The sequence below is a fragment of the Streptomyces sp. NPDC052109 genome, from assembly GCF_040680195.1.
Classification (GTDB): Bacteria; Actinomycetota; Actinomycetes; order Streptomycetales; family Streptomycetaceae; genus Streptomyces.
In genome coordinates, this window is sequence record NZ_JBFAWF010000019.1 from 1 (window position 1) to 111,504 (window position 111,504).

At 72.2% G+C, this 111,504-nt stretch carries 107 protein-coding genes, 2 pseudogenes and 1 riboswitch (1 of these 110 only partly in view); of the genes and pseudogenes, 58 read left to right on the forward strand and 51 right to left on the reverse strand.

What is annotated here, in order from left to right; all coding sequences use genetic code 11:
• Window positions 1–358 precede the first annotated feature (358 nt).
• A complete protein-coding gene (locus AB0L59_RS30535; RefSeq protein WP_365589856.1) occupies window positions 359–1,009 on the reverse strand; it encodes a DNA-3-methyladenine glycosylase in 651 nt (216 codons plus the stop codon).
• A 101-nt stretch (window positions 1,010–1,110) separates the two neighbouring features.
• Between AB0L59_RS30535 and AB0L59_RS30540 the strand changes: the two genes are divergently transcribed.
• The 3 genes from AB0L59_RS30540 to AB0L59_RS30550 all read left to right on the forward strand — a co-directional run bounded on the left by AB0L59_RS30540 (window position 1,111) and on the right by AB0L59_RS30550 (window position 3,153).
• On the forward strand, window positions 1,111–1,893 hold the full coding sequence (locus AB0L59_RS30540) for a sporulation protein (RefSeq protein ID WP_365589857.1): 783 nt from the start codon (window positions 1,111–1,113) through the stop codon (window positions 1,891–1,893).
• A gap of 45 nt (window positions 1,894–1,938) precedes the next feature.
• Complete coding sequence (locus tag AB0L59_RS30545; RefSeq protein WP_365589858.1) at window positions 1,939–2,478, forward strand: YbhB/YbcL family Raf kinase inhibitor-like protein; 540 nt, start codon at window positions 1,939–1,941, stop codon at window positions 2,476–2,478.
• A gap of 168 nt (window positions 2,479–2,646) precedes the next feature.
• Window positions 2,647–3,153: an HNH endonuclease gene (locus AB0L59_RS30550; protein ID WP_365589859.1), complete on the forward strand. Its 507-nt coding sequence runs from the start codon at window positions 2,647–2,649 to the stop codon at window positions 3,151–3,153.
• A 2-nt stretch (window positions 3,154–3,155) separates the two neighbouring features.
• Here the strand turns inward: AB0L59_RS30550 and AB0L59_RS30555 are convergent, their stop codons facing one another.
• The 3 genes from AB0L59_RS30555 to AB0L59_RS30565 all read right to left on the reverse strand — a co-directional run bounded on the left by AB0L59_RS30555 (window position 3,156) and on the right by AB0L59_RS30565 (window position 5,512).
• Window positions 3,156–4,118 (reverse strand): SPFH domain-containing protein, encoded by a 963-nt coding sequence (locus tag AB0L59_RS30555; protein WP_365589860.1) that lies wholly within the window; start codon window positions 4,116–4,118, stop codon window positions 3,156–3,158.
• Between the two features lie 110 nt (window positions 4,119–4,228).
• Window positions 4,229–4,660 (reverse strand): NfeD family protein, encoded by a 432-nt coding sequence (locus tag AB0L59_RS30560; RefSeq protein ID WP_365589861.1) that lies wholly within the window; start codon window positions 4,658–4,660, stop codon window positions 4,229–4,231.
• A 60-nt stretch (window positions 4,661–4,720) separates the two neighbouring features.
• Complete coding sequence (locus tag AB0L59_RS30565) at window positions 4,721–5,512, reverse strand: ABC transporter ATP-binding protein (protein ID WP_365589862.1); 792 nt, start codon at window positions 5,510–5,512, stop codon at window positions 4,721–4,723.
• A gap of 149 nt (window positions 5,513–5,661) precedes the next feature.
• Between AB0L59_RS30565 and AB0L59_RS30570 the strand changes: the two genes are divergently transcribed.
• Complete coding sequence (locus tag AB0L59_RS30570) at window positions 5,662–6,450, forward strand: hypothetical protein (protein ID WP_365589863.1); 789 nt, start codon at window positions 5,662–5,664, stop codon at window positions 6,448–6,450.
• Between the two features lie 469 nt (window positions 6,451–6,919).
• Here AB0L59_RS30570 and AB0L59_RS30575 read toward each other — a convergent pair whose 3' ends face one another.
• The 3 genes from AB0L59_RS30575 to AB0L59_RS30585 all read right to left on the reverse strand — a co-directional run bounded on the left by AB0L59_RS30575 (window position 6,920) and on the right by AB0L59_RS30585 (window position 9,131).
• Window positions 6,920–7,168, reverse strand: coding sequence for a chaplin (locus AB0L59_RS30575; protein WP_365589864.1), 249 nt, complete (start codon window positions 7,166–7,168; stop codon window positions 6,920–6,922).
• 183 nt (window positions 7,169–7,351) lie between these two features.
• Window positions 7,352–7,993, reverse strand: coding sequence for a response regulator transcription factor (locus AB0L59_RS30580; RefSeq protein ID WP_365589865.1), 642 nt, complete (start codon window positions 7,991–7,993; stop codon window positions 7,352–7,354).
• Window positions 7,986–9,131, reverse strand: a complete 1,146-nt coding sequence (locus tag AB0L59_RS30585) for a GAF domain-containing sensor histidine kinase (RefSeq protein WP_365589866.1) — start codon at window positions 9,129–9,131, stop codon at window positions 7,986–7,988. The genes AB0L59_RS30580 and AB0L59_RS30585 overlap by 8 nt, the downstream gene beginning before the upstream one ends.
• 239 nt (window positions 9,132–9,370) lie before the next feature.
• On the opposite strand from AB0L59_RS30585, the gene AB0L59_RS30590 reads away from it, so the two are divergent.
• The 3 genes and pseudogenes from AB0L59_RS30590 to AB0L59_RS30600 all read left to right on the forward strand — a co-directional run bounded on the left by AB0L59_RS30590 (window position 9,371) and on the right by AB0L59_RS30600 (window position 12,201).
• Complete coding sequence (locus tag AB0L59_RS30590; RefSeq protein ID WP_365589867.1) at window positions 9,371–10,066, forward strand: SDR family oxidoreductase; 696 nt, start codon at window positions 9,371–9,373, stop codon at window positions 10,064–10,066.
• Window positions 10,063–11,142: pseudogene (locus AB0L59_RS30595) on the forward strand (S-adenosylmethionine:tRNA ribosyltransferase-isomerase). The gene AB0L59_RS30590 and the pseudogene AB0L59_RS30595 overlap by 4 nt, the downstream one beginning before the upstream one ends.
• Before the next feature lie 300 nt (window positions 11,143–11,442).
• A complete protein-coding gene (locus AB0L59_RS30600) occupies window positions 11,443–12,201 on the forward strand; it encodes a transglycosylase SLT domain-containing protein (RefSeq protein WP_365589868.1) in 759 nt (252 codons plus the stop codon).
• An 80-nt stretch (window positions 12,202–12,281) separates the two neighbouring features.
• Here AB0L59_RS30600 and AB0L59_RS30605 read toward each other — a convergent pair whose 3' ends face one another.
• The gene (locus AB0L59_RS30605) at window positions 12,282–14,873 is read right to left on the reverse strand and encodes an FHA domain-containing protein (RefSeq protein ID WP_365589869.1); all 2,592 of its coding nucleotides are present in this window, start codon (window positions 14,871–14,873) and stop codon (window positions 12,282–12,284) included.
• 237 nt (window positions 14,874–15,110) lie between these two features.
• Here AB0L59_RS30605 and AB0L59_RS30610 point away from each other — a divergent pair, with 237 nt between their 5' ends.
• Both AB0L59_RS30610 and serB read left to right on the forward strand, forming a co-directional pair.
• Entirely contained in the window at window positions 15,111–15,920 is an 810-nt protein-coding gene (locus AB0L59_RS30610; RefSeq protein WP_365589870.1) for a hypothetical protein, read from the forward strand.
• A 363-nt stretch (window positions 15,921–16,283) separates the two neighbouring features.
• Window positions 16,284–17,507, forward strand: a complete 1,224-nt coding sequence (serB, locus tag AB0L59_RS30615; protein WP_365589871.1) for a phosphoserine phosphatase SerB — start codon at window positions 16,284–16,286, stop codon at window positions 17,505–17,507.
• 75 nt (window positions 17,508–17,582) lie between these two features.
• On the opposite strand, the gene AB0L59_RS30620 is transcribed toward serB, so the two are convergent.
• The 4 genes from AB0L59_RS30620 to AB0L59_RS30635 form a co-directional block, all read right to left on the reverse strand.
• Complete coding sequence (locus AB0L59_RS30620) at window positions 17,583–18,101, reverse strand: histidine phosphatase family protein (protein ID WP_365589872.1); 519 nt, start codon at window positions 18,099–18,101, stop codon at window positions 17,583–17,585.
• Between the two features lie 78 nt (window positions 18,102–18,179).
• The gene (locus tag AB0L59_RS30625) at window positions 18,180–18,386 is read right to left on the reverse strand and encodes a hypothetical protein (protein ID WP_365589873.1); all 207 of its coding nucleotides are present in this window, start codon (window positions 18,384–18,386) and stop codon (window positions 18,180–18,182) included.
• Between the two features lie 181 nt (window positions 18,387–18,567).
• Window positions 18,568–18,687 carry an SGM_5486 family transporter-associated protein gene (locus tag AB0L59_RS30630; RefSeq protein ID WP_099054974.1) on the reverse strand — a complete coding sequence of 40 codons (120 nt, stop codon included), beginning with the start codon at window positions 18,685–18,687 and terminating at the stop codon, window positions 18,568–18,570.
• Between the two features lie 45 nt (window positions 18,688–18,732).
• Window positions 18,733–20,067 (reverse strand): CynX/NimT family MFS transporter, encoded by a 1,335-nt coding sequence (locus AB0L59_RS30635; RefSeq protein ID WP_365589874.1) that lies wholly within the window; start codon window positions 20,065–20,067, stop codon window positions 18,733–18,735.
• A gap of 82 nt (window positions 20,068–20,149) precedes the next feature.
• Between AB0L59_RS30635 and AB0L59_RS30640 the strand changes: the two genes are divergently transcribed.
• A complete protein-coding gene (locus tag AB0L59_RS30640) occupies window positions 20,150–20,842 on the forward strand; it encodes a FadR/GntR family transcriptional regulator (RefSeq protein WP_365589875.1) in 693 nt (230 codons plus the stop codon).
• Here the strand turns inward: AB0L59_RS30640 and AB0L59_RS30645 are convergent.
• The 3 genes from AB0L59_RS30645 to fabG all read right to left on the reverse strand — a co-directional run bounded on the left by AB0L59_RS30645 (window position 20,820) and on the right by fabG (window position 22,885).
• Entirely contained in the window at window positions 20,820–21,170 is a 351-nt protein-coding gene (locus AB0L59_RS30645; RefSeq protein ID WP_365589876.1) for a hypothetical protein, read from the reverse strand. The two genes, AB0L59_RS30640 and AB0L59_RS30645, sit on opposite strands and share 23 nt — an antisense overlap.
• Window positions 21,171–21,407: 237 nt before the next feature.
• Complete coding sequence (gene fabI, locus AB0L59_RS30650; protein ID WP_365589877.1) at window positions 21,408–22,175, reverse strand: enoyl-ACP reductase FabI; 768 nt, start codon at window positions 22,173–22,175, stop codon at window positions 21,408–21,410.
• 5 nt (window positions 22,176–22,180) lie between these two features.
• Window positions 22,181–22,885 carry a 3-oxoacyl-[acyl-carrier-protein] reductase gene (gene fabG / locus AB0L59_RS30655; RefSeq protein ID WP_365589878.1) on the reverse strand — a complete coding sequence of 235 codons (705 nt, stop codon included), beginning with the start codon at window positions 22,883–22,885 and terminating at the stop codon, window positions 22,181–22,183.
• A gap of 248 nt (window positions 22,886–23,133) precedes the next feature.
• Between fabG and AB0L59_RS30660 the strand changes: the two genes are divergently transcribed.
• Genes AB0L59_RS30660 through tyrS form a run of 3 tightly spaced genes read left to right on the forward strand, consistent with a single transcriptional unit; the run spans window position 23,134 to window position 27,373 of the window.
• Window positions 23,134–24,657 (forward strand): TldD/PmbA family protein, encoded by a 1,524-nt coding sequence (locus AB0L59_RS30660; protein ID WP_365589879.1) that lies wholly within the window; start codon window positions 23,134–23,136, stop codon window positions 24,655–24,657.
• A complete protein-coding gene (locus AB0L59_RS30665) occupies window positions 24,654–26,048 on the forward strand; it encodes a TldD/PmbA family protein (protein WP_365589880.1) in 1,395 nt (464 codons plus the stop codon). The genes AB0L59_RS30660 and AB0L59_RS30665 overlap by 4 nt, the downstream gene beginning before the upstream one ends.
• 56 nt (window positions 26,049–26,104) lie before the next feature.
• Window positions 26,105–27,373, forward strand: a complete 1,269-nt coding sequence (tyrS, locus tag AB0L59_RS30670; protein ID WP_365589881.1) for a tyrosine--tRNA ligase — start codon at window positions 26,105–26,107, stop codon at window positions 27,371–27,373.
• 119 nt (window positions 27,374–27,492) lie between these two features.
• Here tyrS and AB0L59_RS30675 read toward each other — a convergent pair whose 3' ends face one another.
• Complete coding sequence (locus AB0L59_RS30675; RefSeq protein WP_365589882.1) at window positions 27,493–27,780, reverse strand: GlsB/YeaQ/YmgE family stress response membrane protein; 288 nt, start codon at window positions 27,778–27,780, stop codon at window positions 27,493–27,495.
• Between the two features lie 201 nt (window positions 27,781–27,981).
• Between AB0L59_RS30675 and AB0L59_RS30680 the strand changes: the two genes are divergently transcribed.
• Together AB0L59_RS30680 and AB0L59_RS30685 are read left to right on the forward strand one after the other, a co-directional pair.
• The gene (locus AB0L59_RS30680; protein WP_365589883.1) at window positions 27,982–28,389 is read left to right on the forward strand and encodes a DUF3099 domain-containing protein; all 408 of its coding nucleotides are present in this window, start codon (window positions 27,982–27,984) and stop codon (window positions 28,387–28,389) included.
• Between the two features lie 225 nt (window positions 28,390–28,614).
• A complete protein-coding gene (locus AB0L59_RS30685) occupies window positions 28,615–28,833 on the forward strand; it encodes a hypothetical protein (RefSeq protein WP_360150868.1) in 219 nt (72 codons plus the stop codon).
• On the opposite strand, the gene moaA is transcribed toward AB0L59_RS30685, so the two are convergent.
• The 3 genes from moaA to AB0L59_RS30700 form a co-directional block, all read right to left on the reverse strand.
• Window positions 28,830–29,819, reverse strand: coding sequence for a GTP 3',8-cyclase MoaA (moaA, locus tag AB0L59_RS30690; RefSeq protein ID WP_365589884.1), 990 nt, complete (start codon window positions 29,817–29,819; stop codon window positions 28,830–28,832). The genes AB0L59_RS30685 and moaA overlap by 4 nt on opposite strands.
• Before the next feature lie 154 nt (window positions 29,820–29,973).
• Window positions 29,974–31,593: a cation acetate symporter gene (locus AB0L59_RS30695; protein WP_365589885.1), complete on the reverse strand. Its 1,620-nt coding sequence runs from the start codon at window positions 31,591–31,593 to the stop codon at window positions 29,974–29,976.
• On the reverse strand, window positions 31,590–31,946 hold the full coding sequence (locus AB0L59_RS30700; RefSeq protein ID WP_365589886.1) for a DUF485 domain-containing protein: 357 nt from the start codon (window positions 31,944–31,946) through the stop codon (window positions 31,590–31,592). The genes AB0L59_RS30695 and AB0L59_RS30700 overlap by 4 nt, the downstream gene beginning before the upstream one ends.
• A gap of 259 nt (window positions 31,947–32,205) precedes the next feature.
• Between AB0L59_RS30700 and AB0L59_RS30705 the strand changes: the two genes are divergently transcribed.
• From AB0L59_RS30705 to AB0L59_RS30720, 4 genes are all read left to right on the forward strand, one after another.
• A complete protein-coding gene (locus AB0L59_RS30705) occupies window positions 32,206–33,735 on the forward strand; it encodes a S8 family serine peptidase (protein WP_365589887.1) in 1,530 nt (509 codons plus the stop codon).
• A gap of 89 nt (window positions 33,736–33,824) precedes the next feature.
• Entirely contained in the window at window positions 33,825–35,348 is a 1,524-nt protein-coding gene (locus AB0L59_RS30710) for a S8 family serine peptidase (RefSeq protein WP_365589888.1), read from the forward strand.
• A gap of 143 nt (window positions 35,349–35,491) precedes the next feature.
• The gene (locus AB0L59_RS30715) at window positions 35,492–36,865 is read left to right on the forward strand and encodes a CoA transferase (protein WP_365589889.1); all 1,374 of its coding nucleotides are present in this window, start codon (window positions 35,492–35,494) and stop codon (window positions 36,863–36,865) included.
• Window positions 36,866–36,965: 100 nt separating this feature from the next.
• Window positions 36,966–37,976, forward strand: a complete 1,011-nt coding sequence (locus AB0L59_RS30720; protein ID WP_365589890.1) for a CopD family protein — start codon at window positions 36,966–36,968, stop codon at window positions 37,974–37,976.
• A 4-nt stretch (window positions 37,977–37,980) separates the two neighbouring features.
• Here the strand turns inward: AB0L59_RS30720 and AB0L59_RS30725 are convergent, their stop codons facing one another.
• From AB0L59_RS30725 to AB0L59_RS30750, 6 genes are all read right to left on the reverse strand, one after another.
• Window positions 37,981–39,030, reverse strand: a complete 1,050-nt coding sequence (locus tag AB0L59_RS30725) for a zinc-dependent alcohol dehydrogenase family protein (protein ID WP_365589891.1) — start codon at window positions 39,028–39,030, stop codon at window positions 37,981–37,983.
• Window positions 39,031–39,442: 412 nt separating this feature from the next.
• The gene (locus tag AB0L59_RS30730) at window positions 39,443–40,153 is read right to left on the reverse strand and encodes a VIT family protein (protein WP_365589892.1); all 711 of its coding nucleotides are present in this window, start codon (window positions 40,151–40,153) and stop codon (window positions 39,443–39,445) included.
• A 139-nt stretch (window positions 40,154–40,292) separates the two neighbouring features.
• Window positions 40,293–41,522, reverse strand: a complete 1,230-nt coding sequence (locus tag AB0L59_RS30735; protein WP_365589893.1) for an amidohydrolase family protein — start codon at window positions 41,520–41,522, stop codon at window positions 40,293–40,295.
• Entirely contained in the window at window positions 41,519–42,829 is a 1,311-nt protein-coding gene (locus tag AB0L59_RS30740; protein WP_365589894.1) for an amidohydrolase family protein, read from the reverse strand. The genes AB0L59_RS30735 and AB0L59_RS30740 overlap by 4 nt, the downstream gene beginning before the upstream one ends.
• Before the next feature lie 12 nt (window positions 42,830–42,841).
• Window positions 42,842–43,726, reverse strand: a complete 885-nt coding sequence (locus AB0L59_RS30745) for an SDR family NAD(P)-dependent oxidoreductase (protein ID WP_365589895.1) — start codon at window positions 43,724–43,726, stop codon at window positions 42,842–42,844.
• A complete protein-coding gene (locus tag AB0L59_RS30750; protein ID WP_365589896.1) occupies window positions 43,726–44,523 on the reverse strand; it encodes an acetoacetate decarboxylase family protein in 798 nt (265 codons plus the stop codon). The genes AB0L59_RS30745 and AB0L59_RS30750 overlap by 1 nt, the downstream gene beginning before the upstream one ends.
• A gap of 103 nt (window positions 44,524–44,626) precedes the next feature.
• Here AB0L59_RS30750 and AB0L59_RS30755 point away from each other — a divergent pair, with 103 nt between their 5' ends.
• The 6 genes from AB0L59_RS30755 to AB0L59_RS30780 all read left to right on the forward strand — a co-directional run bounded on the left by AB0L59_RS30755 (window position 44,627) and on the right by AB0L59_RS30780 (window position 50,183).
• Window positions 44,627–45,292, forward strand: a complete 666-nt coding sequence (locus tag AB0L59_RS30755; RefSeq protein ID WP_365589897.1) for a TetR family transcriptional regulator — start codon at window positions 44,627–44,629, stop codon at window positions 45,290–45,292.
• A 117-nt stretch (window positions 45,293–45,409) separates the two neighbouring features.
• The gene (locus AB0L59_RS30760; RefSeq protein WP_365589898.1) at window positions 45,410–46,402 is read left to right on the forward strand and encodes a DEDDh family exonuclease; all 993 of its coding nucleotides are present in this window, start codon (window positions 45,410–45,412) and stop codon (window positions 46,400–46,402) included.
• A 79-nt stretch (window positions 46,403–46,481) separates the two neighbouring features.
• Window positions 46,482–46,715, forward strand: a complete 234-nt coding sequence (locus tag AB0L59_RS30765) for a hypothetical protein (RefSeq protein ID WP_362112043.1) — start codon at window positions 46,482–46,484, stop codon at window positions 46,713–46,715.
• Between the two features lie 16 nt (window positions 46,716–46,731).
• Window positions 46,732–47,562 carry an SURF1 family protein gene (locus AB0L59_RS30770; RefSeq protein ID WP_365589899.1) on the forward strand — a complete coding sequence of 277 codons (831 nt, stop codon included), beginning with the start codon at window positions 46,732–46,734 and terminating at the stop codon, window positions 47,560–47,562.
• 75 nt (window positions 47,563–47,637) lie between these two features.
• Window positions 47,638–49,422, forward strand: a complete 1,785-nt coding sequence (locus AB0L59_RS30775; RefSeq protein ID WP_365589900.1) for a glycoside hydrolase family 15 protein — start codon at window positions 47,638–47,640, stop codon at window positions 49,420–49,422.
• Window positions 49,423–49,427: 5 nt separating this feature from the next.
• Entirely contained in the window at window positions 49,428–50,183 is a 756-nt protein-coding gene (locus tag AB0L59_RS30780; protein WP_365589901.1) for an SDR family oxidoreductase, read from the forward strand.
• 30 nt (window positions 50,184–50,213) lie between these two features.
• On the opposite strand, the gene amaP is transcribed toward AB0L59_RS30780, so the two are convergent.
• The 4 genes from amaP to AB0L59_RS30800 form a co-directional block, all read right to left on the reverse strand.
• The gene (amaP, locus tag AB0L59_RS30785; RefSeq protein WP_365589902.1) at window positions 50,214–50,795 is read right to left on the reverse strand and encodes an alkaline shock response membrane anchor protein AmaP; all 582 of its coding nucleotides are present in this window, start codon (window positions 50,793–50,795) and stop codon (window positions 50,214–50,216) included.
• A gap of 5 nt (window positions 50,796–50,800) precedes the next feature.
• A complete protein-coding gene (locus AB0L59_RS30790) occupies window positions 50,801–51,418 on the reverse strand; it encodes a DUF6286 domain-containing protein (protein WP_365590009.1) in 618 nt (205 codons plus the stop codon).
• Between the two features lie 394 nt (window positions 51,419–51,812).
• Window positions 51,813–52,007, reverse strand: a complete 195-nt coding sequence (locus AB0L59_RS30795; RefSeq protein ID WP_365589903.1) for a hypothetical protein — start codon at window positions 52,005–52,007, stop codon at window positions 51,813–51,815.
• A gap of 48 nt (window positions 52,008–52,055) precedes the next feature.
• Window positions 52,056–52,529 (reverse strand): Asp23/Gls24 family envelope stress response protein, encoded by a 474-nt coding sequence (locus AB0L59_RS30800; protein WP_365589904.1) that lies wholly within the window; start codon window positions 52,527–52,529, stop codon window positions 52,056–52,058.
• A gap of 96 nt (window positions 52,530–52,625) precedes the next feature.
• Here AB0L59_RS30800 and AB0L59_RS30805 point away from each other — a divergent pair, with 96 nt between their 5' ends.
• Complete coding sequence (locus tag AB0L59_RS30805; RefSeq protein WP_365589905.1) at window positions 52,626–53,348, forward strand: nucleopolyhedrovirus P10 family protein; 723 nt, start codon at window positions 52,626–52,628, stop codon at window positions 53,346–53,348.
• Window positions 53,349–53,376: 28 nt separating this feature from the next.
• On the opposite strand, the gene AB0L59_RS30810 is transcribed toward AB0L59_RS30805, so the two are convergent.
• The 3 genes from AB0L59_RS30810 to AB0L59_RS30820 form a co-directional block, all read right to left on the reverse strand.
• Entirely contained in the window at window positions 53,377–54,180 is an 804-nt protein-coding gene (locus tag AB0L59_RS30810; protein ID WP_365589906.1) for an enoyl-CoA hydratase/isomerase family protein, read from the reverse strand.
• Window positions 54,181–54,309: 129 nt separating this feature from the next.
• The gene (locus AB0L59_RS30815) at window positions 54,310–54,531 is read right to left on the reverse strand and encodes a helix-turn-helix domain-containing protein (protein ID WP_004002281.1); all 222 of its coding nucleotides are present in this window, start codon (window positions 54,529–54,531) and stop codon (window positions 54,310–54,312) included.
• 345 nt (window positions 54,532–54,876) lie between these two features.
• The gene (locus AB0L59_RS30820; protein ID WP_365589907.1) at window positions 54,877–56,475 is read right to left on the reverse strand and encodes an ABC-F family ATP-binding cassette domain-containing protein; all 1,599 of its coding nucleotides are present in this window, start codon (window positions 56,473–56,475) and stop codon (window positions 54,877–54,879) included.
• Between the two features lie 607 nt (window positions 56,476–57,082).
• On the opposite strand from AB0L59_RS30820, the gene AB0L59_RS30825 reads away from it, so the two are divergent.
• Entirely contained in the window at window positions 57,083–57,496 is a 414-nt protein-coding gene (locus AB0L59_RS30825; protein WP_365589908.1) for a VOC family protein, read from the forward strand.
• A gap of 16 nt (window positions 57,497–57,512) precedes the next feature.
• Here the strand turns inward: AB0L59_RS30825 and AB0L59_RS30830 are convergent, their stop codons facing one another.
• From AB0L59_RS30830 to AB0L59_RS30840, 3 genes are all read right to left on the reverse strand, one after another.
• Complete coding sequence (locus AB0L59_RS30830; RefSeq protein ID WP_365589909.1) at window positions 57,513–58,979, reverse strand: hypothetical protein; 1,467 nt, start codon at window positions 58,977–58,979, stop codon at window positions 57,513–57,515.
• Window positions 58,980–59,148: 169 nt separating this feature from the next.
• A complete protein-coding gene (locus AB0L59_RS30835; protein WP_365590010.1) occupies window positions 59,149–60,276 on the reverse strand; it encodes an alpha/beta fold hydrolase in 1,128 nt (375 codons plus the stop codon).
• Between the two features lie 109 nt (window positions 60,277–60,385).
• Window positions 60,386–61,048 (reverse strand): class II aldolase/adducin family protein, encoded by a 663-nt coding sequence (locus tag AB0L59_RS30840; protein WP_365589910.1) that lies wholly within the window; start codon window positions 61,046–61,048, stop codon window positions 60,386–60,388.
• Between the two features lie 189 nt (window positions 61,049–61,237).
• Between AB0L59_RS30840 and AB0L59_RS30845 the strand changes: the two genes are divergently transcribed.
• The 10 genes from AB0L59_RS30845 (at window position 61,238) to cobI (ending at window position 74,844) form a co-directional block, all read left to right on the forward strand.
• Window positions 61,238–61,990, forward strand: coding sequence for a lysozyme (locus AB0L59_RS30845; RefSeq protein WP_365589911.1), 753 nt, complete (start codon window positions 61,238–61,240; stop codon window positions 61,988–61,990).
• Window positions 61,991–62,133: 143 nt separating this feature from the next.
• Complete coding sequence (locus AB0L59_RS30850; RefSeq protein WP_365589912.1) at window positions 62,134–63,384, forward strand: inorganic phosphate transporter; 1,251 nt, start codon at window positions 62,134–62,136, stop codon at window positions 63,382–63,384.
• Window positions 63,385–63,418: 34 nt separating this feature from the next.
• Entirely contained in the window at window positions 63,419–63,646 is a 228-nt protein-coding gene (locus tag AB0L59_RS30855; RefSeq protein WP_365589913.1) for a hypothetical protein, read from the forward strand.
• A 143-nt stretch (window positions 63,647–63,789) separates the two neighbouring features.
• Window positions 63,790–63,932, forward strand: a riboswitch (cobalamin riboswitch).
• Window positions 63,933–64,029: 97 nt separating this feature from the next.
• Window positions 64,030–64,974, forward strand: coding sequence for a cobalamin biosynthesis protein (locus AB0L59_RS30860; protein ID WP_365589914.1), 945 nt, complete (start codon window positions 64,030–64,032; stop codon window positions 64,972–64,974).
• Complete coding sequence (locus AB0L59_RS30865) at window positions 64,971–66,479, forward strand: cobyric acid synthase (RefSeq protein WP_365589915.1); 1,509 nt, start codon at window positions 64,971–64,973, stop codon at window positions 66,477–66,479. Before AB0L59_RS30860 ends, AB0L59_RS30865 begins: the two co-directional genes overlap by 4 nt.
• Window positions 66,476–70,129, forward strand: a complete 3,654-nt coding sequence (gene cobN / locus AB0L59_RS30870; protein WP_365589916.1) for a cobaltochelatase subunit CobN — start codon at window positions 66,476–66,478, stop codon at window positions 70,127–70,129. The genes AB0L59_RS30865 and cobN overlap by 4 nt, the downstream gene beginning before the upstream one ends.
• The gene (locus AB0L59_RS30875; protein ID WP_365589917.1) at window positions 70,126–72,126 is read left to right on the forward strand and encodes a putative cobaltochelatase; all 2,001 of its coding nucleotides are present in this window, start codon (window positions 70,126–70,128) and stop codon (window positions 72,124–72,126) included. The genes cobN and AB0L59_RS30875 overlap by 4 nt, the downstream gene beginning before the upstream one ends.
• Window positions 72,126–72,725: a cob(I)yrinic acid a,c-diamide adenosyltransferase gene (gene cobO, locus AB0L59_RS30880; RefSeq protein ID WP_365589918.1), complete on the forward strand. Its 600-nt coding sequence runs from the start codon at window positions 72,126–72,128 to the stop codon at window positions 72,723–72,725. Before AB0L59_RS30875 ends, cobO begins: the two co-directional genes overlap by 1 nt.
• Window positions 72,722–74,098, forward strand: a complete 1,377-nt coding sequence (locus AB0L59_RS30885) for a cobyrinate a,c-diamide synthase (RefSeq protein WP_365590011.1) — start codon at window positions 72,722–72,724, stop codon at window positions 74,096–74,098. Before cobO ends, AB0L59_RS30885 begins: the two co-directional genes overlap by 4 nt.
• Window positions 74,095–74,844 carry a precorrin-2 C(20)-methyltransferase gene (gene cobI / locus AB0L59_RS30890; RefSeq protein ID WP_365589919.1) on the forward strand — a complete coding sequence of 250 codons (750 nt, stop codon included), beginning with the start codon at window positions 74,095–74,097 and terminating at the stop codon, window positions 74,842–74,844. The genes AB0L59_RS30885 and cobI overlap by 4 nt, the downstream gene beginning before the upstream one ends.
• Window positions 74,845–74,858: 14 nt before the next feature.
• Here cobI and AB0L59_RS30895 read toward each other — a convergent pair whose 3' ends face one another.
• Window positions 74,859–75,593, reverse strand: coding sequence for a ZIP family metal transporter (locus AB0L59_RS30895; RefSeq protein WP_365589920.1), 735 nt, complete (start codon window positions 75,591–75,593; stop codon window positions 74,859–74,861).
• Between the two features lie 143 nt (window positions 75,594–75,736).
• On the opposite strand from AB0L59_RS30895, the gene cobM reads away from it, so the two are divergent.
• From cobM to cobC, 6 genes are read left to right on the forward strand one after another with little or no spacing between them, the layout of a single operon-like run.
• Window positions 75,737–76,555, forward strand: coding sequence for a precorrin-4 C(11)-methyltransferase (cobM, locus tag AB0L59_RS30900; RefSeq protein WP_365589921.1), 819 nt, complete (start codon window positions 75,737–75,739; stop codon window positions 76,553–76,555).
• A complete protein-coding gene (gene cbiE / locus AB0L59_RS30905) occupies window positions 76,552–77,874 on the forward strand; it encodes a precorrin-6y C5,15-methyltransferase (decarboxylating) subunit CbiE (RefSeq protein WP_365589922.1) in 1,323 nt (440 codons plus the stop codon). Before cobM ends, cbiE begins: the two co-directional genes overlap by 4 nt.
• Window positions 77,871–79,574, forward strand: a complete 1,704-nt coding sequence (cobJ, locus tag AB0L59_RS30910) for a precorrin-3B C(17)-methyltransferase (RefSeq protein ID WP_365589923.1) — start codon at window positions 77,871–77,873, stop codon at window positions 79,572–79,574. The genes cbiE and cobJ overlap by 4 nt, the downstream gene beginning before the upstream one ends.
• The gene (locus AB0L59_RS30915; protein WP_365589924.1) at window positions 79,571–80,158 is read left to right on the forward strand and encodes a precorrin-8X methylmutase; all 588 of its coding nucleotides are present in this window, start codon (window positions 79,571–79,573) and stop codon (window positions 80,156–80,158) included. Before cobJ ends, AB0L59_RS30915 begins: the two co-directional genes overlap by 4 nt.
• A complete protein-coding gene (locus AB0L59_RS30920) occupies window positions 80,155–81,087 on the forward strand; it encodes a sirohydrochlorin chelatase (RefSeq protein ID WP_365589925.1) in 933 nt (310 codons plus the stop codon). Before AB0L59_RS30915 ends, AB0L59_RS30920 begins: the two co-directional genes overlap by 4 nt.
• Window positions 81,077–82,132 (forward strand): Rv2231c family pyridoxal phosphate-dependent protein CobC, encoded by a 1,056-nt coding sequence (gene cobC, locus AB0L59_RS30925; protein ID WP_365589926.1) that lies wholly within the window; start codon window positions 81,077–81,079, stop codon window positions 82,130–82,132. Before AB0L59_RS30920 ends, cobC begins: the two co-directional genes overlap by 11 nt.
• A 221-nt stretch (window positions 82,133–82,353) precedes the next feature.
• On the opposite strand, the gene AB0L59_RS30930 is transcribed toward cobC, so the two are convergent.
• From AB0L59_RS30930 to AB0L59_RS30950, 5 genes are all read right to left on the reverse strand, one after another.
• A complete protein-coding gene (locus tag AB0L59_RS30930) occupies window positions 82,354–83,307 on the reverse strand; it encodes an SCO1860 family LAETG-anchored protein (RefSeq protein WP_365589927.1) in 954 nt (317 codons plus the stop codon).
• Window positions 83,308–83,466: 159 nt separating this feature from the next.
• Window positions 83,467–84,558, reverse strand: coding sequence for an amidohydrolase family protein (locus AB0L59_RS30935; RefSeq protein WP_365589928.1), 1,092 nt, complete (start codon window positions 84,556–84,558; stop codon window positions 83,467–83,469).
• Window positions 84,559–84,576: 18 nt separating this feature from the next.
• Entirely contained in the window at window positions 84,577–85,371 is a 795-nt protein-coding gene (locus AB0L59_RS30940) for an amino acid ABC transporter ATP-binding protein (protein ID WP_365589929.1), read from the reverse strand.
• Window positions 85,368–86,201 carry an amino acid ABC transporter permease gene (locus tag AB0L59_RS30945; protein ID WP_365589930.1) on the reverse strand — a complete coding sequence of 278 codons (834 nt, stop codon included), beginning with the start codon at window positions 86,199–86,201 and terminating at the stop codon, window positions 85,368–85,370. The genes AB0L59_RS30940 and AB0L59_RS30945 overlap by 4 nt, the downstream gene beginning before the upstream one ends.
• A 4-nt stretch (window positions 86,202–86,205) precedes the next feature.
• Window positions 86,206–87,060: a transporter substrate-binding domain-containing protein gene (locus AB0L59_RS30950; protein ID WP_365589931.1), complete on the reverse strand. Its 855-nt coding sequence runs from the start codon at window positions 87,058–87,060 to the stop codon at window positions 86,206–86,208.
• Window positions 87,061–87,202: 142 nt separating this feature from the next.
• Here AB0L59_RS30950 and AB0L59_RS30955 point away from each other — a divergent pair, with 142 nt between their 5' ends.
• The 6 genes from AB0L59_RS30955 (at window position 87,203) to thpD (ending at window position 92,069) form a co-directional block, all read left to right on the forward strand.
• The gene (locus AB0L59_RS30955; protein ID WP_365589932.1) at window positions 87,203–88,252 is read left to right on the forward strand and encodes an aminotransferase class V-fold PLP-dependent enzyme; all 1,050 of its coding nucleotides are present in this window, start codon (window positions 87,203–87,205) and stop codon (window positions 88,250–88,252) included.
• A gap of 160 nt (window positions 88,253–88,412) precedes the next feature.
• Window positions 88,413–88,652: a DUF664 domain-containing protein gene (locus tag AB0L59_RS30960; protein ID WP_365589933.1), complete on the forward strand. Its 240-nt coding sequence runs from the start codon at window positions 88,413–88,415 to the stop codon at window positions 88,650–88,652.
• A gap of 266 nt (window positions 88,653–88,918) precedes the next feature.
• Window positions 88,919–89,446 (forward strand): diaminobutyrate acetyltransferase, encoded by a 528-nt coding sequence (ectA, locus tag AB0L59_RS30965; protein WP_365589934.1) that lies wholly within the window; start codon window positions 88,919–88,921, stop codon window positions 89,444–89,446.
• A 13-nt stretch (window positions 89,447–89,459) separates the two neighbouring features.
• The gene (ectB, locus tag AB0L59_RS30970) at window positions 89,460–90,731 is read left to right on the forward strand and encodes a diaminobutyrate--2-oxoglutarate transaminase (RefSeq protein ID WP_365589935.1); all 1,272 of its coding nucleotides are present in this window, start codon (window positions 89,460–89,462) and stop codon (window positions 90,729–90,731) included.
• Between the two features lie 33 nt (window positions 90,732–90,764).
• Window positions 90,765–91,169, forward strand: coding sequence for an ectoine synthase (locus AB0L59_RS30975; protein WP_365589936.1), 405 nt, complete (start codon window positions 90,765–90,767; stop codon window positions 91,167–91,169).
• 6 nt (window positions 91,170–91,175) lie between these two features.
• Window positions 91,176–92,069: an ectoine hydroxylase gene (thpD, locus tag AB0L59_RS30980; protein WP_365589937.1), complete on the forward strand. Its 894-nt coding sequence runs from the start codon at window positions 91,176–91,178 to the stop codon at window positions 92,067–92,069.
• Between the two features lie 52 nt (window positions 92,070–92,121).
• Here the strand turns inward: thpD and AB0L59_RS30985 are convergent, their stop codons facing one another.
• Window positions 92,122–93,186: an alkene reductase gene (locus AB0L59_RS30985; protein ID WP_365589938.1), complete on the reverse strand. Its 1,065-nt coding sequence runs from the start codon at window positions 93,184–93,186 to the stop codon at window positions 92,122–92,124.
• A gap of 142 nt (window positions 93,187–93,328) precedes the next feature.
• Between AB0L59_RS30985 and AB0L59_RS30990 the strand changes: the two genes are divergently transcribed.
• On the forward strand, window positions 93,329–93,832 hold the full coding sequence (locus AB0L59_RS30990; protein ID WP_365589939.1) for a MarR family transcriptional regulator: 504 nt from the start codon (window positions 93,329–93,331) through the stop codon (window positions 93,830–93,832).
• Between the two features lie 4 nt (window positions 93,833–93,836).
• Here AB0L59_RS30990 and AB0L59_RS30995 read toward each other — a convergent pair whose 3' ends face one another.
• From AB0L59_RS30995 to AB0L59_RS31010, 4 genes are all read right to left on the reverse strand, one after another.
• Complete coding sequence (locus tag AB0L59_RS30995) at window positions 93,837–94,898, reverse strand: aminotransferase class V-fold PLP-dependent enzyme (RefSeq protein ID WP_365589940.1); 1,062 nt, start codon at window positions 94,896–94,898, stop codon at window positions 93,837–93,839.
• Window positions 94,899–94,995: 97 nt separating this feature from the next.
• Complete coding sequence (locus AB0L59_RS31000) at window positions 94,996–95,712, reverse strand: DsbA family oxidoreductase (RefSeq protein ID WP_365589941.1); 717 nt, start codon at window positions 95,710–95,712, stop codon at window positions 94,996–94,998.
• A 97-nt stretch (window positions 95,713–95,809) separates the two neighbouring features.
• Entirely contained in the window at window positions 95,810–96,313 is a 504-nt protein-coding gene (locus AB0L59_RS31005; RefSeq protein WP_365589942.1) for a GNAT family N-acetyltransferase, read from the reverse strand.
• Window positions 96,310–97,290, reverse strand: coding sequence for a helix-turn-helix domain-containing protein (locus AB0L59_RS31010; protein WP_365589943.1), 981 nt, complete (start codon window positions 97,288–97,290; stop codon window positions 96,310–96,312). The genes AB0L59_RS31005 and AB0L59_RS31010 overlap by 4 nt, the downstream gene beginning before the upstream one ends.
• A 71-nt stretch (window positions 97,291–97,361) precedes the next feature.
• Here AB0L59_RS31010 and AB0L59_RS31015 point away from each other — a divergent pair, with 71 nt between their 5' ends.
• Window positions 97,362–98,750 (forward strand): MFS transporter, encoded by a 1,389-nt coding sequence (locus AB0L59_RS31015; RefSeq protein ID WP_365589944.1) that lies wholly within the window; start codon window positions 97,362–97,364, stop codon window positions 98,748–98,750.
• Here AB0L59_RS31015 and AB0L59_RS31020 read toward each other — a convergent pair.
• Together AB0L59_RS31020 and AB0L59_RS31025 are read right to left on the reverse strand one after the other, a co-directional pair.
• The gene (locus tag AB0L59_RS31020) at window positions 98,710–99,318 is read right to left on the reverse strand and encodes a DUF1349 domain-containing protein (RefSeq protein ID WP_365589945.1); all 609 of its coding nucleotides are present in this window, start codon (window positions 99,316–99,318) and stop codon (window positions 98,710–98,712) included. The genes AB0L59_RS31015 and AB0L59_RS31020 overlap by 41 nt on opposite strands.
• A gap of 34 nt (window positions 99,319–99,352) precedes the next feature.
• Window positions 99,353–100,882 carry an aldehyde dehydrogenase (NADP(+)) gene (locus tag AB0L59_RS31025; RefSeq protein WP_365589946.1) on the reverse strand — a complete coding sequence of 510 codons (1,530 nt, stop codon included), beginning with the start codon at window positions 100,880–100,882 and terminating at the stop codon, window positions 99,353–99,355.
• 155 nt (window positions 100,883–101,037) lie between these two features.
• On the opposite strand from AB0L59_RS31025, the gene AB0L59_RS31030 reads away from it, so the two are divergent.
• The 6 genes and pseudogenes from AB0L59_RS31030 (at window position 101,038) to AB0L59_RS31055 (ending at window position 106,804) form a co-directional block, all read left to right on the forward strand.
• Window positions 101,038–101,811, forward strand: coding sequence for an IclR family transcriptional regulator (locus AB0L59_RS31030; protein ID WP_365589947.1), 774 nt, complete (start codon window positions 101,038–101,040; stop codon window positions 101,809–101,811).
• A gap of 48 nt (window positions 101,812–101,859) precedes the next feature.
• Window positions 101,860–102,378 carry a GNAT family N-acetyltransferase gene (locus tag AB0L59_RS31035; protein ID WP_365589948.1) on the forward strand — a complete coding sequence of 173 codons (519 nt, stop codon included), beginning with the start codon at window positions 101,860–101,862 and terminating at the stop codon, window positions 102,376–102,378.
• A 30-nt stretch (window positions 102,379–102,408) separates the two neighbouring features.
• The gene (locus AB0L59_RS31040) at window positions 102,409–103,353 is read left to right on the forward strand and encodes a hypothetical protein (protein WP_365589949.1); all 945 of its coding nucleotides are present in this window, start codon (window positions 102,409–102,411) and stop codon (window positions 103,351–103,353) included.
• Window positions 103,350–104,639 (forward strand): annotated as a pseudogene (locus AB0L59_RS31045) (histidine kinase). The gene AB0L59_RS31040 and the pseudogene AB0L59_RS31045 overlap by 4 nt, the downstream one beginning before the upstream one ends.
• The gene (locus AB0L59_RS31050) at window positions 104,636–105,295 is read left to right on the forward strand and encodes a response regulator transcription factor (protein ID WP_365589950.1); all 660 of its coding nucleotides are present in this window, start codon (window positions 104,636–104,638) and stop codon (window positions 105,293–105,295) included. The pseudogene AB0L59_RS31045 and the gene AB0L59_RS31050 overlap by 4 nt, the downstream one beginning before the upstream one ends.
• A 54-nt stretch (window positions 105,296–105,349) precedes the next feature.
• Window positions 105,350–106,804 carry a penicillin-binding transpeptidase domain-containing protein gene (locus tag AB0L59_RS31055; RefSeq protein WP_365589951.1) on the forward strand — a complete coding sequence of 485 codons (1,455 nt, stop codon included), beginning with the start codon at window positions 105,350–105,352 and terminating at the stop codon, window positions 106,802–106,804.
• Window positions 106,805–106,841: 37 nt separating this feature from the next.
• On the opposite strand, the gene AB0L59_RS31060 is transcribed toward AB0L59_RS31055, so the two are convergent.
• Together AB0L59_RS31060 and AB0L59_RS31065 are read right to left on the reverse strand one after the other, a co-directional pair.
• Window positions 106,842–108,239: an NCS2 family permease gene (locus AB0L59_RS31060; RefSeq protein WP_365589952.1), complete on the reverse strand. Its 1,398-nt coding sequence runs from the start codon at window positions 108,237–108,239 to the stop codon at window positions 106,842–106,844.
• A 227-nt stretch (window positions 108,240–108,466) separates the two neighbouring features.
• Window positions 108,467–109,264, reverse strand: a complete 798-nt coding sequence (locus AB0L59_RS31065; RefSeq protein WP_365589953.1) for an HAD family acid phosphatase — start codon at window positions 109,262–109,264, stop codon at window positions 108,467–108,469.
• 320 nt (window positions 109,265–109,584) lie between these two features.
• On the opposite strand from AB0L59_RS31065, the gene AB0L59_RS31070 reads away from it, so the two are divergent.
• Window positions 109,585–109,920, forward strand: a complete 336-nt coding sequence (locus AB0L59_RS31070; protein WP_365589954.1) for a hypothetical protein — start codon at window positions 109,585–109,587, stop codon at window positions 109,918–109,920.
• 121 nt (window positions 109,921–110,041) lie between these two features.
• On the opposite strand, the gene araD is transcribed toward AB0L59_RS31070, so the two are convergent.
• A protein-coding gene (gene araD / locus AB0L59_RS31075; RefSeq protein WP_365589955.1) for an L-arabinonate dehydratase crosses the window boundary here: on the reverse strand, window positions 110,042–111,504 show its 3' portion. 250 nt of this gene lie beyond the right edge of the window; only the last 1,463 of its 1,713 coding nucleotides appear in the window; the start codon falls outside the window, past its right edge — the gene reads right to left on this strand; the stop codon is at window positions 110,042–110,044.

The window sequence follows — 111,504 nt, forward strand, 5'->3', positions numbered from 1 at the left end:
TGTTGAGTTCTCAAGGAACGGTCGCTTCCTTCGTACTCACCCTCTCGGGCTTTCCTCCGGGCGCTTCCCTTCGGTGTTTCCGACTCTATCAGATCCTTTCGGTGTCCGATTCCCGGCCGGCGGGATTGTCTCGGGGTTTTCGGCTTTCGCCGTCCGCCCTTTCGACATTCACTACGTTAGCTCATTCTCTCGGCGACTCATAATCGAGTCTCGCGAGTTCGAATTCGGGCACACAGGCGCGCCAAAATCGACCCCGCTGAGGGGCTGTAGCTGGTAGTGGGTTGGCCGCTCCGGCTGCAGGCGATCGCCGTACCCGGTTCAGCGGCTCGGGATACGTTACGCACCTTCGCGGGGCGCGTCAACTTCGGCGACGCCTCGGTACATGGGCTCGATAGGGGCTCACCGTCGGGTCGTCCACGACCCAGTAACGCCAGGGATGGACGTCGCCGTTGCCGCCTTCGCCGGCGACGCCGGTGCGAGGGCCGCTTCGTACCTGGTCAGGGGGGACCGGCGTGCCGGTCAGCATCCTCAGGAGGGTCTCACCGGGAGCGCACGCGTCCGTGCCGTCCAGGGCGCGGTCGACTTCCAGGGCCGTCGCCAGGCGGGCCGGCCCCTTGGCCAGTTCCTTGTCGTTGCGGGCCGAAAGTCGCCGTTTCCGGGCCAGTTCGGTGCCCTCGACCACTTCCCCCGCGCGGAGCAGCACGGCGCTCGCGCGCCCCTCGGGACCGCACACGAGGTTCATGCAGTGCCACATGCCGTAGGTGAAGTAGACGTAGACGTGTCCGGGCGGACCGAACATCACCTCGTTGCGGGCGGTGCGGCCACGGTAGGCGTGTGAGCCGGGGTCGTTCGGGCCGTCGTACGCCTCGACCTCGGTGAGGCGGACGGCGATCGGACCCTCGGGTGTCGTACGGACCAGGATGCGGCCGAGCAGGTCCGGTGCCACCTCGAGCACCGGGCGGTCGAAGAACTCTCTGGGGAGTGGCGTACGGTCCGGGGGCGCGATCATGGCCCCCGAGGGTAGTGCAGCCGGAGCACCGGGCCTGGCGGAACCGGTCAGGGGTGGATCGCGTTTGTAGGGGTCGAGGGTCCTTCGTAAAGGGAGAGTCAATGGCGTTCAAGAAGCTGCTCGCGAGCCTCGGTGCGGGTGGGGCGTCGGTCGAGACGGTGCTGACCGAGGTCAATGTCGTGCCGGGCGGTGTCGTCCAGGGTGAGGTGCGGATCCAGGGCGGGTCCGTGAACCAGGACATCGAGGGGTTGTCCGTCGGTCTGCAGGCCAAGGTCGAGGTGGAGAGCGGCGACCAGGAGTACAAGCAGGACATCGAGTTCACGAAGGTGCGGCTCGGCGGTGCCTTCGAGCTGCGGGCGGGTGCCGTGCACGCGGTGCCGTTCGGGCTCGAGATCCCCTGGGAGACGCCAGTCACCATGATCGACGGGCAGGCGCTGCGCGGGATGCACATCGGCGTGACGACCGAGCTGGCGATCGCGCGTGCCGTGGACTCCGGCGACCTGGACCCGATCAACGTCCACCCGCTGCCGGCGCAGAAGGCGATCCTGGACGCCTTCATCCAGCTGGGCTTCCGCTTCAAGAACGCGGACATGGAACGCGGTCACATCCGGGGTACGCGGCAGACGCTGCCCTTCTACCAGGAGATCGAGTTCCACCCCCCGTCGCAGTACCGGGGTCTGAACCAGGTCGAGCTGAGCTTCGTGGCCGACGAGCACGCGATGGACGTCGTGCTGGAGATGGACAAGAAGCCGGGCCTGTTCAGCGAGGGCTCGGACACCTACCGGTCGTTCCAGGTGGGGCAGCACGACTGGCAGGGGACCGACTGGGCGGCTTATCTGAACCAGTGGCTGTCCGAGGTCGGCAGCAGGCGCAACTGGTTCTAGGCTCGGGTGCTGCTGGTTCCAGATCATCGATCAGGAGGTACCGAGGTGACCGAGCTCAAGCGACGGCCGCTCCCCCACGACTTCCATCCGCCCGTGCCGTCGTTCACGGTGACGAGCACGGACATCGAGGAGGGCGCAACGCTGGGCAGCGCCCAGGTCCATGCGGAGGGCAACACCTCTCCGCAGCTGCGCTGGGAGGGCTTCCCGCCGGAGACCAAGAGCTTCGCCGTGACCTGCTACGACCCCGACGCGCCGACCGGCAGCGGGTTCTGGCACTGGGTCCTGTTCGACATCCCGGCCTCCGTGACGGAGCTGCCGGCGGGTGCGGGCAGCGGTAAGTTCGAGGGCCTGCCCGAGGGCGCGGTGCATGTGCGCAACGACTACGGGACGAAGGACTTCGGTGGCGCCGCGCCGCCTCCCGGGGACGGGCCGCACCGCTACGTCTTCACGGTGTACGCCGTGGATCAGGAGAAGCTGGGTCCGGATTCGGACGTGTCGCCGGCCGTCGTCGGCTTCAATCTGCGGTTCCACGCGATCGCGCGTGCGCAGCTCATCGGCGAGTACGAGAACCCGGCGCGGGGCTGACCGCACAGCACGGATTCAGCCGAGCGTTCATGGAACGTTTGCCCACCTCCGGTCTTGGAAGTGATCGGAGGCGGGCATTTTTTATTGCGTTGTCCATCTCGGCGCGCCCGTCCAGAGTTGATCCAAGCCCGCCGGGGGGTGGGCAGGTGCGCACGGGAGGTGGGCTGGATGCGGGACACGCTGGTGCTGAACGCGAGCTTCGAGCCGCTGTCGACGGTGACGTTGAACCGAGCCGTCGTGCTGGTGCTGCAGGACAAGGCCGTCGTCGAGCAGGCCCATCCCGAACTGCGCATGCGCGGTGCCGATGTGGACATACCCGCGCCTCGGGTGATCAGGCTGTGCAGGTACGTACGGGTGCCGTTCCGAAGACAAGCCCCGTGGTCGAGGCGGGGCGTGCTGGTCCGGGACCGGCACCGGTGCGCGTACTGCGGGCGCAGGGCGACGACCGTGGACCATGTGCTGCCGCGGTCGCAGGGTGGGCAGGACACGTGGCTGAACACGGTTGCCGCGTGTGCGGAGGACAACCATCGGAAGGCCAACCGGACTCCCGAGGAGGCGGGGATGGCTTTGCTGAGGGAGCCGTTCGAGCCGACTCCCGCGGATGCGATGCTCTTGGCTTTGGGTGCCGAGGAGTTCGAGGCACTGCCTGACTGGTTGGGCCGGGACGCGGCCTGACGCTAGTCGATGCTCGGCTTCTCCCGGCGCTCCGGGCCGTTGTTCTGCGAGGGCACGTTGGCTCCGCCGTTGCCCTGGCCGCCGCCACCCAGCGGGCCGAAGTTGCCCATCGCGCCGGAGAGGCCCTTGAGGGCGTCGCCGATTTCGCTGGGGACGATCCAGAGTTTGTTGGCGTCGCCCTCGGCGATCTTCGGGAGCATCTGCAGGTACTGGTAGGACAGGAGCTTCTGGTCGGGGTCGCCGGCGTGGATGGCCTCGAAGACCGTACGGACCGCCTGGGCCTCGCCTTCGGCGCGCAGGGCGGCGGCCTTGGCCTCACCCTCGGCGCGCAGGATCTGGGACTGCTTCTCGCCCTCGGCGGTGAGGATCGCGGCCTGGCGCGTACCTTCGGCGGTGAGGATCGCGGCGCGCTTGTCCCGGTCGGCACGCATCTGCTTCTCCATCGAGTCCTGGATGGAGGTCGGCGGCTCGATGGCCTTCAGTTCCACGCGGTTGACGCGGATGCCCCACTTGCCCGTCGCCTCGTCGAGGACGCCGCGCAGGGCCGCGTTGATCTCCTCGCGGGAGGTCAGGGTGCGTTCGAGGTCCATGCCGCCGATGATGTTGCGGAGCGTGGTGACGGTCAGCTGTTCGATCGCCTGGATGTAGCTGGCGACTTCGTACGTGGCCGCGCGGGCGTCGGTCACCTGGTAGTAGATGACCGTGTCGATGTTGACGACCAGGTTGTCCTGGGTGATCACCGGCTGGGGCGGGAACGGTACGACCTGTTCGCGCAGGTCGATGCGGTTGCGGATGGTGTCGATGAACGGGACCACGATGTTCAGGCCCGCGTTCAGGGTGCGTGTGTAGCGGCCGAAGCGCTCGACGATGGCGGCGCTGGCCTGTGGGATGACCTGGATGGTCTTGATCAGGGCGATGAAGACCAACACCACCAGAATGATGAGGACGATGATGACCGGTTCCATCGTGTTCCCCGTACCCCTCTCCGCCTCGGCGCGTTCGGCAGATCCGCGCCTGTAGAAGATCTTGCTGGTCGAGTCTGACAGACCTTCGCCCAACTCGTGGGCAGGATGCCTCAGATGACGATGGCGGTCGCTCCTTCGATGTCCACGACGTCCACCTCCTGGCCCACTTCGTAGGCGCGGCCGGTGTCGAGGGAGCGCGCCGACCAGACTTCTCCGGCGAGCTTGATGCGGCCGCCGGAGCCGTCGACGCGTTCCAGGACGACTGCCTGCTTGCCCTTCAAGGCGTCGATACCGGTGGCGAGTTGGGGGCGTTGCCTGCCGTGCCGGGCGGCGATCGGGCGGACGACGGCGATGAGTGCGACGGAGACGACGACGAAGGCGAGGACCTGGATGACGGCGTCGAAGCCGAGTCCCGCGACGACCGCGGCCGCGACGGCTCCCACCGCGAGCATGCCGAACTCCGGCATGGCGGTGACCACGAGCGGGATTCCGAGCGCCGCCGCGCCGACGAGCCACCACACCCATGCGTCGATGTCGTTCACATGGTCATGGTAGGGCCGGGGTCGGGCGGCGGACAGGGCGCGAAGACAAGCGCGCGGAGGTCAGGCCATGGGCAGGCCCTGGGCGGTCCAGCGCTCGCCGACCTGCTCGACGACGAGCGGCAGTCCGAAGCAGCGGGAGAGGTTGCGGGAGGTCAGCTCCAGCTCGATCGGGCCGGCGGCGAGGACCTTGCCCTGGCGGATCATCAGCACGTGGGTGAAGCCGGGGGCGATCTCCTCGACGTGGTGCGTGACCATGATCATCGAGGGGGCGATGGGGTCGCGAGCGAGTCGGCCGAGTCGGCGGACCAGGTCCTCGCGGCCGCCGAGGTCGAGGCCCGCGGCGGGCTCGTCGAGGAGGAGCAGCTCGGGGTCGGTCATCAGGGCGCGGGCGATGAGGGTGCGCTTGCGCTCGCCCTCGGAGAGGGTGCCGAAGCGGCGGTCGAGGTAGTCGCTCATGCCGAGGCGGTCGAGGAAGGCGCGGGCGCGCTGCTCGTCGACCTCGTCGTACTCCTCCTGCCAGTGCGCCGTCATGCCGTACGCGGCCGTCAGCACCGTCTCCAGGACGGTCTGGCGCTTGGGGAGCTTCTCGGCCATGGCGACGCCGGCCACGCCGATGCGGGGGCGCAGGTCGAAGACGTCGACCCTGCCGAGGGTGTCGCCGAGGATGGTGGCGGTGCCCTTGCTGGGGAAGAGGTAGCTGGAGGCGACGTTCAGGAGGGTGGTCTTGCCGGCGCCGTTGGGACCGAGGATGACCCAGCGCTCGCCCTCCTTCACCGACCAGGAGACCTGGTCCACCAGAGCCCGGCCCTCGCGGACCACGGATACGTCCTGAAGCTCCAGAACATCGCTCATGAGCGCGTTGTCTCCCCTTGCAGTGTGCCGGTTCCGGCTGTCGCGTACGCCTGTGGCTCGGTCCGCCGCGCCTGTGGGCGCAGCCCTTATGAAATCTACGCCACGAGTGCCCCGCTCCATTCCCTCGGTCCGGTCCTTAGGGTGGAGGCATGCTCTCGGAACCGCGCTCAGGACGCCTTGCCGCTTGGGGAAACGCCCTTTTGGCCGGATTTGTCTCTCCGGATGACGCCGCGCTCGCCGTTGTGGGCGACGACACGGTGCACCGGGTGGAAGGGCTGCCCGGGGAGTCCGCGCCGGTCGGGCTCACGCTCGCGCTGGGGCGGCTGCGGACGCTGGGGGTGACCGGCCTGCGGGTCGCGCTGCCGGCGCCGGGCCATCCGCTGGGGCTGAGTGGACCGCCCGAGTTCAATGCGCGGGCGCTGCAGGCCGAGGAGGCGGTGGTCTGCTTCGGTGCCGCCTTCGGTCTCGTGCCCCAGGTGTACGAGGCCGGCCCCGAGGGTGATGTACATGCCGAGGTGGTCTGGCAGGTGCTGCCGGTACGGGAGGCGCCGCCCGCCGATGTGCCGTCCCTCGGCGAGGCCGAGCGGGAGCTGGCGGAGGCGCTGCGCGAGGCGACCGAGGTGCTGTCGAAGCTGGACGTCGCCGGGTCGGGTCCGGTGGCGGAAGCGGCGATCGACGCGTACCGGGCACGGGCCGAGCGCGGGCGGGAGGTGCTGGCGCCGGGGTACCCACCACGTGCGGTGCGGGTGTTGGAGCTGGCGCAGCGGGTCGCCCTGCTGGTCTCGCTGGCGTACGACAACGGGCACGGGGGTGCGGTCAGTTCCAGCGAGATGGCGGCGCGGGCGGAGGCCTTGCGGCCCGTTGAGCGGACGGCTCGGCGGGCTCAGGTGGCGGCGTACAACTCCTTCGTGGAGGAGCGGCAGCGGGGAGTGCGCTGAACCGCATGGGCTCCTCCGGGCTTGCGTGCCCGAGGAGCCCGAGGCGTTTCAGCCGTTCACGCCCTTGTCGCCGAACGCCGGGTTCAGCGCGGCGACCAGGTCGCCGGTCAGTCCCTCGACCTTGACCGGCCGGGGACCGAGGCCTGGGCCGTGAGGCGGGAGGCGACGCCCGCGGAGTCCACGGCCGCGCCACGGGCGTCCAGGGCCACGACAGCCCGGCACCGGCACAGGCGCCCGCGGCGACCCCGGCGGCGGTCACGGCGAGGGGCGGCCTCCTGGGCGATGTGGATGGGACCTTTCTCCTGCGTCTGCCGGTCTGCCCCGGGCGTGGGTCGTGCGCGGATCGGCGCCGGAGTCATCGGCGGGTCACGGCACTCGGGGTGTGCGGGCCCGTCCGGGCAGTCGCACGACAACATGACAAGGCCTCCCGATGGGCACCGGGAGGCCTGTGGTCACTGCCGGCCGGACCTCAGTGGTTGAGGCCCAGGTTGCCGAAGGCCGGGTTCAGCACGCCGATGACGTTCACGCTGTTGCCGACCGCGTTCACCGGGATGTGCACCGGCACCTGAGCGACATTGCCCGAGACGACGCCAGGGGACCCGTGGGCCTCGCCGGCCGCCACGGAGCCGCCGGTCGTGGCGGAGGCCATCCCCGCACCGGCGGCCACGATCCCGCCGGCCACCAACGTCACGGCCGCTGCCTTCTTCAGGTTCTTCACTTTCCAACCCCTCCTAAGCGGTCACCACGGCGGTTCGCCGCGGCACGCACTGAAGAACGGCGGAGATCGCCGGAGGGTGCGCCATCCGGGTGACATTCCCACGACGGTATGAATCTCAGTCCGGACCGCGACCCTCCGTGTTGCCGTGGGCGAAGGCCGCGGGGAGGCGTTGGGGAGGGCGTTTCAGCCGGTCATGCCGTGGCGTACGGCCCACAGCGCGGCCTGGGTGCGGTCGGCGAGGTCGAGTTTCATCAGGATGTTGGAGACGTGCGTCTTGACGGTCTTCTCGGACAGGACGAGGGCGCGGGCGATCTCGCGGTTGGAGCGGCCGTCCGCTATCAGGCCGAGCACCTCGCGCTCCCGGTCGGTGAGCGATCCGCCTCGGCTCTGGCCGGAGTTGGCCTCCTCCTGGGAGAGCAGGACGCCTGCGACCTCCGGCTGCAGCAGGACGTGGCCGGCGTGCACGGAGCGGATGGCGCCGGCGAGGGCGTCGGGGTCCACGTCCTTGTAGACGTACCCTGCGGCGCCCGCGCGCAGGGCCGGTACGACCGTGCGCTGCTCGGTGAAGCTGGTGACGATCAGCACGCGCGCGGGGTTGTCGAGTTCGCGGAGCCTGCGCAGGGCGTCGATACCGTCCAGGCCCGGCATCTTGACGTCCATCAGGACGACGTCCGGCCGCAGCTCCTCGGCCCGGGCGACGCCCTCGGCGCCGTCGGCCGCCTCCCCGACGACCTCGATGTCGTCCTGCACCTCCAGGAACGTGCGCAGCCCCCGGCGGACGACCTGGTGGTCGTCGACGAGCAGCACCTTGATCGGGTCAGCCACCGGGGACCTCCAGCTCGATCGTGGTGCCCTTGCCGGGCACCGACTCCACGGTCAGCGCGCCGCCGACCCCGCTCGCGCGGTCCCGCATCGAGACCAGGCCCAGATGCCGTCCGGCGCGGCGGACCGCATTCGGGTCGAAGCCGTCCCCGTCGTCGGTCACGCGCAGGACGGCTCCGCGGCCGCGCCGTTTCACGCTCACGTCGACGTGGGCGGCGCCGGAGTGGCGCAGGGCGTTGTGCAGGGCCTCCTGGGCGACCCTGAGCAGGGCTTCCTCCTGGGCGGCGGGCAGGGCGCGGAAGCCGTTGCTCGTGAAGGTGACGCGCGCGGTGTGGGCGCGGTCGAGGACCTGGGCCTGGGTGCGCAGGGTGGCGATCAGGCCGTCCTCGTCCAGGGCGGCGGGCCGCAACTCCACGACCGCGGCGCGCAGTTCGTCGGCGGCCTCGGCGGCGAGCGCGGCGACCTGGTGCAGTTCGCCCTTGGCGCGGGCGGGGTCGCGGTCGACGAGGGCGGCCGCGGCCTGGGCGGTCAGGCGCAGGGAGAAGAGCTTCTGGCTGACCGCGTCGTGCAGTTCGTGGGCGAGCCGGGAGCGTTCCTCGGCGATGGTGAGCTCGCGGCTGCGCTCGTAGAGCCGGGCGTTGGTGAGGGCGATGGCGGCGTGCTGGGCGAGGAGGGCGAGCAGTTCCTCGTCCTCTTCGGTGAAGCCGCAACCGCCGCCCGGCTTGGGGCAGTTCTTGTTCGCGAGGAAGAGGGCGCCGATGACCTCGTCGCCGTCGCGGATGGGCAGGCCCAGGAAGTCGACCAGGTCCGGGTGCGCGGACGGCCAGCCCTCGAAACGGGGGTCCTTGCGAACGTCGGCGAGGCGCTCGGGGCGGGCCTCGTGCAGCATCGCGGCGAGGATGCCGTGCTGGCGGGGCAGCGGGCCGATGGCCTTCCACTGGGCGTCGCTGACGCCGTCGACGACGAACTGGGCGAAGCCGCCGTGGTCGTCGGGAACGCCGAGGGCGGCGTACTGCGCGTCGAGCAGCTCACGGGCGGAGGCGACGATCGTCTTGAGGACGTCGCGCACCTCCAGGTGCCTGCTCATGGCCAGCAGCGCGGAACTGACCGCGGCGAGGCCGGACCGGGGGCCTTGACTCATGTCCTCACGGTACCGGCGGGGTCTGACAAGCGGATCGGGCCAGTGGCGGCGGGGCCCGGTCCGCTGGTCCTAGGTCGGCCGGTGTAGGTCCTGCGGCCCGGGGCGCGCGGTGTACGCCGAAGGACCCCTCGCCGGTGCGGCCCACGCCCGAGGCGGCCGGACCGGTGCCGTTCCTACGGTGTCGTCACCGCCGGACGGACGGCGGTGACCCACGAGGGTACGGCGAGGGGACGGTAGTCATGCCGGTAGCGATCATCACGGGGGCCTCGAAGGGCCTGGGGCGAGCGCTCGCCGAGGCACTGGCCGCGCGGGGCTGGGATCTGGTGCTGGACGCCCGGGGCGCCGAGGCCCTGAAGGAGGCCGCGGAGAGCATCGCCGGGCACGGCACGCGCGTGGAGGCGCCGGCCGGGGATGTGACGGACGCCGGGCACCGGGCGGCGCTGGTGGCGGCCGCGCGGCGGCTGGGCGGTGTCGATCTGCTGGTGAGCAGTGCGAGCGCGCTGGGTGCCGAGCCGCTGGTGCGGCTGGCCGAGCTGCCGCTGGAGGGGCTGCGGCGGGCCCTGGAGGTGAACGTGGTGGCCGCGCTGGGCCTGGTCAGGGAGACGCTGCCGCTGTTGCGGGAGTCGCCGGCCGGGGCCGTGATCGCGGTCAGCTCGGACGCCGCGGCCGAGGCGTACGAGACGTGGGGCGGCTACGGCGCCTCGAAGGCGGCCCTGGACCAGCTCGCGGCGGTGCTGGGCGTGGAGGAGCCCGGCGTGCGGGTGTGGGCGGTGGATCCCGGGGACATGGCGACGGACCTGTACGGGGCGGCCGTACCCGACGACCGCGATCCGCGTCCGGCGCCGGCCGTGGTCGTACCGGCGTTCCTGCGGCTGCTGGACGAGCGGCCGGCCAGCGGGCGGTACGCGGCGCCGGCGCTGCTGGAGGAGCTGTGACCCTCGTCGTGCGGGTTCCGGAGGAGTTGTCCGCGCGCGTGCCCGCCGAGCAGCGCGGTCCGGGGCTGGACCGGGACGCCGTACGGCTGCTGGTGTCGCGCGGGACAGAGGTGACCCATCACGCGTTCCCGGAGCTGCCGCGGTTGCTGCGGGCCGGGGACCTGCTGGTGGTGAACACCTCGCCCACGCTGGCCGCCGCGGTGGACGGGCGGGTCGGGCACACGCGCGTGGTGGTGCATTTCTCCACGCGCGGGGACGACGGGCGGTGGGCGGTCGAGCTGCGGGAACCGGACGCACGGGGCACCACGCGCGCGCGTGCGTGTGCGTGCGGATATGGAGGTGGTGCTGCCGGGGGCGGGGCGGCTGGTGCTGGAGGAGCCGCTGAGCCCGCGCGGGCAGCGGCTGTGGTGGGCCCGGGCGGCCGGGGACGTCCTCGGGCTGCTGCGCGCCCACGGGCGGCCCATTCGCTACTCCCACACGGAGCGGGACCAGCCGCTGCCGGTCTACCAGACGGTGTTCGCGCTGCCGTCGCCGGACGGGTCGGGCAGTGCGGAGATGCCGAGCGCGGCGCGGCCCTTCACCGCGCGTCTGGTGGCGGAGCTGGTGAGCCGTGGTGTGCAGTTCGCGCCGATCACGCTGCACACGGGGGTGGCGTCGACGGAGGCGCACGAGCCGCCGTATCCGGAGCGGTTCGTGGTGCCCGAGGCGTCGGCGCGGCTGATCAACGCCGCCAGGGCGGGCGACGGCAGGGTCATCGCCGTCGGCACGACCGCCGTGCGGGCCGTGGAGTCGGCGGCCGGGCCGGACGGGGTGGTGCGGGCGGCCGGGGGATGGACGGACCTGGTCGTGACGCCCGAGCGCGGCGTGCGGGTGGTGGACGGGCTGCTGACCGGGCTGCACGACCCGGAGGCCTCGCATCTGCTGATGCTGGAGGCGGTCGCGGGACGGGCCGGGGTCGCACGTGCCTACGAGGAGGCTCTGCGCGGGCTCTACCTGTGGCACGAGTTCGGCGACGTGCACCTCATCTTGGGACGAAGGACCCTTACGGACAGCGTTGCGCTGGCAACTCCTGGTGAAACCGATACGCCTCCGATGTGAGCCCGCACATAGGGCCCACATCACGTACGACCGGGCATAGGAGATAAACCATCCCCACATGAACGGGGCAGACGGCCCAGTCTGTCCCGTTTTGCCGTCCCGCGATCCACTATGGCGGATCGTACGTCACATCTTTGCGTGGGAATTTTGCGGCAGCTAAGAATTGCTCCCGTCGCTCAGCGCCGCGGGTTTCCGACCCCCGGCGTTCGTGTGGGAGGAGCCGATTCCCCCGGCGGACGCAGGAGCGACCTCCGCGCCAACGAAGAGGTCCAGCAGCCATGCCCAAGAACATCCTCAATCGTGCTCATAGTCGTGTCCTGGCCAATGCCCTGACGAAGCAGCACAAGATCGCCATCGCCGGTGTCGCCGCTCTCGGCACCGCCGCCATCGCCGTCTCGGCCGTCCCCAGCAACGCGGACACGGTCACCACCGGCGCCCCGGCGACCGCCACGCAGGTCGCCGGCGGCACGACACTGAAGAACGTCAAGGGCACGGTCACCGACCAGCTCGCCGACCAGACGGTCAAGCTCGACGCGTTCGCCGCGCAGAAGAAGGCCGCCGACGAGGCCGCCGCCAAGAAGCGCGCCGCCGACGCCGCGAAGAAGGCCGCCGCCGACGCCGCCGCCAAGAAGGCCGCGCAGGACCGCGCCGCCAAGGAGGCCGCGAGCCGCTCCACCCAGCGCCTCGACATGCAGCCGGTCGCCGCGAAGACCTACGCGAACAACCTCGACGGCTGGATCCGGCAGTCGCTGGACATCATGAAGCAGCACAACATCCCCGGCTCCTACAGCGGTCTGCACCGCAACATCATGCGGGAGTCCTCGGGCAACCCGATGGCCATCAACAACTGGGACATCAACGCCATCAACGGCATCCCGTCCAAGGGCCTGCTGCAGGTGATCCAGCCCACCTTCAACGCGTACCACGTGTCCGGCACGTCGTGGAACATCTACGACCCGGTCGCCAACATCACCGCCGCCTGCAACTACGCGGCCCACCGGTACGGCTCGATGGACAACGTCAACAGCGCGTACTGAGGTCGGCGCGGACCTCTCAGAGACGCGAAAGGGCGGCACCCCGTTGCGGGGTGCCGCCCTTCGGCCTTGTCAGGGCGCTGCTACTTGCGCATGACCTCCGGCTCGTGGCGGCGCAGGAAGCGGGCCACGAAGAAGCCGCAGACCGCACCGAGCAGGAGCAGGATGATCATGTCCATGCCCCAGGCGCCGGCCGTGTGGTTCCACAGCGGGTCGGTGCTGCCCGGGTCGTCGGTGTTCGGGGCGATGTTGTTGAAGTCCAGCGTGGTGCCGGCGGCGGCCACGCCCCAGCGCGACGGCATCAGGTACGAGAGCTCGTTCACACCCAGCGTGCCGTGCAGGGTGAAGAGGCAGCCGGTGAACACGACCTGGATGATCGCGAACATCACCAGCAGGGGCATGGTCTTCTCGGCGGTCTTCACCAGCGAGGAGATCACCAGGCCCACCATCATCGAGGTGAAGCCGAGGGCCATGATCGGCAGGCACAGCTCCAGCAGGGTGGAGCCGCCGAGGATGAGCCCCTGGTCCGGGATCTCACGGCTGGAGAAGCCGATCACGCCGACCAGCAGTCCCTGCAGCACGGTGACCGTACCGAGCACGACCACCTTGGACATCAGGTACGCCGACCGGGACAGGCCGGTCGCCCGCTCCCGCTCGTAGATGACCCGTTCCTTGATCAGCTCACGCACGGAGTTCGCGGCCCCCGCGAAGCACGCGCCGACCGCGAGGATCAGCAGCACGGTGGTGGCGGTGCCGTTGGGGACGTGCAGGCCGGTCTGCGGGTTGATCGCCGCGTTGACCTTCAGGCCGCGGTTGTGCTGGATCGGCAGGCTGACCGCGCCGAGGACCGCCGGCAGGACCACGCTCAGCAGCAAGAAGCCCCGGTCGGAGGCGATGACCGACACATAGCGCCGGATCAGGGTCAGCAGCTGCGAACCCCAGGCCTGCGGCTTGGGCGGCTTGATGGCCTGCGGCGGAGGCATGTGGTGAACCGACTGCGGGGCGACGGAGTCCACGTCGGCCGCGTACATCTGGTAGTGCTGCGAGCCCTTCCAGCGGCCCGCCCAGTCGTAGTCGCGGTAGTTCTCGAAGGCGGAGAAGACGTCGGCCCAGCTGTCGTATCCGAAGAAGTTCAGCGCCTCCTCCGGCGGCCCGAAGTAGGCCACCGCGCCGCCCGGCGCCATCACCAGCAGCTTGTCGCACAGTGCCAGCTCGGCCACCGAGTGGGTGACCACGAGGACCGTACGGCCGTCGTCGGCGAGGCCGCGCAGCAGCTGCATGACATCGCGGTCCATACCCGGGTCGAGACCGGAGGTCGGCTCGTCCAGGAAGATCAGCGACGGCTTGGTGAGCAGTTCCAGGGCCACCGAGACGCGCTTGCGCTGGCCACCGGAGAGGGAGGTGACCCTCTTGTCCTTGTGGATGTCGAGCTTGAGCTCGCGCAGCACCTCGTCGATGCGGGCGTCGCGCTCGGCGGCGGTGGTGTCGGCCGGGAAACGGAGCTTGGCCGCGTACTTCAGGGCCTTCTTGACGGTCAGCTCCTTGTGCAGGATGTCGTCCTGCGGGACCAGTCCGATGCGCTGGCGCAGCTCGGCGAACTGCTTGTACAGGTTGCGGTTGTCGTACAGGACCTCGCCCTGGTTGGCGGGCCGGTAGCCGGTGAGTGCCTTGAGCAGGGTCGACTTGCCGGAGCCGGACGGGCCGATGACCGCGATCAGCGACTTCTCCGGGACGCCGAAGGAGACGTCCTTGAGGATCTGCTTGCCGCCGTCGACCGTGACGGTCAGATGGCGCGCGGAGAAGGAGACCTCACCGGTGTCGACGAACTCCTCGAGCCGGTCGCCGACGATCCGGAAGGTGGAGTGGCCGACGCCGACGATGTCGGCCGGCCCCAGCTGCACCGAGCCGCCCTTGGGGATCGGCTGGCCGTTGACATAGGTGCCGTTGTGGGAGCCGAGGTCGCGGATCTCCAGCCGGCCGTCGGGCGTGGCGTGGAACTCGGCGTGGTGCCGGGAGACCTGCAGGTCGGAGACGACCAGGTCGTTCTCCAGGGCACGGCCGATGCGCATCACGCGGCCGACGGAGAACTGGTGGAAGGTGGTCGGGCTGCGGTCGCCGTAGACCGGTGGCGCCCCCGCGCCACCACCGGGTGCCCTCTGTACGTACTGGTCGGGAGCCGCCTGCTGCTGCGGGAACGCGGGCGCCTGCTGCTGCCAGCCGGCCTGCGGGGCCTGCTGCCGCGCCGGCGCCTGGTGCGGTACGGCCTGCTGCGGGGCCGGTGCCTGCGGCTGTGCGGCGGCGGCCTGCTGCGGAGCCTGCTGGGCCCAGGCCGGCGCGCCGGCGCCCTGCGCGGCGTACGGCGCCGGCTGCTGCTGACCCGCCGCGGCGCCGGAGAGGTTCAGCCGCGGTCCGTCGGTCGCGTTGCCGAGGTGCAGCGACGCGCCCGGCGCGATCTCCGTCTGCTGGATGCGCCGGCCCTGGACGAACGTGCCGTTGGTGCTGCCATGGTCCTCGATGACCCAACTGCGGCCGTTGAAGCTGACCGTGGCGTGCCGCCAGGACACCCTGGCGTCGTCGAAGACGATGTCACCCTGCGGATCGCGACCGAGTGTGTAGGGCCTGGACGGGTCCAGCGTCCAGGTCCGTCCGTTTGATTCCAGTACGAGTTCAGGCACTCCATGCCCCACTGAGTTGTCCCCCGAATTTCCCCCATCACAGGGAGTCTAGGGATGTCGAACATCGTGGGGAACTATTTCAGGCTCGGCCCCCTGACCGAAACCCGGACCTCTTCACGGGCGCCCCCGCACGCTTCGACCCGCCGCCGCGCCGAGCTGGAAAACGGCCCGGAGAGTGGTGATCCCGGCAAGGGGGGGCAGGCGCGGTCTCGATGCCGCGCCGCGGGTCGCGGGGCCATGGGGTCTGCCACGAGTGCCGGGGCCACGCGGCGCGCCACGGCGGCACCCCGGAAGGACGACGTCTCGCCGTCCGTGATCGCCGCAGTGAGCTGGGCGTTGACCGGGACGGCGGGCACGGCCGCGGCTCGGCCTGCGCCTCGTCGGACGTACCGACAGGCCCACTGGGCCGTACGACGGCGGCCGTTGTGGCGCCGGGTCGGGTGGTCCGGTCACGCCGTCGGACCATGTACCCGCCTACGGCCTGAAGGCCTCGGACGGAGAAGCGCCGAAGCCCGCACCGCCGTCGAGATCACGCCACTCGGGGTGAGCGCCGTCGGTGTCCTGCTGCTCTCGCGGTTCTTCCTACGATCCCCGCGTACGACCGGAGTTGGCGTCATGCCGACCGAACTCCTCATCCGGGCGGGCACGGTGTTGGCGCTCTTCGTGGCGATGCCGGGCGGCCTCGCCCGGGCCGGTCACGACGTCATCGCCCTCGACGGCGGCTCGCCCGGGCCGGCCCGGCCGCCGGGCGCGGGCGACGAGGGAGACGAGGGAGGCGATGGCTCGCCGACCACGGGAACGCGGACGGATCGCTGCCCCACCGGACCGGCGGTCTCATCCACGCCGCAACCGCGGTCGACTCCACCGGTCGCCGCCCCGCGGACACCCCCGCCACGCTGCCCGGCGGCGGGGCCGGCGTGCCGGCATCCCGCCGATCGTTCCTTCGCCTCCCGGCGTACTCCGCCGCCGGGGGGCCGGAGCGCCGTGCACCGGTCGTACGGCCGGCGGTCTCGGCGCTCGTCACCGTGCCCCCGCTCGCCCCGCTGACGGCCATGCTCCTGACTTCCTCCGTCTCCGCCCTCGGCTGCTACGGCTCCTTCCCGGCACCCGGGCGCCATCCCCCCGTGCCGCAGGATGATCGGTCGCGTGGGCACGGCGACGCCGGACGGCCGCCGTCCGCGCCGTCTCCGCCACCGCCGGGGAAGCCGAAGCGCGGTGGGTGACTGCTCGCCCCTGCCCGGCAGGGCATCTCGTGGCACAGTCGTGGTGAGGGCCGGGGCCGCCGCGCCGGCGGGTGTGCGGTCTTCCGGTGGCAAGATTCCTGACACCGGCGCGCCATCCATTGTTCCGTGTCCGTCAGGCGGACCTCGGCGGCGGACGGCACTGGGTGCCGGATACGGTGGTGACACCATGAGCGCTTCGCAGACCTCCGCCTCACAGACCCCCGAGATCCCCACTCTCCTTGTCAAGATCTTCGGCAAGGACAGGCCGGGCATCACGGCGGGCCTCTTCGACACCCTCGCCGCCTACCTCGTCGACGTGGTCGACATCGAGCAGGTCGTCACGCGGGGCCGCCTGGTGCTGTGCGCGCTGGTCACGCAGCCGCCGGCCGGCCTGGAGGGCGATCTCAGGGCCACCGTGCACAGCTGGGCCGAGTCGATGAAGATGCAGGCGGAGATCATCTCCGGGCACGGCGACAACCAGCCGCGCGGCCTCGGGCGTTCGCTGGTGACCGTCCTCGGCCGTCCGCTGACCGCCGAGTCGACGGCCGCCATCGCCGACCGGATCGCGAAGGCCGGCGGCAACATCGACCGTATCTTCCGACTCGCCAAGTACCCAGTGACAGCCGTGGAGTTCGCCGTCTCCGGCGTGGAGACGGAGCCGCTGCGCACCGCCCTGGCGTCGGACGCGGCGGCACTGGGTGTCGACGTGGCCGTCGTGGCGGCGGGACTCCACCGGCGCGCTCAGCGGCTCGTCGTCATGGACGTGGACTCGACCCTGATCCAGGACGAGGTCATCGAGCTGTTCGCGGCGCACGCAGGCTGCGAGGACAAGGTCGCCGAGGTGACGGCGGCGGCGATGCGCGGGGAGCTGGACTTCGCACAGTCGCTGCACGCGCGCGTGGCACTGCTGGAGGGGCTGGACGCCTCCGTGGTGGAGAAGGTGCGCGACGAGGTCCGGCTGACGCCGGGCGCCCGCACCCTGATCCGCACCCTGAAGCGGCTCGGCTACCAGGTAGGTGTCGTCTCCGGTGGTTTCACGCAGGTCACGGACGATCTGAAGGAACGGCTGGGCTTGGACTTCGCGCAGGCCAACACGCTGGAGATCGTCGACGGCAAGCTCACCGGCCGGGTCACCGGCGAGATCGTGGACCGCGCGGGCAAGGCCCGGCTGCTGCGCCGGTTCGCCGCGGAGGCCGGGGTGCCGCTGTCGCAGACGGTGGCGATCGGCGACGGCGCCAATGACCTGGACATGCTGAACGCGGCCGGTCTGGGCGTCGCCTTCAACGCCAAGCCGGTGGTCCGCGAGGCCGCGCACACGGCGGTGAACTTCCCCTTCCTCGACACGGTCCTGTATCTGCTGGGCGTCACCCGCGAAGAGGTCGAGGCGGCCGACACGCACGACGAGGGCTGATCCCGACCGCGGGGTCCGGAAGGGCGAGGGCCCGGCGCCGCACCGGTGCCGGGCCCTCCTCGCACAGGGGTGAGGTCACTCGGTGGGTGCCCAGTAGTCCGTGAGCGCGGCCACGCCCGGCTCCAGGCTCTTCCAAGGGCCGTCGAAGGACAGCAGGGCGAAGCCGGCGGCGGGGAAGCCGCGGCGGTTCATCCGCTCGCGGGCGTCACCCTCGGCCGTGCCGGACAGGATGTCGGCCAGGCCGTGGATACCCGGGTTGTGACCGATCAGGATCACGTTCCGCACGTCCTCGGGGATCTCGTTGAGCACGGCGATCAGCTCGCCGGGCGAGGCATCGTAGACCCGCTCCTCGTAGACGGTCCTGGGCCGGTGCGCCAGCTCGTGGACGGCGAGCTTCCAGGTCTCGCGGGTCCGGGTCGCGGTGGAGCACAGGGCCAGGTCGAAGGTGATACCGGAGTCGGCCAGCTTGCGTCCGGCGACCGCGGCGTCCGTGCGGCCCCGCTCGGCGAGCGGGCGCTCATGATCGGACACCTGTGGCCAGTCGGCTTTCGCATGCCGGAAGAGGACGATCCTGCGAGGTTCTGCGGCGCTCATGAAACCCAGCTTCGCATGAAACAGGCCATGCGGCGCAGGGAGTTGACATGCGGATTCACCCCGTGCGGGCGCTCCGGGTCAGCGCGCGAGGAGCTGCTGGGCGCGCTCGAAGAGGTGCGTGATCGCCGGGGCGCTGCTCGCCGCGTGGGCGTCCGACGGGTTCAGTATCAGCGCGAGCAGTGCCACGAAGGCGAGCGCGGGCAGGGCGAGGGCCCACCACGGCAGCCGGATGTCGACACCACCCGGGGTCGCCGGGTGGGGCCGGGGGTGGGTGCGGGCCGACATGATCGCCTCCGGGGGTCTTCGAGCGGGTGTGTGACCGTGTCGCGCGGTCACATCTCGAAGCTACGGAATCCGGCGCCGCCAACCCATCCGGACTTCCACCCAGTTGACCCTGACCCTTACCCCCTAGGGGATGGGGGGCCAGCCCCACCATCCGCCGGGCGCAGCGGCCCGGACGCGGCCGTCAGGGGGAGGCGAGGGTCGCGATGACGGCGATGATCACGAAGATGGCGAGGAACGAGCCGAAGACGAGCAGCATCTTCTTCTGGCCGTTCTGCGGGTTCGGGTCGAGCACAGGCTGCATGCGCCCAGTCTCGCACCCTGCCCCCCGGATCCCCACCGCGGGGGGTCAGCGCGTCGCCGCCTCCTCCTCCACGGTGCGGTCGCGGCCCGCCAGGAAGCCGACCACCATCTGCGGCAGCATCAGGCCCGTCATGAGGGCGATCGGCAGTCCCCAGCCGCCGCTCTGCTGGTAGAGCACGCCGACCAGCAGCGGGCCGGGAATGGAGATCAGATAGCCGGTGCTCTGTGCGAAGGCGGACAGCTGGGCCACGCCCGGGCCGCTCCTGGCCCGCATGCCGACCATCGTGAGGGCCAGCGGGAAGGCACAGTTGGAGACGCCCAGCAGCAGCGCCCAGGCCCAGGCACCGGCGGCGGGGGCGAAGTACAGGCCGGCGTAACCGGCGAGGCCGCACACGCCCAGGGCCAGCACGATCGGCCCCTGGTGGGACAGCCGGGTGGCGACCCGCGGGATGACGAAGGCCAGCGGCACGCCCATCACCATGGTGACGGCGAGCAGCACGCCCGCGGTGCCGGCCGGTACGCCGGCGTCCCGGAAGATCTGCGGCATCCAGCCCATGGTGATGTAGGCGGCGGTCGCCTGGAGGCCGAAGAACACCGCGAGCGCCCAGGCGGTACGGCTGCGGGTGATGCGCAGCGGGGCGTGCTCCTCGGTGGCCTGCCGTTCCTGCGCCGCACGCTCCCGCTGCCGGGCGGGCGCGGTGTCGCCGCCGCGGTCCCGGACGAGCGGCAGCCAGGGCAGGACGGCGGCACCCGCGAGGGCGGCCCACACGGCGAGGCCGGCCTGCCAGTCGCCGCCCATGGCGTCGGTCAGGGGCACGGTCACCGCGGCGGCGACGGAGGTGCCGAGGGCGAGGGCCATCGAGTACAGGCCGGTCATGGAACCGACCCGGTCGGGGAACCAGCGCTTGACGATGACCGGCATGAGCACGTTGCTGACGGCGATGCCCATCAGGGCGAGCGCGCTGGCGGCCAGGAAGCCGGCCGTGCCGGCGAGATACGGCCGTATCAGCAGGCCCGCGGTGATGGCGACCATCCCGGCGCACACCACGGCGGCCGGCCCGAAGCGCCGGGCCAGGCGGGGCGCGGTGACCCCGAAGACGGCGAAGCAGAGCGGGGGCACGGAGGTGAGCACTCCGGCCACGCCGCCGCTCATGCCGAGCCCGTCGCGTACCTCCTCCAGGAGGGCGCCGAGGCTGGTGATGGCCGGCCGGAGGTTCAGCGCGGACAGCACGATGCCGACGACGACCAGGCGGGTCGCCCACGGGGGCGTGCGGCCCGCGCCGGGTGTCGTCTCGGGCGTGCTCGTCGCTGCGGCCGTGCCGCGTTCGGTCGGGGACATCGCCGTACGGGTCTCCACTGCCGGGGGTTCCTCACGTGCCATGCCGACCATCATAGAATCATGGGATGATTGGTTGCCCATCCCCGGGACGCCTGGGCCCGGGCCTCACGTGCGAAGGTGGGCCATGCCCCTGAGCCACCCGCGCCGTTCGGCGCTGTCCGAGCAGGTCATCGCCGAACTGCGAGGCCAGATCACCTCCGGCGAGTGGCCGGTCGGCTCGCGCATCCCGACGGAGCCGGAGCTGGTGGAGCAGCTCGGGGTCGCCCGCAACACCGTTCGCGAGGCCGTCCGCGCGCTCGCCCACAACGGACTGCTGGACATCCGGCAGGGCTCCGGCACCTATGTGGCCGCCACGAGCGAGCTGGCCGGTGTGATGCACCGCCGGTTCGCCGACGCCGACCCCCGGCACATCGCGGAGCTGCGCGCCGCGCTGGAGTCGGCCGCGGCGAAGCTGGCCGCCGAGCGGCGCACGGAGAAGGACCTCAAGCAGCTGGACGCCCTGCTGGAGCGGCGCGAGGCGGCCTGGGAGACCGGCGAGGCGGAGGCCTTCGTGACCGCCGACACCACCTTCCACCTGGCCGTCGTGGCCGCCTCCCACAACGACGTGATGACGGCGATGTACGCCGATCTGGGCGAGGCGCTGCGGGACTGGCTGCGCGCGGACGTGGGCGCGGAGCTGACGCCGGAGACGCACATGGACCACCGGCGCCTGGTGGACGCGATCCGCACCGGGGACGCGGGGGCGGCCTCCGCCGAGGCCGCGAGCTATCCCTTCCTGTGCCGGCCGGGCCGGTTCAGCGCTCCTTCTGGTGGCTGATCCAGACCGAGCGGACCTCCTTCCAGCAGCGGCCCGTGAGCCGCACGGTCATGGCGGCCCCGGTGTCCACCGGTGCGCTGTCGGTGTCGATGTCCCACCAGCGGGCGCACTCGATGTGCAGACGCACGCGATCGGTGTCGACATAGGGGTTGTGGCAGTAGGCCACCACATGGGAGCCGTGGACGGCCGTACGGCAGGCGGCCCCGAAGAGGCTCGGCGCGGGCGGTTTGGCGCCGGCCACGCGCGCGTAGGGCATCGCGTCGTACGGCAGGGAGAGCACGAGGGCCAGGGCTACGGTCACCGGGGCCAGGCTGCGGGACAGGCGCACAAGGGGACCTCCTCGGCCGGGCTGCGGAGGCGTGTGGCCGCGTAATCAGGGTGCGCCGGCCATGCCGGTGGCCGCCCGGCCGGTGGGCCGAACGGGTGACACGCCGCGCCTCCGTCTCCCCGGTTCCGCGGTGCTCCGCCCTGCCGTCCGACTGCGCTCGCACGCCCCCCACATGGCGGAGGCCCGCAGCCCCGAAGGGGTGCGGGCCTCCGCCGTCTCCCGGCTCGGCGGCAGCGGTCAGGCGCCGATCGCGTGCAGACCGCCGTCGACGTGGATGATCTCGCCGGTGGTCTTCGGGAACCAGTCGCTCAGCAGGGCGACGATGCCGCGGCCGGCCGGCTCCGGGTCCTTCAGGTCCCACTCCAGCGGGGCGCGGGTGTCCCACACGGAGGCCAGCTCGCCGAAGCCCGGGATGGACTTGGCGGCCATGGAGCCGATCGGGCCCGCCGAGATGAGGTTGCAGCGGATGTTCTGCTTGCCCAGGTCACGAGCCATGTAGCGGCTGGTCGCCTCCAGGGCGGCCTTGGCCGGGCCCATCCAGTCGTACTGCGGCCACGCGTACTGCGCGTCGAAGGTGAGGCCGACCACCGAGCCGCCGTTCTGCATCAGCGGCAGGCAGGCCATGGTCAGCGACTTCAGGGAGTACGCCGAGACGTGCATGGCGGTGGCCACGGACTCGAACGGCGTGTTGAGGAAGTTGCCGCCGAGCGCGTCCTGCGGCGCGAAGCCGATGGAGTGCACGACGCCGTCGAGGCCGCCCAGTTCCTCACCGACGATGTCGGCCAGCCGGCCCAGGTGCTCGTCGTTGGTGACGTCCAGCTCGATGACCTTGGTGGGCTTCGGCAGCTTCTTGGCGATGCGCTCGGTCAGCGTGGGGCGCGGGAACGCGGTCAGGATGATCTCGGCACCCTGCTCCTGGGCCAGCTTGGCCGCGTGGAAGGCGATGGAGGACTCCATCAGCACACCGGTGATCAGGACGCGCTTGCCCTCGAGGATTCCGCTCATGGTGATCAGTGACCCATTCCCAGTCCGCCGTCAACGGGGATGACGGCTCCAGTGATGTACGAAGCGTCGTCCGAGGCGAGGAACCGCACCGTCGCGGCGATCTCCTCCGGCTGCGCGTAACGGCCGAGCGGCACCTGGGAGACGATGCCCTGGCGCTGCTCGTCGGTGAGCACCTTGGTCATGTCGGTGTCGACGAAACCGGGCGCGACGACGTTGAAGGTGATGTTGCGCGAGCCCAGCTCACGGGCGAGGGAGCGCGCGAAGCCGACCAGGGCGGCCTTGGAGGCGGCGTAGTTCGCCTGGCCCGCCGAACCGAGCAGGCCGACCACGGACGAGATCAGGATGACGCGGCCCTTCTTGGCGCGCAGCATGCCGCGGTTGGCGCGCTTGACGACGCGGAAGGTGCCCGTGAGGTTGGTGTCGATGACCGAGGTGAAGTCCTCCTCGGACATGCGCATCAGGAGCTGGTCCTTGGTCACGCCCGCGTTGGCGATCAGTATCTCGACCGGGCCGTGCTGCTCCTCGATCTCCTTGTAGGCCTGCTCCACCTGCTCGGGGTCGGTGATGTCGCACTTGACGGCGAGGAAGCCGGCCGGCGGCTCACCCGACCGGTACGTGATCGCGACCTTGTCGCCGGCGTCGGCGAATACGCGGGCGATGGCGAGGCCGATGCCCCGGTTGCCTCCGGTGACGAGAACCGAGCGGCTCAACGGATCACCCTTTCGATAGCGGTCTGCAGAAGTCCGACAACCCGCCCGAACACCTGGATGACAGGCGGCTTCATCGAAAACCTATCGGTACGGCCGCGCCCGCGGGCAATCGGGCACCGACAGTGGCTCGGGGGTGTCGCTGTCGGATCCCTACAGAACGACCGGGGTCCGGACCTGAAACGTGTGGTCCACCGGACCGCTCCCACGACATGATCGACCCGACAGGCCACGACAGCAGGGAGACCTCCGTGCCCCATTCCATCGACGAAGCCTTCACGGCGCTTCCCCTACGGGCCCTCGCCGACGCGGCGCTGGCACGCGCGCGTGCGCTGGGCGCCGAGCACGCGGACTTCCGCTTCGAGCGGGTGCGCAGCGCGTCCTGGCGGCTGCGGGACGCCAAGCCCGCCGGATCGTCGGACACCACCGACCTCGGGTACGCGGTGCGGGTCGTGCACGGCGGCACCTGGGGCTTCGCCTCCGGCGTGGACCTGACCATGGACGCGGCCGCCCGGGTGGCCTCCCAGGCGGTGGCCATGGCCAAGCTGTCCGCGCAGGTCATCGAGGCCGCCGGCGCGGACGAGCGGGTGGAGCTGGCCGACGAGCCGGTGCACTCGGACCGTACGTGGGTGTCGTCGTACGAGATCGATCCCTTCTCGGTGCCCGACGAGGAGAAGGCCGCGCTGCTGGCGGACTGGAGCGCGCGGCTGCTGGCGGCGAACGGGGTCAGCCACGTGGACGCCTCGCTGCTCACCGTGCACGAGAACAAGTTCTACGCCGACACGGCCGGGACCGTGACGACCCAGCAGCGGGTGCGGCTGCATCCGGAGCTGACCGCGGTGTCCGTGGACGAGTCCAGCGGCGAGTTCGACTCGATGCGGACCCTCGCGCCGCCGGTCGGGCGGGGCTGGGAGTACCTGACCGGCACCGGCTGGGACTGGGACGGGGAGCTGGAGCGGATCCCCGACCTGCTCGCGGAGAAGATGCGGGCGCCGAGCGTGGAGCCGGGCCTGTACGACCTGGTGGTCGACCCGTCCAACCTGTGGCTGACCATCCACGAGTCCATCGGCCACGCCACCGAGCTGGACCGCGCGCTCGGCTACGAGGCCGCCTACGCCGGCACCTCCTTCGCCACGTTCGACCAGCTGCGCAAGCTGAAGTACGGCTCCGAGCTGATGAACGTCACCGGCGACCGCACCGCCGAGCACGGGCTGGCGACCATCGGGTACGACGACGAGGGGGTCGAGGCGCAGTCCTGGGACCTGGTGAAGGACGGCAGGCTGGTCGGCTACCAGCTGGACCGGCGGATCGCCCGGCTCACCGGGTTCGACCGGTCCAACGGCTGCGCGTACGCCGACTCCCCCGCCCATGTGCCGGTGCAGCGCATGGCCAACGTCTCGCTGCGGCCGGACCCGGCGGGGCTGTCCACCGAGGGCCTGATCGGCGGGGTCGACCGGGGCATCTACGTGGTGGGCGACCGGTCCTGGTCGATCGACATGCAGCGCTACAACTTCCAGTTCACCGGCCAGCGCTTCTTCAGGATCGAGAACGGGCGGATCACCGGGCAGCTGAAGGACGTGGCCTACCAGGCGACCACGACCGACTTCTGGGGGTCGATGGCCGCCGTCGGCGGTCCGCAGACCTATGTCCTCGGCGGCGCCTTCAACTGCGGCAAGGCCCAGCCCGGCCAGGTGGCCTCCGTGTCGCACGGGTGCCCGTCGGCCCTCTTCAGGGGCGTCAACATTCTGAACACCACGCAGGAGGCCGGCCGATGAGCGCCCGTACCCACAAGCCGCACGAGGTCGTCGAGCAGGCGCTGGCGCTGTCCCGTGCCGACGGCTGCGTCGTCATCGCCGACGAGCACTCCACCGCCAACCTGCGCTGGGCGGGCAACGCGCTCACGACGAACGGGGTGACGCGGGGTCGTACGCTCACCGTGATCGCGACCGTGGACGGCAAGGAGGGCACCGCCTCCGGTGTCGTCTCGCGCTCGGCGGTCACCGCACAGGAGCTGGAGCCGCTGGTGCGGGCCGCCGAGGCCGCCGCGCGCGGTGCCGGACCCGCCGAGGACGCGCAGCCGCTGGTCGGCGGCGTACCTCGGTCGCCGGACTTCACGGACGCGCCGGCCGAGACGTCCTCCGCCGTGTTCGCGGAGTTCGCGCCGGCGCTGGGCGAGGCGTTCGCACGCGCGCGTGCGGGCGGCCGTGAGCTGTACGGCTTCGCCAACCACGAGCTGGTCTCGACGTACCTGGGCACGTCGACCGGGCTGCGCCTCAGGCACGACCAGCCCACCGGCACGCTGGAGCTGAACGCCAAGTCCCCGGACCGTACGCGCTCGGCCTGGGCGGGCCTTTCCACGCGGGACTTCAAGGACCTCGACCCGGGCGCGGTCGACGCCGAGCTGGCCGTACGGCTCGGCTGGGCCGGGCGGCGGGTGGAGCTGCCCGCCGGCCGCTACGAGACGCTGCTGCCGCCCACGGCCGTGGCGGACCTGCTGATCTACCAGCTGTGGTCCGCGTCGGGCCGGGACGCGGCCGAGGGGCGCACCGTGTTCTCCAGGCCGGGGGGCGGCACGCGCGTGGGCGAGAGGCTCTGCGAGCTGCCCCTGACGCTGCGCAGCGACCCGAGCGAGCCCGGCCTGGAATGCCCGCCCTTCGTGGTCGCGCACTCCTCCGGCGGCGACCAGTCCGTGTTCGACAACGGGCTGCCGACCCGCACCACCGACTGGATCCGCGAAGGGGTGCTCAAGCACCTGACCACCACCCGGCACAGCGCGGGCCTGACCGGGCTGCCGGTCGCCCCGGTGCTGGGGAACCTGATCCTGGACGGCGGGGACGACAGCTCGCTGGAGGACATGGTCGCGCGCACGGAGCGCGGGCTGCTGCTGACCTGCCTGTGGTACATCCGCGAGGTGGATCCGGCGACGCTGCTGCTCACGGGCCTGACCCGGGACGGTGTGTACCTCGTGGAGAACGGCGAGGTGACCGGGCAGGTGAACAACTTCCGGTTCAACGAGTCGCCGGTGGACCTGCTGCGGCGGGCCACGGAGGCGGGGCGCACGGAGAAGACGCTGCCGCGCGAGTGGAGCGACTGGTTCACCCGGGCCGCGATGCCCGCGCTGAGGATCCCGGATTTCAACATGAGCTCTGTCAGTCAGGGCGTATAACCTCGTACTCGGCTGTCACCCGACTGCCCGAAGATCACCAAGGAGACACGAGAACCGTGACGGACATCGTCGACGAGCTGAAGTGGCGGGGGCTCATCGCCCTCTCCACGGACGAGGACGCACTGCGCAAGGCGTTCGCGGACGGCCCCGTCACGTTCTATTGCGGCTTCGACCCGACCGCCCCCAGCCTGCACCTCGGCAACCTGGTGCAGATCCTCACGATGCGCCGCATCCAGGAGGCCGGGAACCGGCCGCTGGCGCTGGTCGGGGGCGCCACAGGGCTCATCGGCGACCCGAAGCCCACGGCCGAGCGCACGCTGAACGCTCCGGAGGTCGTGGCGGGCTGGGTGGAGCGGCTGCGCGCCCAGATCCAGCCGCTGCTGCACTTCGACGGCCCGAACGCCGCGGTGATGGTCAACAACCTGGACTGGACGCAGGGCCTGTCGGCCATCGAGTTCCTGCGGGACATCGGCAAGCACTTCCGGGTCAACAAGATGATCGCGAAGGAGGCCGTGTCGCGGCGTCTGAACTCCGACGCGGGCATCAGCTACACCGAGTTCAGCTACCAGATCCTGCAGGGCATGGACTTCCTGGAGCTGTACCGGCGGTACGGCTGCACGCTGCAGACCGGCGGCAGTGACCAGTGGGGCAACCTCACCTCGGGCACGGACCTGATCCACCGGGTCGAGCAGGACGCCGTGGTGCACGCGCTCGGCACCCCGCTGATCACCAAGGCGGACGGCACGAAGTTCGGCAAGACCGAGTCCGGCACGGTGTGGCTGGATCCCGAGATGACGACGCCGTACGCGTTCTACCAGTTCTGGGTCAACGCCGACGACCGCGACGTCCCGAAGTTCCTGCGCATCTTCAGCTTCAGGTCCCGCGAGGAGATCGAGGAGCTGGAGCGGCAGACCGAGGAGCGTCCGCAGGCGCGGGCCGCGCAGCGTGCGCTCGCCGAGGAGCTGACGACGCTGGTGCACGGGGCCGACCAGACGGCCGCGGTGATCGCCGCGTCGAAGGCGCTCTTCGGACAGGGTGAGCTGGCGGAGCTGGACGGGCGGACGCTGGCCGCGGCGCTGTCCGAGGTGCCGCACATCCAGGTCTCCGAGCTGGGCCCGGTCGTCGATCTGTTCGCCGAGGTCGGGCTCGTCGCCAGCAAGTCCGCTGCGCGACGGACCGTGAAGGAGGGCGGGGCCTACGTCAACAACGTGAAGGTCGCCGCCGAGGATGCCGTGCCGGCGGCTGAGGATCTGCTGGACGGGCGGTGGCTCGTGCTGCGGCGTGGGAAGAAGAACCTGGCCGCGGTGGAGGTCACGACCGCCTGAGCGCCGTAGCCGTAGGGGCGTGGGTGATCTGGCGGCTGCGGCTCGGTCGTGGTCGCGCGCGCAGTTCCCCGCGCCCCTTCATGGCGCTCCCCTTCAGGGCGCCTTCAAGCCCCACGGCTTCACGCGCCGACCCTCTCCCGCTTCCTCTTGCCCAGCGTCGCCATGTAGAGGGCGTCCACGGCCGCGACGATGATGATCGCCGCCACCAGCTGGAAGATGTGCCGGCTCCAGTCGATGCCGCGGGTCGACGCGACGCCGACGGCACGGGCGACGGCGTTGCCCACGATGGCGCCCAGCATGCCGCAGATGGTGGTCAGCCAGAGGGGGCTGTGCTGCTTTCCCGGGATGACCGCCTTGGCGATCAGGCCGAGCACGAATCCCACGATGATCGCCCACAACCAGCCCATGGCTGCCTCCTCGTACGGCTCGACGTGAGCATTACGGTCAGTGTGGGTCGATGGGCCGTACGGCGCATGTCGGGTTCCCCGTGCGCGACACGGTCGGACGCGTTACCGCAGGCACCGGGCGACCCGCTCTCGTAGGCGACGCGACCACGGCGTAACGTGGGAGGGCTGGGAGAGTCCGATGCGGGCGGATGGTGGAATGTGATGCGGAAACCGCACAGGGGCGGCGTCCAGGTGTTCCGGATCACGGGCGCCCGGACGGGACTTGCCGAGGATGTGCGGGGCCGGCAGCGGCGGTACGTCATCTCGATGACGATCCGGACGGCGTCGGTGATCCTCGCCGTCTCCCTGTGGAACGTGGAACGGTACGTCGCCATCGTGGCCCTGGTGGCCGGTGCGCTGCTCCCCTATGTCGCCGTCGTGATCGCGAACGCCGGCCGGGAGCGGCCGCCGTCGCTGCCCTCGACGTTCGTCATCGCGCCGACGCGGCCGATGATCAGTCGGCCGCAGGCGGAGGAGGCCCGGGCGGACGAGGCGCCGGCGGAATCCGTTCCGGAGGACGCGGCGGCCCATCCGACGGGGACGGGCGGTGAGCGGCCCGACGCCGTGTGACCACCGCGGAGCGACGGAAGCGGAACGACACCGCCCGTCAGGCTCAAGAAAAGCTCAGATCAATCGTGCAGTTCCAGTGCCGGGCGGCCGGGTACCCGTGACATACTGCGTACGCGCTCCGCATCCCCCGTCGGAGCGACGGACCGACGCCGGGCAGCTCCCCCCGTGGCTGCTCGGCGTCGCCTTGTTCCGGCCCCTTTTGTGAGACGAACCAGAGACGAACCCGTGAGTGACGAGACGCCGATCTGCTCTGCCAAGGGGTGCCGCGCCGACGCCGTGTGGGTGCTGGCGTGGAACAACCCGAAGATCCACACGCCGGAGCGGCGCAAGACATGGCTCGCCTGCGAGGAGCACCGCGAGCACCTTTCGCAGTTCCTCGGGGTGCGGGGCTTCCTGAAGGACGTGGTGAAGTTCGCGGACTGGCAGGAGCCCGAAGGGGCCTAACCGCCGATCGCCGACATCGGCCGGTCCGGCTGCACGAAGGACGGGTCGTCCAGGCCCGCGCCGGCCTTCTTCCCCCACATCGCCAGCCTCCAGATGCGGGCGATCTCCTCGTCAGGGGCCTCGGAGCGCAGGGCCGCGCGCAGGTCCGTCTCCTCCGTGGCGAACAGGCAGGTGCGTATCTGGCCGTCGGCGGTGAGGCGGGTACGGTCGCAGGCCGCGCAGAACGGGCGGGTGACCGAGGCGATGACGCCGACCCGGTGGGGGCCGCCGTTCACGAGCCACCGCTCCGCCGGTGCCGAGCCGCGCGCGCCGGAGCCCTCGGGGGTGAGGTCGAAGCGGGTACGCAGGGAGGCGAGGATGTCCCCGGCGGTGACCATGCCGTCACGCTTCCAGCCGTGCTGGGCGTCCAGCGGCATCTGCTCGATGAACCGCAGCTCGTAGTCGTGCTCCACCGCCCAGGCCAGCAGGTCGGGGGCCTCGTCGTCGTTCAGGCCCGGCATCAGGACCGTGTTGACCTTGACGGGGGTCAGGCCGGCCTCGCGGGCGGCCCGGAGACCTTCGAGGACGTCCTTGTGGCGGTCGCGGCGGGTCAGGGTCTTGAAGACGTCCGGGCGGAGGGTGTCCAGGGAGACGTTGACCCGGTCCAGACCGGCGGCCTTCAGGGCGGCCGCGGTGCGCTTGAGGCCGATGCCGTTGGTGGTGAGGGACATCTGGGGGCGCGGGGCGAGGGCCGCGACGCGCTCGACGATGCCGACCAGGCCCGGGCGCAACAGGGGCTCACCGCCGGTGAAGCGGACCTCCTCGATGCCGAGCATCCGCACGGCGATGTCGATGAGGCGGACGATCTCGTCGTCGGTGAGCAGATCGGGCTTGGCCAGCCACTGCAGGCCCTCCTCGGGCATGCAGTACGTGCAGCGCAGATTGCAGCGGTCGGTCAGCGAGACTCTCAGGTCGGTGGCCACCCGGCCATAGGTGTCGATGAGCACGTGGGCCCCCTCCCTCGATCCCCAGCCATTATGTTCCGTCACGTGCGAGCGTACGTGACACCGCTGACATCCACAGCGGCCCGATCCGACGAGGTACGCCGGGGCCGCGTCGTAGGACCGTACAGTCCCGCACGACGCGGCCGTCGTACGAACGTCAGTGGGCTCCGGTGCCGGTCAGGGAGCGCACCTCCAGTTCGGCGTACTTGCCCGCGTCCGGGACCTCCTTCGACAGCAGGGTGCCCACGGCGCCGAGCAGGAATCCGACCGGGATGGAGATGATCCCGGGGTTCTCCAGCGGGAACCAGTGGAAGTCGACGCCGGGGAACATGGAGGCCGGGCTGCCGGAGACCACCGGGGAGAACAGCACCAGGCCGACCGCCGTGACCAGGCCGCCGTAGATCGACCACAGGGCGCCGGCGGTGGTGAACCGCTTCCAGAACAGGCTGTAGAGGATGGTCGGCAGATTGGCGGAGGCGGCGACCGCGAAGGCCAGGGCGACCAGGCCGGCCACGTTCAGGTCGCGGGCCAGGGCGCCGAGGAGGATCGAGACCGCACCGATGCCGACGGTCGCCCAGCGGGCGGCGCCGATCTCCTGCTTCTCGGTGGCCTGCCCCTTCTTGATGACGTTGGCGTAGATGTCGTGCGCGAAGGAGGAGGACGAGGCGAGGGTGAGGCCGGCGACGACCGCCAGGATCGTCGCGAACGCGACGGCCGAGATGGTGGCGAGCAGGACGGCGCCCCAGTCGGAGTCGACGCCGCCCAGGTGCAGCGCGAGGAGCGGTGCCGCCGTGTTGCCCGCCTTGTTGGAGGCGATGATCTCGTCCGGCTTGATCAGGGCCGCCGCGCCGAAGCCGAGGGCGAGGGTCATCAGGTAGAAGGCGCCGATGAGACCGATCGCCCAGATGACCGACTTACGCGCGGCCTTGGCCGTGGGCACGGTGTAGAAGCGGATCAGGATGTGCGGCAGGCCCGCGGTGCCCAGGACCAGGGCGATGCCGAGCGAGATGAAGTCCAGCTTGGTGGTACCGGTGGCGCCGTACTTCAGGCCGGGCTCCAGGAACGCCGAGCCCTTGCCGCTGTTGTCGGCGGCCCTGCCGAGCAGGTCGGAGATGTTGAAGTGGAACTTCAGCAGGACCAGGAAGGTCAGCAGTACGGCGCCCGCGATCAGCAGGACCGCCTTGACCATCTGGACCCAGGTGGTGCCCTTCATGCCGCCGATCGTGACGTACACGATCATGAGGAGGCCGACCAGGGCGACGATGCCGATCTTGCCGCCGTCGCTGGTGATGCCCAGGAGGAGGGAGACCAGGACGCCCGCGCCCGCCATCTGGGCGAGCAGGTAGAAGATCGAGACCACGATGGTGGAGGTGCCGGCCGCCGTGCGCACGGGGCGCTGGCGCATGCGGTACGCCAGCACGTCGCCCATGGTGTAGCGGCCGGAGTTGCGCAGCGGTTCGGCGACCAGGAGCAGGGCGACGAGCCAGGCGACGAGGAACCCGATGGAGTACAGGAAACCGTCGTAGCCGAAGAGGGCGATGGCGCCGGCGATCCCGAGGAAGGACGCGGCGGACATGTAGTCGCCGGAGACGGCGAGTCCGTTCTGGAAACCGGTGAACTGCCGTCCTCCCGCGTAGAAGTCGGCGGCGTCCCTGGTCTGGCGGCCCGCCCAGACGGTGATGACGAGGGTCGCGGCGACGAACACCGAGAACAGCGTGATGATCAGCGGCCGGTGCTGGCCCGCCTCGCCGGCGGCCAACGTGATCGTGGGGCTCATGCGCCGCCCTCCATCCGGGACTTGATGGCCTCCGCCTTGGGGTCGAGCTGGGATGCGGCGTGCCGCGCGTACCACCAGGCGATGAGGAAGGTGGTGAGGAACTGGGCCAGGCCCAGGACGAGGGCCACGTTGATGTTGCCGGCCACCTTGGTGCCCATGAAGCCGCCCGCGTAGTTGGAGAGCAGCACGTAGAGCAGGTACCAGGAGGCGAAGGCGACGGTCAGCGGGAAGGCGAAGGAGCGGTGGGCGCGGCGCAGTTCGCCGAACTCCGCGCTCTGCTGCACCTCGGCGAACTCCTCGGTGGACGGAAGGGGGACCCCCGGTGTCGCGGGGGGCGGTGTCTCGGTGGCCACGGAGTCTCCTCGCGTTGCGGATGCGATGACGGACGGGGGCTCGATCGTGCTGGCGCCCCCTGTCCGAGGTCCACGGCGCCACGCGAAAACCGGTTCAAGTCCTATGAGTTGTTTCGCAAGCGGTCTGGTCGAGCCATTGCCAAGTCATTGCCGTCCGGTGAGCCGTGGGGATAGCTTCTGCCTGCACCACCCGCCATGTACCTGCCCGAGAACCACCTGTGTCTCGGGCGGTTTCGTATCCGGATGATGTGGAGATCCCATGGTTCATCTGCGCTCCAGACGCCGGCTCGCGCTCGCCGTGCCCGTCGTGCTGTCGCTGACCGCCTCGCTCGGCCTCCTGCCGGCGGCGGCCTCGGCGGCGCCCGCCGCGGCCCGGGCGGCGCGGGCGGCGGACGACGGCCCGAACCTCGCGTACGTGGTCAACGCCCGTACGGATCACGGCACGATCGAGTCCGTGCGGCGCGAGATCATCCGCAACGGCGGCTCTGTCGTGGCCGGTTACGACAAGATCGGGGTGATCGTCGCGCACTCGGCGAACCCGGGCTTCGCCGCGCGGATGCGCGCGGTGCCGGGGGTGGACTCGGCGGGCGCCACGCGTACCGCGCCGTTGAGCGCGGCGGGGACCACCGACGAGGGAGCGGTGCAGGTCCTGTCGAAGGCGGAGGCCGCGCAGCTCGCGGGGAGCGCCACGACGGGCGAGGAGCCGTACGAGGCCGACCAGTGGGATCTGCGGGCGATCGGCGCCGACAAGGCCGCGCGGATCAACCCGGGCAGCAGGAGCGTGACCGTCGGCGTCATCGACACCGGCGTCGACGACACCCATCCGGACATCGCCCCGAACTTCTCCGCCTCCCAGTCGGCGAACTGTGTGAGCGGCAAGGCGGACACGACCTACGGCGCCTGGCGCCCGGCGGACGCCGACCACTACCACGGCACCCATGTGGCCGGCGAGATAGCGGCGGCCCGCAACGGCATAGGCGTGGCCGGTGTGGCACCGGGCGTGAAGGTCGCGAGCATCACGGTGGCCCAGCCGGACGCGACTCAGCTGTTCTACCCGGAGAGCGTGGTCTGCGCCTTCGTGTTCGCCGCCGACCACGGCGTCCAGATCACCAACAACAGCTACTACGTTGATCCTTGGATGTACAACTGCATGGACGATCCCGATCAACGCGCCATCGTTGACGCGGTCAACAGAGCCCAGTTGTATGCACAGCGCAAGGGCACGCTCAACGTGGCCTCGGCGGGCAACTCCAACGACGACCTGGCCGCCCACGCGCTCACGGACGACTCCAGTCCCGACGACTCGACGGCCACGACCCGCACGGTCGACCCGCACGAGTGCTTCGACGTGCCGACCCAGCTGCCCGGTGTGGTGACCGTGAGCGCGGTGGGCGTGAAGGGTGCCAAGTCGTACTACTCCAGCTACGGCCAGGGCGTGATCGACGTGGCCGGGCCGGGCGGTGACAAGTACCAGATCCCGGACACGCCGTCGAAGAACGGCCGCGTCCTGTCCACGCTGCCGAACGACCAGTACGGCTTCCTCCAGGGCACCTCGATGGCCTCCCCGCACGTGGCCGCGGTCGCCGCACTGCTGAAGTCGGCGCACCCGCACGCCACTCCGGCCCAGCTGCAGGCCCTGCTGAAGGCCGAGGCGGACAACCCGGGCTGCCCGAGCGGCCCCTACGACGGCGACGGGGACGGGGTCGTGGACGCGACCTGCGTCGGCGGCAAGCGCGTCAACGGCTTCTACGGCTTCGGCGTGGTCGACGCGCTGCGCGCGGTCGAGTAGCCGGCCAAGTGGCCGGCAACCAGCCGCATCCCTCCCGGACTTCCCGCACGGCACGCTCGTCCCGCGAACGAACTGGAGAGAACCGACTCATGACAGCGCCCAAGCCGCGCTTCCGCCGCGCCCTCGCGATCCCAGCCGGTACTGCCCTGGCCGCGGCTCTCGCGTTCCTGCCGAACGTGACCGCCTCCGCCGCTGAGGCCACCCCGGCGGCCACCGCCGACGGGCCCCTGCTCAGCTACGTCGTCAACGTCCGCCCGGGCAACGGTGTCTCCGCGCAGGTGCAGAAGGCGATCGCCCAGGCCGGCGGTTCGGTGGTGATCGCGTACGACCAGATCGGTGTGGTCGTCGTCCATTCCGCCAGCCCCGACTTCGCCCGGAGGATCCGCACGGTGCGCGGGGTGGACTCGGCCGGTGCCACGCGCAACGCGCCGCTGCCCGCCCAGTCCACCACCGACGTGGGCACGCCGAAGGCGCTCGACGCCGAGCAGGTCGCCGAGGCCGGCGCGAAGGCGACGGCGGGGCAGGACCCGCTGGAGCCGCTGCAGTGGGATCTGCCGGCCATCAAGGCGGACAAGGCGCACGAGAAGACCCTCGGCAGCCCGGACGTCACGGTCGCGGTCATCGACACCGGCGTCGACGACACCCATCCGGACATCGCTCCCAACTTCGACCGCGCGGCCTCCGCCAACTGCGTCTCCGGCAAGCCCGACACGACGGACGGCGCGTGGCGGCCGAGCGCGTCGGAGAGCCCGCACGGCACGCACGTGGCGGGTGAGATCGCGGGTGCGAAGAACGGCGTGGGCATCACGGGCGTGGCGCCGGGCGTGAAGGTGGCCGGCATCAAGGTCGCCGATCCGAACGGGTACTTCTACACCGAGGCCGTGGTCTGCGGCTTCGTGTGGGCGGCCGAGCACCACGTCGACGTGACCAACAACAGCTATTACACCGACCCGTGGTACTTCAACTGCACCACCGACCCCGACCAGAAGGCCCTGGTGGACGCCATCACCCGGGCCTCGCGGTACGCGGAGAAGAAGGGCACGGTCAACGTCGCGGCGGCGGGCAACGAGAACTACGACCTCGCCGCCGAGTCGATCACCGACCCCGTCTCCCCCAACGACGGCACCCCGTCGGACCGCGTGATCGACCCGCGCACCTGCTACGACATACCGACCCAGCTGCCGGGAGTCGTGACCGTCGCGGCGACCGGCGCGAAGGGCCTGAAGTCGTCCTTCTCCAACTACGGCCTCGGTGTGATCGACATCGCCGCGCCCGGCGGCGACTCGACCGCGTACCAGAAGCCGGAGCCCCCGGCGACCAGCGGTCTCGTCCTGGGCCCGCTGCCGGGCGGCAAGTGGGGCTACATGGCCGGTACGTCGATGGCGACCCCGCACGTCGTGGGTGTCGCCGCATTGATCAAGTCGACCCATCCCCACGCCCCGGCCTCGCTCGTCAAGGCACTGCTGTACGCGGAGGCCGACGCCACGCCGTGCACGGACCCGTACGACATCAACGGTGACGGCAAGGTCGACGCGGTGTGCGAGGGGGCGAAGAACTACAACGGCTTCTACGGCTTCGGCACGGCGGACGCGCTGGCCGCGGTGACCGAGTAGGGCGCCGCCGCGGGTGGGTGGCCACGGCGTGCTCCGGCCACCCACCCGTACGGCGTGATCCACTGGATCCCCGCCCGCACACGAGGCTGAGCCACCAGCTTGATTCAATCAATATTGATCAATCAATAATGCATAGTGTAGTCATGACGGACATCCAGTCGGCATGGACTGCACTGGGCGGCGATCCCGCCCTCGTCTCCCGGGTGACGGCGGTCGAGCGTCCCGGCACCCTGGCGGCACGGCTTCCCGTACGGCAGCTGGCGCGCGCGTGCGTGGGTGCCTGCGCGCTGGCCGCCGCGGAACTGGCGGCCCGCCGGGCCGGACGCACGGTGCCCGGCGTCCGCGTCGACGACGGCGCCGTGGCGGCGGCCTTCCACAGCGAACGGAACCTGCTGGTCGACGGGCGGGCCCCGGTCGCCTTCGCGCCGCTCTCGCGGTTCTGGCGGACGGCCGACGGCTGGGTGCGCACCCACGCCAACTACCCGCACCACCGGTCCCGCCTGCTCGGCGCGCTGGACCTGCCGGCGGACGCCTCGGTGGAGACGGTGGCCACCCGGTTCGCCGAGCTGTCCGCGGTGGAGGCCGAGGACGTGGTCTACGCCGCCGGCGGCCTCGCCGTGGCCCTGCGCACCCCGCAGGAGTGGCAGGCGCACGAGCAGGCCGCCGAGGTGGCCGCACGACCGCTCGTCGAGCGCGAGCGAACCACCGCGGCACCCGCGCGCGTGCTCGCGCCGCTGGATCCGGCCGCCGCTGCCCTGCTGCCCGCCGCCGGGCTGCGCGTGCTGGACCTGACCCGGGTCCTCGCCGGCCCCGTCGCCACCCGCACCCTCGCCCTGCTCGGCGCGGACGTACTCCGCCTGGACGCCCCGTGGTTGCCCGAACATCCTGACCAGCACGCCGACACCGGCTTCGGGAAGCGGTCAGCCACGCTCGACCTGGGCAGCGACCCCGGCACCTTCGAGGAACTGCTGGCGACGGCCGACGTCGTCGTCACCGGCTACCGGCCGGGCGCTCTCGACCGGTTCGGGCTCTCCCCCCGGGCGCTGTTCGCGCGCCGGCCCGGACTGGTGGTGGCGCAGATCTCGGCGTGGGGTGCGTACGGTCCCTGGGCGGGGCGGCGCGGCTTCGACAGCCTGGTGCAGGTCGCGACCGGCATCGCGGCGACCGAGGGCTCGGCCGGGGAGCCCGGCGCGCTGCCCGCGCAGGCGCTGGACCACGGCACCGGCTATCTCCTGGCGGCGGCCGTCCTGCGGGCGCTGACCGAGCAGTCGTACGACGGGGGCGGCCGGTCGGTGCGGCTGGCGCTGGCCCGGACCGCGCGCTGGCTGACCGACGGGATCCGGCCGACCGCGGCCACGGGTGCGGCCTACGAGGGCCCGGACGCGTGGCTGGCCGAGACGGACGGTCCGCTGGGCCGGCTGCGGTACGCGCTGCCCCCGGTGTCCTTCGCCGGCGGCCCCGCCGACTGGGCGCGGCCTCCGGTGCCCTGGGGATCGGACCGCGCCCGTTGGCGGTGAGCGCGAGGGCGGCCGGAAACGTACGTATGCAGGGAATTCCGTACTGCCAGTTGTTTTCCGGGACTTGCCCGGTTCTGCGGCGGCTGGCGAAGATCACGGGGTGAGCTCGATACGACCGATCCCCGAGGTGACCGACGAAGAGGGCCCCGTCCGGCGGTCCGGCACCGGCCGGGCCGTCGCCCTGCTGGCACTGGTGGCGCTGGGCGCCCTGATCCCCCTGCTCGGGCCGTCGGCGGCGCTGCACGGCACCGGAGAGGCCGCCGCGCCCGGGGTGGGAGGCATCGGGGTGCTGCGCGCGGTGCTGTTCGCCGCCCTGAGCGTGCCCCTCGGCGAGCTGTTCGTGCACCGGCTCGCCCGCCACCTGCCCGGCATGCCGCCCGAACGGCCGCGCAGCTGGGCCCCGTTCACGACGGCCGCCGGTTTCGTGGCCGCGCTGGCGCTCGCCTCGGTGGTGTCCGCCGGCGATCTGATCCCGCACACTCTCGGCCAGATCGACGTCGGCGGCCTGTACGGCTCGCGCGACGGCAAGGTGGCCCTGCTGGAGGTCAACGCCTTCCTGCTGGCCGCACTGTGCGCGTTCTCCCGCCGCCCGGCGGCACAGATGTGGCCGCTGGCCGCGGTGGTGGTCGCGGAGGCGCTGCGCGCCCACCCCACGACCGAGCAGAGCCCGCTGACCGGCTCGGCGCTGACGCTGGTGCACCTGACGTGTGCGGCCCTGTGGACCGGCGGTCTGCTGCACGTCCTGCGGCTGGTCGGGCTGTGGCGCGGCGACCCGGCCGGGGCCGCGCTGCTCGGCCGTTACGCGCGCGTGGCGGCCGTCCTGCTCGCGGCCATCACCGCGACGGGTGTGTGCAGTTCGCTGCGCCGCATGCCGTCGGCCACGATCCTGGACCAGCTGACGACGACGGCGTACGGGCGCACCCTGCTGGCCAAGGTGATCCTGGTCGCCGCCGTCGCGCTGCTCGCTCTGTGGGCGCGGATCCGGCTGCGCCGGTCGGCCGACCCGCTGACCGCGTCCGTGCCCGCGCGAGCCGAGGTGGTCGCGCTGGGCGCGGTCGTCGCGGTGTCGGGGCTGCTCACGGCGCTGCCGGTGCCGATCCGCTGGAGTTAGCGGGTCAGCGGCCGTTGGTGACCAGGACCTTGAGGGCGGTGCGCTCGTCCATGGCCTTGTAGCCCTCGGGCACGCCCTCGATCCCGACGGTCATGTCGAAGACCGGCGAGGGGTCGATCGTGCCGTCGAGGACGTCCGGCAGCAGGTCCGGGATGTAGGCGCGGACCGGGGCGACACCGCCGCGCAGGGCGATGTTCCGGTCGAACATGACGCCGAGGTCGAGGCCGGTGCCGCTGCCGTGCGGCACGCCCACGAAGCCGATCGCGCCGCCGTCGCGGGTGATGTTGACGGCCGTCCGCATGGACTGCTCGGTGCCGACGGCCTCCACGACGGCGTGCGCGCCCTGCCCGCGGGTGAGTTCACGGACGGCCTCGACGGCCGCGTCCCCGCGCTCGGCGACGACGTCGGTGGCCCCGAAGCGGCGCGCGATGTCGGTGCGGACCTCGTGCCGGCCGAGCGCGACGATCCGCTCGGCGCCGAGCCGCTTGGCGGCCAGGACGGCGCACAGGCCGACCGCGCCGTCGCCGACGACGGCGACGGTGGCGCCGGGGCGAGCGCCCGCGCCGAGGGCCGCGTGGTGGCCGGTACCGAGGACGTCGGAGAGGGTCAGCAGGGCGGACAGCAGATGGTCGTCGGAGGCCGCGTCCTTCGGCAGCTGGACGAGGGTGCCGTCGGCGAAGGGCACGCGCACGGCCTCGCCCTGGCCGCCGTCGTAGCCGACGGAGCCCCAGAAGCCGCCGTGCTCGCAGGACGTCGTCAGGCCCTCGCGGCAGTAGTCGCAGACGCCGTCGGACCACATGAACGGCGCGACCACCAGGTCACCGCGCCGGACGGTGCTCACCTCGGAGCCGGTCTCCTCGACGACGCCGAGGAACTCGTGCCCGATGCGCTGGCCGGGCTGCCGGGCCGCCTCTCCGCGGTAGGCCCACAGATCGCTGCCGCAGATGCAGGCGCGCAGCACGCGCACCACGGCGTCGGTGGGCAGCTGCACCACGGGCTCGGGAACGTCCTCCACGCGCATGTCGTACGGGGCGTGGATGGTGGTGGCGCGCATGGCGAGGGTCCTTCTCGTGCGGGATCGTGCGGTGTGCTCCGGGGGTGGTCGAGCGCACCTCACGGTACGCCGCCGCCTGCCGGCTCCGCGCGCCGAGGGTGCGTGTGTGCGGGTCAGCGCCCGCGGCGTCCCGTGTTCGCCGCGGGCGTGGGACCCCGGCCGCCCGTCCCGCGGGTCCGGACCGGCGGCGCCCGCGCGACGGGGCCGCACACCGGATGCGGCCTCGCCCGTCCCGGGGCTGCCCTGCCGCCGAGGGTACGTGTGTGCGGGTCCGTGTTGGCCGCGGGCGTGGGACCCCGGCCGCCCGTCCCGCGGGTCCGGACCGGCGGCGCCCGCGCGACGGGGCCGCACACCGGATGCGGCCTCGCCCGTCCCGGGGCTGCCCTGCCGCCGAGGTGCTCGAGTACCGGGGTCAGACGCCCGCCGCGCCCAGCAGGCGGCCCGCCGCGTAGGTGACCCCCATCGCCAGCGCACCCCCCACCACGTTGCGCAGCACCGCCCGCTTGGGATCCGCGGAGCCGAGCCGGGCGCTGCTCCATCCGGTGAGGACGAGCGCGGCCAGGACGGAGACGACCGTGACCCCGAGCCGCCAGGCGGCCGGGGGCAGCACGATGGCCAGCAGCGGCAGCAGCGCGCCCACCGTGAACGCGAGGAAGCTGGCCCAGGCCGCGTGCCAGGGGTTGGTCAGCTCACCCGGGTCGATGCCGAGCTCCACGCGCGCGTGCGCCAGCAGCGGGTCCCGCGCGGTGAGCTGTTCGGCGGCCTCCCGGGCCACCTCGCGGGACAGGCCGCGTTCGTGGAGCAGCGTGGTCAGCTCCTGAAGCTCGGCCTCCGGCTGCTCCCGCAGTTCCCGCTTCTCCACGGCCAGCGCGGCCACCTCGGAGTCACGCTGGGTGGAGACGGAGACGTACTCGCCGGCCGCCATGGACATGGACCCGGCGAGCAGGCCCGCCAGCCCGGCGGTGAGGAGAGCGGACCGGCTCTGGGTCGCGCCGGCCACGCCGACGACGATTCCCGCGGTGGAGACGATGCCGTCGTTCGCGCCGAGCACGGCGGCCCGCAGCCAGTTCAGCCGCGAGCCGAGCGCGCCCCCGTGGGCCTCTTCGTGGGTGGGTTCCGTCACAGCAGGGAGGATCGCACTCCTGGGACCACCGGCGCCGCACCGACGCTCGCAGGCGCGTACGGCCACCGGCCGGCCGGCCGCCGCCACGCACCGGCACCACCCGCTCCCCCGCACCCCTTGCGCCCCACCAGTAGTCCCGTCACCACACCCGCAGCGACGCGCCCCGGGCGAAGACCGGACTGGTGGCGTCCGCCGGGGGTTCGGTCAGCGGCTCGGCGACCTCCGCCACCGTGGGACCCGCCTTCGCCGCGACGGTGTCGAGGAGGTCGAGGTCGAAGCCGTAGACGCGGGCCGCGTTGCCGCCGAGCATGGCCGCGACCTCCTCGCGCGGGACGCCCGCGTAGGCGAACCGCAGGGCCTCGCGGGTGTGCGGATGGGTGCCCTCGTCGTGCGGGTAGTCGCTGCCCCACATGATCTTGTCGACGCCGATGCGGTCCCGCAGCGGCACCTCGTGCGGGCGCATGAAGCTGGCGCCGACGAAACAGTGGTCCCGCCACACCTGCGAGGGCGGCGCACCCATGCCGTCGGCCAGGCCGGCGCCGAACTTCGCCTCGGCGGTGCCGGCCTGCGAGGCGGCCGCGACCAGACGGCCGTGGTAGTAGTCCAGCATGCCGAGCACCCCGGGGATCCAGCCGGAGCCCTGTTCGGTGAGGACGAGTCTCAGCTCGGGGTGCCGGCGGAAGGCGCCGCCGAACACCAGGTGCCACAGGGCACGGTGGGAGAACCAGGTCGTCTCCACCATGAACACCGCGCGTGCGGCCGGTTCCTCGCCGAGCGGCGGGGAGGCCGAGCCGGCGTGGTGGTTCACGGGCAGGCCCAGCTCCGCGCACGTGGCCCAGATCGGGTCGTACGTCCGCGAGTACAGTTCGGGCAGCCCGGAGCCGGGCGGGGTGCCGGGCAGCATCAGTCCGCCCTTCAGGCCCGCCGAGGCGGCCCACCGGATCTCCTTGACGGCCTCCTCGACGTCCCCGAGCAGGATCTGGAAGACGCCCGCCCGGCGGCCCGGCGCGGCCGCGCAGAAGTCCGCGAGCCAGCGGTTGTGGGCGCGCAGTCCGGCCCAGCGGCGTGCGAAGTCCTCGGGGCCGGGCGGCGGGGCCATGAGGGAACCCGACGGGAAGAACGGCGGGATGGTGTTCGGGAAGATCACCTCCGCCACGATCCCGTCCGCCTCCAGCTCCGCGAGGCGCCGCTCGGAGTTCCAGTTCCGGTCCGCGGAGTCGGACAGCAGGTCCTCGTAGGGGTTGACGTAGGTGGCGGCCCAGACGTCGAAGTCGTCGTGGTGGCGCTTCTCCAGGTACGGCCTGTAGTCGAGGAGGTCGGCGCCGGCATGGCAGTCGGCGGAGATCACCGTGTAGCGGTCGCCGCTCATCGCGTCACCCCCGGCGCGGTGAAGCCGGGGCCGGTCCCCAGCACGGGGAAATCGTGGTCCGTCAGCCAGTGCCGGCCCACCTCTCGCGAACGCGCCCAGGACGCCTCGACGGCCGCCTGGTCGTCCGGCTGACCGAGGTCCGCCGGGGTCGGGCCGATGCGGCGGGCCAGCGGCGCGAGCGTGTCCACGTCGAAGCCGAAGACCTCGGCGGCGGAGAGGCCCAGCATGCGGCGGGTCTCGGTGACGGGGATGTCGTGGAAGGTGCGGCGCAGCCACGCGCGCGTGTCGGGCCAGGTGCCCTCCGGGTGCGGGAAGTCGCTGCCCCAGAGGATGTTGTCGACGCCGATCTCGTACCGCTGGGCCAGTTCGCGCCGCTTGGTGTTGGTGGCGCAGACGAAGACCTGCCGGTCGAGGTACTCGTGCGGCGGGCGCTTGAGCTCCTCGAACGGGGAGAGCTTCTTGCCGCCGTGCGCACCCAGGTAGAGGCGGTCCATGAACCACAGCAGGTTCGGCAGCCACCAGCAGCCGGACTCGGCGACGCCGAAGCGCAGGCCCGGGTGGCGTTCGAAGACGCCGGACCAGAGCAGGAACCACAGCGGCCGGGCCGGCCACCAGGTCACCTCGCTCACATAGATGCCGAGGTGGTCGCCGTACTCCGCGCGCGGGGCGGCGCCGGAGTGGGTGAGCACCGGCATGCGGCACTCGGCGGCGGCCGCCCACACGGGGTCGTAACGGCGGTCGTGGTACGGCTCCTTGTCCGCCCACATGGCCGGGATCATCAGGGCGCCGAGGCCGGAGGCCTTGGCCCGGCGGATCTCGGCGACGACCTGGTCCACGGGAGCCGTGACGGGCAACAGGGCGACTCCGCGGTGCCGTTCGGGGTGTTCGGAGACGAAGTCCGCGAGCCAGCGATTGTGCGCCCGCGCGCCCGCCAGGCCGAGTTCCGGGTCCTGGTCGCCGGAGAGGCCGAGGCCGACGCCGAAGGGTGCGGCGGTGCGGCTGTCGACGGCGTCGGCGTCCGGGAAGACCACCTCGGCGGCCACCCCGTCGCCGTCCAGTTCCTTCAGACGCTGTGCGGTGTCCCAGCCGCCGCGCAGGCCTTCCTCGTTGTCCCGGAACCACCGGTCGGCGAAGGCCTCGTTGCGGACACCGAGCCGGGTCATCTCCTCCCGGCGCCGGCCCTGGCCCTCGAGGAACTCGTCGAACTCCCGGTGGAAACGGGACTCCAGATAGGGACGGTACTCCTCGGTGGGCAGCCCGGCGTGGCAGTCGGAGGAGATGATCAGGTACGGGTCGTCGGCGCTCATCACGGCCCCCTCTCAGTCCAGGACGAAGCTTTCGAGGTACGACGGGTTCGCCCGGTCCAGCATCGACCGGGCCCGGGCTCGGATCTGGGCGTCGCTGTGCTCGCTCGCCGGCAGCAGCCAGAAGCGGCCGGCGCGGATGCCGTCCACCACCAGTTCGGCGACCTCCTCGACGGGCGTGAAGCGGACCTCCTCGCCGGCCGCGCGCATCGCCGCCTCCCACTGGTCGAGACTGCGGTACGGCGTCCTGCGCGGCCGCCGTTTGGCGTAGCGGGCGGGGCGGTTGCGATGCGACTCCCACAGGCCGGTACGCAGCATGTGCGGCCCCGGGAAGAGCACGGAGGCGCCCACGCGCGCGTCCTCGGCCTTCAGATGGGCGTAAAGGGACTCGGTCAGGGTGACGACGGCCGCCTTGGTGACCGCGTACACGGAGGCGGTCGGCAGCGGTGCGATGCCGCCGTCACCGGAGGACGTGTTGACCACATGACCGGGTTGACCCGACTTGATCATCCTGGGCACGAACGCCTGGACGCCGTGGAAGACACCCCACACGTTGACGGCGAAGGCCCACCGCCAGTCGTTCGGGTCGTGCTCCCACATCCGGCCCTCGGCGCCCGAGCCGACGCCCGCGTTGTTGCACAGGACGTGCACGGCGCCGTAGGTGTCGTACGCCGCCTCGGCCAGCTCCATGACCTGGGCGCGCTCGCCGACGTCGGTCACGCGCGCGTGCACGTCGGCGCCCTCCGCGCGCAGGGTGGCCGCCGCCTTGCCGAGCGCGGCCTCCTCCACGTCGGCGAGGACCACCCTCAGGCCCTCGGCGGCGAACCGCCGGGCCATCGCGAGCCCGATCCCGCTCGCCGCGCCCGTGACGACGGCGACCTGTCCGGCTCCGAGGTCCATCAGGCACTCCCCTCGGGCGGCGCGTCGAGGATCTGCAGCGGATCGTCGTAGCGCTGGTGGACGTACGGCAGCAGGGCCTGGGCGTCGACGCGTTCGACGACCCTGCCGCTCTGGTCGCTGGTCTTCTCGCCGACGGTGATCTCACGCAGCCGCAGCACCGGAAGGTCGGCCACGGGGTCGTACGCCGACTCGCGCAGCACGACCTCCCCGGCGACCCGCTCCAGGCGGCGCACCGTCTCGTGGCGCACGCAGTGCACCAGCACCGGATCGGTGTCGAAGCCGGAACCGTCCACGGCGGGAAGGAACTTGAAGTAGAAGTCGGTCTTGCGGGAGGGCCCGGGTACGGGCAGTTCCCCGCTCACCGCGCCCCGCACCTCGACGAACGTGACACCGTGCCGGGCCAGGGCCGCGCGCACGCCCGGGCCGTCGCGCTCGACCGTCACCTCGCCGAGCTTCTTCGGTTCACCGAAGACCTCACGCCCGCCGGTGAGGGCGCGCTCGTGGGTCATCGGCATGACCAGCGGGTACCAGCCCTGGACCGTGCCGTGGGCGGCGGCGACCGCGACCGAGCCCGCGCCGAGCGGCTGTCCGGGCAGGGCGACCTCGCTGATGTTCACCCGGACGAGCGGACCGCCGGTGGGTTTCAGGGGTGGTGGCAGGACCGCGGCGACCGCGTCGGGGTCGGTCTCCCAGACGGCCACCACCCCGGTGGACCAGATGCCGGGGAGCCGCGCGCTCGCGGTGCGCGTGGCGGCGATCTCCCGCTCGGTCCGTGCGCCGTACCGTACGCGTGCCATACGCCGTACCGCCCTTCTCCTGACGGACCGTCACCTGTAACAGGGTTACAGCAGACTTCGCGCGGGGTAAAGACGGGCGTACGGACGGGAGTCGGGGGGCACCATGGCGAGCGGTGCGAGAAGTGCGCTGACCCGGGAGGCGGTGCTGGACGCGGCCGCCGGACTGGTGAAGCGGCACGGGCCGGACGCGCTCACCATGCGGGGGCTCGCCGCGGAGCTGGGCACCGCCGTGACGTCGATCTACTGGCACGTCGGCGGCCGCGAGACCCTGCTCGACGCCCTGGTGGAGCGGACCGTGGCCGAACTCGGCGAGATCCGGCCCGCCGGGCGCACGCCCGAGCAGCGCGCGGTCGCCGTCGCCCGCGACCTGCGCCGGCAACTGCGCGACCAGCCGCATCTGGTGGCCCTGGTGCACGAGCGGGGGCTGACCGAGCGGAGGTTCCTGCCCGCCCAGCGGGCCCTGGTGCGCGAGGCACACGCGGCCGGGCTGCGCGGTACCCGGGCCGCCGAGTTCGTGCGGGCCGTGCAGTTCCAGGTCGTCGGGCACGTCCTGGTGGAGCGCAACCGCGAGCGGGCCCCCGCGCAGCACCCCGGCGAGCAGGAGCTGTGGAGCCCCGAGACCGCCGGGGACGACCCCGCGCTGGCGCGTGCGCTGGCCCGACCGGTGGACGCCGAGCGGCTGTTCGAGACGGCCGTACGAGCACTGGTGCGGGCCCTGCTGGCACCGGCCGGCCCCTCGTCCGCCCGCCCGTCCGACCCGGCCCGCTGAGAAGCGCGGGACGGGCGCGCACGCGCGTGCGAGGTTCGAGCGGCCGAGCCGCCCAACAGGCTCGCGGACCGCCCTGAAGGTCAGGACTGTCAGTCGTGGCCCGTATCCTCAGTGACCATGCTCGAAGACCGTGCGACCGCAGTGTCCTCCCCCACCCAGTGGCCGGCCGCGTATCCGAAGGGATACGCGGTCGTTGACGTGGAGACCACCGGCCTGGCCCGGGACGACCGGATCATCTCGGCGGCCGTCTACCGGCTGGACGAGCGCGGCGAGGTCGAGGACCACTGGTACACCATGGTCAACCCGGAGCGCGATCCGGGGCCCGTGTGGATACACGGTCTGACGAGTGAGGTGCTCGAAGGGGCGCCGCTCTTCACGGACATCGCCGAGGAGTTCGCGGCCCGGCTGGACGGCCGGGTGCTGGTCGCGCACAACGCCGTCTTCGACTGGCAGATGATCGCGCGCGAGTACGCGCGCGCGCAGCGCGAGGCGCCGGTGCGTCAGCGACTGTGCACCATCGCGCTGTCGAAGGAGCTGGGCCTGCCGCTGCCCAACTTCAAACTGGAGTCGCTGGCGGCGCACTACGGGGTCGTGCAGCAGCGGGCGCACCACGCGCTGGACGACGCGCGCGTGCTGGCGGAGGCGTTCCGGCCCAGCCTGCGGGCCGCGGCGGCGGGCGGCGTACGGCTGCCGCTGCTGGAGTGCCGGCCGCTGACGGAGTGGTCGGACCGTCCGGTGCCCCGGCAGCCGACCGGCGGGCAAGGGGGCTACGGCGGTTACCGGCCGAGCAGTTGGCGCCCCTCCCGTAAAAGGCCCCTGTGCCCCCACCCCAACCCAGGGCGCTACGAAGACGGCAAACCACTCAAACAGGGCATGCGGGTCGCCTTCTCCGGGGACACCTCCGTCGACCGCGAGCTGCTGGAGGACCGGGCCACCGAGGCCGGTCTGCACGTGGCGTCCAGCATCTCCCGGCTGACCAGCCTCCTGGTGACCAACGACCCCGACTCGGGCACGTCCAAGGTGGTCAAGGCGCGGCAGTTCGGCACGCCGGTCGTCGACGAGGCCGCGTTCGGGCAGTTGCTGCGCGATGTCGAGCCCGCCGACGAGTGATCGTACGAATGAGTGATCGGCACACGACTCACCCGGAACGGGCTCGCCCTCGGCCCCGCGACGGCTCACCCTGTGGCGCATGGCGAAATGTGAAGTTTGCGGCAATGACTACGGAATGTCTTTCGAGGTCCATGCTCAGGGCTCGGTGCATGTCTTCGACTGCTTCTCCTGTGCGATCCACCGCATGGCCCCCATCTGCGAGCACTGCCGGGTGCAGATCATCGGCCAGGGGGTGGAGGCCGACGGCAAGTGGTACTGCGGGGCTCACTGCGCCCGCGCCGAGGGAAAGGTCGGAATCGTCGACCGGGTGTGACCCGGTACCCGCCTGAATGCACCCCGCGGCGCGGAGGTACCGTCGTGGGGTGCACCGCTACCGCTTCCTGTTGTCCCTCCAGTGGGTCATCCTCACCCTCGTCGCGATCGCGCTGATCCCGACGATGATCAGGCTGGGTATCTGGCAGAAGCACCGGTACGAGGAGCGCACCGCGCGCAACAACCTGGTCTCCTCGGCGCTGCACGCCGAGCCGGTCCCCGTCGAGCGGCTCACCTCCCCCGGGCACGCCGTGACCCGCACCGAGCGGTACCGCACGGTCACCGCGACCGGCACCTTCGACACCGCCAGGGAGGAAGTGGTCCGGCGGCGGACCAACTCCGACGACGAGGTCGGCTTCCACGTGCTCACCCCGTTCGTCCTCGACGACGGCAAGGTGCTGCTCGTCAACCGCGGCTGGATCCCTGCCGACGGCGCCGAGACCGCCTTCCCGAAGATCCCGGCACCGCCGTCCGGCCGGACCACCATCACCGGACGGCTGATGGTTGACGAGACGACCGCGGCGAGTGGCATCAAGAACGTCAAGGGCCTGCCCGACCGGCAGATCATGCTGATCAACAGCGCGGAGGAGACGCACCGCCTGGGCCCGCGGGTGCTCGGCGGCTACGTCGAGCAGACGGCGCCCGCGCCCAAGGGCGGCTCCCCTGAGCAGATCTCCGACCCGGGCAGCGAGGACGCACCACTGAACTACGCGTACATGATCCAGTGGTGGCTGTTCGCCGCGGCCGTCCCGGTCGGCTGGTGGTCCCTGGTGCGCCGGGAGGTCCGCGACCAGGAGGAGGCGGCGGCGGAGCCGAAGCCGGAGGAGACGGAACCGGCCGCCGTCTAGCCGTCCGGACGGACTCGTCACTCCCCCGGCGCACCACCTGATTGGCCCCCTGGTCCGCCGGGAAACCGGAATCCCGTGAACGCGCGCATCGAGGACTATGCCCTCATCGGTGACGAGCAGACCGCCGCGCTGGTGGGCAGGAACGGCTCGATCGACTGGCTGTGCCTGCCCCGGTTCGACTCCGGCGCCTGCTTCGCCCGGCTGCTGGGCGACGAGGACCACGGCTACTGGCGGATCGCCCCCGAGGGCGCGGACACCTGCACGCGCCGCGCCTACCGGCCCGAGACCCTCGTCCTGGACACCGAGTGGGAGACCCCGGAGGGCACGGTCCGCGTCACCGACCTGATGCCGCAACGCGACCGCGTCCCCGACGTCGTACGCATCGTCGAGGGGGTCCGCGGCCGGGTCACCGTCCGCAGCACCCTGCGGCTGCGCTTCGACTACGGCTCGGTCGTGCCGTGGGTGCGGCGCTCCGACGGGCACCGGGTGGCCGTCGCGGGGCCGGACTCGGTCTGGCTGCGCTCCGAGCCGGCCGTGCACACCTGGGGCGAGGACTTCGGCACCCACGCGGAGTTCACCGTCGCCGAGGGCGACCGGGTCGCGTTCGTGCTCACCTGGCACCCCTCGCACGAGCGGCGGCCGCCGCTCAACGACCCTTACGAGTGCCTGCGGAGCACCGTCACCGACTGGCAGCGCTGGGCCCGGCAGTGCCGCTACCAAGGCCCCCACCGGGACGCGGTCGTGCGCTCCCTGATCACCCTCAAGGCCCTCACCTACGCCCCGACCGGCGGGATCGTCGCCGCGGCGACAACCTCCCTGCCGGAGAAACCGGGCGGCGTGCGCAACTGGGACTACCGGTACTGCTGGCTGCGCGACTCCACTCTCACCCTCGGCGCCCTGCTCAGCGCCGGCTACCACGACGAGGCCTCGGCCTGGCGCGACTGGCTGCTGCGCGCGGTCGCGGGCAACCCGGACGACCTGCAGATCATGTACGGGGTCGCGGGCGAACGGCGGCTGTCGGAGTGCGAGCTGCCCTGGCTGCCCGGTTTCGTCGGCTCCTCCCCCGTACGCATCGGCAACGGCGCCGTCGAGCAGCTCCAGCTCGACGTGTACGGGGAGGTGATGGACTCGCTCGCGCTGGCCCGCGACTCGGGCCTGCCCCCGCGGCCGCACATGTGGGCGATGCAGCGCTCCCTGATGGGGTTCCTGGAGTCGCAGTGGCGTCAGCCGGACGAGGGCCTGTGGGAGGTGCGCGGCGGCCGGCAGCAGTTCGTGCACTCCAAGGTGATGGTCTGGGTGGCCGCCGACCGGGCGGTGAAGACGCTGGAGCAGTACGAGGACCTCGAGGGCGATCTGGAGGGCTGGCGCAGACTCCGCGACGAGGTGCACGAGGAGGTGTGCGAGAAAGGGTACGACCCCGAGCGCAACACCTTCACCCAGTACTACGGCTCCCGCGAACTCGACGCCGCCCTGCTGCTCATTCCGCGCGTCGGCTTCCTGCCGCCCGGCGACCCGCGGGTCGTCGGCACGGTCGACGCGATCCGCGACGACCTCGGGCACGGCGGCTTCCTGCGCCGTTACGACACCGAGGACTCGGTGATCGACGGACTGCCGAGCGGCGAGGGTGCCTTCCTCGCCTGCTCCTTCTGGCTGGCCGACGCCCTGCACATGACCGGCCGGACACAGCAGGCGCGGGAGCTGTTCGACCGTCTGGTGGGCCTGGCCAACGACGTGGGCCTGCTGGCCGAGGAGTACGACCCCCTCGACGGCCGCCAGCTGGGCAACTTCCCGCAGGCCTTCAGTCACGTCGGGCTGGTGAACACCGCCCTCACGCTCTTCGGGGACGACCAGGCAGGATAGGGGCCATGGATCTTGGACTGAAGGACCGGGTGTACGTCGTCACCGGGGCGACCCGCGGGCTGGGCAACGCCGCCGCGCGGGAACTCGTCGCCGACGGGGCGAAGGTCGTGATCAGCGGCCGGGACGAGAAGCGGGTGGCCGAGGCCGCCGCCGAACTGGGCCCGAACGCGGTGGGTGCGAGTGTGGACAACGCCGACCCCGAGGCTCCGGAGCGGCTGATCGCCGCCGCCCGCGAGCACTTCGGCGGGTTCGACGGCGTGCTGGTGAGCGTGGGCGGGCCGGCGCCGGGCTTCGTCGCGGACAACACCGACGAGCAGTGGCGGAACGCCTTCGAGTCGGTGTTCCTCGGTGCGGTGCGGCTCGCCCGGGCGGCGGCGGCCGAGCTGGAGCCGGGCGGGGTCATCGCCTTCGTGCTGTCCGCGTCGGTGTACGAGCCGATTCCGGGGCTGACCATCTCCAACGGGCTGCGTCCCGGGCTCGCCGGGTTCGCCAAGTCCCTCGCGGACGAGCTGGGCCCGCGGGGGATCCGGGTGCTGGGGCTGCTGCCGTCGCGCATCGACACGGATCGCGTGCGCGAACTGGACGGGCTGTCCGCGGACCCCGAGGCCACCCGGGCCGCGAACGAGTCCCGGATTCCGCTGCGGAGGTACGGGGCGCCGGAGGAGTTCGGGAAGGTCGCGGCGTTCCTGGTGTCACCGGCCGCGTCCTACTTGAGCGGGATCATGGTGCCCGTGGACGGGGGCATGCGGCACGGGTTCTGAGGGCCTGTCCGCTGCCTCGGGACCGGGCCCTCAAGTGACCCTGTGCGCGCGGTGCTTGACGGTGTGCAGGTCTACCTCCGCCGGCAGTGACGCCACGCCCGCCGACCGGCGGGCGTGGGTCAGGGCGTGGGCGGTGAACCCCTGCAGCGCCTGCGCCGGGTCCGCACCCGGCTCCAGCTGGAGCCGGACCCTGGCCGTGGGCGCCGTACGGCCCCCGCGCAGGAAGACCTCCGCGTGGGCCACGCCCTCCCGCCGCACGGCGTCCTGCGCCAGGGCCGACTCCAGGGCCCGGCCGCGCAGGAGTGCGGACTCGCCGTCGCCGGTGTCGATCACGATCTCGGTCAGCCGGCGCCGGCGCAGCACGGTGGTGAGCCACCACAGGCTCAGCAGGACCAGCACGGCCGGCGCCGCGAGGACCGAGGGCCACCACCACCCGGCGTCCCGCCAGTGGGTGCGTTCGGCCTTGGTGAGCAGGACGTCGTGCGGGCCGGTGTGGATCCACCGGGACGGCGCCGGCGCTCCCAGGCCGACGGCCAGCACCGCGCCGCCGAGCCCCAGCAGGAGCAGGCCGGCGAGGGCCAGCGGAACGCGGTGGAGGCCGTCCCCGCGCATCGCCGTCACCCCTTCCGTCCGGGCCGCGTGACCTGGACGGAGAGCGCGGGCGGGCGGGCCAGGCCGAGGCGCCGGATCGCGTCCGTGAGGACGTTCAGCAGGTCGGCGCGTACGTCGTCCAGGTCACGGAAGTGCGAGACGGCACGGACGTCGACCCGCGTGCGGCGCATCCGCACCCGGACCGAACGGACCCCGGTGACGTCCACGGCCCGGTCGCGCAGCAGGAGTGCCGCCGCCTCGCGCCGGAGCGCGGCGCGGAGGTCGGGGTGCGGGCGCCGCATGGGCAGCAGACCGCGCAGGCCGGGCGTGACCGCGAGGGCGATCAGCCACAGGCCGAGCGCGACGGCGACGGCCGCGCCGGTCAGCACCCAGGCGTCGTCCAGGGGCCGTTCGGCCAGTTGCCGGGCCAGTGCCCGGCGCCAGTGCATCGCGGGGCGGTGGGCGCGCACGGCGGCGATGTCGTACAGCAGCAGGCCGGCGCCGGCCAGCAGCACGATCGCGACCGCGGCGGCCGGGACGCGGCGCGGCGACCAGAAACGGCCGCTGCTCTCGGCGCCGGTGGGCGGGGTGGTGCCGGGTTCCTTGTCGAGGGTCGGGGTGGTCGTCGGCGGCTCGCTCGTCACGCCCTCCCGGGCGGGTGCCGGGTGCAGCCGTTCGACCTGGACGGCAACCTCGGGCACCGCCATGTGCACCAACGCGCTTACCCGCTCGGCGACATGGCGACGCACGGCGGCGCAGTGGGCGCCGATGTCACAGGGGTAGCCGAGTTCGAGGTGAACGCGCACACGGGCCGAGTCCATGGGGATCCCCCCGCTCGCGCCAAGCCGGGAGTGCGGGAGGACGACGACCGTGGCGTGCGGGGCGGCCGCGCCGGGGGGCAGCGGCGCCAGGGCCTCCCAGGCGGCCTGCGCGGCGATCTTCGCCACGACCCGGTCGGCGATCCGGGTGGCGCCGCGCTCGCCCGGCGGCACGAGGGCCGACGGCGGGCCGGCCGCACCGGTCTCGGCGGTCACCGGGTCACCGCCGCCGGTCGCGCCGGCCGTCGCGGATGCGGAAGAAGTCACCCGTGTCCAGGTCGCCCTCCGCCAACCGGCCGACGACGAACCCGATCGCGCCCAGCGCAGCCACCAGCAGGAAGGCGGCGAAGCCGCCGAAGTACCCGGCGAAGCCCAGCGCCATCCCGGCGATCATGCCGACCACGGCCATGCTCATGCAGCGCTCCTCAGCTCGTCGGGGGTGCGGAGTCGGTTCGCCGGCGGGTCACTGGATCCGGGGCGGCTCGGGCTCCTCGTCCTCTTCCTCGGGCAGTTTCACATCGCTGACCGCGATGTTGACCTCGACGACCTCGAGACCGGTCATGCGTTCCACCGCGGCGATCACGTTCTCCCGTACGGCGCGGGCGACATCGGCGATCGAGACGCCGTAGTCCACGACGATCTCCAGGTCCAGTGCCGTCTGCACCTCGCCGACCTCGGCCTTCACGCCCCGCGTCACCGACTTGGAGCCGCCCGGCACCCGGTCGCGCACCGCGCCGAAGGTGCGGGCCAGGCCGCTGCCCATGGTGTGGACGCCGACCACGTCCCGGGCCGCGAGACCCGCGATCTTCTCCACGACGCCGTCGGCGATGGTGGTCCGCCCGCGGGCCGCCGGGTCGCCGCCACCGCGCCGGGTGGTCATGCGCGGCGACGTCTGCGGCTCGAAGTCGCCCTCGCGGGTCGTCGTCATGTCGGTCATCGCCGTACGTTCCTTTCGTCGTCCCCCTCGACCGTCCTCCGCACACGCTATGCAACGTTCCCCGGCGGCGCGCCAGGGATACGGCAGGCTGGAGGAATGACGGCGGACCGGTGGACACAGGCTGTACGGCACCAGGTGGGGCTGGGCAGGCTGCTGCCGCTCGGCGGGCCGCACGAGGGCGCGTGGATCACGGAGGGCGCGGCCCGGGCGGTACTGGAACAGGCGGCGTCGCACGGGGTCCCGGGGCTGCGGCTGGACGCGCTGCGGCTCGCGCTCGCCGATCCCGGCGAGGCGCCCGAGCCCGTCGTACCGGCTCCCCCGAGCGCGCTGCCGCCCGGCCCGCTGCGGCTGACGGCGGATTTCGCAGCGCCGGCCGCGGAGCCGCTGCGGGAGGTGGCGTCCCGGTTGCGGCTGACGCTGGCGACGGCGGCGAGGCAGCGGCTCGGGCTCGTGGTGACGGACGTGGATCTGCGGGTCACCGATCTGCTGGACGCGGCGGCGCCGGCCGCACACATGCGTGCGCCACGGCCCGTACGCGCGCGGGAGGCCACGGACCCGGACGAGGCCCGGGTGGCCGCGGCCGCGCTGTCCGTCCCCGGGGTGACCGGGCTGACGGGTTCGCTCGGCGGGCTGGGCCGGGCGGTGCAGGTGCGGGAACGCACGGCCGGCGGGGCGCTCCCGCACCGGCACGTGTGCGTGGAGCTGACGACCGGCGGGGACCGGCGAGCCCTTGACGTGGCCCGGCGGGTCCGCACGGCCGTGAGGGATGCGCTGGAGGACCGGCCGACGGTGGCCGTGCTGGTGACAGCGGTCGGCTGACCAGCGCGGGGCGCCTTCCGGCGCAGGCTCATTCGCCCAGGCCGGCCAGATCCCGGAGGCGGCGTGCCTGAGCGGCTCGCTCGGCCGCCCGCTGCTCGTCGTACGTACGATCCGCCGCTCCCCGCAGCAACGCCTTGGTCTCCACCACGGCGTCCCGCGGCGCGGCCAGCAGCGCCGCCGCCAAGTCCCGCACGGCCTCGTCCAGTTGAGTGCCGGGCACGGCGATGTTGGCCAGCCCGGACGCGACGGACTCCTCCGCGCCGACGAACCGTCCGGTCGCGCAGATCTCGAGCGCGCGGGCATAGCCGACGAGTCCGACCAGCGGGTGCGTGCCGGTCAGGTCGGGTACGAGGCCGAGGCTGGTCTCGCGCATGGCGAACTGCACGTCGTCCGCCACGACCCGCAGGTCGCACGCGAGCGCGAGCTGGAAGCCGGCCCCGATGGCGTGCCCCTGGACGGCGGCGATGGACACGATGTCGTTGCGCCGCCACCAGGTGAACGCCTCCTGGAACTCGGCGATGCTCGCGTCGAGCCCGGCGTCGTCACGGCGCGCGAGTTCGATGAAGGTCGCCTCGCCCGGGATCCCCTCCGGGGTGAACATCTGCCGGTCGAGACCGGCGGAGAAGGACCTGCCCTCACCGCGCAGCACGACGACACGGACGGAGCCCGGCAGCAGCCGGCCGGCCTCGCCGAGCGCCCGCCACAGAGCGGGGCTCTGCGCGTTGCGCTTGGCCGGGTTGGTCAGCGTCACCGTGGCGAGCGCGTCGTCGACGGTGAGCCGTACGCCGTCCTTGTCGAGTACAGGAGCGAGGTCCTGGTCGGGCGAAGCCATGGGGCGCCTCCGGTGGGTGCGGTCATCACGCAGTGCCGTTACGGCATGCTAAGTGACTGCACAGTAACCACCCGGCCGGTCAGACTGACGGCCGGGTGGCCACCATCGAAGACGATGGGCCGCCCGAAGTCAGGACGATGCGGCCTTCTTGCCCCGCGTCGCTCCGCCACGCCCACGAAGCGTGACGCCCGACTCGCTGAGCATCCGGTGTACGAAGCCATACGAGCGGCCGGTCTCCTCGGCCAGCGCCCGGATGCTCGCACCGGAGTCGTACTTTTTCTTCAGGTCTGCCGCGAGCTTGTCGCGCGCGGCGCCGGTCACCCGGCTGCCCTTCTTCAGAGTCTCGGCCACCCGTGCCTCCTCATGGGAAGTGCGCTCTGGTCCCCTCATGATCACCCCTCTTGGGCGTGATGGCCACCCATTCGGCAAGGTCCGTGAGACATCGTTGTGACGACAGGAGTGGATCCCCACAAGGGGAATCAAGGATTCCAAGGGGTGGTGTCGGCGGAGCCGAACGGGTGGTTCAGGGAAGTGCCAGGTCAGCGACGCGAAGCAGCCGATCCCTTGGCACGCAAGGGATCGGCCGGAAAATCCGTGTACGACACACCCCGATACGAGGAGATCTCACACAGATGATGGATCACGGATGAGCCGAATGATCCATACGCAGTGGATCAACGGCGATCGGGCCCGCGGTCACGCCAGGGCGACGAGGTCCGCGTAGTCGGAGCCCCACAGGTCCTCGACACCGTCCGGCAGCAGGATGATCCGCTCCGGCTGGAGCGCCTCGACGGCGCCCTCGTCGTGGGTGACGAGGACGACCGCGCCCTTGTAGGTGCGCAGGGCGCCGAGGATCTCCTCGCGGCTCGCGGGGTCGAGGTTGTTGGTCGGCTCGTCGAGGAGGAGCACGTTCGCCGAGGAGACGACCAGGGTCGCCAGCGCGAGACGGGTCTTCTCCCCACCGGAGAGGACACCGGCCGGCTTGTCCACGTCGTCGCCGGAGAACAGGAACGAGCCCAGCACCTTGCGGACCTCGACCAGGTCCATGTCGGGGGCGGCCGAGCGCATGTTCTCCAGGACCGTGCGGTCGGCGTCCAGGGTCTCGTGCTCCTGGGCGTAGTAGCCCAGCTTGAGACCGTGACCGGGGACGACCTCGCCGGTGTCCGGCTTCTCGACGCCGGCGAGCAGGCGCAGGAGCGTGGTCTTGCCGGCGCCGTTGAGGCCGAGGATGACGACCCTGGAGCCCTTGTCGATCGCGAGGTCGACGTCGGTGAAGATCTCCAGCGAGCCGTACGACTTCGACAGGGCCTCGGCCGTCAGCGGGGTCTTGCCGCAGGGCGCGGGCTCCGGGAAGCGCAGCTTGGCGACCTTGTCGGACATCCGGACCTCGTCGAGGCCGGAGAGCAGCTTCTCGGCGCGGCGGGCCATGTTCTGCGCGGCGACCGTCTTGGTGGCCTTGGCGCGCATCTTGTCGGCCTGGGCGTTGAGGGCGGCGGCCTTCTTCTCGGCGTTGGCCCGCTCCCGCTTGCGGCGCTTCTCGTCGGCCTCGCGCTGCTGCTGGTAGAGCTTCCAGCCCATGTTGTAGATGTCGATCGTGGACCGGTTGGCGTCCAGGTAGAAGACCTTGTTGACCACGGTGTCGACGAGATCGACGTCGTGGCTGATGACGATGAAGCCGCCGCGGTAGGTCTTCAGGTAGTCCCGCAGCCAGATGATCGAGTCCGCGTCGAGGTGGTTGGTCGGCTCGTCCAGCAGCAGGGTGTCCGCGTCGGAGAACAGGATGCGGGCCAGCTCGATACGACGGCGCTGACCACCGGAGAGGGTGTGCAGCGGCTGACCGAGGACGCGGTCGGGCAGGTTGAGCGCGGCGGCGATGGTGGCGGCCTCGGCCTCGGCGGCGTACCCGCCCTTGGTGAGGAACTCCGTCTCCTGGCGCTCGTACTGCTTCAGGGCCTTCTCGCGGGTGGCGCCCTTGCCGTTGGCGATCCGCTCCTCGTTCTCGCGCATCTTGCGGATCAGCACGTCGAGGCCGCGCGCGGACAGGACGCGGTCACGGGCGAGGACGTCCAGGTCCCCGGTACGGGGGTCCTGCGGGAGGTAGCCGACCTCGCCGGAGCGGGTGATCTGGCCGGCGGCCGGGATGCCCTCGCCGGCCAGGCACTTGGTGAGGGTGGTCTTGCCGGCGCCGTTACGGCCGACGAGGCCGATGCGGTCGCCCTTGGCGACGCGGAAGCTGGCGTTCTCGATGAGGACGCGCGCACCGGCGCGCAGCTCGATACCGGAGGCGGAGATCACGGACAGACTCCAGGGCGTACAGGGATTGGCGGGTGGGCGGCTGAGGACGTTCCCGCCGTCTAATGCGCGAGGAGAATGGCCATGGGGAGAAGTCTAACGGGGGCGTGCAAGCGGTTTTTCTACGTCCGCGCGTTCGGTTCGTTACGTGGAAGATCGTCGCCGGGCGGTGGGTGGCCGGGTCCGGTCCGCCCTGAGCGCCCGGGCCACGGCGGCTCAGGCAGCTCGTCCACCGGGTGCCGTGCCGGCCGAGGTGGTCGCTCCAAGCTCCCGCGGCAAGGAAACGGGCGCTGGGGGCCGGGTGCGGTGAGTCACCGACGGTGCGGCGGATCACACGGGGGAAGGGGAGGCGGGGCACTGGAAACCGGATGCGGTGCGTCGCCGGGGCCGGGGGTGTCCTCCGGTTGCCGCGCCGGCGTGTGGGCGGACGCGGCGGGCATGCGGGACGAGTCGACCGGGCGGCCACTGATCAGCGGCGGTGGCGGATCCGGCCGGGCTGCCGGACCCCGGCGGCATGAGGCAGAGCGGCACGTTCCGCCGAGGCGTTGTCAGTGGTGGCTGCAAGACTGAACGGGACCCCACAGAACCGGCGCAGGAAGGAGTGGTCGGCATGGCAGGCCTGGGCGGTGGACGGCCGAGCATCTATCCCTCGCTGTTGTACGCGGACGCGAAGGCGGCGATCAAGCAGCTGACGGAGGGCCTCGGCTTCACCGAGCTGTCGGTGTACGAGACGGAGGACGGCACGGTGATGCACGCCGAGCTGGTCCAGGGCAACGGCGCGGTGATGATCGGTTCCAAGGGCCGGGGCGGCCGCTTCGACGCGGCGATGAAGGACGCAGGGCCCACCGGGGTGTACGTCGTCGTGGACGATGTCGACGCCCACCACCAGCGGGCCCTGGAGCACGGTGTGGAGATCCTGATGCCCCCGACCGACCAGGACTACGGCTCGCGGGACTACATGGCCCGGGACGCCGAGGGCAACATCTGGAGCTTCGGCACGTACGCCCCGGAGATCGGCGTCTGAGCGGCCCCCGCGCCGCTCATCCCCCGGTGTGCACCTGGAAGGCGGCCCGCCGCACGGCCTTGGCCAGGGCCGGGTCGGGATGCGCGGCGGCGAGCGCGACCAGAACCTGCACGGTGCGCGGGTGACCGACGACGCGGACCTCGTCGAGCAGCTGGGGGACGGTGGACTGCACCGCGGACTCCAGGTGCCGGACCAGCATCGGCGACTCGCCGTGGTCGGCGACGGCGGCGGCGGTGTCCACCCACAGCCAGGTCGCCTCCTCCCGGGTGAGGACCTCGTGGGCGTCCTCCGGGTCGATGCCGTCGTGCTCGGCGAGCCAGAGCAGGGCGTACGGTCTGAGGGCGGGCTCGTCCACCACGGCGCGTACGTCGGGCTCGGCGGGGGCGCCGACGACACGCAGCGCCTCGAAGGCCAGGCCACGCAGCAGGGCGTCCTCGCCACGCGCGGCATGGATCAGCTCGGTGACGGCGTCGCCGACGGTGCGGGCGGCGAGCCAGGCGCGGTACTCGGCGCGGGCGGCGTTGGGGCGGAGCTGGGCGCAGCCGCGGAGCATGTCCTCGGCGGCCTGCTCGATGTTGCCGGCCGGGCTCTGCGCGGCCACGCAGATCTGCTCCAGCTTGACCCACACCGCCCAGCTGCCCAGCGGAGTGAGGGTGGCGTGGCCGTCGCCGTAGGTCAGCGCGCCGACGGCGGCCAGGGCCCGCAGCGCCCAGTCCAGGAGCGGCTCGAGCGGGGTGTCGCCGGCGGGTGCGGGGTCTTCCGGCGCGGCGGGCGCGTGGGCCGGGCCGGAGGAGCCGGCCGCCGGGCGCACGGGCCCGGATCCGGTGGGCTGTGCGGCGACCGGCTCGTAGGGCACCTCGCAGCGCTCGGTGCGCAGCTCGGTGACCCGCTGCTGGAGGAGGTCGAGCAACTGGTCGACGGGGACGGGCCCGGCGGACAGCTGGAGGAAGGACAGCACCTGGGGCATGGCCGAGACGACCTCGGCGACGGCGGCCGGCTCGTGCTCCTCGGGTTCCGGGGAGGCGAGTGACCAGGCGTCGAAGAGGGCGACCCAGCCGCGCAGCACGGCACTGTCGTCGCGGTCCCAGGCACGCAGCCGCCAGCCGGGGCGCGCGCTGTCGCCGTGCACCTCGACGAGTCCGGCGAGGCGGGCGGTGTCCCAGTCGGCGCGGACCTGAGCGGCGCTCAGCCCCAGGTCGGCGGCGGCGCGTTCGGCGGTGGCGTCGGAGAGGGTGGCCTTGCCGTCGGCGGTGGCGCCGTCGCTGCCGGGGCCGAGAGCGGCGTCGGCCCAGCGAGCCACGCGCACCGGGCCGGCCAGCCCGGTGCGGGCCATTCCGGCCAGTTCCGCGGGGGCGGGGGTGCCCTCCGGCGGCCGGGGTGCGGGGCGGCGCGGGCGCCGCTGGTTCACAGCTCTGGGGGCGGCGGCCAGGGGTCGCGGTCGGACGAGTCGGAGCCTGGAGTCGCGCGGGATACGGGACGTCACGGGTGCAGTCTTCCGGTTGACGGTCCGAAAACCCAAACGGAATGTCACGGCGGGCGACGGGGCTGGCCAAGGCACGGGGTTCGGTACGGGGCGAGGACCATGATCAGGCCAGTCGTACGGCCTTAAACGGAATGGGCGGCACCGGGTCCCGGGCCGACGGGGAAGGCGGTCACACCAGCGGCGTCATGAAGCGGCGCAGCCGCTCCTGGTACTCCTCCGGGTCGGCGTTCCACATCGCGGCGTGCGGGGCGCGCTCCACGGTGTGCAGGGCGACCAGATCGGCGCGGCGGTCGGCGAGACGGCGGGAGAACTCCCAGGGGGCCACCTGGTCGTCGGGGCCGTGGAAGATCAGGGTCGGTACGGCGAGCCGGTCGGGGTCGGTGATCTCGGCGACCCGGTCGGCGTTCAGCCCGGCCCGGCCCTGCGCGGCCCGCACGGCGAGCGGCAGCAGCGGCTGCGGGGTGTGGCGGGCCCGGGCGAGGGCGCGCAGCGTGGCCTCCCAGCTGAGCACCGGGGAGTCGAGGACCAGTCCGGCGATGCGCTCGCGTACCGCGGAGTGCTCGGCGGCGCGCAGGGCCATGGTGGCGCCGGTGGACCAGCCGAGCAGGACGACCCGGCGGGCGCCGTAGCGGACGGCGTAGCGGATCGCGGCGTCCAGGTCGCGCCACTCGGTCTCGCCGAGGTGGTTGAGGCCGTCCGGCGGGCGCGGGGCGCCGAGGTCGCCCCGGTAGGCGAGCGCGAGGACCGGCACCCGGCGGGCGTGCAGGGGTGCCATGAGGTTCATGGCCTGTTCGCGGGTGGTGCCGAGGCCGTGCACGGCGATCACCCAGGTGTCCCGGGCCCCGGGCACGAACCAGGCGGGCAGTTCGCCCAGTTCGCCGGGCACGTCGATGTCGGCGTGGTCGAGGCCGAGGGCGGTGGACGGGTTGCCGATGTACAGGTTCGGGGTGAGCCACACCGCGTCGCCGGCGGCGAGGGCGCCGTGCGTGACGCGCTCCAGGCGGCGAACGACGGTGTCGGCAGCGTGCCGGGCCGCCTCCAGCACGGGGCCGACGACCGCGTGGGAGCCGTCGCCGGCGAGTCCGTAGGTGCCGGGGCGCAGGGAGGCCAGGTCGCGGGTGAGCGTGATCTGGCCGGCGGCCGTACCGTGCACGGTGAGGCGGGGTTCGGTGGGCAGGGGGCGGCCGGCGGGCGCCTTCAGCGCGGCGTCGCTGGCGATCCGGCCGGCGGCGACGGATGCCATGCCGGCGGCCAGGACCGCGGTGAGTCCGGCGGCGGTGGCTGTGACGGTGCGCACGGGTCCAGTCTCGTGGGGGTTGCCGTCACCGGCCAGCCGAGCGCGGTTGCGGCGGAGCAGGGTGAGCGGAAGGGAGAGGGAACGGAACAAGGTACTGCGCTGCAAGATGTCACCTCCGTTGGCCGTACCCCTTCAAGCGTTCCCCGACCTCGGCCAGTTGTGCCTCGGTCAGCAGGGACGGGGTCAGACCCGGCGCGGACGACGCCGTCAGCCACAGGCGGCACATCCACTCCAGCTGGGCGGTGCGGTCGTAGGCCTGGTCGAGAGAGGCGCCGTAGGTGATCGTGCCGTGGTTCTGCAGGAGGCAGCCGGAGCGGCCGGCCAGGGCGCGCAGCATGTACTCGGCCAGCTCGTCGGTGCCGTAGGTGGCGTAGGGGGCGACGCGGACGGGGCCGCCGAGGGCCGCGGCCATGTAGTGGACCAGGGGCAGCTCGGGCACGAGCATGGAGACCGCCGTCGCGTGCACGGCGTGGGTGTGGACGACCGCGCGGGCGTCGGTGCTGCGGTAGACGGCGAGGTGCATGGGCAGCTCGCTGGTCGGCACCAGCGTGCCGAGCACCTGGCGTCCGGCGAGGTCGACGCCGGTGATGTCGTCCGGGGTGAGCCGGTCGTACGGCACGCCCGAGGGCGTGGCCAGCACGAGGTCCCCGACGCGTGCCGAGACGTTGCCCGAGGTGCCGACGACCAGCCCGTCGGCTACGGTCCGCCGCGCCGTCGCGACCAGTTCCGCCCAGATCCGTTCGAGTTCCGCGTCCCGCCGCTGTTCCGCCATGCCGCGATCCTGCCAGCCGAGTCGGCGGGGAGAGGGTGGCCGGTCGATTCCCGCCGGAAGCACGTGGCGCCGAACGGGCGTAAGCCGGGGTGAATCGCCGCAGATGTGCGTTGATTCGATGATCGCCGGGCCTTCAATGGTCCCTCTTGCCCGCCGGACGATCCTTCGTCCGCCGACCAGGGGAGACACATGGCCCGTGAACGCAGTCTTCGCCGCCGTCGCGCCGGTGTCCTCGCGGCGGCCGCCGCGGCGCTGGCGCTGGCGGGCACCGCGACCGTGGCGGCCGGACCTCCGGCCCTGGCGTCGGGACTGCCCCGGGGGCACGACGTGTCGTCCCACCAGAAGCACGTCGACTGGCCGGCCGCCCGGTCCAAGGGCGCGCGGTTCGTCTACGTCAAGGCGACCGAGTCCACGGACTACCGCAACCCGTACTTCTCCCGGCAGTACGGCGGTGCGCGCGAGGCGGGACTGATCCGGGGCGCGTACCACTTCGCCCGTCCGGACAGGTCCTCCGGCGCCCGGCAGGCCGCGTACTTCGTGCGGTACGGCGGTGCCTGGCGGGCGGACGGCTGGACGCTGCCGCCGGCGCTCGACATCGAGTACAACCCGTACAGCAGGAAGCACAAGTGCTATGGGCTGGGCAGGACGCGGATGATCCGCTGGATCCGGTCGTTCAGCGACGAGATCAGGCGGGAGACCGGCCGCCGTCCGGTGATCTACACGACGCCCCAGTGGTGGAAGCTGTGCACCGGCAACAGCCGCGCGTTCGCCAGGAGCCACGCCCTGTGGGTCGCCCGGCACAGCGCCCGGCCGGGGGCGCTCCCGGGCGGGTGGCGGTACTGGACCTTCTGGCAGTACGGCACCAAGGGCCGTCTCCCGGGTGACCAGAATCTCTTCAACGGGTCCGCGAGCCGCCTGAGGATCTTCGCGCGAGGCCGGTGACCAAGGGGCGCTTGGGCCGCCGAAGCGAAGCGGAACCCCAACCCTCCACTAAGGACACCCCCAAGCCCGCCCCAGTTCATCTTCCGTTCACCCAGGTTGCCTACGTTCATCCAGCCAATGACCTCGAACGATTGCCTGGGTAAATGGAAAGCTTCTCGCTGATCCTCGCGATAGTGGTTGTAACCGCTCTCGCGTTCGATTTCACGAACGGTTTCCACGACACCGCCAACGCGATGGCCACCACCATCTCCACAGGCGCCCTGAAGCCCAAGATCGCGGTGGCCATGTCCGCCGCCCTCAACCTGGTGGGCGCGTTTCTCTCCGTGGAGGTCGCGAACACGATCTCCAAGGGTCTCGTCGACGAGACCGGCATCCGTCCCGAGGTCATCTTCGCCGCCCTGGTCGGCGCGATCCTCTGGAACTTGCTGACCTGGCTGGTGGGCCTGCCGTCCAGTTCCTCGCACGCCCTGATGGGCGGTCTGATCGGCGCGGCCGTCGCCTCCGCCGGCTTCGGCGCCGTGCACGGTGACGTGCTGGTCACCAAGGTGATCCTGCCTGCGGTCGCCGCGCCGGTCGTGGCGGGCCTCGCCTCGATGCTGGCCACCCGGTTCTCCTACGGCATCGGCGGCAAGGCCGAGGGCGAGGCCACCCGCAAGGGCTACCGCGCCGGCCAGATCGCCTCCGCCGGCCTGGTCTCCCTCGCCCACGGCACCAACGACGCCCAGAAGACGATGGGTGTCATCACCCTCGCGCTGATCGCGGGCGGCGCCATCGCCCCGGGCTCGAACCCTCCCACCTGGGTCATCCTCTCCGCCGGCCTCGCCATCGCGCTCGGCACCTACATCGGCGGCTGGCGCATCATCCGCACCATGGGCACGGGCCTGACCGAGCTGGAGCCGCGCCAGGGCTTCGCCGCCCAGACCAGCGCCGCGACCGCCATCCTCGCCTCCTCCCACCTGGGCTTCTCCCTCTCCACCACGCACGTCGTCTCCGGCTCGGTGATGGGCGCCGGTCTCGGCCGCAAGGGCGGGGTGGTCCGCTGGTCCACCGCGACCCGGATGGCCGTCGCCTGGCTGCTCACCCTCCCGGCCGCCGCGCTGGTCGGCGCGGGCGCCGAGTCCGTCACGGAACTCGGCGACTGGGGCACCGCGCTGGTCGCCGTCTTCCTCGTCGCCACGAGCGCCACGATCTGGAAGATCTCCCGCCGCGAGGTCGTCGACCACACCAACGTCGTCGCCGAGCCCGCGGAGCCGGCCGGTGTGGTCACCACCGCCATCGCCGCGGTGGCCCCGCCCCCGGCGGGCACGATCACCGACGACCTGACGGCCACGATCCCCGCCCCGGCCGTCACCGAGTCCGCGCCCGAGGCCGTCCCGCCGGCCGCCACCGTCTGACCCGGCCACCTCCGGTTACCAAGGAAGCATCCCCATGAAGATCGACTGGTCGGCCATCGGCTCCGTCTTCGGTGTCAGCCTCGTGTTCACCGTGGCCCTGGTGGCCCTGTTCACCCTCGGCGTGAGCGGACTGGCCCGGCGCGAGAAGGCCGCGGCCCAGGGCAACTCCGCCTCCCTCGCCGTGACCGGCGCCTACGTCTGCTTCGCCGCCTGCGCGGCGGCGGTGGCGTACGGCATCTACCTGATCGTCGCCAAGGCCTGACGGACCACCACACACCGGGCACCACCAAGGCTCCCCTCCGCGCGTGACGGAGGGGAGCCTTCGCCGTGCCCGGGCGGTCACGGGCTCCCCACGATGTGGGGATCGGCACACTCTCCCCGCGCAGGTCAACGGCAAGTTGACGGCTGTTCCGGGGGCGTGGTGGACTGCCCAGGCCATGTACGGCGGCAGGAGAGGAAGCCGGTGCGAATCCGGCGCGGTCCCGCCACTGTCACCGGGGAAGAACCCCCGGGAGCCAGGAACTCTCACCGCCGAATCTCGTCGAACCAGGGCGCGGACACCCTGAGTGAGGACACAGATCGCCATGCCCGGCTGCCGAAGGACCCCTGCCAGGCCCGCTCCCGCACCCACGGCCGGCTGAGCCGATGGGTGCCGATCGCACTTATGCGTACGGCGCCGCCGCCGGCCTTCTCGGCGACCTGCTCCTCGGCGATCCGCGCCGCGGGCACCCGGTCGCCGCGTTCGGGCGTGCGGCCGCTGCCGTGGACCGCGCGTTGTGGCACGACCACCGCGGCTGGGGTGCCCTGCACACCGTCGTGTGCGCCGGTGGCGCCGTCGCGCTCGGCACGCTGGCCGCACGGACCGTGCGCCCCTCCCCCGCCGCCTCCGCCGCGCTGACCGCCGCCGCCACCTGGGCGGTCGTGGGAGGTACGTCGCTCGCCCGGGAGGCCCGTGCCGTCGCTCGCGCCCTGGAGCGCGGGGACGTCGAGGCGGCGCGGGCGCGGCTGCCGCATCTGTGCGGCCGGGATCCGCAGGCCCTGGACGCGGACGGGATCGCCCGGGCCGTGGTCGAGTCGGTCGCCGAGAACACCTCCGACGCCGTCGTGAGCGCGCTGACGTGGGGCGCGGTGGCCGGGGTGCCGGGGCTGCTCGGCTTCCGCGCGGTCAACACCCTGGACGCGATGGTGGGTCACAAGTCGCCCCGCTACCGGCGCTACGGCTGGGCCTCCGCCCGGCTCGACGACCTGGCCGGCTGGCCGGGGGCGCGGCTGACCGCCGTACTCGCCGCGGCGGCCGGACCCGACCCGCGCGGCGCCCTGCGCGCCTGGAGGGCCGACGCGGCCGAGCACCCGAGCCCCAACGCCGGGCCCGTGGAAGCGTCGTTCGCGGGGGCGCTGGGGGTGCGGCTGGGCGGCACCTTGTCGTACGCCGGCCGGGTCGAGCACCGCCCCGTGCTCAACGGGCAGGCCGGACGCGCCGTCCGGGTCAGCGACATCGACCGGGCCGTACGGCTCTCCCGCCGCGTCGGCCTGCTCGCGCTCGGCGTCTCCCTCGCCGCGCGCCGACTCGTGAAGGGACGTGGCAAGTGAACGGGGGTCTCCTCGTCGCCGGCACCACCTCCGACGCCGGCAAGAGCGTCGTGACGGCCGGGATCTGCCGGTGGCTGGTGCGCCAGGGCGTGAGGGTCGCGCCGTTCAAGGCGCAGAACATGTCGCTCAACTCCTTCGTGACCCGTGAGGGCGCGGAGATCGGGCGGGCGCAGGCCATGCAGGCCCAGGCGTGCCGGATCGAGCCGACCGCGCTGATGAACCCGGTGCTGCTCAAGCCGGGCGGCGAGCAGAGCAGCCAGGTGGTGCTGCTGGGCAGGCCGGTGGGCGAACTGAGCGCACGCGGGTACCACGGGGGGCGGCAACAGAAGCTCCTCGGCACGGTCCTGGACTGCCTGGCCGCCTTGCGGGGCACGTATGACGCGGTGATCTGTGAGGGGGCGGGCAGCCCGGCCGAGATCAATCTGCGCCGGACCGACATCGTGAACATGGGGATCGCGCGGAACGCGCGACTGCCTGTGCTGGTGGTGGGGGACATCGACCGCGGGGGCGTCTTCGCCTCGTTCTTCGGGACCGTCGCCCTGCTCTCCCCGCAGGACCAGGAGCTGGTCGCCGGTTTCCTGGTGAACAAGTTCCGCGGTGATGTCTCCCTGCTGGAGCCGGGCCTGGAGATGCTGCACGGTCTCACCGGGCGCCGCACCTACGGCGTCCTGCCGTTCCGGCACGGGCTCGGCATCGACGAGGAGGACGGGCTGCGCGTCTCGCTGCGCGGCGCGGTGCGCGAGTCCACCGTCGCTCCGCCGGTCGGCGAGGACGTGCTGCGGGTCGCCGTGTGCGCGATCCCGCTGATGTCCAACTTCACCGACGTCGACGCGCTGGCCGCCGAACCCGGGGTCGTGGTGCGGTTCGTGGACCGCCCGGAGGAGCTCGCGGACGCGGATCTGGTCGTCGTACCGGGCACGCGCGGGACCGTACGGGCGCTGCAGTGGCTGCGCGAGCGGGGTCTTGCGGACGCGCTGGTCCGGCGAGCCGCTCAACACCGGCCCGTCCTCGGCATCTGCGGCGGCTTCCAGATCCTCGGCGAGCACATCGAGGACGAGGTCGAGTCGCGGGCCGGCGCGGTCCCGGGGCTCGGTGTGCTGCCCGTACGGGTGCGGTTCGCCCGGGAGAAGACCCTCACCCGGCCGACCGGAAAAGCCCTCGGCGAGCAGGTCGACGGGTACGAGATCCACCACGGCGTCGCCGACGTCACCGGCGGCGAGCCCTTCCTGGACGGCTGCCGGGTCGGCCAGACCTGGGGCACGCACTGGCACGGTTCGCTGGAGTCGGACGGCTTCCGGCGGGCCTTTCTGCGCGAGGTGGCCGCCGCCGCGGGCCGCCGCTTCGTGCCGGCCCCCGGCACCTCCTTCGCCGCGCTGCGCGAGGAGCAGCTCGACCGGCTCGGCGACCTGATCGAACAGCACGCGGACACGGACGCGCTCTGGCGGCTCATCGAGTCGGGCGCGCCGCAAGGACTGCCTTTCATCCCACCGGGAGCGCCTGCATGAGCACAGTGTTGTTGTTGTCGACCGCCGACACGGATCTGCTGGCGGCCCGGGCCTGCGGAGCGGACTATCGCATCGGCAACCCGACCCGGGTGGACGTCGAGCACGAACTGCCGGGTCTGCTGGAGCGTGCGGACCTCGCCGTCGTGCGGCTGCTGGGCGGCAAGCGCGCCTGGGAGGAGGGGCTGGCCGCACTGAAGGCGGCGGGCATCCCGACCGTGCTGCTGGGCGGCGAGGCCGTCCCCGACGCCGAGCTGATGGCCGAGTCCTCGGTGCCGGCCGGTGTGGTGGCGGAGGCGCTGACGTACCTGGTCGAGGGCGGACCCGCGAACCTGCTGGAGCTGTCCCGGTTCCTGTCGGACACCGTGCTGCTGACCGGTGAGGGCTTCGAGGAGCCGCGGAGGATGCCGGAGTACGGCGTCCACGGCTCCTACGAGCTGCGGGACGGCCGTCCGACCGTGGGCGTGCTCTTCTACCGGGCGCACGAACTGAGCGGCAACACCGCCTTCGTGGACGCCCTGTGCGAGGCGATCGAGGCCAAGGGTGCCAACGCCCTTCCCGTCTACTGCGGTTCGTTGCGCGGGGCGGACGCCGGGCTGTACGAGCTGCTCGGGAAGGCCGACGCGCTGGTCGCCACCGTGCTGGCGGCCGGCGGCACGCACGCCTCGCAGGCCTCGGCGGGCGGCGACGAGGAGTCCTGGGACATCGGCGCGCTCGCCGACCTCGACATCCCTGTGCTGCAGGGACTGTGCCTCACCTCCTCGCGGGCCGCGTGGGAGGAGTCGGACGCCGCCCTCTCCCCCATGGACGCGGCGATGCAGGTCGCGATCCCGGAGTTCGACGGCCGGCTGATCACCGTGCCGTTCTCCTTCAAGGAGCAGGGTCCGGACGAGGTGCCGGTGTACGTCGCCGACCCGGAACGGGCCGCGCGAGTGGCCGGAATCGCCCTGCGGCACGCGCGGTTGAAGCACAAGCCGAACGCGCAGAAGAAGATCGCGCTGGTCTTCACCGCGTACCCGACCAAGCACTCCAGGGTCGGCAACGCGGTCGGTCTGGACACGCCCGCGTCGGCGGTGCGGGTGCTGGACGCGCTCCGGGACGCCGGTTACTCGCTGACCGAATACCCCTCCGGCGGCGACGAGTTGATCCACCGCCTGATCGAGGCCGGCGGCCATGACGTGGAGTGGCTGACGGAGGAGCAGCTCGCGGCGGCGCCCGCGCGGGTGCCGCTGGCGGACTACCGGGCGTGGTTCGAGAAGCTGGACTCCGAGCTGCGGGACGCGATGTCCGAGGCGTGGGGCGAGCCGCCGGGCAGCCTGTACGTCGACGGCGACGACATCGTCCTGGCCTCCCTGCGGTTCGGGAACGTCGTCGTGATGATCCAGCCGCCGCGCGGCTTCGGTGAGAACCCGATCGCCATCTACCACGATCCCGACATGCCGCCGTCGCACCACTACATGGCGGCCTACCGCTGGCTGGAGCACGGCTTCGGCGCGGACGCGATCGTGCACATGGGCAAGCACGGCACGATGGAGTGGCTGCCGGGCAAGGGGCTCGGCCTCGGCGCCGGCTGCGCGCCGGACACCGTCCTCGGCGACCTGCCGCTGGTCTACCCGTTCATCGTCAACGACCCCGGCGAGGGCACCCAGGCCAAGCGGCGCGGGCACGCCACCGTGGTGGACCACCTGGTGCCGCCGATGGCCCGTGCCGACACCTACGGCGACCTGGCCAAACTGGAGCAGTTGCTGGACGAGTACGCGCTCGTCTCCGATCTGGACCCGGCGAAGGCCCCGGCCGTCCGCGCCCAGATCTGGACCCTGGTCAAGGCGGCCGAGCTCCACCACGACCTGCACGTGGACGAGCAGCCGGACGACGACGCGTTCGACGAGTTCGTCATGCACATCGACGGCTATCTGTGCGAGATCAAGGACGTGCAGATCCGCGACGGCCTGCACGTCCTGGGCGGCGGCCCGGTCGGCGAGCCGCGCGCGAACCTCGTCCTGGCCGTGCTGCGGGCGTCCCAGGTGTGGGGCGGGCAGGCGAACGCCCTGCCGGGTCTGCGGGCCTCGCTCGCCGCCCACTTCGGGCTGGACGAGAAGGAGTTGCTGGGCCGGCCCGGTGCGCCGGTGAAGGTGCCGGTCGAGCTGACCGACCTGGTGGAGGGGCCGTCCCGGACGGCCGCCGACGCGATCGACCTGCTGGAGCAGCTGTGCCGGCGGATCGCGGAGGGCCTGGAGGAGCGGGCCTGGGAGCGCACGGCCGTACCCGCCGTCCTGCGGGGCGCGCTCGGTGCCGAACTCCCCGAAGCGGTCGCCGTGTTGGAGTTCGCCTGCGACGAGGTCGTACCGCGCCTCGCCCGCACCACCGACGAGATCGGGCACATCCTGCGGGCCCTGGACGGCGGTTACGTCCCGGCGGGGCCGTCGGGCTCCCCGACCCGCGGTCTGGTCAATGTGCTGCCGACCGGGCGGAACTTCTACTCGGTCGACCCCAAGGCCATTCCGTCGCGGCTGAGCTGGGAGGTCGGCCAGTCGCTCGCCGACTCCCTGGTGCAGAGGTATCTGCAGGACACGGGCGAGTACCCGAAGTCCGTCGGCCTCACGGTGTGGGGTACGTCCGCGATGCGTACCCAGGGCGACGACATCGCCGAGATCCTGGCGCTGCTGGGCTGCCGTCCGGTGTGGGACGACGCCTCGCGCCGGGTCACCGGCTTCGAGGTGGTCCCGCTTCAGGAGCTGGGCCGGCCGCGCATCGACGTCACGGTCCGTATCTCCGGGTTCTTCCGGGACGCGTTCCCGCACGTCGTCGGCCTGATCGACGACGCCGTGCGGGCGGTGGCGGAGCTGGACGAGCCCGCCGGGAGCAACTTCGTGAAGGCCCACGCCGACGAGGACAGCGCCGGGCACGGCGACCGGCGCCGCGCCACGGCCCGTATCTTCGGCTCGAAGCCGGGCGCGTACGGCGCCGGCCTGCTGCCGCTGATCGACGCCCGCAACTGGCGCAGCGACGCGGACCTGGCCGAGGTGTACGCCGTCTGGGGCGGCTACGCCTACGGGCGCGGGCTCGACGGGCGGGCGGCGCGCGGCGACATGGAGACGGCGTTCAAGCGGATCGCGGTGGCGGCGAAGAACGTCGACACCCGCGAGCACGACCTGGTCGACGCCGACGACTACTTCCAGTACCACGGCGGCATGGTCGCCACGGTCCGGCACCTGACCGGCGCCAACCCCGAGGCCTACGTCGGTGACAGTGCCGTACCCGACCAGGTGAGGACCCGCACGCTGGGCGAGGAGACCCACCGCGTCTTCCGTGCCCGCGTGGTCAACCCCCGCTGGATGGCGGCCATGCGCCGGCACGGCTACAAGGGCGCCTTCGAGATGGCGGCGACCGTGGACTACCTGTTCGGGTACGACGCCACGGCCGGCGTGGTCGACGACTGGATGTACGAGAAGCTCAGCGCCGAGTACGTCTTCGACCCGGAGAACCGGGACTTCATGAAGAAGTCCAACCCGTGGGCGCTGCGCGGGATCACCGAGCGGCTGCTGGAGGCGGCGGACCGGGGCCTGTGGGCCGAGCCGGACGCGGACACGCTGGAGCGGCTGCGGGCCACCTACCTGGAGCTGGAAGGCGACTTGGAGGGCGACGACCAGTGACGACTCCCTTTCCTTTCACGGCTGTTGTCGGTCAGGACGACCTGCGGCTCGCACTGCTGCTGAACGCGGTCAGTCCCGCCGTCGGCGGTGTGCTGGTGCGGGGCGAGAAGGGCACGGCCAAGTCGACGGCCGTACGGGCCCTCTCGGCGCTGCTGCCGGAGGTCGCCGTGGTGCCCGGCTGCCGCTTCTCGTGCGCTCCGGCGGCACCGGACCCGGGCTGCCCCGACGGTCCGCACGAGCAGGGGCCGGGCGGGCACAGGCCGGCGCGGATGGTCGAGCTGCCGGTCGGCGCCTCCGAGGACCGGCTGGTCGGCGCCCTGGACATCGAACGGGCGCTCGCCGAGGGCGTGAAGGCGTTCGAACCCGGCCTGCTGGCCGACGCGCACCGCGGGATCCTGTACGTCGACGAGGTCAACCTGCTCCACGACCACCTGGTCGACCTGCTGCTGGACGCGGCGGCCATGGGCGCCTCGTACGTGGAGCGCGAGGGTGTGTCCGTACGGCATGCCTCGAAGTTCCTGCTCGTCGGCACCATGAACCCCGAGGAGGGCGAGCTGCGGCCGCAGCTGCTGGACCGGTTCGGGCTGACCGTGGAGGTGGCGGCCTCCAGGGAGCCGGACCAGCGGGTCGAGGTGGTGCGGCGCCGCCTGGCGTACGACGACGACCCGGCGGGTTTCGCCGCGCGGTGGGCCGAGGAGGAAGCCGCCGTACGGCAACGGATCGTGGTGGCCCGGGAGCTGCTGCCGCAGGTGCGGCTGGGCGACGGCGCGCTTCGGCAGATCGCGGCGACCTGCGCGGCCTTCGAGGTGGACGGCATGCGCGCCGACATCGTGATGGCGCGTACGGCGACGGCGCTGGCCGCCTGGGCCGGGCGCACCGACGTCCTCGCCGAGGACGTGCGGCAGGCGGCGCTGCTGGCGCTGCCGCACCGCAGGCGCCGTAACCCCTTCGACGCGCCGGGGCTGGACGAGGACAAGCTCGACGAGACGCTGGAGCAGTTCTCCGCGGGGAGCGAGGGCGACGACGATCCCGACCCGGACGGGCCGGGAGGTGGCGGCGGGCAGCCGACGCCCGGCGACGGACCCCAGGGAGGTGGGGATACCACCGCGCGCCCGGAGGCCGGTGAGGGCGGCGAACCGCAGGCGGCAGGCTCGCGGGAGCAGTCGGCCGTACGGGCCGCCGAGCCGTTCCGTACCAAGGTGCTGAGCGTGCCCGGGATCGGGGAGGGTGCCGCCGGACGGCGGTCACGGGCGCGGACCGAGCACGGCCGGACCACCGGGGCCCGGCGGCCGCGGGGAACGCTGACCAAGCTGCATCTCGCGGCGACCGTGCAGGCCGCCGCCCCGCACCAGCGGGCGCGCGGCCGGTCGGGGCCTGGGCTGCTGATCCGCCGGGACGATCTGCGGCAGGCGACCCGCGAGGGGCGTGAGGGCAACCTCGTGCTGTTCGTGGTGGACGCCTCGGGATCGATGGCGGCGCGGCAGCGGATGAGCGCCGTGAAGGGCGCCGTGCTGTCGCTGCTGCTGGACGCCTACCAGCGGCGGGACAAGGTGGGTCTGGTGACCTTCCGCGGTTCCGGCGCGGACGTGGCGCTGCCGCCGACGTCCTCCGTCGATGCCGCGGCCGTACGGCTGGGGTCGCTGCCGACCGGGGGGCGCACGCCGCTCGCGGCCGGGCTGCTGAAGGCGCACGAGGTGCTGCGGGTGGAGCGGCTGCGGGATCCGGCGCGGCGGGCACTGGTCGTCGTGGTGACCGACGGGCGGGCGACCGGTGGTCCTGAGCCGGTCGCGCTCGCCGGGCGGGCGGCGCGGCTGTTCGCGGCCGAAGGGGTCGCCTCGGTGGTCGTGGACTGCGAGTCGGGGCCGGTACGGCTGGGGCTGGCCGGGCAGCTCGCGGGTGAGCTCGGCGGTACGGCCGTCACGCTGGACGAGCTGCGGGCCGACTCGATCGCCGGTCTGGTCAGGGATGTGCAGGGGACGTCGAGGAGGGCCGCGTAGTGCCGCAGGGACAGCCGAGTGTCGTACCGGACGACGGCCTGACGACCCGTCAGCGCCGCAACCGTCCGCTGGTCGTCGTGCACACGGGCGTCGGCAAGGGCAAGTCCACCGCCGCGTTCGGGCTCGCGCTGCGCGCCTGGAACCAGGGGTGGCCGATCGGGGTGTTCCAGTTCGTCAAGTCCGCGAAATGGAAGGTCGGTGAGGAGAACGCGCTGCGCGTGCTCGGCGCCTCCGGGCAGGGCGGCACCGTCGACTGGCACAAGATGGGCGAGGGCTGGTCGTGGGTCCAGCGGGACGCCCAGATGGACAACGAGGAGAAGGCCCGGGAGGGCTGGGAGCAGGTCAAGCGGGACCTGGCCGCCGAGACCTACCGGCTGTACGTGCTGGACGAGTTCGCCTACCCGATGCACTGGGGATGGGTGGACACGGACGAGGTCGTGGACGTGCTGCGGAACCGGCCCGGTACCCAGCACGTGGTGATCACCGGGCGCAACGCCCCCGAGAAGCTGGTGGACTTCGCCGACCTCGTGACCGACATGTCCAAGGTCAAGCACCCCATGGATGTGGGGCAGAAGGGCCAGAAGGGCATCGAGTGGTGACATCGTCGGTGCCTCGGCTGGTCATCGCCGCGCCCACCTCGGGCAGCGGCAAGACCACCGTCGCCACGGGGCTGATGGCCGCGTTCGCCGCGCGGGGGCTCGCCGTGTCCCCGCACAAGGTCGGGCCGGACTACATCGACCCCGGGTACCACGCGCTCGCGACCGGGCGGGTGGGGCGCAACCTGGACGCCTACCTGTGCGGGCCCGAGCTGGTCGCTCCGCTGTTCCTGCACGGGGCGCAGGGGTGCGACCTGGCCGTGGTCGAGGGCGTGATGGGGCTGTACGACGGGGCGGCGGGCGAGGGAGAACTCGCGTCCACCGCCCATGTGGCCAAGCTGCTGCGGGCGCCGGTGGTGCTCGTCGTCGACGCGTCCTCGCAGTCGCGGTCGGTGGCGGCCCTGGTGCACGGGTTCGCCTCCTGGGATCCGGAGGTGCGGGTCGGGGGCGTGATCCTGAACAAGGTGGGCTCCGAGCGGCACGAGTCACTGCTGCGGGAGGCCCTGGAGTCGGCTGGGGTGCCTGTTCTGGGTGTGCTGCGGCGGGTTCCGCAGGTGGATACGCCGTCGCGCCATCTGGGGTTGGTGCCGGTCGCCGAACGGCGCTCCGACGCGATCGACTCCGTCGGGGCGATGGCTGCGCAGGTGTCCCGTGGCTGCGACCTGGCGGCGCTGGAAGCGCTGGCCCGTACCGCGGGCACCCTCCCAGGGGGCTCCGACGCCTGGAGCCCCGCCTCGCCCACCGACCACCCGAAACCTTCGGCTGAGATGCGTGCGCCCGTGGTCGCCGTCGCCGGTGGGTCCGCGTTCACCTTCTCCTACGCCGAGCACAGCGAACTGCTCACCGCCGCCGGAGCCGAGGTCGTGACCTTCGATCCGCTGCGGGACGAGCAACTGCCCGAAGGCACCAGCGGGCTGGTCATCGGCGGCGGATTCCCCGAGATGTACGCGGGTGAGCTGTCCGCCAACGAGCCGCTGCGGAAGGCCGTCGCCGAGCTGGCCCTCGGCGGCGCCCCGGTCGCCGCCGAATGCGCCGGACTGCTCTACCTCTGCCGGGAGTTGGACGGGCAGCCCATGTGCGCAGTGCTGGACGCCACCGCGCGGATGACGGAACGGCTGACCCTGGGCTACCGGGACGCCGTGGCGGTCGGGGACGGTTCGCTGGCCGCCGCCGGGACGCGGATGCGGGGGCACGAGTTCCATCGCACCGTCGTCGAGCCCGGCGCCGGGCCCGCTCCCGCGTGGGGGGTGCGGACGCCGGTACGGCGGGTCGAAGGTTTTGTACAGCAGGGCGTGCACGCGAGTTATCTGCACACGCACTGGGCGTCCGAGCCCGGTGTCGCCCGTCGGTTCGTGGAGAGGTGCCGGACGTCATGAGCAGCAGGCTGGTGGGGGTCGGGGTCGGTCCCGGTGATCCGGAGCTGGTGACCGTCAAGGGGGTCAACGCGCTGCGGGCCGCCGAGGTGGTCGTCGTACCCGTCATGGCCGCACCTGACGGGAACGACGGCGGGGAGCGCGGCCGGGCCGAGGCGACCGTGTTGCACTACGTGCCCGAGGACAAGGTCGTGCGGGTGGTGTTCGCGCTGAACGAGCGGACCGACCGGGCGCGCCGCGAGGCCGCCTGGGACGCGGCGGGCGAGCGGGTCGCCGAGCTGCTGCAGCGGCACGCGTCCGTCGCTTTCGCCACCATCGGCGATCCCAACGTGTACTCGACGTTCACCTACCTCGCGCAGACGATCGCCGAGCTGGTGCCGGGCGTCGTCGTGGAGACCGTGCCCGGGATCACCGCCATGCAGGATCTGGCGGCGCGCTCCGGTGCCGTGCTGACCGAGGGCACCGAGCCGCTGACGCTGGTGCCGGTGACGGCCGGGTCCGCGGTGCTCAAGGACGCGCTGGCCGGTCCCGGGACCGTCGTCGCGTACAAGTTCGGGCGGCAGGCCCGCGAGGTCGCCGAGGCGCTGCGGGAGACCGGGCGGCTGACGGATGCCGTATGGGGGTCGGCGCTGGGCCTGCCCGAGGAGTCGGTGCGGCCGGCCGGTGAGCTGGACGGGACGCCGCTGCCGTATCTGTCGACGCTGATCGCGCCCCCGCGGCGGGACGGCGGGCGGGGCGGGAAGCTGTGAGGCGGCCGGCCGGGTCAGCCGCCGGAGAGGCCGACCACCAGCCAGATGAAGGCCGCGCCCGCCACCGTGCACAGCAGGGTGGAGCGGGCGGGGTGTTCGTGGTGGGCCTCGGGCAGGATCTCGGCGGCGGCGAGGTAGAGCAGCACGCCGCCGAAGAGGCCCAGGTAGCCGCCGAGCAGCGCCTCGGGGATGTGGAAGAACACGGTCGACAGCGCCCCCAGCAGGGGTGCGCAGGCGTCGGCCACCAGCATCGCGATCGCACGCCGGCGGGCGTTGCCGTACAGGCTGGTGATGGTGAAGGTGTTGAAGCCGTCGGCGAAGTCGTGCGCGATCACGGCGAGCGCGACGGCCGTGCCCATGCCGCCGCCCACCTGGAAGGCGGCGCCGATCGCCACGCCGTCCATGGCGCTGTGCCCCACCATCGCACCGGCCGCCGTCAGGCCCACCTCGGGTGCCCGGTGATTGTGTCCCTCGGCGCCGCCGTGCGCGGCCTGGCGGGCTGCCAGGGTGCGTTCCACCAGGTGGGCAAGCAGAAAGCCGGCCACGAAGAGCAGCAGGGCGGCGGGCACGCCGAAGATCTCGCGGTGGGCCGCGTGCAGCGCCTCCGGCAGCAGGTCCAGGCCGACCACGCCCAGCATCAGGCCGCCGGCCAGTCCCAGGACGAGATGGCGACGGTCGGTCACGCGCTGTGCCGTCCAGCCGCCGGCCAGCGTCATCAGGAACGCGCCGAGCGCGACGAAGACCGCCATAGGCACTTGCTATCCGATCGAGGGCCCTTCGCGCACATCCAGCGCCGCGCACACTCCCCCAGACCCTGACATTTCACCGATTCCGACTTGCGTTTTCGACGTTCCAGATGTTTCCGACGTCTCCGTACGAGAGGACCCTTCCCATGGCCGATGCCCCCACCGGCAAGGTGACGTTCGTCGGTGCCGGCCCCGGCGCCGCCGATCTGCTGACCTTCCGCGCCGCGCGCGCGATCGCGGAGGCGGACGTGGTGATCTGGGCGGCGAGCCTGGTCCAGGAGGAGGTCCTCGAGCACGCCCGCGAGGGCGCGGAGATCCTGGACTCGGCGACCATGTCCCTGGAGGACGTCGTCGCCGTCTACCGGCGCGCCCGCGCCGGGGGCCTGCGGGTGGCGCGGATCCACTCCGGCGATCCGGCGCTGTGGGGCGGCACGCAGGAGCAGCTGGACCGGTGCGCGGAGATCGGGATCGAGACCGAGGTCGTACCCGGGGTCTCCGCCTTCTCCGCCGTCGCCGCTCTGGCACGGCGCGAGCTGACCATTCCCGAGGTCGCGCAGTCCGTGGTACTGACCCGGCTGGGCGGCGGCAAGACGCCGATGCCGCCCGGCGAGGAGGTGCGGGAGTTCGCCCGGCACGGTACGACCATGGCGATCTTCCTCTCCGCCGCCCGCAGCGGACAGCTGGTGCGCGAGCTGCTGGAGGGCGGGTATCCGACGGACACCCCCGTCGTCATCGCTTATCAGGCGACCTGGCCGGAGGAGCTGGTCGTGAAGTGCACGGTCGGCACGCTGGAGGAGACGGTCAAGGAGCACAAGCTCTGGAAGCACACGCTCTTCCTGGTCGGCCCGGCACTGGACGCGCACGGCACCCGCTCGCACCTGTACCACCCGGGGCACTTCCACGGGTACCGCAAGGCCGACCCGGAGGCCCGGCGGGCCCTGCGCGAGCGGGGAGCGAGCAGTTGATCAGCGTCGTCGGTACGGGGACGGGGGCGCCGGTCCCGGAGGACCTCCTCGCCGGACCCGCCCTCGTCGTCGGCGGACGCCGGCACCTGGACGCCGTTCGGCTGCCGGAGGGCGCCGAGCGGGTCGTGCTGGGGCCGCTGGCGCCCGCCCTGGACACGATCGCCGAGTATGTCGACAAAGAGCTTCCGGTGCTGGTGCTGGCCTCCGGCGACCCGGGGTTCTTCGGGATCGTGCGGGTGCTGGCCGAGCGGTTCGGGTCGCGGCGGCTGGACGTGCGCCCCGGGGTCTCGTCCGTCGCCGCCGCGTTCGCGCGGGTGGGGCTGCCGTGGGAGGACGCCGTGGTCGTCAGCGCGCACGGCCGGGAGCTCCGTACGGCGGTCAACGTGTGCCGGGCACGGCCGAAGGTGGCCGTGCTGACGGGGCCGGGCGCCGGGCCGGCGGAACTGGCGGCGGCCCTGCTGCACGACCCGCTGGTGCCGGGCGGCACGCCGGCCCAGCCCGCGCCCGTGCCCGGCTCCCCGGAGTCGGAGGGCGTGCCGGCGCACGCGTCCCGTGGGCGGGTGCTCGTCGTCGCCTGTGCCCTCGGGTCGGCGGACGAGCGTGTGGAGCGGGTCACACCCGCCGAGGCGGCCGCCCGGGACTGGGGAACGGACGTCAGCGTGGTGCTGTGCCTCGACGAGACGCGCGCCGTCGGCGGGGTGCGTACGGTCGCGGGAGCGCCGGCCGGGCCCGTCGGATGGGCTCTGGACGAGGGCGAGTTCGCCCACCGCGACTCGATGATCACCAAGTTCGAGGTGCGGGCGCTCGCCCTGGCCCGCCTCGGGCCCCGGCTCGGCGACCTGGTCTGGGACGTGGGCGCCGGCTCGGGCTCGGTGGCGGTGGAGTGCGCGCGGCTCGGCGCGGCCGTCGTCGCCGTGGAGAAGGCGGCGGACGGGGTGCGGCGGATCCGCGCCAACGCGCACGCCCACGGCGTGGACCTGCGCGTGGTGCACGGTGCGGCGCCTGAGGCCCTGTCCGGGCTGGCCGACGATCCCGACGCGGTGTTCGTCGGCGGCGGCGGCCGGGAACTGCCCGAGATCGTCGGCGCGTGCGCGCGCCGCGCCCGGCGGACGGTCGTCGTCGCCATGGCCGCCCTCGACCGGGTGCCGGCGACGCGCGAGGCGCTCACGGCCGCCGGGTTCGCCTGCGACGGAGTGCTGCTGCAGTCCTCGCGGCTGGCGCCGCTGCCGGGAGACGTGACCCGGCTCGCGGCGACCAATCCCGTGTTTCTGCTCTGGGGCGTCAGAACCCCCGCGTCCAGTGAAGGAGATACCCAGTGATCGGCCTGATTTCCGCCACCGCGGCGGGTGCCGCGGCGCGGGACCGGCTGGCCGCGGCCTGGCCGGACCGGACGCGGGTGTACGAGGGTCCCGTCGGGGAGGCGGTACGGACCGCGTTCGCCGAGTGCGAGCAGCTGGTGTGCTTCCTGGCGACGGGCGCGGTCGTACGGCTGCTCGCGCCGCTGCTCGGCGACAAGACGGCCGACCCGGGTGTGGTGTGCGTCGACGAGGGCGGCCGGTTCGCGGTGTCGCTGGTCGGCGGGCACGGCGGCGGCGCCAACGAACTGGCCTGTACGGTGGGTGAGTTGCTGGGAGCCGAGCCGGTGGTGACGACCGCTACGGACTCCGTCGGCCTGGCGGCCCTGGACACCCTAGGGCTGCCGTACGAGGGTTCGGTCGCGCTGGTCTCCCGGGCCCTGCTGGACGGCGAGCCGGTCGCGTTGGAGGCGGAGGTGCCGTGGCCGCTGCCGCCGCTGCCCACCTCCACGCGGGGGACGTGCGCCGTGCGGCTCACCGACCGGGACGTCGAGCCCGGTGAGCGCGAGGTGCTGCTGCGACCCCCGTCCCTGGTGGTCGGGGTCGGCGCGTCCAGGGGCGCGCCGGTGGAGGAGGTCCTCGGGCTGATCCAGGAGGCGCTGCGGGAGGCCGGGCTCTCGCCCAGGTCCGTGGCCGAACTCGCCACCGTGGACGCCAAGGCCCAGGAGCCCGGCATCCTGGGCGCCGCCGAGCGGCTGGGGGTGCCGCTGGTGACGTACGCCGCCGAGGAGCTGGCGTCGGTCGAGGTGCCCCACCCGTCCGACGCTCCCCTCGATGCCGTGGGCACCCCGTCGGTCGCCGAGGCGGCCGCTCTGCTGCGGGGCGGTGAACTCCTCGTGCCCAAGCGGAAGTCCGTGCGGGCCGACGGGCGGCCGGCCATGGCGACGTGCGCGGTCGTACGGCGTCCCGGGCGCGGGCGGCTCGCGGTGGTCGGGCTGGGGCCCGGCGCCCGTGACCTGCTCACCCCGCGCGCGGCGGCCGAGCTGCGCCGGGCCTCGGTGCTGGTCGGGCTCGACCAGTACGTGGACCAGATCCGCGATCTGCTGCGGCCCGGCACCCGGGTGCTGGAGTCGGGGCTCGGCGCCGAGGAGGAGCGGGCCCGCACGGCGGTCGCGGAGGCCCGCGCGGGGCACGCGGTGGCGCTGATCGGCAGCGGGGACGCGGGCGTGTACGCCATGGCCTCCCCGGCGCTCGCCGAGGCCTCGGACGACATCGACGTGGTCGGGGTGCCCGGGGTGACGGCCGCGCTGGCCGCCGGGACGATCCTGGGCGCGCCGCTGGGCCACGACCACGTGTCCATCAGCCTGTCCGACCTGCACACGCCGTGGGAGGTCATCGAGCGGCGGGTGCGGGCGGCGGCCGAGGCGGACCTCGTGGTGACCTTCTACAACCCGCGCTCGCTGGGCCGTGCCTGGCAGCTGCCCAAGGCGCTCGCCGTCCTCGCCGGGCACCGGGAGCCGGGCACGCCGGTCGGTGTCGTGCGCAACGCCTCCCGGCCGGACGAGTCGAGCCGGGTGACCACACTCGCCGAACTGGACCCGGCGACGGTCGACATGATGACGGTCGTGACCGTGGGCAACACCGCCACCCGGATCGTCGCCGGGCGCATGGTGACCCCGCGCGGCTACCGCTGGCAGGAGAGCACGCAGGAGGGCGACCGGTGAACCGGATCGTGCACCCCATCGAGCAGGAGTCCTTCCGGCGGCTGCGCGCCCGCCTGGACACCTCGCACTTCCCGCCGCTGACCCGGGCGGTGGTGGAGCGGGTCATCCACTCCGCCGCCGACCCGGAGTACGCGAGCGACCTCGTCATGGCCGAGGACGACCTGGTCAGGGCGCACGCGGCGCTGCACGCCGGGGCGCCGGTCGTCGTGGACGTGGAGATGGTCGCGGCCGGCATCACCCGGCGGGAGACCGTCTGCCGGCTGCGGGACGCCACGTCCACGCCGGACCTGACCCGTTCGGCCCACGCCGTCCGGCTCGCGTACGAGCAGGTCGGTCCCGGCGCCCTGTGGGTGGTCGGCTGCGCGCCGACCGCCCTGGAGGAACTGCTCACCCTGGACGCCTCCCCCGCGCTCGTCATCGGGCTGCCCGTCGGTTTCGTCGGTGCGGCCGAGTCGAAGGCCGCGTTGCGCGCGAGCGGGCTGCCCGCCGTGAGCAACGTGTCCGAGAAGGGCGGGTCGGCGGTCGCCGCCGCCGCGCTCAACGCCCTGCTGTACCACCCCGTTTCACCTGAGGAGACCTCGTGACCACCCCGCCCGCCCTGCTGATCGCCGGACACGGCACCCGTGACGACGCCGGAGCCGAGGCGTTCCGCGACTTCGTCCGGGAGCTGGGGCGCCGCCACCCCGAGCTGCCCGTCGCGGGCGGCTTCATCGAACTGTCCCCGCCGCCGCTGGGCGACGCCGTCGCCGAGCTGGTCGAGCGAGGCGTACGCCGGTTCGCCGCCGTGCCGCTGATGCTGGTGTCGGCCGGGCACGCCAAGGGCGACATCCCGGCCGCGCTGGCCCGCGAGAAGGAACGGCACCCGGGCATCTCGTACACCTACGGCCGCCCGCTCGGCCCCCATCCGGCGCTGCTGAGCGTGCTTGAGCGGCGGCTGGACGAGGCGCTGGGTTCCTCCGGGCGGAGCCCCGAGGACCGGGCCGATGTGACGGTGCTGCTGGTGGGCCGTGGTTCGACGGACCCCGACGCCAACGCCGAGGTCCACAAGGCGGCGCGGCTGCTGTGGGAGGGCCGTGGGTACGCCGGGGTGGAGACGGCGTTCGTGTCGCTGGCGGCACCGGACGTGCCGAGCGGCCTGGACCGGTGCGCGGCGCTGGGGGCGCGCAGGATCGTCGTCCTGCCGTACTTCCTGTTCACCGGAATCCTGCCGGACCGGGTGCGGCAGCAGACGGAGGGGTGGGCCGCCGCGCACCCGGAGACCGAGGTGCGGTCGGCCGATGTCATCGGTCCCGAGCCGGAGCTGCTGGACCTGGTGATGGAGCGGTACGAGGAGGCCGTGAAGGGTGATCTGCGCATGAACTGCGACTCGTGCGTGTACCGGATCGCGCTGCCCGGCTTCGAGGACAAGGTGGGGCTGCCGCAGCAGCCCCACTTCCACCCGGACGACGACGGCCACCACGGCCATGGACACGGGCATCACCACGGCGGGCACTCGCACAGCCATGCGCACTGAGGGCACGGGACCTGACCTGCGGCATCACGGGGACGCCGAAGTACGGGACGGCGGGGCGGCGTTGACCGACCTCGCCGTCAACGTCCGCGCGGACACGCCTCCGGCCTGGCTGCGGGAGGAGATCGCCGCCTCGCTGTCGTCCCTCGCGGCCTATCCGGACGGGAGGGCAGCACGGGCGGCGGTGGCGGCGCGGCACGGGCTGCCCGTGGAGCGGGTGCTGCTGACGGCGGGCGCGGCGGAGGCGTTCGTGCTGCTCGCCCGGGCGCTGAAGATCCGGCGACCGGTGGTGGTGCACCCGCAGTTCACCGAGCCGGAGGCGGCGCTCAGGGACGCGGGGCACACCGTGGACCGGGTGCTGCTGCGGGAGGAGGACGGGTTCCGGCTGGATCCGGCGGCGGTGCCGGAGGAGGCCGACCTGGTGGTGATCGGGAACCCGACCAATCCGACGTCCGTGCTGCATCCGGCGGCGACGATCACCCGGCTCGCCCGTCCCGGGCGGGTGCTGGTGGTCGACGAGGCGTTCATGGACGCGGTGCCCGGTGAGCGGGAGTCGCTGGCCGGGCGGATGGATGTGCCGGGGCTGGTCGTGCTGCGCAGTCTGACCAAGACGTGGGGGCTGGCCGGGCTGCGGATCGGGTACGTGCTGGGTCCTTCGGAGATCGTCGACGAGCTGGCGCGGGCCCAGCCGTTGTGGCCCGTCTCGACGCCGGCCCTCGCGGCGGCGGAGGCGTGCGTGGCGCCCCGGGCCCTGGCCGAGGCGGGGCACGCCGCACATCGCGTCGCCGGGGACCGGGCGCATCTGGTGGCGGGGCTGGCGGCTTTCGCGTCCCGCGGTGTGCGGGTGGTGGAACCTGCGCAGGGGCCGTTCCTGCTGATCCGTATGCCGGAGGCCGCCGCCGTACGGCTCCGGTTGCGAGAGCTCGGTTATGCGGTGCGGCGGGGAGACACGTTTCCGGGGCTCGGTGAGGATTGGGTGCGGGTGGCTGTGCGGGACCGGGTCACGGTGGGCGGGTTTCTGTCGGCGCTGTCCGCTGCGCTCCGGTAGCCGACGCTCCGCCCCGGACCCCGCCTCGCCCGCCCACCAGCCGACTCGGTCGGGCTGAGAGGTGCTGTCACGGAACCGCCCTGAGCCGGCCCCGCGCAGGACTTCGGAGGCCGGCGAGGGACTCCGCCGTCTCCTCGTCGTGGGCGGCCGCGCTCCGGCGGTCCGCAGGGCCGCTCCCTGTCCGGCGCGACGGCCGGACCCGGAGCGGCCGGGAGGCGGCGTCAGTTCTTGCGGCGCCGGGCCACCGTCACCGCTCCCCCGCCGACCAGCACGAGCACCAGCGCGCCGCCCGCGATGTACGGGGTCGCGGAGCTGCCGCCGGTCTGCGCGAGGTCGGACTTCGCCGCACCTCCCTGGGGCTTGACGTCGGAGGCCGGGTCGGCCTTCGGCGGGGTGTCCTCGGACTTGGTACCCGCGGCCGGGTCGTGGCTCTGCACCGGGTGCCCGGCGGGCGGGCTTCCCGGGGACTCGCAGGTCGCCTTCGCCAGGGTGACCGTGCCCTCGACGTCGGCCACATTGAGCCGCAACGGATTGACGGAGACCTTGAGTCGGAGGGCGGTGGCGGCTGCGGTGCGGCTCGTGGTGGACCGCTGCGCCAGGTCGAGGCGGACCTCGCCGACGCCGGGCACCTTCACCTCCGTGGGGCCGCCGGCGGTGAGCGTGACGCGCTTGCCGAGGACCGTCACGGCGCCGAGGACGTTCGCTGAGGCGACCGGCACCTTTCCGGCCTCGCAGGTCGCCCTGGCGGTGACCGTGCCGACCTCGACCAGGGAGAGCAGGGGCAGGCCGGGGACGTGCAGCCGGGCGCCGACGAGCCGGACCGAGCCCTCGGCGCGTCGCGCCGTCACCGTGGCCTTCGCCGAGGCGACGTCGGCGCCGAGGACCGCGAACGGCTTGCCGCCGGCAACGCCGTCGAGCCGGGCGGACAGCGCCGTCCTGTCGGCGCTCCGCGGTGCCTGGACCTCGTTCAGGGTGACCGCGAGCGGGATGTTCACGGTCTTGTTGAGCAGGGACACGTCGAGCCCGGTGCGCAGGACGACGGCGGAGGCGCGACCGTGGTCGGTGGTCGCGTGCGCGGCGCCCGCGCCCAGGACCGCGGGACCGGCGGCGAGGGCGGTGACCGTCGCCACGGTGGCGAGACGGCGTGCGGGCATACGGAAGTTGTTGCTGTTCAAGGCGGTGGGACCCCCAGTGGGAACATGCTTGGGACCCGTCAACCTTGTACGCACTGTGGGTGAACGGTCACCGATCCAGGGTTACTTCACTCAAACGTGGATTTTCCGCACACCGATTCGAATCACCGGGCACGGGCGTTCCCCCTGTCGGCCATGCGGCTATTCGACGACGGCCCCGTTGAGCACCACCCGGCGCGGGGCCGCGAGCACCCGAACGTCCGCCCTCGGGTCGTCCTCGTACACCACCAGGTCGGCAGGCGCCCCCTCCTGGAGGCCGGGGCGGCCGAGCCAGGCGCGGGCGCCCCAGCTCGTCGCCGACACGGCAGCCACGGCGGGGATGCCGGCGGCGACCAGCTCGGAGACCTCCTCCGCCACCAGGCCGTGGGCCAGCGAGCCGCCGGCGTCCGTGCCGACGTACACCGGGATGCCGGCGTCGTAGGCGCCCCGCACCGTGTCGTAGCGGCGTTCGTGCAGCCGGCGCATGTGCGCGGACCAGCGCGGGAACTTGCTGTCACCGCCGGCCGCGAGCCGCGGGAAGGTGGCGATGTTGACGAGGGTCGGGACGATGGCGACGCCGCGCTCGGCGAAGAGCGGGATGAGGTCGTCGGTCAGGCCGGTGGCGTGCTCGATGCAGTCGATGCCCGCCTCGACCAGGTCGCGCAGGGAGCTCTCGGCGAAGCAGTGGGCGGTGACGCGGGCGCCGAGCCGGTGGGCCTCGGCGATGGCCGCCTCCACCGCCCCGCGCGGCCAGCACGGGGAGAGGTCGCCGAGATCGCGGTCGATCCAGTCGCCGACCAGCTTGACCCAGCCGTCGCCGCGCCGGGCCTCCTGGGCGACGTGGGCGACGAGGTCGTCGGGCTCGATCTCCCAGGCGAAGTTGCGGATGTAGCGGCGGGTGCGGGCGATGTGCCGGCCGGCCCGGATGATCTTCGGGAGGTCCTCGCGGTCGTCCACCCACCGGGTGTCCGAGGGCGAGCCGGCGTCCCTGATCAGCAGGGTGCCCGCCTCCCGGTCGGTGAGCGCCTGCTTCTCGGCGGTGGCGGAGTCGACGGGGCCCTCCGCGCCGAGGCCCACGTGGCAGTGGGCGTCGACCAGGCCGGGCAGCGCCCAGCCCTGGACGGTGGTGACGTCCCGGGCGACGGCGGGGCGGTCGTACGTCACCCTTCCCCCGACCACCCACAGCTCGTCGCGGACGTCCTCGGGTCCCACGAGGATCCGCCCCTTCACGTGCAGCACCGCGCCATCGCTCATGTACTGCACCTTAGTGAGCTACTGCCCGGGCTTCCCCACCTGGTCCGAGGTCTCCTCCTCCACCTCGGCCATGGCCGGGTCGAGGACGCGGGAGAGGAAGTGGCGGGTGCGCTCGTGCTGCGGGTCGCCGATGACCTGGCCGGGGGTGCCGTCCTCGACGATCACTCCGCCGTCCATGAAGACGACCCGGTCGGCGACCTCACGGGCGAAGGTCATCTCGTGGGTGACGACCATCATCGTCATGCCCTCCTGCGCGAGCCTGCGCATGACGGCGAGGACGTCGCCGACCAGCTCGGGGTCGAGCGCGGAGGTCGGCTCGTCGAAGAGCATCACCTCGGGGCCCATGGCGAGCGCGCGGGCGATGGCCACGCGCTGCTGCTGGCCGCCGGAGAGGGAGGACGGGTAGGCGTCCGCCTTCTCGGACAGGCCGACGCGGGCGAGGTTCTCGGCGGCGGTCTTCTCGGCCGTCGCCCTGTCCCGCTTGAGAACCCTGCGCTGGGGCAGCGTGAGGTTCTCGGTGACGCTCAGGTGCGGGAAGAGGTTGAACTGCTGGAAGACCATGCCGATCCGGCGGCGCACGGCGTCGATGTCGACGTCCGGGTCGGTCAGCTCGGTGCCGCCGACGAACACCCGGCCCTCGCTGGGCTCCTCCAGCAGGTTCACACAGCGCAGCAGCGTCGACTTGCCGGAGCCGGAGGGGCCGATGACGCAGACGACCTCGCCCTGGTTGATCTCCAGGTCGATGCCGCGCAGCACGTGGTTGTCGCCGAAGGACTTGTGCAGGTCCTGGACGCGGATCTCGGGGCGGGTCACCGGATCTCCCTCTGTGCCTTGGACTCCATACGGCGCACGACGAGGCTGAGCGGGACCGTGATCAGCAGGTAGCACAGGCCCGCCACCAGGATCGGGGTGGAGTTGGCGGTCGTGCTGGCCAGGTCGTTGCCGAACTTGGACAGTTCGCGCTGCTCCAGGGTGACGCCGAGGAACAGCACCAGCGAGGAGTCCTTGAAGAGCAGGACGAGTTCGTTGGTCAGCGGCGGCAGGATGATCCGGAAGGCCTGCGGAAGGACGATGGAGACCATGGCCCGCGCGGGCGAGAAGCCGAGGGAACGGGCCGCCTCCATCTGCCCCTTGGGCACGGCCTGGATGCCCGCGCGGATCGTCTCGGCCATGTAGGCGGCGGAGACCAGTCCGAGCGCGACGGCGACCTTGCCGTAGATGCCGCCCGGGTACTGGACGCTCGGGAAGGCCAGGGGCACGCCGGTGCCGACGAAGATGAAGATCAGCAGCGCGGGCAGGCCGCGGAAGATCTCGATGTAGACGCCGGCGAGCCAGCGGTACGGCCCCACGGACGACAGGCGCATCAGGGCGATGACCATGCCGAGGACCAGGCCCACGACGAACCCGGACAGCGTGTACAGCACGGTGTTCTTCAGGGCCACCGTGATGAGTTCCGGGAACAGCTGCTTGGCGATCTCGGGCTGCGCGAACTGGTTCTGCAGCCGGCCCCAGTCCGCGGTGACCGCGAACGCGATCACCGCGGCGACGAAGACGGCGTACTGCGCCCCGCGCGAGAGCCGACGCTTCTGACGGAGTGTCAGTCCACTCTTCCTCGGCTGAATGCGTGTGTCCGTGTCGGCCATGGGATCAGGAGGCGGACGCGGCCGGGGAGGCGACGGAGGCGTTGTACGGGCCGATCCACTTCTCGTAGATCTTCTTGTACGTGCCGTCGGCCTTTGCGTCCTTCAGGGCCTTGTTGACGGCGTCGAGGAGGGCCTTGTTGCCCTTCTTGACGGTGAAGCCGTACTGCTCGCCGGTCTTGAGGTTGTCGACGACCTTGAACTTGTCGGCGTTGGCCTTGTCCTTCAGCCAGCCCTGGACCACCGGGTAGTCGATGATGACGGCCTGGACCTGGCCGGTGCGCAGGCCGTTGAGGACGGCGTCGGAGGAGGCGAAGGAGACCGGGTCGAAGCCCTTGCCCCTGGCGTAGTCCTCGCCGGTGGTCTGCGCCTGGGCGCCGAGCTTCTTGCCCTTGGCCTTGACGTCGGCGAGCGAGGTGATGCCGCTGCTCTTGTCGACGAGGACGGCCTGGGTGGCCTCGAAGTACGGGTCGGAGAAGTCGACGTTCTTCTTGCGCTCGGGCGTGATCGTCATGCCGGCGGCGGCCAGGTCGCACTGCCCGGAGTTCAGGAAGGCGCCCGTCTTGAAGTTCTCGAAGGGGGTGTCGAGGATCTGCTGCTTGACGCCGAGGTTCTTGGCGACGAGGTCGATGAGGGAGACGTCGAAGCCCTGCACCTTGCCGTCGATCTCCGACTGGAACGGCGGGTACGGCAGGTGGGTGCACGTGGTCAGCTGCCCGGCCTTGACCAGGTGGATCCCGTCGACGGTGGTCTTGCCGCTCCCCGAGCCGCTGGAGGAACAGCCTGCCGCGACGAGCACGAGCCCGGCGGTCGCGGTGGTGGCGGCCAGGAGGCGGGTCCGGCGTCCGAGAGGCGATTTCATGGGGGGATCTTCTCTGTGGGGGAACAGTGGGTTCCGATTATAAGGAACAGTTTGGGTCTCTCAAACCAAACCCATGGTCAGGCAGGAGCTGGACCTAAGATCGAGGGAGTCGACCTTTCGCGAACGAAGAAAGAGCACCGCCGTGAACCACCCCTTTCTCGATCTGCCCCCGCTGAGTGCCGAGCGCTTCGCCGCCGTCGAGGACGGGGTCGCCCGGCTGCTGGACACCCGGCAGGACGTGCTGATCACCCAGGGCGAGGCCCTGTTGCCGCTGGAGGGCGCGATCCGCGCGGCGGCCGGTCCGGGCACGGTGGCCCTGAACGTGATCACGGGACCGTACGGCCAGACCTTCGGCAACTGGCTGCGCGACTCCGGCGCGACCGTGTACGACATCTCCGTCCCCTTCCACACCGCGGTGACGGCGGCGCAGATCCGGGAGGCGTTCGCCGGGCACCCGGAGATCGACTTCGTGTCGCTGGTGCACGCGGAGGCGGCGACGGGCAACACCAACCCGGTCGCGGAGATCGGCGAGGTGGTACGGGAGCACGGCGCGCTCTTCTACCTGGACGCGGTGGCCTCCGTGGGCGCGGAGCCGGTGCTGCCGGACGCGTGGGGCGTGGACCTGTGCGTGATCGGGGCGCAGAAGGCGATGGGCGGCCCGGCGGGCGTGTCGGCGATCTCGGTGAGCGAGCGGGCCTGGGCCCGGATGGCGGCCAACCCTGACGCCCCGCGCCGTTCCTACCTGTCCCTGCTGGACTGGAAGGAGCGCTGGACCGACGCCGGCCGCGCGGTGCTGCCGCACGCTCCGGCGCAGTTGGAGATGCTGGCGTTGGAGGCGTGCCTGGAGCGGATCGAGTCGGTGGGGCTCGATGCGGTGATGGCCCGGCACCGGAGTGCGGCGCTGGCCACGCGGACGGGCGCGGTCGCCCTGGGCGTGGGCCTCGAGCCGTTCGTGCCCGAGGAGAAGGACGCGGCGCCGGTTGCCACGACCCTCCGGGTGCCGGCGGACGTCATCGCCTCCGAACTGGTGGCTCGGGCGCTGGCGAGTGACCCCGGGCTGCCGCTGGCCGCGGGCGGGGGCGCGCTGGCCAAGGAGATGATCCGGGTCAACCACTACGGGGCGGATGCCACGCCGGAGACCGTGGAGAGGTGTCTGTCGGCGATCGGTGCGGCGCTCGCCGATCGGCGCTAGCCCTGTCGCCGAACTCCCGCCGTCCGCACTGAGGGCGGGCGTCGCGGGGCGGGCGGGAGTTTGACGACAGGGTCCCGGCCGGTTGCCAGTGGCCCGTCTCATCCTCCGCGCATGACCACGCCACAGACATCCCGAACCCCCGACGGGGCCCGAGCGCCCCATGCCGGAGAGCCGACTGGACTTTCACCGGGGGACGCCTGAGCCGAGGTGCCGGGGGCTGGAAGACGGACAGGTGCGGCTCGCCTCGGCGGAGCCGTCGTCGCTGACCCTGCTGGGGCTCGTGCAGCACCTCGCCGAAGTCGTGCGCTGGGCGCTGATCCACCTCATCGAGGAGTACGCCCTGCACAACGGACACGCCGACATTCTGCGTGAACGAATCGACGGAACCACCGGCGCATGAATTCAATTACCTTTCACAATTCCCGCTAATTCTCCGGACGATAGCTTCCCGTCTTCTTCTGCCCGCTTTTCACAAGGCTAAACGGGGCAGTTTCCCAGCGAGTTTCTGGCGGACTCCTGACGTTTTCCTGGCTGTGACACACTCCACAGCCAGGGAGATTTGTCCGGATTTGACATAGGGCAATCCAGACATTTCCCTAAGCTCGCTGCGAGCCACGGTGAAGGCGCCCGTGCATTTCCTAATTCACCTCGCTAAATTCGTGCCGCATGACTGCCGCACCCGCAGACCTACTCATCGACCAGCCGGCGGTGACCGACGGAGCCGCGCTCTGGCGTATCGCCAAGGACTCGAAAACACTCGACCTGAACTCTTCGTACAGCTATCTGCTGTGGTGCCGGGACTTCGCCGGCACCTCGGCGGTGGCGCGCGGTGCGGACGGGGAGCCGGTCGGTTTCGTCACCGGCTATGTGCGGCCGGAGCGCCCCCGCACCCTGCTCGTCTGGCAGGTCGCCGTCGACTCCGCCCACCGGGGTCTCGGCATCGCCGCCGCGCTGCTGGACGGGCTGACCGGACGCCTCGCCGCCGAGCGCGGCATCACCGACGTCGAGACGACCATCACCCCCGGCAACACCGCCTCCGAGCGGCTGTTCACCTCGTTCGCCGCCCGGCACGGGGCGCGCCTGGAGCGTGCGGTGCTGTTTCCCGCCGAGCTGTTCCCGGACGGTCCGCACGAGCCCGAAGTCCTGTACCGCATCGGCCCGTTGACCGACGTCACCCCCCACTCCGCCCATTGAGGAGCGATTCACCGTGACCATCACCCAGCCCGACCTCAGCGTCTTCGAGACCCTCGAGTCCGAGGTGCGCAGCTACTGCCGCGGCTGGCCCACGGTCTTCGACCGCGCGCAGGGCAGCCGGATGTTCGACGAGGACGGTCATGCGTACCTCGACTTCTTCGCCGGTGCCGGCTCACTCAACTACGGCCACAACAACCCCGTACTCAAACGGGCGTTGATCGACTATCTGTCCAGGGACGGCGTGACCCACGGTCTGGACATGTCGACCACGGCCAAGCGGTCCTTCCTGCAGACCTTCCAGGACCTGGTGCTGCGCCCGCGTGACCTGCCGTACAAGGTGATGTTCCCGGGGCCGACCGGCACCAACGCCGTGGAGTCGGCCCTGAAGCTGGCCCGGAAGGTGAAGGGGCGCGAGGCGATCGTGTCGTTCACCAACGCCTTCCACGGGATGTCGCTGGGCTCGCTCGCCGTGACCGGCAACGCCTTCAAGCGGGCGGGCGCCGGGATCCCGCTGGTGCACGGCACGCCGATGCCGTTCGACAACTACTTCGACGGCACCGTCCCGGACTTCCTGTGGTTCGAGCGGCTGCTGGAGGACCAGGGCTCCGGACTCAACAGGCCCGCCGCCGTGATCGTGGAGACCGTGCAGGGCGAGGGCGGCATCAACGTCGCCCGGCCCGAGTGGCTGCGCGCGCTGAAGGCGCTGTGCGAGCGGCAGGACATGCTGCTGATCGTCGACGACATCCAGATGGGCTGCGGCCGCACCGGCGCCTTCTTCTCGTTCGAGGAGTCGGGGATCGTGCCCGACATCGTCACCGTGTCCAAGTCGATCAGCGGCTACGGGCTGCCGATGTCGCTGTGCCTGTTCAAGCCGGAACTGGACGTCTGGGAGCCGGGTGAGCACAACGGCACCTTCCGCGGCAACAACCCCGCTTTCGTCACCGCCACCGCGGCGCTGGAGACGTACTGGACCGACGGCTCGGCCATGGAGAAGCAGACCCGCGCCCGCGGTGAGCAGGTCGAGCAGGCGCTGATCGGCATCACCGAGGAGAACCTCGCCGACGTGAAGGAGTACCGCGGGCGCGGCCTGGTGTGGGGCATGGAGTTCCACGACAAGGGCCGGGCGTCGCGGATCGCGCGGCGGGCCTTCGAACTCGGGCTGCTCATCGAGACGTCCGGTCCGGAGGGCGAGGTCGTCAAGCTGTTGCCCGCCCTCACCGTCACCCCCGACGAACTGGACGAGGGCCTGAGCGCCCTCGCCCGCGCCGTCCGCGAAACCGTCTGACCGACCTCTGACCAACCGGAGAGAGAACACACCGTGATCGTCCGATCGTTCAAGGACATCGAAGGCACCGACCGGCACGTCAAGGCGAAGTCCGGTACCTGGGAGAGCAAGCGGATCGTCCTCGCCAAGGAGCGGGTCGGCTTCTCCGTGCACGAGACCATCCTGTACGCCGGCACCGAGACGCACATGTGGTACGCCAACCACATCGAGGCCGTCGTCTGCACCCAGGGCGAGGCCGAACTGACCGACCGCGAGACCGGACGGACCTACACCATCACGCCCGGCACCATGTACCTCCTGAACGGGCACGAGCGGCACACGCTGCGCGTCAAGGAGGACTTCCACTGCATCTGCGTGTTCAACCCGCCCGTGACCGGACGGGAGGACCACGACGAGAACGGCGTCTACCCGCTGCTCACCGAGCCCGAGGAGGTGTGAGAACCCATGACCAATGCCAGCGTCTCCGATCTCTACCCGACCCGCGGCACCACCGAGGTGACCGTCCCGCGCCAGGACCCGGTCGTCTGGGGTTCCCCGGACACGCCGGGCCCGATCGCCGCGGCCGACCTGCAGGCGTACGAGCGTGACGGCTTCCTCGCCATCGACCAGCTGATCACCCCGGACGAGGTCGAGGTGTACCGGCGCGAGCTGGACCGGCTGGTCACCGATCCGGCGATCCGCGCGGACGGGCGTTCCATCGTCGAGCCGAAGTCCAAGGAGATCCGCTCGGTCTTCGAGGTGCACCGGATCAGCGAGGTGTTCGCGAACCTGGTGCGCGATCCGCGCGTGGTCGGCCGGGCCCGGCAGATCCTCGGCTCGGACGTGTACGTCCACCAGTCCCGGATCAACGTCAAGCCGGGCTTCGGCGCGAGCGGCTTCTACTGGCACTCGGACTTCGAGACCTGGCACGCCGAGGACGGCCTGCCGAACATGCGCACGGTGTCCGTCTCGATCGCCCTGACCGAGAACCACGACACCAACGGCGGCCTGATGATCATGCCGGGCTCGCACAGAACGTTCCTGGGCTGCGCCGGCGCGACGCCCGAGGACAACTACAAGAAGTCGCTGCAGATGCAGGACGCGGGCACACCGTCGGACGAGGCGCTGACCGCGCTGGCGGGCGAGCACGGCATCCGGCTGTTCACCGGCAAGGCCGGCTCGGCGACCTGGTTCGACTGCAACTGCATGCACGGCTCGGGCGACAACATCACGCCGTTCCCGCGCAGCAACGTGTTCATCGTGTTCAACAGCGTCGAGAACGCGGCGGTGGAGCCCTTCGCGGCACCGGTGCGCCGGCCCGAGTTCATCGGGGCGAGGGACTTCACCCCCGTCCGGTGAACCCCTTCATGCCACAGGGGCCTCCACCGTCGGTGGAGGCCCCTGGCGTGTGTCACAGAGCGGGATAGTCGGTGTATCCCTCGGCGCCGCCGCCGTAGAAGGTCGCCGGGTTCGCCGGGTTGAACGGTCCGCCCGTCCTCAGGCGGGCCGGCAGGTCGGGGTTGGCGAGGAACAGCTGGCCGTAGGCGATCACATCGGCCGTGCCGTCCTCGATCAGGGACAGTGCGTCCGGGCCGGTCGGTCCCTCGGTGGCCGGGTTGAGCACGAACACCCCGCTGAACCGCTTGCGCAGGGCCGCCGTCGTCTCCCGGGTGCCCGGCACCGCTTCCATCACGTGCAGATAGGCCAGGCCCAGCGGGTCCAGGGCGTCGGCCAGCGCGAGGTACGCCGGCTCCGGCTCCGGTTCCTCGATGTCGTTGAACGGGTTGCCCGGCGACAGGCGCAGGGCGGTGCGCTCGGCACCGATGGCCTCGGCGACGGCCTCGACGGCCGCCACGGCGAACCGGATGCGGCCCTCCACCGACCCGCCCCACCGGTCGGTGCGCCGGTTGCTGCCGGGCGCCAGGAACTGGTGGATCAAGTAGCCGTTGGCGCCGTGGAGTTCGACGCCGTCGAAGCCGGCCTCGATGGCTCCCCGGGCGGCGTCCGCGTAGTCGGCGATCGTGGCCCGGATCTCCTCGTCCGTCAGTTCGCGGGGCGTGACGAAGTCCTTCGGGCCCTCGTGGGTGTAGACCTGGCCGTCGGCCGCCACCGCCGAGGGGGCGACATTGACCAGGCCCTCGGGCAGCAGGTCGGGGTGGCCGATCCGGCCGGTGTGCATGAGCTGGGCGAAGATCCGGCCCCCGGCGGCGTGCACGGCGTCGGTGACGGCTCGCCAGGCGGCGATCTGCTCGGGCGTGTGCAGCCCCGGGGTGTCGGGGTAACCCTGGCCCACCGCCGACGGCTGGATGCCCTCGGTGACGATCAGGCCCGCGGAGGCGCGCTGGGTGTAGTACTCGGCGGTGAGGGCGGTGGGCAGGCCGCCCGCCGCGGCGCGGCTGCGGGTCATCGGGGCCATGGCGATGCGGTTGGCCAGCCGGAGGCCGGGCAGGTCGATCGGGTCGAAGGCGGTGGTCATGGGGGCTCCCACAGGTCCGTTTGCTGGTCGGCCAAGCGATGTGGCCGGGTTCACTGTACTGCAATCATTGGCCGGCCAAGTAAATTCCCGTGAGTAGGCTGCGACCAAGGTCGGCAGGCAGTCGGAGAAGTGCGGAGCAGCGATGGACGCCACCAGGGAACCCGCGGCAGCGGACGCGGCCGGGCACGGCTGCGCGCTGCCCGCCGCCGCCCAGGGCGGCCCGGTCAGTCATGCGCTGAGCCGGGTGGCGCGGCTGCACCGCACCGCCGCCGGGGCGCTGCTGCGCGAGCTCGGGCTCTATCCGGGCCAGGAGCTGGTGATGATGTCCCTGTGGGAGAGCGGACCGGCCCGGCAGTCGGACCTGATCCGGATGCTCGGCCTGGACCCGTCCACGGTGACCAAGATGCTCCAGCGGCTGGAGCAGGCCGGGCACGTGCGGCGACTGCCGGACCCGGCGGACCGGCGCGCGGTGCTGGTGGAGGCGACGGACTCCGGCACCCGGCTGCTGACCGAGGTGGAGCGGGTGTGGGGCGTACTGGAGGAGCGGACCCTCGCCGGGCTGGCCCCGGCCGAGCGCGAGCTGCTGCTGACGCTGCTCGGCCGGGTCGAGGCCAACCTGTGCGAGCGGAACGCGGAGCGGGACTGACGGGTCAGCCGGACAGCACGTCCAGCAGACGGTCCACGTCGGTCGCCGTGTTGTAGAGGTGGAAGGCCGCGCGCAGGTTGCCCGCGCGGTTGGAGACCTCGATGCCCGCCTCGCTCAGCTCCGGCTGCCGGGAGCCGAGTCCCGGCACCGAGACGATCGCCGAGCCGGGAGCGGGAACCGGGTCGTGGCCGAGCTCCGAGACTCCCGCGCGGAACCGGTCGGCGAGGGACACGGCGTGCTCGTGCAGGGCGGACAACCCGGCTTCCTCGATCAGTTCCAGGGAGCGGCGCAGGCCGGCGTAGGTGAACAAGGCGTGGGTGAGGTCGAACCGCCGGGCCGAGTGGGCGAGTTCGGCGACCGGGCCGTAGCAGCTGTCCCACGGCGCCTCGCCCGCGACCCAGCCCGCGAGCACCGGCGTCAGGCCGCCGAAGTCCTCGGGCACGGTCAGGAAGGCCACCCCGTGCGGGCCCAGCAGCCACTTGAAGGAGACCGCGGCGGTGAAGTCGTGGGCGTCCGCGTCCATCGGGAGCCAGCCCGCGGACTGGGAGAAGTCGACGTAGGTGCGCGCACCGTGCTCGCGGGCGGCCTCGCGCAGGGCGGGCAGGTCGGCGACCCGGCCGTCGGCGGACTGCACGGCGCTGACGGCGACGAGCGCGGTGCCGGGGCGGACGGACTCGGCGATCCGCTCCAGTGGCACCGTGCGGACCTCGAGGTCGCCGCGGACGTGGAAGGGGTTCAGTACGGAGGTGAAGTCGTCCTCGGCGGTGAGGACTTCCGCGCCCGCGGGCAGCGAGGCGGCGATCACCCCGCTGTGCGCGGCGACGGAGGCGCCCGCGGCGACCCGGGTGGCCGGCACGCCGGCGAGCCGGGCGTATGCGGCGCGGCAGGCCTCCACGTCCTCGTAGAGCGGGAGCAGCGGCCGGCCCTCGGCCCGCAGCACCGCCGCCTCGTGCAGGGCGGTGACGGTGCGGGCGGGGAGCAGGCCGTTGCTGGCGGTGTTGAGGTAGGTGCTCTTCGGGCGGAACTCGGCGCGGACGAGGCTGTCGAACGTCTCCGTGGTGTCCATGGGTCCACTCTGCGGTCCGATGAAGTCGTAGTCCATTGCGGATTTTTGCGTGGATCCGCTTAGTGACGCTTATATGTCCGCCTCGACCAGCGGTTTCTCAGCGCTGAGGAACGGCGCACCCGTCCGGGCCACAGGCCTCGGCGTCGCCCTGGTCGACCAGCGTCAGCGGAGAGCGCTCGCCCCAGGCCTGGTTCAGTGCCCGGGTGAAGACCTCGGCGGGCTGGGCGCCGGAGACGCCGTACTTGCGGTCGAGGACGAAGAACGGCACACCGGTCGCGCCGAGCTGGGCGGCCTCGCGCTCGTCGGCGCGGACCTCGTCGGCATGGCGGGACGGGTCGGCGAGCACCGCGCGGGCGGCCTCGGCGTCGAGCCCGGCCGCCACGGCCAGTTCGACGAGCCGCTCGTCGCCCTCGGTGAAGACGGACCGCTCCTCGGCGAAGTTCGCCCGGTACAGGAGCTGGATCAGCTCGTCCTGCCGGCCCTGCTCCTTGGCGAAGTGCAGCAGGCGGTGCATGTCGAAGGTGTTGCCGTGGTCGCGGCCCCGGGTGCGGTAGTCCAGGCCCTCGGCGGCGGCCTGGGCGCCCAGGTTGTCCTCGCCGGCCTCGGCCTGCGCCTCGCTCATGCCGTACTTCCTGGTGAGCATGGTGATCACCGGCTGGACGTCGCCCTTGGCACGGTCCGGGTCCAGCTCGAAGGAGCGGTGCACCACCTCGACGCCGTCGCGGTGCGGGAAGGCTGCCAGCGCCTTCTCGAAGCGGGCCTTGCCCACGTAGCACCAGGGGCAGGCGATGTCGCTCCAGATCTCGACGCGCATTCTTCGGCTCTCTCCAGGTCGTACGGTGCGGACACTCCCCCGCCGGCAGTACGTGAACGTTCAAACAGCCGCGTTCATTCCCCGGGCGCCGACGCGTTCATTCCCTGGGCACGGAGAAACGCAGACAGCGGTGGTGGTCGCCCTGCGCGGGCGGCTTCGCGGGGTCCGGGCCCCAGCCCTGGCGGGCGTAGAACGCCTGGGCGCGCCGGTTGTCCACGTGCACGTCGAGCACGGCCGTCCGCCTGCCGTCGGCCCGCCATTCCTCCACGCACGCCGTGTGCAGGGCCGTACCGATGCCGGAGCGCCAGTGGCCGGGGTCGACGTGGAACTGGAAGAGCTTGACCGTGTCGGCGGCTGCGCCGTCCGGGGTGCGGAAGGAGGCGATGCCGACGATCCGGCCCTGCTCGACGGCGCAGAGGACATGGCCGTCGGGGCGTTCGATGGAGCCGCGCCAGGCCTCGGTCCAGTCGACGCCGGCCGGAGGGACGCCTTCCGGGTAGTACGTCGAGCGGGCCCGGCCGTGCAGATCGGCGATGACCTCGGCCTCGGCGGACAGGGCGGTGCGGATCACCAGCGCGCCGTCGACTCGTTCACTGATCATGCAACGGAGGACGTGACGGCGTCGGTCCCGGTTCCGAGGCGGCTGAACTGGGCCCGGTAGGCGCTCGGGGTGAGGCCGGTGCGACGGACGAGGTGGGCGCGCAGGGAGTCGGCGGTGCCGAGTCCGCACGCGGCGGCCACCTGGTCCATCGACAGCGTGGTCGTCTCCAGGAGTTCCCTGGCCCGCTCGATGCGCTGGTGGAGCAGCCACTGCAGCGGGCTGACCCCGCTCTCGGCGTGGAAGCGGCGGGTGAGGGTGCGCACGGAGACCCCGGCGTGCCGGGCCAGGTCGGTGAGGGTGAGCGGCTTGTCGAGGTTGCGCATGGCCCAGCCCCGGGTGTCGGCGCAGGCGGTGCCACGCTCGGGCGGCAGCGGGGTGTGGGTGAACTGGGTCTGGCCGCCGGGGCGTACGGGTGCGACGAGGGCGAGGCGGGCGACCTCGTTGGCCACGGCGGCGCCGTAGTCGGTGCGGATGATGTGCAGGCACAGGTCGATGCCGGCGGCGTAGCCGGAGGAGGTGACGTACGGCCCGTCCTGGACGTACAGGACGTCGCCCTGGAGCCGGACCTGCGGATACCGCTTGCGCAGTTCGTCGGCGTGCGCCCAGTACGTCGTGGCCCGGCGGCCGTGGAGCAGGCCCGCCTCGGCGAGCTGGAAGGCGCCGGTGCAGATGGAGGCGATGCGCTTGCCGGCGTCGGCGGCTTCCCGGACGGCTGCCACGATCCGCGGCTCGGGCTCGAAGGGCGCCCCGGTCCCCGCCACGACCACGGTGTCGGCCTCTCGCAGGGCGTCGAGCCCATGGCGCACGTACAGGTCGAGACCGCCGGTGGTGGGGACCGGGCCGGGGTCGGCGGTGCAGACGATCACCTCGTAGCCGGGCCCGCCGTCCAGCTCCACCTTGCCGAACAGCATCTCGGGGATCGCGAGGTTGAACATCGAGACGGGCGAGGGCGCGATGACGGCGACGCGGTGCGGCATGGCCAGAACCTCCGGGAGCGTGGCATTCAGGCCACTACTGTACGGCGTCCGAGGTCCGCAGCATGAGGTTCATGTCAACGAACCAGATGCCCAGGGTCGAACAACTCGTCCGCCCGGACGGCGACTTGGAGCTCACGAAGCCCTCCGCCGCACTCACCCTCACCGCCGCCCTGCTCGGCTTCGCCCTCATCTGCCTCGACGCTTCCGTGGTGAACGTGGCCCTGCCCGCGATCGGCTCCTCCCTGGGCGGCGGGATGTCCGGGCTGCAGTGGGTCGTGGACGCCTACACGCTGGCCTTCGCCGCGCTCATGCTGTCCACCGGCGCCTTCTCCGACCGGGCCGGGGCGAGCAGGGCGTTCGCGCTCGGCACCACCGTGTTCACGCTCGCTTCGGCCGCCTGCGGACTGGCGCCGGACCTGCCGTTCCTGATCGGTGCCCGGGTGGTCCAGGGCGTCGCGGCGGCCGTGGTGCTCCCGGCCTCGCTGGCCCTGGTGCGCCAGGCGTACCGGGAACCGGCGCGGCGGGCCCGCGCGGTGGCCGCCTGGGCGGCGGGCGGTTCACTGGCGGTGGCGCTCGGCCCGGTGGCGGGCGGCGCGCTGACCACGGCCTGGGACTGGCGTGGCATCTTCTTCGTCAACCTGCCCCTGGGCGCGGCCATCCTGGTACTGCTCGTGCGCGCCCCGCGCTCGAAGCCGCACCCGGCACCGCTGGACCTGCCCGGTCAGCTGACGGCGGTGGTGGCCCTGGTGGCCCTGACCTTCTCGGTGATCGAGGGCGGGCCGGCGGGGTGGGCGGCGCTGGCGGTGGCGGTCGTCGCGGGTGCCGCGTTCCTGCGCGTAGAGGCCCGGCAACCGCATCCGGTGGTGCCGCTCGGCCTGTTCCGCAACCGGACCGTGGCCACGGCGGTGGCGGCGGGGTCCGCGGTCAGCGTGGCCTTCTACAGCATGGTGTTCGTCTTCTCGCTCTTCTTCCAGCAGGTCCAGGGCCACTCCGCGTTGTCCGCCGGGCTGATGTTCCTGCCGATGACGGGCCTGATCGCGGTGACGAACGTGGTGGCGGGGAAGCTGGCGGGCCGCTACGGCCCCCGGCTGCCGATGCTCGTGGGCCAGCCCCTCGCCGTGACCGGCCTGCTCCTCCTGCTGTACGTCGACGCCGGCACGCCCCCGGCGCTGGTGGCCGTGCTGCTGGTGCCGCTGGCGTTGGGCTGCGCGCTGACCGTGCCGCCGCTGACCGCCGCGATGATGGACGCCGTACCCGCCGAGCGGGCGGGCCTGGCGGCCGGGGTGCTCAACTCGGCCCGGCAGGTGGCCGGCGGCCTGGGCATCGCGGTGTTCGGGGCGCTGCTGGGCCATGACTTCGAGGCCGGCATGCGCTGGAGCCTGGCCGTCAGCGCGGCCCTGCTCACGGTGACGTTCGTCCTCAGCTTCCGTCTCGCAGGTCACTCGGCCAGGAGGTCCTGAACTCCACGTGGTCGTACGTCACCACGCACCCCTCCCCCAGCGGCGACTGGGTCATGAAGCCGACCAGCGCGTCACCGGTCTCCTTCTCGTCGCCCAGGGTGAACAGCCGGACGAAGATCCACCGCTCCCCGTCCCGGGAGGCGTGGAAGGCGAAGGCCCGCCCCGTCCGGCTGACTCGTAGCCACACCGAACTCCCCTCCACGAAGAAGGAGTTCGCGTCGTCGGAGTGTCCCCGGGTGACCACCGTGCAGACGGTGGGCACGTCCGGGGAGTACTCCAGACAGAGCTTGGCCCAGGCCCGTTCACCGACGTGGACGTACAGCACACCGGCGTCGAAGGACGCGCTGAAGCCGACGGTGACCCGGGCGATCAACTGGAAGTCCCCTTCCGGCGCCCCCAGCAACCGGGGCGCGTCGGAGGCCGGGTCCAGCGCCTCCCCGGTGGGCGTGACGAACCGGTCCTGGCGGGGGCCGGCCCATCCGGTGAGCACACCGTCCTCGTACGTCCAGTGCCCGTCGGGTCCGTACGTACGGAGAGGGAAGGGGAGTTCGGGGAGTTCCACGTCCATGGTCCGATTCTCTCAGCAGCGGCCCGGGCCCGCGCTAGCGCTCCAGGACCCCGTTGAACCGCCGCGGCAGCCCCAGCAGGTTCTCGTCCCTCAACTCCACCGGCAGCAGGGCGGTCGGCGCGTTCTGGTACACCACCGGCCGCAACCACCGCTCGATGGCCGTGCCGCCCACGGACGTGGACGTGGAGGTCGTCGCCGGGTACGGCCCGCCGTGGTGCTGGGCCGCCGCCACCGCGACTCCGGTGGGCCACGCGTTCACCACCACGCGCCCGGCCAGCGGGGTCAGTTCGGCGAGCAGCTCCGCACCTCGCCCCTCCCCGGCCGCCTCCTCGGCGGACAGCTGGACCGTCGCCGTCAGGTTGCCCGGCAGACGCGACAGCACCGCCGCCGCCTCGCCCTCGTCCTCGTAGCGGGCCACCACGGTGACCGGCCCGAAGCACTCCTCCAGGAGCCGGTCGTACGCCCCCTCCGCGGCCAGCCTGCCCGCCGGCACCGTCAGGAACCCGGCGCTGACCGTGTGCTCGCCGCCCGCGCCCGGGGTGACCGGGGAGTCCACGTCCGGCAGCTGCGCGCGCTCGGCCACACCGGCGACGAAGTCGTCCCGCATGCGGTGGTCGAGGAGCACCCCGGCCTCGGTGTCGCTGACCGCGTCGGTGAGGGCCTTGACCAGCCCGTCACCCGCCGCGCCGGACGGCACCAGCACCAGACCGGGCTTCACGCAGAACTGCCCGACCCCCAGCGTCATCGACCCGGCCAGACCGGAGCCGATCGCCTCTGCCCGCTCGGCGGCGGCCGCCTCCGTCACCAGGACCGGGTTCAGCGAGCCGAGTTCGCCGTGGAACGGGATCGGCACGGGACGGGCGGCGGCCGCGTCGAAGAGGGCCCGGCCGCCCCGGACGGAACCGGTGAAGCCCGCGGCGGCGACCAGCGGGTGCTCGATCAGCTCGACGCCCGCCTCGAAGCCGTGCACGAGGCCCACGACGCCCTCGGGGACGCCGTGACCGGCGGCGGCACGGCGCAGCACCTTGGCGACCAGCTCGGACAGGGCCGGGTGGTCGGGGTGGGCCTTGACGACGACCGGGCAGCCCGCCGCCAGCGCGCTCGCGGTGTCCCCGCCGGCGACGGAGAAGGCGAAGGGGAAGTTGGAGGCGGAGTAGACGGCGACGACGCCGAGTGGGACCTTGTAGCGACGCAGGTCCGGGATGGGCGGGGTCGCCGTGTCGTCGGGGTGGTTGATGACGACGTCGAGGAAGGCGCCCTCGTCGACGATGTCCGCGAAGGCCCGCAACTGGAAGCTGGTGCGGGCGAGTTCCCCGGTCAGCCTGACCGGGCCGAGGGCGGTCTCGGCGTCGGCGGTCTCGACCAGGCCGTCCCTGGCCGCGTCCAGGCCCGCGGCGGCCGAGCGCAGGAAGGCGGAGCGCACGGCCCGGTCGGCGAGGGCGCCGCGCACGGCGTGGGCCGCCCGGACCGCCGCGTCCACCTCCTGGGCTGTGGCCTCCACCGCAACCTGTTCACGCTGCTTCCCGGTGCGCGGGTCGACACTCCAGACTGGTGCTGCTGCCACCGCGGGTCCCTCCCAGTAAGGCCGCAAAAGTAGGTCACCGATGAGCCGCGTTCGATATACTGAACACTGTCTCTGATGATGAATATGCTGCTCGGAGACTACATATCTCGGGTCCTGAATATCCAGGCCCGCGTCGGACGAAGGGGTCAAGGGCGATGACGGCAGGCGACACGGGCGGCGGGGCGCAGGTCAAGTCCGCGGTGCGGACCGTTGAGCTGCTCGAGTACTTCGCCGGCCGGCCCGGCATGCACTCCCTCGCGGCCGTGCAGGAGGCCGTGGGCTACCCCAAGTCCAGCCTGTACATGCTGCTGCGCACGCTCGTGGAGCTGGGCTGGGTGGAGACGGACGCGACGGGCACGCGGTACGGCATCGGGGTGCGGGCGCTGCTGGTGGGCACGTCGTACATCGACGGCGACGAGGTGGTGGCCGCCGCCCGGCCGACCCTGGACCGGCTCTCGGACGACACCACGGAGACCATCCACCTGGCCCGGCTCGACGGCACCAACGTCGTCTACCTCGCCACCCGCCAGTCCCAGCACTATCTGCGCCCCTTCACCCGGGTCGGACGCCGGCTGCCGGCCCACTCCACCTCCCTCGGCAAGGCGATCCTCGCCACGTACAGCGACGAGCAGGTGCGCAAGCTGCTGCCGGAGACGCTGCCCGCGCTCACCGAGAACACCCTCACCGACCGGGAGAAGCTCATCGAGGAGCTGCACCAGGTGCGGGAACAGGGCTTCGCCGTCGACCGCGAGGAGAACACGCTGGGCCTGCGCTGCTTCGGCGTGGCGATCCCCTACCGCACCCCGGCCCGGGACGCGATCAGCTGCTCGGTGCCGGTGGCCCGGCTCACCCCCGCCCACGAACAGACGATCAAGGACGCGCTGTTCGACGCGCGGGACCGGCTGGCGCTGGCGACCCGCAGGCTCTGAGCGCGCGGTCGTGGGCCCCGGGCCCGTGCCGTCGTAGGCTCGGGCCCCATGGAGATCGTGCTGCGTACCGTCCGGGACAGTGACCTGCCGGTGTTCCACCAGCAGATGACCGACCCCGACGCCGTCCGGATGGCCGCGTTCGGCCCCGAGAACCCCGAAGACCGGGAGGCCTTCGCGGCCTACTGGCGGCGCGTGCGCGACTCCTCCCACGTGCTGCGCACGGTGCTGGTCGACGGCGAGGTGGCCGGCAACGCGGCGGTCTACGGGGTGGCCGGCGAGCGCGAGGTGACGTACTGGATCGACCGCGCCTACTGGGGCCGGGGCGTGGCGACGGCCGCGCTGCGGTCCCTGCTCGCCCAGGTGCCCGAACGGCCGCTGTACGCGCGGGCGGCGGCCGACAACACCGCGTCGCTGCGGGTGCTGGCCAAGTGCGGGTTCCGCGAGACGGCACGGGCCAGGGCGTACGCGAACGGACGCGGGAAGGAGATCGCGGAGGTCGTGCTCGTCCTGGAGGCTTGTGCGCCTCCCCCGTGCGGCGGAGCCGGATCGTCGGACCGCAGGAGGTGAACGCCCCGGGGCGCGCGGGAGCGTTGGGGCATGACGATCTCCACGGCCACGGTCTCCACCGGCATCTCCGCCGGGCGCCGATCGCTCCGCCTCGTGACCATCGCCGCCTGTCTGCCGTATCTGTCCCTCGAGCTCGCCCGGATCGCCGGGAGTCACCTCGGCAACCCGGCCGGCAGTCCGCTGCCGGGGCACCGGGTGACGTCGGCGCTCGCCAACGGGCTCATCGTGCTGATGGACGCGGCCGTCGTCGTGCCGGCGCCGCTGCTGACCCGCCCCTGGGGCCGGAGGGGGCCCGCCTGGCCGCCAAGGGTGCCGATGTGGCTCGCCACGGGACTCCTCGCACCCGTCATGGTGGCCTCGCCGCTGCACCTCGTCCTCCGGGGCACCGGCGGCGGCCACGACGGTCCGGGTGACCGGCCCTTCCTCGGCGACCGGGTCCTCGCGGTGGTCTACGGCGGGTTCGTCGTGCAGGGGCTGGCGCTGGAAGCGCTGTTCGCCGGGTACACCCGTGAGCGCCGGGGGCACCTGTGGCGGGGCAGGGTGCGCGAGTTGCCGGCCGGGGGTGCGGCGGGGGTGGGGCGGCCGGCGGCCGTGGCGGCGGAGCCCGTCGCGCTGTTCCCGGGCGCGGTGCGGCTGATACGGGCCTGCGGCGCGGCGAGCCCGGACGGCAGCGGCGACCGGTCCCCGCAGCGCGTCCACCTCCTCTTCCTCACCGCGGCCGTCACCGGCGCCTGGCGGCTCGCCTTCCGCCGGGGCCGTGCGCTGCCGGTCTCCGTCCCGCTCGTGCTCGCGTGGACCGGCTCCGGGGCCGTGGCGTGCCGGGGCGGCTGGACGCTGCTGGGACCTTGGGTGTCGGGCGACCCGCCGACCGCACCGACCGGGCTCACCTACGCTGGACAGATGACCGTCGGCCTGCTCGAGGCGAGCGTCCTCGCCCGCCTCGTCACCTTCCGGACCGCCAAGGCCCCCCGGTGACACGGTGGCTGGACCCGCTGTTCGGCGGCCGGGCGCGACGGCGCTGGATCCATCTGATCCTGGGCGGCGCGCTCGCCATGCCGTACGTCCTCGTCGGCTCGGTGATCGTCGGGCCGATCACCGGTGTGGACGACGTCTTCGGTTCGCTCCCCCTCCAACTGGGCTAGTTCGCCGTAGGGTTGCCGATCGCCGCGGTCACCTCGCTGTTCCCGCTGACCCGGCCGCTGGAGACCGGGGCCGTGCGGGCCCTGTGCGGGGTCGGCCCGGAATCCCTCGCTCAGGGGCCGGCCCGGACGCGGTCCGAACGGGTGCGCACGGCCGCCTGGTTCACCCTGCACCTCGGCTTCGGCGGGATCATCGCCGGGATGTCGCTGGCCGTGCCGCCGTTCGCGGTGACGCTGATCGTCCTGCCTCTGTTCGCCGGGCTGCGCCACTCCCCGCTCGCCCTGCCCGAAGTTCTCGACCACACCTGGGAGTTGGTCCTGTTACCGGCCGCCGGCGTGGCCATGCTGCTCGTGCTCGCCGCCTGCGCCGCCGGCTGCGGTGCCCTGCTGGCCCGCTGGGCGCCTGCGCTGCTCGGGCCCACTCCCGCGGCCCGGTTGGCCGCCGTCGAGGCCCGCGCCGCCGACCTCGCCGTGCGCAACCGGCTCGCCCGCGAGCTGCACGACTCCGTCGGTCACGCCCTGAGCGCCGTCACCCTCCAGGCGAGCGCGGCCCGCCGGCTCCTCGACACCGACCCGGAGTTCGTCCGCGAGGCCCTCGCCGCCATCGAGGAGACCACCCGGCGCACGGTCGGTGAACTCGACGCCGTGCTCGGCGTGTTGCGAGACGGCGACACGCCCGGCACCGCCCCCGCGCCGACCCTCGCGAGCGACCTGGACGGACTGCTGCGCCGCACCCGGGCCGCCGGGCAGCCGGTCAAGGCCTCCGTCGGCACCGACCCCGCCGCCCTGCCGCCGCTGGTCTCCCGGGAGGCGTACCGGATCGTGCAGGAGGGCCTGAGCAACGCCCTGAAGCACTCCGGCACACCGGTCGCCGTCCGTATCGCCACCGCCGCCGGCCGACTGGAGATCACCGTAGAGAACCCGCTGGTGACCGTCCCCGCTCCCCGCCCCGGCGGCGGGCACGGTCTGCGCGGCATCGCCGACCGGGTGCGGCTGCTGGGCGGCACCGCGGAGGCGGGACCGACGGGGACCGCCTGGCGGCTGCACGTACGGCTGCCCCTGACCACGCCCGCGACAGCGGCCGGGCAGCACGCCCGGCCACTCCCGAAAGGACCCGCATGACCCGGCCCGCCATCCGGATCGTCCTCGCCGACGACGAGCGCATGGTTCGCACCGCCCTGCGCGCCATCCTCTCCGCCGAGCCCGGCCTGGAGGTCGTGGGTGAGGCGACCGACGGCGCCGAGGCCGTGTCGGTGGTCCGGGAGCTGCGGCCCGACGTCGTGCTCATGGACGTCCGGATGCCGCAGGTCGACGGCATCCGGGCCACCGAGCGGATCGTCGGCTCCTCGGAGCGGCCGCCGCGGATCGTCGTCGTGACCACCTTCGAGAACGACTCCTATGTGTACGAGGCCCTGCGCGCGGGTGCCGCCGGCTTCCTGCTGAAGCGGGCCGACGCCGACGCCCTGGTGCAGGCGGTACGGCTGGTCGCGCGCACCGACAGCCTGCTGTTCCCGGCGGCCGTACGGGCCCTCGCGGCCGAACACGGGTGCAGGGCCACGCCCTCCGCGCCCTGGGTGAGCAGGCTCACCGGACGCGAGCGGGACGTCCTGCGGCACATGGCCGGCGGACTGACCAACGCCGAGATCGCCCGGCGCCTGGACGTGGGCCCCGCGACCGTGAAGTCGCACGTGGCGGCCGTCCTGGCGAAGACCGGCACCCGGGACCGCACCCAGGCTGTGATCGCCGCGTACGAGGCCGGTTTCCTGAACCCGGGATGAGAAAGCCGGGCGTACGGGAACGATCGCCGCCTTCTCGATCGTCTACGAAGCGGGATGAACAAGACGATCAGGCGGGCGTCCGTCTTCGCGCTGCTGCTCGTGCTCGCTCTGCTGGTCAGGGCGACCTGGGTGCAGTTCTACGACGGCAAGGCCCTCGCGGACGACAACGACAACCGGCGGAACGCGATCCAGACGTACTCGCGGCCGCTCGGGAACATCATCGTGGCCGGAAACGCGATCACCGGCTCCACCCGGACCAAGGGAAGCGATCTCGCGTACAAACGGACGTACACGGACGGCAAGCTCTACGCCGCCGTGACGGGCTACGCCTCGCAGGCCTACGCCCCCACCCAGCTGGAGGGCATCTACCAGGACCTGCTGAACGGCACGGACAACAAGCTGAAGACCGTGATGGACACCCTCACCGGCGAGCGCGCCGACCCGGGCGACGTGCTCACCACGATCGACCCGGACGTGCAGAAGGCGGCGTACCGCGCGCTCGGCGGCACCAAGGGCGCGGCCGTCGCGATGGACCCGAAGACCGGCAGGATCCTGGCGGTGGTGTCCACGCCGTCGTACGACCCCGATTCTCTCACCGACGCCAACACGGCGGGCTCCGCCTGGAAGCAGCTCAACGCCGACAAGGCCAAGCCGCTCACCAACCGCGCGCTGCGCCAGCCGCTGCCGCCCGGATCGACGTTCAAGCTGGTGGTGGCCGCGGCCGCGCTGGAGGACGGGCTCTACAAGAACGTGGGCGACCCGACCGACAGCCCGGATCCCTACACCCCGCCGGGCACGACGCACGTGCTGGTGAACGAGAACGCGTCGGCGCCGTGCAGGAACGCCTCCATCCGCGTGGCCCTGCAGTACTCCTGCAACAACGTCTTCGGCCATATGGCCGTCCAGCTCGGCCAGGACAAGGTGAAGGCGATGGCTGAGAAGTTCGGCTTCAACGACGACAAGCAGGACGTGCCGGTGCGGGCCTACGCGAGCGTGTACCCCTCCGGCATGGACCAGGCGCAGACCGCGTATTCCGGCATCGGCCAGTTCGACGTCACCGCGACCCCGCTGCAGATGGCCATGGTGTCTGCGGCCATTGCCAACGGCGGCAAGCTGGTCTCGCCGCACATGGTGTCGCAGATCACCGACAGCGGCGGTGATGTGCTGCAGAACTACGACGACAGCGCGGACAGCAAGGAGATCGTCAGCTCCTCCACCGCCGAGCAGCTCCAGTCGGCGATGGAGACCGTGGTCAAGGACGGCACCGGCACGAACGCGCTGATCGACGGGGTCACCGTCGGCGGCAAGACCGGCACCGCCCAGCACGGCGAGAACAACAGCAAGACGCCGTACGCCTGGTTCACGTCCTTCGGCAAGTCCGACAGCAGCGGCAAGGAGGTCGCCGTCGCCGTCATGGTGGAGCAGTCGGACGCGGCGCGGTCGGAGGTCAGCGGCAACGGTCTCGCCGCGCCGGTGGCCAAGGCCATGATGCAGGCGGCACTCAAGTGACCTCGAGGGGGCAGTTCCGGGAACTGCCCCCTCGCCCTTACTTCACCCCGAGAACCTGCTCCACCGGATCGATGGCGAAGTACACGAGGAACAGCACCGACACGGCCCACAACAGCCAGTTGACCTCCCTCGCCTTCCCCAGCACCGTCTTGATGAGCACGTAGGAGAGGAAGCCCGCGCCGATCCCGTCGGTGATGGAGTAGGTGAACGGCATCGCCGCGATGGTGAGGAACGCGGGGATCGCGATCTCGTACCGGTCCCAGTCGATGTGCTTGACGTGGGTCATCATCAGGAATCCCACCGCGATCAGCGCGGGCGCCGCCGCCTGGAGCGGGACGATGGTGAGCAGCGGGGTGAGGAAGAGGGCTAGGCCGAACAGGCCGCCGGTGACGAGGTTGGCGAGGCCGGTGCGGGCGCCCTCGCCGACGCCGGCCGCGGACTCGATGTAGGCGGTGTTGGAGGAGGCGGAGCCGAGACCGCCGACGGCGGCCGCGGCGCCGTCGATGAACAGCACGCGGCCGATGCCGGGCACCTGCCCCTTCTCGTCGAGCAGTCCGGCCTCCGCGCTGATGCCGACGATCGTGCCCATGGCGTCGAAGAAGTCCGACAGGATCAGGGTGAAGACCAGCAGCACGGCCGTGAGGACGCCGGCCTTGGCGAAGCCGCCGAACAGGCTGAAGTGACCGATGAGCCCGAAGTCCGGGGCGGCGACGAGCTTGTCGGGGACCTTGGGCGTGGTCAGGCCCCAGCTCTTGATGTCGGCGACGGCGTTGATGACGATCGCGACGACCGTCATCGTCACGATGCTGATGAGGATCGCGCCCTTCACCTTCCGGGCGAGCAGCGCGATGGTCAGCAGCACGCCGAGGCAGAAGACGAGCACGGGCCAGCCGGTGAGGCGTCCGACGGCGCCCAGTTGCACGGGCACGGTGGTGTGCGCGGCGTCCGGGATGCGGCTGACGAATCCGGCGTCGACGAAGCCGATGAAGGCGATGAACAGGCCGATGCCGACGCCGATGGCCTGCTTCAGCTGCTGCGGGATCGCGTTCATGATGGCCTCCCGCAGTCCGGTGAGGACCAGCAGGCAGATGACGAGGCCCTCCAGGACCACCAGGCCCATCGCGTCGGGCCAGCTCATCAGCGGCGCCAACTGGAAGGCGACCACGGCGTTGAGGCCGAGGCCGGCGGCGATGGCGAGCGGCAGATTGCCGCCGACACCCATGACGACCGTCATCACGCACGCCACCAGCGCGGTGGCGGTGACGAGTTGGCCGGTGTCGAGCGTGTGCCCGAACTTGTCCTTGGCGCTGCCCAGAATGATCGGATTCAGGACGAGGATGTACGCCATGGTGAAGAACGTGGCGAAGCCGCCGCGTATCTCCCGGCCGAACGTGGATCCCCGCTCGGAGATCCTGAAGTACCGGTCCACTGACATGGTCCCACTCCTCGTCACCTGATGATCGGCTTGCGGATGCTGGCTGGATTGTTCCCCTCTTCAACCTGTTCCAGGTTTTCCCTGTGTTACGGAATCCGGTTCGGCGGACCATACCCCTGAGACGCCCGTCACCCGAGGCTGAGCGACATCACGGCCCCCGCCACGGCACGGTGCTGCCGGTGGCGGGGGCCGGGTACGAGCGGCTGCTCAGGTCGTGCTGCTGGGGCTCAGCTGACGAAGTACGTCGGGTTCGGCAGCTTGTAGGTGCGGTCGGCGTAGCCGCCGTCCAGGTCCGAGTACTGGTCGCCGAAGTTGGCGATGATCTCGTACCCCAGGTCGTCCTCGATGTGCTTGCGCGTGCCGGACTTGTACTGCACGGTCGTGCAGTTCCAGGTGCCCGGGGTGGCGCAGTCCTTCAGATAGGCCGGCGGGTTGGCCTTGTCCTTGAGGAACATGTGGTCGGCGTCGAGGTTCACATCGGCGCCGACCTTCTTCAGGTTCGCGACGGCGGCGGCGCGCTGTGCCTCGGTCAGACCGGAGTTGTAGAAGACCTCGACGCCCTTGGACTCGGCGTACCGGACCAGCTCGGGGCTGCCGAAGACGGCCGGCCGGTCGGCGCGGTTCACGTAGTCGTTCCACGTGGTGGAGTTGTACGTGTAGTTGTAGCGCTTCTCGTAGTCCAGGCTGAGCAGCAGCGTGTCGTCGATGTCGAAGACGACGGCCGGCTTCTCCCCGCGGTGGTGCGCCTTGCGGGCCGCCTTGTCGATGTACCGCTCGGCGTCGGCGTCGACGCTCGCCAGGTCCTTGGCGTACGGGCTGTCCGGGGACGCCTGGTAGACGCCGTTGCTGTCGGCGGTCGTGCCGTAGTAGGTGTCGATGTCCTTCACCAACTGCCCGATGTTGTAGGGCTCGTGGGTGGAGTTCGCCGTCGACTGACCGGCGGTGGCCACGCCCGCGCCGTACAGCGCGACGCCGGCGAGAGCGCAGGCGGCACCGGCGGCGACGACTCTGTGGGACTTCCGCATGGATTCTCCGGATCTGGTGGATGAGAGTGATGTACCAGGTCAGAGATTGTCTACGCGCATAACACCCCACACTGCGAGGCCTGTTATGCGATCGATATGCTTTTCTCCGTGATCACTGCGCGGTTCGCCGTACGGCCCGAGCAGGCCGACGCCGGCGGTTTCGATCCGGGCGACAGCAGTGAGGCACCGATGGCACGGGACGGCTACGACGCCCCCGGCCTTCGCGCGCTTCCTCTCGCCCCTCGTTCGTGGAGGTCGCGGACCGTCCGTTGCCGGTCGTGAACGTGGTGAGCCGGCGGTGAGGCGGAGAGGATCCGGGCATGGGATTCGTCCGAACGCACCTGGAGCTGGCCGGGATCCATCCGGCGACCGACAAGAGCGGACGGCTGGTACTGGAGTTCGCGCCGAACCGGTTCAAGCACGATGTGGGGCTGCGCATCAGCTGTTCGGGCGTGCGGCACTTCTCCGTCGACCACCACCACGCGATCGACTGGATGCGGGTCGAGACCGTGCTGCTCGACGAGATCCTCCCGGACGGGCACGGCGACGCGGACGGTGCCGGGGACGGCGGCCGTGTGCACGAGATCGCGCTGACCGACGCCTCGATCACCGTCCGCTGCCAGGACCTCCACGCGGAGTGGGACGGCGGCAGCTGACGCCGGACGTCGGTTCATCGTCGCGCCGGTCGCCGTACTGCCGGTCGTCACGGCCCGGCCGGCAGGAGCCGTCCGACGCCCGGGCGGAGTCCTCCTTGTCGCCGGCCGCCAGGTTCCTGGGTCAGCCGGCGTAGGGGTCCGGCACCTGGCCCGGCCGGGACAGGAACTCGAAGTCGCAGCCGGTGTCGGCCTGGGTGATCTGACCGTTGTAGAGGACGCCGTAGCCGCGCTCGTAGCGGGCGGGCGGCGGTGTCCAGGCGGCTCGACGGCGCTCCAACTCCCCGTCCTCCACGTGGAGATGCAGACGGCGGGCCGCGACGTCCAGGGTGATGAGGTCCCCGGTGCGCACCAGCGCCAGCGGGCCGCCGACGTACGACTCCGGGGCCACGTGCAGCACACAGGCGCCGTAACTCGTGCCGCTCATCCGGGCGTCGGAGATCCGGACCATGTCCCGCACACCCTGCTTCAGCAGGTGGTCGGGGATGGGGAGCATGCCGTACTCGGGCATGCCGGGGCCGCCCTTGGGACCGGCGCCCCGGAGCACCAGCACGCTGTCGGCGGTGATGCCGAGCGCGGGGTCGTCGATGGTGCGCTGCATGGTCCGGTAGTCGTCGAAGACCACGGCCGGACCGGTGTGCCCGAGCAGGTGGGGCTCGGCGGCGACGTGCTTGATGACCGCGCCGTCCGGGCAGAGGTTGCCGCGCAGGACCGCGACCCCGCCCTCGCGCGCGACCGGGTTGTCGCGGGGGCGGATGACGTCGTCGTCGTGCACCTGCGCGCCCTCCAGCTGCTCGCGCAGGGTGTCGTACGACACCGTCGGACGGTCCAGGTGGAGCAGGTCGGTGATCCGGGACAGGAAGCCGGGCAGGCCGCCCGCGAAGTGGAAGTCCTCCATCAGGTACCGCTGTCCGCCGGGGCGGACGTTGGCGAGGACGGGCACGGTCCGGGCGATGCGGTCGAAGTCGTCCAGGGTGAGCCGCACCCCGGCGCGGCCCGCCATGGCGATCAGGTGGATGACGGCGTTGGTGGAGCCACCGAGGCCGAGGACGGTGGTGACGGCGTCCTCGAAGGCCTCGCGGGTGAGGATCCGCGACAGCCGGCGGTCGTTCCGCACCAGCTCCACGGCGGTCATTCCGGCCTTGGCGGCCATCCGGTCGTGTCCGGAGTCGACCGCCGGGATGCTCGACGCGCCCGGCACGGTCACACCGAGGGCCTCGGCGGCGGCGGTCAGCGTGGACGCCGTCCCCATGGTCATGCAGTGCCCCGGGGAGCGCGCGAGTCCGCTCTCCAGCTCGGTCATCTCGCAGTCGCCGATGAGGCCGGCCCGTTTGTCGTCCCAGTACTTCCACATGTCGGTGCCGGACCCGAGCACCTCGCCCCGCCAGTGTCCCGGCAGCATGGGCCCGGCAGGCACGAAGACGGCGGGCAGGTCGGCGCTGGCCGCACCCATCAGCAGCGCGGGCGTGGACTTGTCGCACCCGCCCATCAGCACCGCCCCGTCGACCGGGTAGGAGCGCAGCAGCTCCTCGGTCTCCATCGCCAGCAGGTTCCGGTAGAGCATCGGCGTCGGCTTCTGGAAGGTCT

Excerpts from the sequence above, each read along its gene's own strand:
- AB0L59_RS30630 (WP_099054974.1), bottom strand. The coding sequence starts at position 18,687 with ATGCAGCCTGTGCTCGACCCGAACCCGCAGAACGGCCAGAAGAAGATG.
- AB0L59_RS30810 (WP_365589906.1), bottom strand. The coding sequence starts at position 54,180 with ATGGCTTCGCCCGACCAGGACCTCGCTCCTGTACTCGACAAGGACGGC.
- AB0L59_RS30680 (WP_365589883.1), top strand. The coding sequence starts at position 27,982 with ATGCGGAAACCGCACAGGGGCGGCGTCCAGGTGTTCCGGATCACGGGC.
- AB0L59_RS30635 (WP_365589874.1), bottom strand. The coding sequence starts at position 20,067 with ATGGCACGTGAGGAACCCCCGGCAGTGGAGACCCGTACGGCGATGTCC.
- AB0L59_RS30855 (WP_365589913.1), top strand. The coding sequence starts at position 63,419 with ATGAAGATCGACTGGTCGGCCATCGGCTCCGTCTTCGGTGTCAGCCTC.
- AB0L59_RS30695 (WP_365589885.1), bottom strand. The coding sequence starts at position 31,593 with ATGAGCCCCACGATCACGTTGGCCGCCGGCGAGGCGGGCCAGCACCGG.
- AB0L59_RS31040 (WP_365589949.1), top strand. The coding sequence starts at position 102,409 with ATGACGATCTCCACGGCCACGGTCTCCACCGGCATCTCCGCCGGGCGC.
- AB0L59_RS30675 (WP_365589882.1), bottom strand. The coding sequence starts at position 27,780 with ATGGGCTGGTTGTGGGCGATCATCGTGGGATTCGTGCTCGGCCTGATC.
- AB0L59_RS30565 (WP_365589862.1), bottom strand. The coding sequence starts at position 5,512 with ATGAGCGATGTTCTGGAGCTTCAGGACGTATCCGTGGTCCGCGAGGGC.
- AB0L59_RS30770 (WP_365589899.1), top strand. The coding sequence starts at position 46,732 with ATGCACCCCGCGGCGCGGAGGTACCGTCGTGGGGTGCACCGCTACCGC.
- AB0L59_RS31030 (WP_365589947.1), top strand. The coding sequence starts at position 101,038 with ATGACGGCAGGCGACACGGGCGGCGGGGCGCAGGTCAAGTCCGCGGTG.
- serB (WP_365589871.1), top strand. The coding sequence starts at position 16,284 with ATGAGCGCTTCGCAGACCTCCGCCTCACAGACCCCCGAGATCCCCACT.
- cobM (WP_365589921.1), top strand. The coding sequence starts at position 75,737 with ATGGCCGATGCCCCCACCGGCAAGGTGACGTTCGTCGGTGCCGGCCCC.
- AB0L59_RS30990 (WP_365589939.1), top strand. The coding sequence starts at position 93,329 with ATGGACGCCACCAGGGAACCCGCGGCAGCGGACGCGGCCGGGCACGGC.
- AB0L59_RS30985 (WP_365589938.1), bottom strand. The coding sequence starts at position 93,186 with ATGACCACCGCCTTCGACCCGATCGACCTGCCCGGCCTCCGGCTGGCC.
- AB0L59_RS30950 (WP_365589931.1), bottom strand. The coding sequence starts at position 87,060 with ATGAAATCGCCTCTCGGACGCCGGACCCGCCTCCTGGCCGCCACCACC.
- AB0L59_RS31005 (WP_365589942.1), bottom strand. The coding sequence starts at position 96,313 with ATGATCAGTGAACGAGTCGACGGCGCGCTGGTGATCCGCACCGCCCTG.
- AB0L59_RS30715 (WP_365589889.1), top strand. The coding sequence starts at position 35,492 with ATGACGGACATCCAGTCGGCATGGACTGCACTGGGCGGCGATCCCGCC.
- ectA (WP_365589934.1), top strand. The coding sequence starts at position 88,919 with ATGACTGCCGCACCCGCAGACCTACTCATCGACCAGCCGGCGGTGACC.
- AB0L59_RS30860 (WP_365589914.1), top strand. The coding sequence starts at position 64,030 with ATGGGTGCCGATCGCACTTATGCGTACGGCGCCGCCGCCGGCCTTCTC.
- AB0L59_RS30765 (WP_362112043.1), top strand. The coding sequence starts at position 46,482 with ATGGCGAAATGTGAAGTTTGCGGCAATGACTACGGAATGTCTTTCGAG.
- cobI (WP_365589919.1), top strand. The coding sequence starts at position 74,095 with ATGAGCAGCAGGCTGGTGGGGGTCGGGGTCGGTCCCGGTGATCCGGAG.
- AB0L59_RS30550 (WP_365589859.1), top strand. The coding sequence starts at position 2,647 with ATGCGGGACACGCTGGTGCTGAACGCGAGCTTCGAGCCGCTGTCGACG.
- AB0L59_RS31000 (WP_365589941.1), bottom strand. The coding sequence starts at position 95,712 with ATGCGCGTCGAGATCTGGAGCGACATCGCCTGCCCCTGGTGCTACGTG.
- thpD (WP_365589937.1), top strand. The coding sequence starts at position 91,176 with ATGACCAATGCCAGCGTCTCCGATCTCTACCCGACCCGCGGCACCACC.
- AB0L59_RS30740 (WP_365589894.1), bottom strand. The coding sequence starts at position 42,829 with ATGAGCGCCGACGACCCGTACCTGATCATCTCCTCCGACTGCCACGCC.
- AB0L59_RS30570 (WP_365589863.1), top strand. The coding sequence starts at position 5,662 with ATGCTCTCGGAACCGCGCTCAGGACGCCTTGCCGCTTGGGGAAACGCC.
- fabI (WP_365589877.1), bottom strand. The coding sequence starts at position 22,175 with ATGAGCGGAATCCTCGAGGGCAAGCGCGTCCTGATCACCGGTGTGCTG.
- AB0L59_RS30995 (WP_365589940.1), bottom strand. The coding sequence starts at position 94,898 with ATGGACACCACGGAGACGTTCGACAGCCTCGTCCGCGCCGAGTTCCGC.
- AB0L59_RS31015 (WP_365589944.1), top strand. The coding sequence starts at position 97,362 with ATGTCAACGAACCAGATGCCCAGGGTCGAACAACTCGTCCGCCCGGAC.
- AB0L59_RS30945 (WP_365589930.1), bottom strand. The coding sequence starts at position 86,201 with ATGGCCGACACGGACACACGCATTCAGCCGAGGAAGAGTGGACTGACA.
- AB0L59_RS30725 (WP_365589891.1), bottom strand. The coding sequence starts at position 39,030 with ATGCGCGCCACCACCATCCACGCCCCGTACGACATGCGCGTGGAGGAC.
- AB0L59_RS30845 (WP_365589911.1), top strand. The coding sequence starts at position 61,238 with ATGGCCCGTGAACGCAGTCTTCGCCGCCGTCGCGCCGGTGTCCTCGCG.
- AB0L59_RS31050 (WP_365589950.1), top strand. The coding sequence starts at position 104,636 with ATGACCCGGCCCGCCATCCGGATCGTCCTCGCCGACGACGAGCGCATG.
- AB0L59_RS30625 (WP_365589873.1), bottom strand. The coding sequence starts at position 18,386 with ATGTCGGCCCGCACCCACCCCCGGCCCCACCCGGCGACCCCGGGTGGT.
- amaP (WP_365589902.1), bottom strand. The coding sequence starts at position 50,795 with ATGCGCGGGGACGGCCTCCACCGCGTTCCGCTGGCCCTCGCCGGCCTG.
- AB0L59_RS31070 (WP_365589954.1), top strand. The coding sequence starts at position 109,585 with ATGGGATTCGTCCGAACGCACCTGGAGCTGGCCGGGATCCATCCGGCG.
- AB0L59_RS31020 (WP_365589945.1), bottom strand. The coding sequence starts at position 99,318 with ATGGACGTGGAACTCCCCGAACTCCCCTTCCCTCTCCGTACGTACGGA.
- AB0L59_RS30600 (WP_365589868.1), top strand. The coding sequence starts at position 11,443 with ATGCCCAAGAACATCCTCAATCGTGCTCATAGTCGTGTCCTGGCCAAT.
- AB0L59_RS30620 (WP_365589872.1), bottom strand. The coding sequence starts at position 18,101 with ATGAGCGCCGCAGAACCTCGCAGGATCGTCCTCTTCCGGCATGCGAAA.
- AB0L59_RS31035 (WP_365589948.1), top strand. The coding sequence starts at position 101,860 with ATGGAGATCGTGCTGCGTACCGTCCGGGACAGTGACCTGCCGGTGTTC.
- AB0L59_RS31060 (WP_365589952.1), bottom strand. The coding sequence starts at position 108,239 with ATGTCAGTGGACCGGTACTTCAGGATCTCCGAGCGGGGATCCACGTTC.
- AB0L59_RS30745 (WP_365589895.1), bottom strand. The coding sequence starts at position 43,726 with ATGGACCTCGGAGCCGGACAGGTCGCCGTCGTCACGGGCGCGGCGAGC.
- AB0L59_RS30850 (WP_365589912.1), top strand. The coding sequence starts at position 62,134 with ATGGAAAGCTTCTCGCTGATCCTCGCGATAGTGGTTGTAACCGCTCTC.
- AB0L59_RS30755 (WP_365589897.1), top strand. The coding sequence starts at position 44,627 with ATGGCGAGCGGTGCGAGAAGTGCGCTGACCCGGGAGGCGGTGCTGGAC.
- AB0L59_RS30585 (WP_365589866.1), bottom strand. The coding sequence starts at position 9,131 with ATGAGTCAAGGCCCCCGGTCCGGCCTCGCCGCGGTCAGTTCCGCGCTG.
- AB0L59_RS30795 (WP_365589903.1), bottom strand. The coding sequence starts at position 52,007 with ATGAGCATGGCCGTGGTCGGCATGATCGCCGGGATGGCGCTGGGCTTC.
- AB0L59_RS30935 (WP_365589928.1), bottom strand. The coding sequence starts at position 84,558 with ATGAGCGATGGCGCGGTGCTGCACGTGAAGGGGCGGATCCTCGTGGGA.
- AB0L59_RS30760 (WP_365589898.1), top strand. The coding sequence starts at position 45,410 with ATGCTCGAAGACCGTGCGACCGCAGTGTCCTCCCCCACCCAGTGGCCG.
- AB0L59_RS30665 (WP_365589880.1), top strand. The coding sequence starts at position 24,654 with ATGAGCGCCCGTACCCACAAGCCGCACGAGGTCGTCGAGCAGGCGCTG.
- AB0L59_RS30800 (WP_365589904.1), bottom strand. The coding sequence starts at position 52,529 with ATGACCGACATGACGACGACCCGCGAGGGCGACTTCGAGCCGCAGACG.
- AB0L59_RS30750 (WP_365589896.1), bottom strand. The coding sequence starts at position 44,523 with ATGGCACGCGTACGGTACGGCGCACGGACCGAGCGGGAGATCGCCGCC.
- cobC (WP_365589926.1), top strand. The coding sequence starts at position 81,077 with ATGCGCACTGAGGGCACGGGACCTGACCTGCGGCATCACGGGGACGCC.
- AB0L59_RS30640 (WP_365589875.1), top strand. The coding sequence starts at position 20,150 with ATGCCCCTGAGCCACCCGCGCCGTTCGGCGCTGTCCGAGCAGGTCATC.
- AB0L59_RS30705 (WP_365589887.1), top strand. The coding sequence starts at position 32,206 with ATGGTTCATCTGCGCTCCAGACGCCGGCTCGCGCTCGCCGTGCCCGTC.
- AB0L59_RS30825 (WP_365589908.1), top strand. The coding sequence starts at position 57,083 with ATGGCAGGCCTGGGCGGTGGACGGCCGAGCATCTATCCCTCGCTGTTG.
- AB0L59_RS30735 (WP_365589893.1), bottom strand. The coding sequence starts at position 41,522 with ATGAGCGGCGACCGCTACACGGTGATCTCCGCCGACTGCCATGCCGGC.
- AB0L59_RS30540 (WP_365589857.1), top strand. The coding sequence starts at position 1,111 with ATGGCGTTCAAGAAGCTGCTCGCGAGCCTCGGTGCGGGTGGGGCGTCG.
- AB0L59_RS30555 (WP_365589860.1), bottom strand. The coding sequence starts at position 4,118 with ATGGAACCGGTCATCATCGTCCTCATCATTCTGGTGGTGTTGGTCTTC.
- AB0L59_RS31010 (WP_365589943.1), bottom strand. The coding sequence starts at position 97,290 with ATGCCGCACCGCGTCGCCGTCATCGCGCCCTCGCCCGTCTCGATGTTC.
- AB0L59_RS30780 (WP_365589901.1), top strand. The coding sequence starts at position 49,428 with ATGGATCTTGGACTGAAGGACCGGGTGTACGTCGTCACCGGGGCGACC.
- AB0L59_RS30590 (WP_365589867.1), top strand. The coding sequence starts at position 9,371 with ATGCCGGTAGCGATCATCACGGGGGCCTCGAAGGGCCTGGGGCGAGCG.
- AB0L59_RS31065 (WP_365589953.1), bottom strand. The coding sequence starts at position 109,264 with ATGCGGAAGTCCCACAGAGTCGTCGCCGCCGGTGCCGCCTGCGCTCTC.
- AB0L59_RS30535 (WP_365589856.1), bottom strand. The coding sequence starts at position 1,009 with ATGATCGCGCCCCCGGACCGTACGCCACTCCCCAGAGAGTTCTTCGAC.
- AB0L59_RS30710 (WP_365589888.1), top strand. The coding sequence starts at position 33,825 with ATGACAGCGCCCAAGCCGCGCTTCCGCCGCGCCCTCGCGATCCCAGCC.
- AB0L59_RS30610 (WP_365589870.1), top strand. The coding sequence starts at position 15,111 with ATGGGGTCTGCCACGAGTGCCGGGGCCACGCGGCGCGCCACGGCGGCA.
- AB0L59_RS31055 (WP_365589951.1), top strand. The coding sequence starts at position 105,350 with ATGAACAAGACGATCAGGCGGGCGTCCGTCTTCGCGCTGCTGCTCGTG.
- cobN (WP_365589916.1), top strand. The coding sequence starts at position 66,476 with ATGAGCACAGTGTTGTTGTTGTCGACCGCCGACACGGATCTGCTGGCG.
- AB0L59_RS30805 (WP_365589905.1), top strand. The coding sequence starts at position 52,626 with ATGACGGCGGACCGGTGGACACAGGCTGTACGGCACCAGGTGGGGCTG.
- AB0L59_RS30840 (WP_365589910.1), bottom strand. The coding sequence starts at position 61,048 with ATGGCGGAACAGCGGCGGGACGCGGAACTCGAACGGATCTGGGCGGAA.
- AB0L59_RS30960 (WP_365589933.1), top strand. The coding sequence starts at position 88,413 with ATGCCGGAGAGCCGACTGGACTTTCACCGGGGGACGCCTGAGCCGAGG.
- AB0L59_RS30895 (WP_365589920.1), bottom strand. The coding sequence starts at position 75,593 with ATGGCGGTCTTCGTCGCGCTCGGCGCGTTCCTGATGACGCTGGCCGGC.